Here is a 115,343-nt window from a genome sequence, read left to right as displayed (position 1 = left end):
ATAATGAAAGGGATATTGAGACGGATTTAAAGTTAAGCTCTGGGGATTATGTTCACAAAGGAGTCAAAGTAGCATTATCTGCTATTCCGTTCGTAGGTTCCCCTATATCTGAGTTTTTTTCAGTTGTTATAGCGCCACCTCTTGAAAAAAGACGAACTGAATGGTTAATAGAAATATACCAGAGATTACAGTATTTAGAAGAAACTGTTGTGGGATTAAAGATAGAAAGACTTGCTGAAAATGAAAATTTCATCAGTACATTGTTCTATGCTACAACAATTGCGATGAGAACACATCAGCATGAAAAAATTGAAGCTTTGAGAAATGCGGTCACAAATACTCTAATAATGCCTGATGTAGATGCGAATCTGCAATTAATTTTTATAAATTTCGTTGATCGATATACTCCCTGGCACTTGATTATTTTGAAGTTCTTGGACGATCCGCGTAAATTTGGTGAGAATCGAAAGATAAAGTACCCTAACTGGTCAATGGGAGGATCCGCCACGGTGTTAGAACATACATTTCCTGAGTTAAAGGGGAGGAGAGGGTTTTATGATCAAATCGTGAATGATTTGTATTCGAATGGACTCATAAATTCAGATTCATTCCTTCACACTACAATGACAGAACAGGGGATGTTTGCTTCAAGCCCAAACACCGCATGATTTAGGGCACATACTCTCCCCTATCCGCTTCTTTTCCCGAACGCCCCCAGCAGGATAGAAAGATCCATATATTATATTCCCTAATATTGTATCATATGGACGAGTGGGCTCGCGGGTGGCTGGAAGACCAACGCCGGAAGGGCGAGAAGTGCCTTGAGATCAAGTACATCCAGGACAAACCCTACGTCTACCGTTCGACAAGCGTCTACGACAAAGCGAGCAAATCCCCCCGGAAGGTGAGCACGTACCTCGGCCGGCTCACGAAAGATCATGGCCTGGTACCCAAAGGTGCGCGAACGCCAACCATCCAGCCCTGCACCATCCACGAATATGGCAACGCTGCCCTGCTGGAAGAAGAGTCCAGTGACCTTCTCCCCATCCTGAAAGACGCCTTCCCGGGCCACTGGCAGGAGATCGTCGCCCTCACCTTCACCCGGATCTCCGGGTACACGCCGCTCTCCCGGGTCAATGATGCCTGGGAGAAACTCAATAACGGCCTTGAGATCGCGCCGTCCTGCGATCCCCGCGCTCTCTCGCGTACGCTCACCGCGATCGGCGGCGATCGTCATGCCCAGCAGCAGGTGTTCCAGTACCTCTCCTCACAATCGAACCGGCTCATCTACGACCTCTCGTTCATCTTCTCTTCCTCCGACACCGTAAACCTGGCAGAGTTCGGCTACAACGCTGAAGGGGTCTGGCTGCCCCAGGTGAACATTGCACTCTTCAGCGCCATGGATACCGGCCTTCCGGTGATGATCCGCGCCCTGCCGGGTTCGGTCAGGGATGTCTCGACTCTCGTTGGATCCCTCGCCGAGATCGCAGCACCAGGAGGCATTCTTGTCCTCGATCGTGGATTCGTCTCGGAGAAGAACGAAACAGCCCTGATCGAGGCGAAGATCCCGTTCGTCCTCCCGCAACGCCGCAATAGCACCAGGTACGAGATCAGGATCCATCTCACCGACCACTTCTTCTACCACAAACGGCTGATCCATGCCGGTAAAAGGGAGATCGACGGACTGACACTCTATCTCTACGAGGATGCCGACCTGAAGGTCGAAGAGGAGAAGACCCTCTACCGCCTGCTGGAGGAGGGAGAGATCGATCGGGAAGCGCTGAACGTGAGGCTGAAGCGTGCGGGCCGGATCCTGATCCTCTCCTCGGTGAAGGCGGAGCCCCAGGAGATCTACCAGATGTATAAGTCGAGAAACCTGGTCGAGGACCATTTTGCTGCGTTCAAGAGTTTGATCCAGGCAGACAAGCTCTACCTCCGGGACGCAACGGCGGTGTTCGGCCATGTCTTTGTCGGGTTTCTCTGTTTCTATCTCTACTGCCGGATCCTGAACCGGATCAAGAGGACGGGGATAACGGCGCATCTGTCGCCGCAGGGGCTGCTGCTGAAACTCTCAAAGGTGTACGCGGTGGGAGCGGGGGAGGAGAGACGGATCACCGAGGTGCCGAAGGGGGTGCGGAAGATCGCGGAGAAACTGGAACTCGATATATTCCCTAATGCGTGAGGAGTTTGGGGTCCGGGTGACAACCTGCGCACGAGCGCATGTGAAATATCTCTTCTCGTGTCTTTCATTCAACCTGAAACAACTGCTGACGATTGAACGACAGACTGCTTGAGCGGTAGCTATCTTTCGTGAGAGAAAAAGGAGGGATAATAGAGGGAATTGAGAGGCGTGACGTAAAAATCCCGGGAATTCAACGAGGAATCGGGGAGTGAAGACCGATCTTTTGAAAAATGAGGGGGTTGATCGAAGTCCTCGAATAACTGCGACACGTACTTCATGTTGAAATCACATAATGAACATCAATAATGTCTTTAAAAATTAGAAATGAATTCACTATGTGCGTTTTGCCCTGTCGGTGATATAATGCCTGATAATACTACATTTGTTACCAAGTTCCCGCAGACTAAATTTAATGTAATATCATTATTTTCCGGGGCGATGGGCCTTGACCTTGGCTTAGAATGTACAGGACGATTTGAAATAATCGCCTGCGTAGAAAAAGAGAAGGTTTTTTGTGACACAATACGTCTGAACCAGGAAAAGGGTCGCCTATCCAAAGATCTGAAAATATTTGAGGGAGATATTCGGAATATCAGTCCACAAGAGATATTGGACGCGGTCGGCCTCAGGCCCGGAGAAGTTGATCTTATCGCGGGGGGTCCACCATGTCAGTCCTTCAGTACTGCTGGTAAGAGGGGTACCGTTCAAGATCCTCGTGGAACCCTCTTATGGGAGTATTTACGTTTCATCAAGGAGATACAACCCCGTTTCTTCCTTATGGAGAACGTAAGGGGGCTGATGTCCGCTGCCCTGAGGCACAGGCCCATCGCAGAGAGGCCAGAAAATGGAGGAGCACCACTTGAAGACGATGAACAACCAGGATCAGTTGTCCGTCTTTTTGCCGAGGATTTGAAAAAGATTAATGGTCATTCCTATTGCTTCGACTGTTTTGAGGTAAATGCTGTTAATTATGGGGCTCCTCAGATCCGTGAGAGGGTTCTGTTTATTGGGAATAGATATAATACTCTAGTAAATTTCCCGGATCCGACCCATGGCTCTCGCCAGGCAAATTATGGTCAGAGTAAACTCCCCGGCCCAGAGGATCAAGAACTTAAACCTTGGAAAACTCTCAGAGATGCAATAGGATATTTGAAGGAGGAAGATCCAGTTATACTAGATTTCAGCCCTCGAAAAAAATATTATCTCAGCAAAGTACCAGAGGGTTCAAACTGGCGAAGCCTCCCTATTGAGGATCAGAAAGAATCTATGGGGAAAGCTTGGTATGCGAAAGGTGGCAGATCAGGGTGGTGGAGAAGGTTAAGTTACGACCTCCCTTGTCCTACATTGTTAACGATGCCCAACCATGCTTCAATGGCTCTTTGCCATCCTCAAGATGTCCGTACACTAACACTCCGAGAATATGCGAGGATTCAAGAGTTCCCTGATGATTGGGAACTGGTTGGAACGGTGGCCCAACAATATGCTCAAGTCGGAAACGCTGTCCCTGTCCGTCTTGGCAAGGTTGCTGGCGAAGTAATAGTTTCGTACCTAGAAAAACTGAAAGTAAGGGACTGGCAACCATATCCTGCTCGAAGTGAAAATTTCAAAATCACATATATTCAATCTCACGTCAGAACCCGTCAGTGGTATAAAAAAGGAGAAACGATCGTATGGGAGGATGGAAAGCAAAACGGAGGGGCTAAATATTCTCAACCGAAAACCAAACGTAAGAACCGCAGTATGTCTTAGGTCTGTTTGTTATGGTAGCAAAAAATTCCTTTTACAGGATCCTAAAATCTAAAAAAAGTGTTTTTGAGACGTCAAAAATTTCGGATTTGTTTTCTCATGTTGATAAAGAAAGAGTCGATAGGATTGCTGAATCTGTATCTGTATATATTCGGGACAATTTGCCAAAAGCCTTTGATAAGAGAGAAAATTTAGCAGACTATCGTACAAATCCTTATGTCTTATTGACATCCGCGAGCGTCTTGGATCTTGATGACCCGGCCAGATTTGCGGACTTTATATTTAATAGCAAGTTTTACATGGCCCTTGAGACCTCATTTGGTAAATCTATTGAATCAGCATTTGTTGGGCAATATCCAATTAACTCAACAACACATTGGGAAGAACCCTTGGAGAAAATTGCAGAGTTTAAAGGGCTTGAAGGGTTTACTCGCGAGGAAAAAGCTCAGAAACGAGTGGGATCGGTTTGGCGGGAGATCGACAAGTCTGTTGTAGTAGGTGACCATAGATATTTTGTTACCATAAAAAGTGGGCCTAATACTATCAATGACAGTCAAGTCCAAGCAATGACGGATGCTATAAGAAATAATTACAAAACTTGGATCAATGAGTCAAAAAGAAACAATAGATCTGTAAAATCGATTGATGTGGTTGTTGGCCTTACTTATGGGACTGACAAGACCACTAATAATAAAGAGAATCAGATCCTCGCAAAATTATTGGACAATGGTTTCGTTGAGGAAGACCGGGAACGATGTCCTGGTGTCTTGATAGATAGAGAAACTAGAACTGTTCGGGTATATCGGAAAATTGGGATAGAATATTGGGCCTTTATGGGGAGTCCTACTGATCCAAGCTCGGCACAACATGTATTTCTTGAAATATTGCTTGGGCTATCAAAGGCACTTTCAATAGGAATTGATAGAAAATCTGTTGAAGGAGGAGTTAATAAGAAGATCAGGGAACTTTCAATGGCTCTTTCAAAATTGCAGTTCCCTCAAAAAAGTTTACCAACTTGGATTAAAAATGATTTCAGTGAAGAGGAATTGTTTTTGCTTACAACTGCTATGACTGCTTTTTATGATGAAGGGATCTAACATCCCCCCGACATTCCCCGCCTGCCGCCTCTCGGCGGCTCCTCCCCCAGGGGCAGTGGTTGCGATTGAGGGATCTCACCCGGACGGCTGAGCGGCCGCATCGACAGCGACCTCATCAATCCTCAACTCCAGGCGATCCCCGCCAGCCACCTCGGACGGCGAGAGGGAGAGAGAAACAACAGAAACATCTCTAACCGCCTCCCCCGCCGGGATCGGGCCGAAGACCACGCGGTGAGAATAGATATTGACGCCGCCGCAATACACCCCGCTGCCGCCTCCGCCGGCGTGCAATATCCGTCAACGCATACGGTAGCGCCCCCGGCCTCCGCCGCCCCGGACCATGCGACGATGCCCGCGACCAGGGCGCAAAAGATTATCAGCGCCGCGAATACTCTGATCTCGTTTCGCATACGCTGATCAAATATATCGGGCATATTTAATCTTCCGATTTTATTCTTGAGGATTTTAAAATACTCTATCGTTCTGCTCGCCGTAGGGTGTGAGGGCGTGGATGCAATAATCACTGAGTGTTATTGGATCTTGATACACCTGGTCTGGTCTGGCCGGTTATGACGTCGCCCTGTTAGGGCAAAGATGCCTCCAGCCAGACCATAGGATGGGCGCAATCTTTCCCCCTATTCGATCGGATCTCTCCCCTCAATACACCCGCTTCTCCGGAATAACCCCCCGCACCCCGCCCCGCGGGTTCTCGATATCCCCCCGGTACCGGGGGATCAGGTGGATGTGCAGGTGCATCACCGTCTGGCCGGCGGCCTCCCCGACATTCACGCCGAGGTTGTAGCCGTCGGGGCTGAACTCGCGGTCGAGGTGGGCCTTCGCCTCCCTGACCAGGGCGAGCAGGGCCTCCTGCTCCTCGGCGGTGGCGTCGAAGAAGTCTGCAACATGCCTGAACGGGATGATCAGCAGGTGGCCGGGGTTCACCGGGTAGCGGTCGTATCTGGCATAGCAGAGGTCGTTTGCGAGCACGACCTCTGAGGGTTCGGGGGTGCAGAACGGACAGGTCATAGCGCCCATGCCTCGTAGCCCCGGATCTCAATTAAGTATGTGCATTTGTCGGCGAGGTGCTCGATCGCCAGGTCCTGCCAGTCGCTCCAGGGTGCACGGGGGCCGATGAGGGAGATCCTGATCTCCTCCTCGAACCGGCCGGGGAGGCGGTCATGGAGCAGATCCCAGCACCCGACGATCTCCTCCTTTCGCCTCTTCAGGAAATGGGGGTCGGGGATGCGGTCGCTCTTTTTTGTATTGACCGATCCGAGGGTGGGCAGGAGGTTCCAGAGGTCGTTGTTCCTCCAGATCGAGAAGGGGAGGAGGTGGTCGATGTGCATCTCCGATGCCGAAGGGATCGTCCGCCCCGACCAGACGCACCTGAGCCCGCCGCCCTCAAGGGCCGAGCGGTAGATCCCCCGTGCATCGGCGATCGCCCGTTCGGTCGTCGGCATCAGTACTTCGCTAATTTTAGAGACCCCAAATCCCCCTCTACCGCCCGAAGCCCGCCCAAAATCGAAAGATCTATATAGATTGCAGGCTTCCCCTCATGCCTTTACCTAAATCGAGGGTGACCTGCAGAAAGAGCAACATTCTGAAACCTAAAGACTGTTGCGCCCCTGTTGTTTCGGCACTGGATCAGCATCTAACCATTCCCATTCAGGGAAAACTCACTCAAACGGACTTGATTTCTTCTTTGGTCGGCATGGCTGTAATGAATCAGTCAGTTCACTCAATCACCCACATCCTGGATCGGGTACCGTGCGAAACGTCCGTTCGCTACCACCTCAAAAAACTCGATATGGCCGATTTGGAGCAGAATAACACCTCGATCCTCACCACCCATATGCACCACGTCCTCAAACCGGGGTACGCCTATCAGTTTGCGATTGACTTTACCAACGATCCGTACTACGGGTCAACCGATGAGGAGAACGAAGCCTATATCGTGCGAAGTAAGCGTAAAAAGTCAACAAATGAGTTTTATTCCTACATCACTCTGTATGTGACCACCAGGAACCGGCAGATGACGCTGGCCGTGTTCCCGGTGCGCCGGGATACCTCGAAGGTCGGATACATCGCGCAATGTCTCGATCGGATCACTGAACTCGGTCTTCGCATCGAAGTTCTCTGCCTGGATCGGGAGTTCTACACCCGGAAGGTGCTCGGGTTTCTGATGGACGTCCAGGTGCCGTTCATCGTTCCTGTCAGGAAACACGGGAAAAGGATGAAACAAGTCCTCCAGGGAACCCACTCCCGGTATGCTGAATATCGGATGCACGGAAAACCGGTGCTGGTCCTGAAGATTGCGATTGCCGTGAAGTATGCAAAAGGAAAACGGGGTAAGCGCGGCGTTGAGAATCTGGGTTACGTCGTGGGAAACCTCCGGTGGAATCCCCATCGGGTCCATCAGACCTATCGGTCCAGGTTCTCGATTGAATCGTCCTATCGGATGCGCAACCAGGTGAAACCCCGTACGAGCACAAAAAACCCGGTCATCCGGTATCTCTACGCCATAATATCGTTCCTCCTCAAGAATATCTGGATCGATCTACTCTGGAAGCACTTTTCCCCCGTGAAACAGGGACCACAAACCATTGAGGTGCGCGGCTTCCGGTTCAGCTCCTTCATGTGCATAATCTGGGAGGCGATCCGCACATCGATGAGGGGTGCCAGAGCCATTCCTGTGTTAAGGAATCCTGTTTAGGAAAGGGAGCGAGAAACGCCGTTGAATGAAATGAGAGGGAGGAAGGAATTAGAGAAGTACTGGTACCTCTCCTCACAATCGAACCGGCTCATCTACGACCTCTCGTTCATCTTCTCTTCCTCCGACACCGTAAACCTGGCAGAGTTCGGCTACAACGCTGAAGGGGTCTGGCTGCCCCAGGTGAACATTGCACTCTTCAGCGCCATGGACACCGGCCTTCCGGTGATGATCCGCGCCCTGCCGGGTTCGGTCAGGGATGTCTCGACTCTCGTTGGATCCCTCGCCGAGATCGCAGCACCAGGAGGGATCCTTGTCCTCGATCGTGGATTCGTCTCAGAGAAGAATGAAGCAGCCCTGATCAAGGCGAAGATCCCGTTCGTCCTCCCGCAACGCCGCAATAGCACCAGGTACGAGATCAGGATCCATCTCACCGACCACTTCTTCTACCACAAACGGCTGATCCATGCCGGTAAAAGGGAGATCGACGGACTGACACTCTATCTCTACGAGGATGCCGACCTGAAGGTCGAAGAGGAGAAGACCCTCTACCGCCTGCTGGAGGAGGGAGAGATCGATCGGGAAGCGCTGAACGTGAGGCTGAAGCGTGCGGGCCGGATCCTGATCCTCTCCTCGGTGAAGGCGGAGCCCCAGGAGATCTACCAGATGTATAAGTCGAGAAACCTGGTCGAGGACCATTTTGCTGCGTTCAAGAGTTTGATCCAGGCAGACAAGCTCTACCTCCGGGACGCAACGGCGGTGTTCGGCCATGTCTTTGTCGGGTTTCTCTGTCTCTATCTCTACTGCCGGATCCTGAACCGGATCAAGAGGGCGGGGATGACAGCGCACCTGTCACCGCAGGGGCTGCTGCTGAAACTCTCAAAGGTGTACGCGGTGGGAGCGGGGGAGGAGAGACGGATCACCGAGGTGCCGAAGGGGGTGCGGAAGATCGCGGAGAAACTGGAACTCGATATATTCCCTAATGCTTGAGGAGTTTGGGTTCAAGAACAACAGAGATGGGAAAGATGTTTTTGGAATTTATCTCTTTTAATGAAGAAAATAATAAATGAGACTATGGAGAAGAAAGACCCTATAAATTTCCTTTGGTGCTCATTTGGCTTTGAAAATAAGAACAGAGTTCTTTAATAGAATTAATTAGGGGAGCAGGATGGATTATTTATCATTTTTTTTAGTTTGCGTTCTCTTTGCTATTCTAGGATTTGGCACAACTATTCTCTGTGGATATAATATTTACAAAATCTACTCAGATATAGGGTCATTTATTCTCCTTATTCCCCTTATTTTATTATTATTTGTTAAACCTGAATCAATAGAGGAGAGTGTAGAGATTATTTCAAACGCGATTGAAATTTTTGTTGATGCTCTTCCAGAGATGTTCATCGGTGACATGGCAGGAACAGTTGCTGCTGCAATACTTAAAGAGATTTGGTGGTAATATGACAGTAAAAACCCAATTAACTCTCTATGGCCATATTTCGTGTGATTTCTCTGAGTCAAAACTAGAACAGATTTGCATACCAAAAGTTGGAGTCCAAACTGGCCCATTTGGGAGTCAGTTGCATAATGAAGATTATGTTGAATCAGGAACGCCGATAATAACAGTTGAACATTTAGGAGAGAATCGAATACTCCATGAAAATACGCCTTTTGTTTCTGATGAAGATAGAATTAGATTGAAAAAATATTCTCTGAAGTGCGGAGACATTGTTTTTAGCCGTGTAGGATCTGTGGATCGAAGGGCACTGGTCCGAAAAACAGAAGATGGATGGCTTTTTTCGGGCAGATGCCTTCGCGTCAGGGTGAATCGAGAAGTTATTGATCCCGTTTATTTGTCGTATTTTTTCGGTTTGGATTCGTTTAAAGAATACATCCGAAGTATTGCAGTTGGGGCCACAATGCCTTCATTGAATACCAAAATTCTCAGCGACATTCCGATATACTATCCCCCTCTCCCCGAACAACACGCCATCGCCCGCATCCTCTCCTCCCTCGACGACAAAATCGAACTGAACCGCAAAATAAACGCCACCCTCGAAGCGATGGCGCAGGCGCTCTTCACATCATGGTTCGTGGACTTCGACCCGGTGCGGGCGAAGGCCGAGGGGCGGGCGCCCGCTGGCATGGACGAGGAGACGGCGGCGCTGTTTCCTGATGGGTTTGAGGAGGTGGATGGACGGGAGGTGCCGGTTGGGTGGAGAGTTGCACCTCTTACTGAGGTCATCGAAGTTAACCCACGTGTTTCTCTGTCGAAAGGGGAGGTCGCTCCTTACCTTGATATGAAGAACATGCCCATGCAAGGGCATCGCGCTATCGAATGGGTGGACCGACCATTCGGATCTGGTGTCAAGTTCATGAATGGTGATACCCTTCTCGCTCGAATCACCCCATGCCTTGAAAACGGAAAAACTGCATATGTCGATTTCCTGAAGGACGATCAGGTAGGGTGGGGATCTACCGAATACATTGTATTCCGACCAAAGCCTCCTCTGCCAAAGGAATATGGCTACTGCCTTGCGAGATCGGAAGAACTCCGAACATATGCAATCCTGAATATGACTGGAACAAGTGGACGGCAGAGGGTCTCCGCTTCTTGTTTTGAGAACTATCTGGTTGTTGTTCCGTCCTCTGACATTGCAAAAAGTTTTGAGAGGATTGTAAAATCTATTATGGTGCTTATCAAGCAGAAGGACGAAGAATCCCGCACCCTCGCCGCCCTCCGCGACACCCTCCTCCCCAGACTCATCTCCGGGGAGGTCAGGGTGCCGGTTGACGAAGGAGAGAGAGCCACCATAGAACAGACACAGGCACGTCGATGGTGAACCTCAGAAGGGAAAGACGCCATCCCTCCCCCGACCCTTATTCTCCCCCCGTGAAATACTAACGAACTACTAATTTGTGTAAAATTAGTATTTTATCGATCGGGATCGAAATACTAATGAAATACTAAACTGTATCAAATTAGTATTTGGCAGGTCGACCCATGAAAAAACTCCCGGAAAAGCCACCCACAACGTGGGACGAAACCGCCCTCCGCACGATCAATACAGTCCAGCGCGACCCGGAGTTCAGACAGGCGGTGACCGAATACAACGCCCGCTACCTCTCCTGGGACGACCTCAGGTACCGCGTCCCCGACGCCGAGAAGCGGATGGCCACCTGGGCGACGATGAAGATACTCCGTACCATGCGCTACGAACCCGTCCCCTACCCGCCCCTCGACCTGAAATACTCGACCACACCCGAAATCTCGCGCAGCCTCCACATCTTCGACCAGTACCTCTCCGGCACGATCCAGATCCATAACAAGACCATCAGGCTCGAACAGTCCTACATCATCAACTCGCTCATGGAGGAGGCCATCGCTTCCAGCGTCCTCGAAGGGGCGGCGACCACCCACAGGGTCGCCAAAGAGATGCTCCGGAAGGGGAGAGAGCCACGGGATAAGTCCGAGCAGATGATCGTCAACAACTACCGGGCGATGCGCTACATCCGGGACCAGAAGGACACTCCCCTCACCCCGGAGTTCATCATCGACATCCACCTCTTTGTCACCGAGAACACCCTGGACGAGGGGGCCGTCGGGCGGTTCAGAGACAACGATGAGATTGTCGTCGCCGACCCGGTCACCGGCGTCGTCCACCACACACCCCCGGAGCACACCAGAATCTGGGAGATGATCGAAGAACTCTGCCGGTTTGCAAACGCCCCTGACGACGATGCCGGCACATTCATCCACCCCATCATAAAGGGGATCATCCTCCACTTCCTCATCGGCTACATCCACCCCTTCGAGGACGGCAACGGCAGGACCGCACGCAGCATCTTCTACTGGTACGTCCTCTCTCGGGGCTACTGGCTCTTCGAGTACATGCCCATCTCCCGGATCATCCTCCGGTCCAAGAAAGACTACGCCCTCGCCTACCTCCACACCGAATACGACGAGATGGACCTTACCTACTTCATCCAGTATCATATCCGGTGCATCGATGAGGCCCGGAGAGACCTGCTCGCCTACATCGAGAAAAAACAGAGCGAGCAGAACGCAACAAAAGCGATAATTAAAACTATCCAAAACATCAATCAAAGGCAGGCAGACATCCTGCGACAGATGATGGAGCACAGCGACGAGTATTTCACCATCAGAGAGGTCTCGGAGACCCACGGCGTCGTCTACCAGACGGCCAGGACCGACCTCCTCAGCCTCGCCGACCAGGGCTACATCAGAAAAGAAAAACGCGGCCGGGAGTTCATCTTCATCTTCAACGAAGGATGCGACCTCTGGGACGAGAAAAAGAAATAGGCGAACAAATGGGACACCACACCTTCACCGAAGACGAAGTCGAGACCGCGGCGCTCGCCTGGTTTGCAGAGATGGGCTACACCATCCTCCACGGCCCTGACATCGCCCCCGACGGAACAACCCCGGAGCGCGAAAACTACGACCAGCCCCTCCTCACCCGACGGTTGCAGGACGCCATCGCCAGGATCAACCCCGACCTCCCGCGCGAGGCCCTCGACGAGGCCTTCAGGAAACTCATCCGCACCGCCTCCCCCTCCCTCATCGAAACCAACCGCACCTTCCACCAGCACCTCACCGAAGGCGTCACCGTCGAATACCGCGGTCCAGACGGCCGCATCCGCAGCGCCCCGGTCCGGATCTTCGATCCTGCCACCCCTGAAAACAACGAATGGCTCGCCGTCAACCAGTACACCGTCACCGAGAACAACCGTAACCGTCGGCCCGACATCGTCATCTTCGTCAACGGCCTCCCCATCGCCGTGATCGAACTCAAAAACCCCGCCGACCCCGCCACTGACATCTGGACCGCCTACAACCAGCTCCAGACCTACATACAACAGATCCCCTCCCTCTTCGCCACCAACGAACTCCTCGTCATCTCCGACGGCGTCGAGGCCCGCACCGGATCGCTCACCGCCGGCAGAGAATACTTCATGCCCTGGCGCACGGTCGACGGCGACACCACCGCCCCCGAGGCCACCCCGGAACTCGACGTCCTCATCCACGGCCTCTTCCACCCCCACCGCCTCACCGAATACCTCCAGGACTTCATCCTCTTCCAGAACAGCGGCACCAGCCTCACCAAGATCAATGCCGGCTACCACCAGTTCTTCGCCGTCAAAGCCGCCATCGAAAGCACCATCCGCGCCGCATCAACGGGCGGCGACCAGAAAGGCGGCGTCATCTGGCACACCCAGGGCTCGGGCAAAAGTCTTACCATGGTATTCTACGCCCGCAAACTCGCCCTCGCCGCTGACCTGAAAAACCCGACCATCGTCGTCCTCACCGACCAGAACGACCTCGACGACCAGCTCTTCGACACCTTCGCCGAATGCCAGGACCACCTCAGGCAGGAACCCGTCCAGGCCGCAAGCCGGGCCAACCTCAGGGACCTCCTCCACGGCCGGCAGGCCGGCGGCATCGTCTTCTCCACCGTCCAGAAATTCTTCCCCACCAAAGAAGAAGCACACCACCCCCTCCTCTCCGACCGGCGCAACATCATCTTAATCGCCGACGAAGCCCACGAAAGCCAGTACGGCTTCACAGGCCATATCAACGAAAAGACCGGCCACATCAGATACGGCTTTGCCGCATACATCAGGCAGGCCCTCCCCAACGCCACCGCCATCGGCTTCACCGGCACCCCCATCTCCCTCAAGGACCGCGACACCCGGCAGGTCTTCGGCGACGACATCAGCACCTACGACGTCCTCCAGGCACAAAAAGACCACGTCACCGTCCCCATCTACTACGAAGGGCGGCACGTCAAACTCGACCTCCCCGACGAAGAAAAGCCAAAACTCGACGAAGAACTCGACGACATCGTCTCAGAAGAGGACGAAGACACCAGAGGCAAAATAAAATCCAAATGGGCCGCCCTCGAAGCCGTCGTCGGCACACCGCACCGGATCGAGACCATCGCCGCAGACATCGACCGCCACTTCGCACAACAGCAGGAAGTCCTCCCCGGCAAGGCCATGATCGTCTGCATGAGCCGCCGGATCTGTGTCGAGATGTACAACGCCCTCGTCCGCCTCCACCCCGAATGGGACAGCGACGACGACACCGCCGGCGCCATCAAGGTCATCATGTCCGGCACCCCCGGAGAGAGGCTGGACTGGCAGAAACACATCCGGACAAAACAGCAGATCCGGGGCCTGAGAAAACGGTTCAAAGACCCCGACGATCCCTTCACGATCGTCATCGTCCGTGACATGTGGAACACCGGCTTCAACGCCCCCTGCCTCACCACCATGTACGTCGACAAACCCATGCAGGGCCACGGCCTGATGCAGACCATCGCCCGCGTGGACCGCGTCTTCAAGGACAAACCAGGTGGCCTTGTGGTCGACTACATCGGTATCGCACCCAGGATGAAGACGGCCCTCGCCGAATACACCACAACGAAACACAAGGGCCTTACCGTCTACGAACTCGAAGAGGCCGTCGCCATGATGCTGGAGAAGCACCAGATCTGCTGCGACCTGATGCACGGCTTCAAATGGTCAGAATGGAAGAGCGGCGACCCGATGGGCCGGCTTGCCCTGATCACCGGCGGCATGAACCACATCCTCAAACAACCCGACGGCAAGGAAGACTTCCTGGACACCGTCATGCAACTCTCGGCGGCCTATGCCCTGGCCGTCACCGAAGAAGCAGCAGGGGAGATCAGGGACGACGTCACCTTCTTCCAGTCGGTCCGTGCCTCGATCCTCAAAAACACCGTCAGGAAAGGTAAACCTGCCGACGTCCTCGACCATGCCGTCAACCAGTTGATCTCAGGGGCCATCGCTCTCGACGGCCCGGTCGAGATCTTCAAGGCCGCCGGCCTGAGCAACCCCGACATCTCCATCCTCTCAGACGAGTTCCTTGCAGAAGTCAGAGGACTTCCGCAAAAAAACCTCGCCGTTGAACTCCTGCGGAAACTGATCAACGACGAGATCAAGACCAGGATGCGGAAAAACGTGGTCCAGTCCAGAAAATTCTCCGAGATGCTCGACCAGACAATCCTGAACTACGAGAACCGCTCGGTCGAGACGGCGGTCATTATCGAGCAGTTGATCGAGACCGCACGCCAGATCCGCGAGGAGGTCAAGCGGGGCGAGAAAATGGGCCTCTCAGAGGCCGAGATCGCCTTCTACGACGCTCTCGCAAACAACCAGAGCGCCCGTGAGGTGATGGCCGACGAGGACCTGCGGAAGATTGCCAGCGAACTGGTCGTCAAAGTGCAGGAGAATGTCACCATCGACTGGTCACGCAAAGAAAATGTCAGGGCACGGATGCGGAGGACAATCAAAAGGATTCTGAGGCAGTATAAATACCCGCCTGACAAACAGGAGGAGGCCACGCAGCTGGTGCTCATGCAGGCAGAGCAGGTGTGCCGGGAGATTTCAGGGGAGGCATAAGCCTCCTCTTATGACACTCTCACTTTTTTCTGTACACATTCACCCCGATCGTGATCTCCTCATGCCCCGGCACCGACACATTCCCTCAGTCGAGGCGATCGTGATCGACTTCCCGGTCTTCGACTGTACCGGCGCTCTCCCCCGCTCCCGGACACTCAGCACAGTTAGCCCATCCCCCCCTGAGCGCCTCCAGAACCACCAGTGCGAGGATCTCCTCCCTCAGGTAGCGCTCACAGGTGAAGGGAGGATCTTGTGTCCTCTCACATGCGCGGGCGAGGAAGAGGAAGAAGATACGGCTCCTGAACGTCTCGTCGCCCAGGCATTCGTGCAGCACCTTCTCGATTTTTCTGTCACCTTTCTTCAGGGACTCTCTCATCTTCTTGTGATCCGTCACCCATTCTTTTGCATGGGGAAGTTTTGCCTGGCACATACTGCAGAGGATTTCGAAATACCTCCCTCCGAAAGTACTATGAGGATTTCGAAATACCTCCCTCCGAAAGTACTATGTATTCTCGGATCGATCCTTTTTCAATGAGCACATTCTTCAATTTTGCAATTCGGGACGAATATGCCAAACTATCTGAACTCGGGAACACCCTGGGTGAAGTCTCCTCTTTGATCGACTGGGATGCCTTCCGCCCCCTCCTTTCTGATCTGTACACAAATGACGAGGGAAAAGGCGGCCGTCCGAACTATGATGTTGTCTTCATGATCAAACTTCTCGTTCTTCAGCAGTGGTATGGTCTTTCTGATCCGCAGCTCGAACGTGAAGCATATGATCGCCTTTCTTTCCGCCACTTTCTCGGGTACCCGACAAAAATCCCTGATAATTCGACGATCTGGCTCTTCCGCGAACGCCTGATCGCAACGGGAAAAGATACGGCCATCTGGGGGGAGTTGCAACGTCAGATCGACCAGAAAGGATTGACGATCCGGCGAGGCGTGATCCAGGACGCAAGTTTCATCACCTCAGATCCCGGTCATGCGCGTGCAGATACCCCTCGCGGAGACCAGGCAAAAACGCGGCGAAGCCGCGATGGCACCTGGACGAAGAAGGGTTCGAAATCGTATTTCGGATACAAACTCCATATTCTCCTGGACAAAGATCATCAACTCATCAGACGGATCACAACAACGACCGCTGCTCTCCACGACAGCCAGATCGACCTCTCAGAGAAGGGGGAGACGGTCTACCGGGACAAGGGATATTTCGGCGTGAAGCCCCGAGCATCCATGGACAAGACCATGCACCGCGCCGTCCGAAATCATCCGCTTTCCCTCAAGGAGAAACGCAGAAACAAGGCAATCAGCAGGACGCGATCCCTGGTGGAGCGACCCTTTGCCGTGATCAAAACGGAATTTCGTGCAGGTTATGTCCGGGTGACAACCTGCGCACGAGCGCATGTCAAATGTCTCTTCTCGTGTCTTTCATTCAACCTGAAACAACTGCTGACAATTGAACGACAGACTGCTTGAGCGGCAGCTATCTTTCGTGAGAGAAAAAGGAGGGATAATAAAGTGAATTGAGAGGTGTGACGTAAAAATCGCGGGAATTCAACGAGGAATCGGGGGGTGAAGACCGATCTTTTGAAAAATGAGGGGGTTGATCGAAGTCCTCTCCTGTTCAATAGGCCTCTGAAGGAATGCATGGACCTGTTCATCGAGGTCCTTTGCTATCCTGGATACTGAAGCAGGAGAGAGTTGTTCGATGCCAAAATGAGCAACAATCTCCTGGATCCGGCGGGTTGAGACTCCCTGAAGGTAGGATTCAAAGATAGCATTCTCAAGAGCCTTCTCAACCCGGGAATAGCGTCCAAATACCTGTGTTTCGAAGGGAAATTCTCGGAACTGCGGTTTCTGGAGGATCGTTTCTCCATATCGGGTTTTCAGAGATCGCTTCTTGTAGCCGTTTCGGTGAGCCTTCCGCGCATCGGTTCGTTCATACTGCTCGGCTCCCGCCTGGTGGAGGGCTTCGAGCAGCATCACCTGGTTGAGGAACCAGGTGATGAGGGTCTTCATGCCATTCTCATTATCGGAAAGATAATCTTCGATTAACGCTAAGGGATCCATGGCCCTGTTTCTCCTTTTTCCAAATCTAGGTTGGATTCAAGGCCAAATTATTTTTACAGAAAATTCGTTACACTATCGCGATGAGCGTTGGCGCGATCGTCTACTTCCTCTTCTCGCTCATCGCCATTATGGCCCTGATCAGGTTTGCGCGGACCGACAGCTTCGGTGAGGCATTCAACATCTCGGCGATTCTGGCCCACATCGGCAGGATCGGGTGGCTCAACTACATCCTTGCCCTGATCATCGTGTGGATCGTCCTTGTCGTTGCGGTTATGATCTTCCTCATTGCCATGGGCATCGTCTCGTTCATCCTTGCGCTGATCCCGCTCGTCGGCTGGCTTCTTGCCCTCATCCTGATCGCCGCCGTTGCGATCCTCATCGGCCCCTTCATCGGCGTCTTTGAGGCGCGGTATCTGACCCTCATCTACGAGAGTGCTGAGGCGTAAACCCTGCTTCCTTCTTTTTTTGGCTCTTCGCGTGAGTGTACGGGAATCAGGTTCTGCCTCTCTACCGGGGGGCCTGCAGCCCCCCGGACCCCCTGCCGAATGCGATTGAGGGGAGATGCGTGTGACTCCTCCTCTGGACATCGCCCCGGCCTTCCCGGTCCAATCGTATGCGGGGGTCAGAGGGCAAAAGCCCCCGGGCGGCAGCGTGGGGAAGGCGGTCGATCGGCATGCTGATACCGGGGGGCCTGCCGCCCCGCAGAACTGCGATTGGTGCGGGGATGGTGGTGATCCATTCGGACTCCTTGTGCTGCCTTCCCGGCCCAATCTGCTCCAATGGGGTGCAACCCCCGGGCAGAGGCGGGCGTTGTGTGAGCGTATGGGAGATCGGGTTGAGCATGTATGGAAATCCGGGGGAACTGCCCGCTCCTCTTCAAGAACCTTTTTATACCGCGCCCGGCGACATAATAGCCGGTGATTCCACTATGAGTGATTGCTTTATTTGTCGATAAAATCCGCTTTTTTGACACGACCTTACGGGACGGAGAACAGACGCCGGGCGTCTCGCTGAAACCCTCCCAGAAAGTTGAGATTGCAACCATGCTCGCCGAACTCGGCGTTTCTACGATCGAGGCAGGCTCTGCCGCCGCTTCCGAAGGCGAACGCGAAGCCCTCAGGCTGGTCGCCGGTGCCGGACTCTCCGCAGAGATCGCAACCTTCGTGCGGGCCCTGCCCCTGGACATCGACTACGCCGCCGACTGCGGCGCCGATTGCGTCCACCTCGTCGTACCGGTAAGCGACCTCCATATCGGAGCGAAGCTCAGGAAGAGCCGCGAGCAGGTCTGCGAGATGGCATGGGACGCCGTCGAGTACGCCAAGGAGCGCGGCCTTGTCGTTGAACTCTCCGGGGAGGACGCCTCCCGCGCCGACCCCGACTACCTTGCCGGGCTCTTCCGCGGGGGCGTGGAACGCGGGGCCGATCGGCTCTGCTTCTGCGACACCGTCGGGATCCTCACGCCCGAACGGGTGGCAGAGGTGATCCCCGGCCTCCTCTTTGCGCCCCTGAGCATCCACTGCCACGACGACCTCGGCATGGCGATGACCAACACCCTCGCTGCCCTGAAGGCCGGGGCGAGCGCAGCCCACGTGACCGTGAACGGTCTCGGCGAGCGGGCCGGCAACATGCCCATCGAGGAACTCGTGATGGCGCTCGAGGTGCTCTACGGGGTGGAGACCGGGATCGATACGGCGGGCCTCTACCATGTCGCCACCGCCGTCTCGAAGATGACCGGCGTCCCCCTCCCCTTAAACAAGGCGATCGTCGGGGAGATGGCCTTCACCCACGAGAGCGGGATCCACGCCCACGGCGTGCTGCGCAACGCCAGCACCTACGAACCGATCAGGCCGGAGCAGGTGGGCCGGACGCGCCGGATCCTGCTCGGCAAGCACTCGGGCACCGCTTCGGTGCAGGCCGCCCTGCACGAGCTCGGCTACGCCTGCGACGAGGGCCAGATTGCCGAGATCGTTGCCCGGGTCAAGGCGATCGGCGACGAGGGGCGACGGGTCACCGACGCCGACCTGATGGCCGTCGCCGACAGCGTGCTCGATCTGGTGCGGGAGCCGGTGATCACTTTAAAGCAGGTGACCGTCGTATCAGGAAGCAATGTCATTCCGACGGCATCGGTCACGCTCACCGTCAACGGCGGCGAGGTCACCTGCGCAGCCACCGGCAACGGGCCGGTGGACGCCGCGATCGAGGCCCTGCGCCGTGCGGTCGCCGGCGCCGGGGACATACGCCTCGAAGACTATCGGGTCGACGCCATCACCGGCGGCACCGATGCCCTTGTCGATGTCACGGTCTGCCTGAGCAGGGATGGGCGGATGCTCACCTCCCGCGGGGCGCGGACCGACATCATCATGGGGAGCGTCGAGGCGATGGTCTCGGGAATGAACAGACTGCTTGAGGAACGAGGATGAAAACAGGAGCCAGAATACTCTTAGAGGGCCTGCAGCGCGAGGGAGTGGAGACGATCTTCGGCTACCCCGGCGGCTCGGTCCTGCCGATCTACGACGAACTCTACGACTCAGAGATCCAGCATATTCTTGTACGGCATGAGCAGGCCGCTGCCCATGCCGCCGACGGGTATGCACGGGCATCGGGGCGCGTAGGGGTATGTCTCGCCACCTCGGGCCCTGGCGCCTGCAACCTGGTCACCGGCATCGCCACCGCCTACATGGACTCGGTCCCGATGGTGGCGATCACCGGGCAGGTGCCGACCTCCATGCTCGGCAACGACGCCTTCCAGGAGTCGGACATCACCGGGATCACGATGCCGATCACCAAGCACAACTACCTGGTCAAGCATGCCGCCGACCTCCCGCAGGCGGTGAGGGACGCCTTCTACATCGCCGGCACCGGCAGGCAGGGCCCGGTGCTCATCGACATCCCGAAGGACGTGATGACCGCCCAGCTCGAGGAGGTTCCGCCGGTCGGCACCGCCCGGCTCCGGGGCTACCAGCCCACCTACGAGGGGCACGCCCTCCAGATCGAGAAAGCGGTCGGCCTGATCGCAGATGCCGCCCGCCCCGTCCTCTATGTCGGCGGCGGGGTGATCGCCGCCGGGGCGTCCGGGGAGGTGGCCAGGCTTGCCGAGCTGATGCTCATCCCGATCACCACGACCCTGATGGGGCTTGGCGCCATTCCCTGCGACCACCCCTTAAGCCTCGGGATGATCGGGATGCACGGCACCGAGGCGGCGAACTACGCCGTCACCGAGTGCGACCTGCTCATCGCCGTCGGCGTCCGTTTCGACGACCGGGTGACCGGGAAGATCGAGGCCTTCGCCCCGAACGCGCGGGTGATCCACATCGACATCGACCCGGCCGAGATCGGCAAGAACAAGCCGGTCGACGTCCCGATCGTCGGGGACGCGAAGTCCGTTTTGCAGCGGATCCTCCACCGTCTCGTCAAGAAGGAAGGGCGGGAGGGCTGGCTCGACCGTGTCCGCCGCTGGAAGGAGGCCGCGGCTTTGGGAACGGACACGTCCGCCGCCCTCGGCCCGGCCTACATCCTTGCGGAGATGAGCGATCTCCTGGGCGAGAACGGGATCATCGTCACCGAGGTCGGCCAGAACCAGATGTGGGCGGCCCAGCACTACTGCTTCAGGCGGCCCCGCACCTGGATCTCCTCGGGCGGTCTCGGGACGATGGGCTACGGCTTCCCCGCGGCGATCGGCGCCCACTTCGCACGGCCTGATGAGACGGTCGTCGATGTCGCCGGCGACGGCAGCTTCCAGATGAACATCCAGGAGCTGGGCACCGTCGCCCATTACCACATCCCGGTGAAGGTCGTCATCCTCAACAACATGTACCTCGGGATGGTGCGGCAGTGGCAGGAGCTCTTCTACGACCGCCGGTATTCCTACACCGAGCTCCCGCCGGTCGACTTCGTGGGCATCGCCCGCGCCTACGGCGTCGACGGCATGCGGGTCGAGGAGAAAGCCGACGTCCGTCCTGCCCTGCTGGCGGCGTTCGAGAGCGACGGCCCCTTCGTGCTCGACTTCAGGATCGAGCGGGAAGCGAACGTCTTCCCGATGGTGCCGGCCGGCGCTGCGATCAACGAGATGATCGGGAGGCGGCAGAGATGAAGGCGCACACCCTGCAGGTGCTCGTCGAGAACAAGGCCGGCGTCCTCTCGCGCGTGGCCGGCCTCTTTTCGAGGCGCGGTTTCAACATCGAGAGCCTGACTGTCGGCACCTGCGAGGAGCCCGGCATGAGCCGGATGACCATCGTCGTCCTCGGGGACGATGCCGAGGTGGAGCAGGTCAAAAAACAGTTAAACAAGCTCATCGACGTGATCAAGGTCTCCGACATCACCGAGCGGAGCACGGTGGACCGGGAACTCGCCCTCATCAAGGTCGCAGCCGAGGCCGGCGACTCCCGCGCCGAGGTGATGCAGATTGCCAGCATCTTCCGCGCCCAGATCATCGATGTGGGGACGCGAAGCGTCATCCTCGAGGTGACCGGCGACACCGAGAAGATCGATGCCCTCGAGACCCTTCTCCGCCAGTACGGCATCAAGGAGTTCGTGCGGACCGGCAAGATCGCCCTCCTGCGCGGCTCGAAAGGGGCGAAGGCACAGAAATAATCTCACACCTTTTTTTTGGCTCTTCGCTGTTTCATGTGGGTGATGCCGACATGATCCTCTCCCTGCGGTCAGTCCCCGGCATGCCGTGTTCAGGTTCTCTCTCCATCCGGGCGTACCGGTCCCCCGCCTTCCCCACGCTGCCCGCCGGGGGCTTTTGCCCCCTGACCCCCGCGCACGATTGGACCGGGAAGGCGGGGGGCGATGTCCAGGGAGGAGGTCTGTCATCCATCCCCCCAATCGCAGGCCTATGGGACGGCCGGCACCGGGACGCCGATCAACCCGTTGACATGTTCCTCTTGAGATGCTTCCCGCCTCTAAAAATCGCGGTCTTTCGCGTATGATTTCCCCGGTCACCTGAGGGAGTCAGATGAAGGTATCATGGCTACCCACACAAAGGAGCGAAGAGCCCCTTTTTTCCTCCAGATATCCGGGCGTTATCTCACGCTTCACGGTGCGGTTTTTCACCGTTCCCTGCGGCGACCGATCATGTTATATGTTAGCATGGCACACATTGACATACTATGCTGATCGGACTTCCCTTTGAGACGTTCGCCATCGTCGGAACCGCTTTCCTTGGAGCTACTGCTGTCCTCTTTGCGTGGGCCATGACGTTTAAAGAGGACCGTGCATGATCGAGCCGGTAACCGCCGGCATCGTCGTCCTCTATCTTCTTGTGCTGGTCGTTGTGGGCGCCTGGGCGTCCCGCAAGATCCATAACACCGAGGACTACATCGTTGCCGGCCGCTCCCTTGGCTTCTGGGTCTTCACCATCCTGATGATCTCCTCGATCTGCTCGGGCATGACGCTCCTCGGGGTCAGCGGCCTCGGGTTCACGAGCGGGTGGCCGACGATCTGGGAGCAGCTCTTCGTACCCCTTGCGGCCTCTTTCTGTATCATCGTCTTCGGCGTGAAGCTCCACCGGATCAGCAAGAAAAACAACTACATGACCGTCGAGGACTACCTTGCAAACCGCTTCGAGAGCCCCAGGGCGATGCGCGGCCTTGCCGCCCTCGCCGGGATCATCGTCTCCCTGATCTACCTGATCGGGCAGTACACGGCGATCTCCATCGTCCTCGTCTGGCTCTTCGAGGTGCCCCACTGGCAGGCCCTCCTCCTGGCCGGGTTTATCATCACCGCATACACCGTCGTCGGCGGGCTCTACGCCGTTTCATGGACCACCGTGATCCAGGGCGGTCTCCTGATCGTCGGCGTCATCGCCATCGCCCCGGTCCTCATCATGAAAGCCGGCGGCCTCTCCCATGTCAACGAGGTGATGACCGGGGTCAACCCGACACTGGTCCAGCCCTACCTCATATCAGGGAACGCCTACACCCCCTGGTTCCTCGTCTCGTTCGGGCTGATGCTCACCGTCGGGCTTGCCTGCGCCCCCCACGTGATCAACAACGTCCTTGCCGCAAAGGAGGAGCGCTACTTCAAGTGGTCGCCGCTCATCGCCTTCGCCGCCTACGCCGTGATCATGCTCCTGGTGAAGTTCGCCGGGTTTGCCGGCCGCGCCCTTGTCGAGGAGGGGCAGATCGTCCTCCCGAGCGTCCCGAACGCCCAGGACTACATCTTCGTCTCCGGGATCCAGTACGCGATCCCGAACCTCTGGGTCTGGTCGTTCTTCGCGGTGATCGTGCTCGCCGCCGTGATGTCGACGACCGACCGCCTGATGCTCACGGTTGGGACGATGTTCTCCTGGGATATCTGGAAGAACATCTTCAGGCCGGAGGCGAGCGACCGGGAGATCCTGCTCGTATCCCGGGTCTCGGTGGTGCTGGCGGCGGGCGGCACGCTCCTTCTGGCCCTCAACCCGCCCCAGATGCTCGCATGGCTGATGTGGTCGGCGATCGGGATCATGCTCTCCACCTTTGCCGTCCCCCTGATCGCCGGTCTTTACTGGCGCGGGGCGACGCGGCAGGGTGCCATCGCATCGATGGTCGTCGGCCTTGTGGCGGGCGGGAGTCTTGGCTACTGGTATTACCTGGTCGAGAAGTTCCCGGTCCATTTCAGCCTGTATGCGGTCATTCTCTCGGCGGTTGCGATGGTGGTGGTCAGCCTCGCCACGCACAAGACCGATCACCGGGTGCTCGACGCCACCCTGACCGGCGGATTTATTCAGCCCAGGTAACCCTTTTTTCCACGCATTTTTCAGATCGGGCCGCCTTCTCTCCTCAGGGAGAGCATTTATATCCCGGCCTTCACAATGGTGATGAGAATCCCGGGAGACACGCATGGCCGACATGGGTAAACCGCACTGTATCAAGAGGATCCCTGCCCGGACACTCATCAAGGACATCTCGCCGGCAGAGGCAAACGAGTACATCCGCGCCCGTGCAAAGGAGAACTACGAGATGCCGCCAGACTATGCGATCCGCGACGTCGTCGTTCTCGGCAAATCGCCGATGGTGGTGGGCGTGTTGGTGCGCAAACAGAAGATCCTCTTTCCCTTTACAAGACCCTGTTTCGGGACGGCTGTTATGGAGATGGATGCCCGGCCCGGTGAGATCGAAAAAATAAGGGCCGATCTCGGTGAAGGATAAGCGCGCACCCGGTTTTTCCTCCCCTCTCCGACACCCGGATCCTGTGCTTGAAGACTGGATCGATCCAATGGCTAAAGAAGCTGAAGCACAAATAATATAAGAATGGAATCTCCAGCACTATTTTCAGATTTTCCTATATCCCCGGAAATACTCCGGGCCATCGAGGACATGGGTTTTGAGGAGCCTACGCCCATCCAGGTTCTTGCTATCCCACCGATCCTCAAGGGTCAGGACATCACCGGACAGGCCCAGACCGGCACCGGAAAGACGGCTGCATTCGGCATTCCGGCAATCGAAGTGGTGGACCTCAATGCTCAGAGCACACAGGTGATCGTGCTCTCGCCGACCCGGGAACTTGCCATCCAGACGGCAGAGGAGTTCGGCCGCCTGGCAAAATACCGCGGAAGAATCTCTGTCCTGCCGGTCTATGGCGGTCAGCCCATTGAGCGCCAGTTCAGGGCGCTCAGGCAGGGCGTCCAGATCGTCGTCGGCACGCCGGGGCGGGTGCTCGATCACCTTGACCGGGGCACGCTCTCGCTCTCAGATGTGCGGATGGTGATCCTGGACGAGGCCGACCAGATGCTGGACATGGGTTTTCTCGAGGACATCGAGAAGATTCTCAGCGATACGCCGGCGGGCCGCCAGACCGTCCTCTTCTCTGCAACGCTTCCAAAACCGATCCTTGAGATCTCCGGGCGGTTCCAGAAGAATCCGGTCTTTATCAAGGTGCCGCACAAGCAGCTGACCGTCCCGCAGATCGAACAGTCGTACCTCGAGGTGCGCAAGGGTGACAAACTCGAGATCCTCTCAAGGATTCTCGATATCTACGACCCCGCCCTCGCGCTGGTCTTCTGCAACACGAAGATGGCGGTCGATGAGGTGACCTCGCAGCTCCAGGCGCGCGGCTACTTTGCCGAAGGGCTGCACGGCGACATGAAGCAGGTCCAGCGGGACCGCGTCATGGCGAAGTTCAGGAGCGGGAACATCGATGTGCTCATCGCCACCGACGTGGCGGCACGGGGGATCGATGTGGATGACGTGGACACCGTGATCAACTATGATGTGCCGCAGGACGTGGAATATTATGTCCACCGTATCGGCAGGACGGCGCGGGCCGGCAGGTCAGGCAGAGCCGTCACCTTTGTCGGGCCGAAGGAGATCTTCAAACTCAGGACGATCCAGAAATACGCAAAGATCACCATCGGCCGCATTCCTCTCCCGACGGCGGACGATGTGGCCGAGACAAAGACGAAGAACCTTGCCAAGAAGGTGAAGCAGACCATCGAAGAGGGCGGGCTTGAACGCTATATTGAGGCAGCCGAGCGCCTGATGGTGGAGGAGTACACCTCCCTCGATATCGCCGCCGCACTCCTGAAGCTCCAGCTCGATACCGGCGCCGAACCCGAACGCGTCCCGGCCATCCAGATGGGGGACACCGGCGCTGAGCCCGGCATGGTCAGGTTCTATATTGACATCGGCAGGAAACAGCAGATCAGGCCCAAAGACATCGTCGGGGCGATTGCCGGCGAGACCGGGATACCCGGACGTGCGATCGGGGCGATCAACATCAGGGAGACCTGCTCCTTTGTCGATATCCCGGAGAACATGGCGGTGCAGGTACTCGAAGGCATGAAGGGTAAGACGATCCGGGGTTTCCCGGTGGACATGACCCCGGCCCAGGGCAGAAGCGAGTAGAATAATTCCGGGATACCCGGTATATCTTTTTTTCAGGGTTTTTAGAATCACCCCTTTTCCGGATGCGAGCGTGAGTCATTCATCTTCGCGCTGGGGGCAATTGCCCAGGACATGAGGGTACGGGCGGGCGAGGGATCTCTCGATGAGAAATGATGGATATGCATTTCTTAGTGGCTTTCCTGTCCCTGCCCCTATCGTATTTTGCGGGGGGACCGGGGGGCAGCAGGCCCCCCGGTAGAGGCGTAACCAGATTTCCCGTACGCTCACGCAACACCCGCTCAGCGTGCGATTACCTCTGACATGCGGGTATGGGCCGGGCAGAGCCTCTGCCAGAAAAAATCCTGGTGGGCGTTCCGGCATGATTTACCCTTCCCCCCCCTATCGCAGTTCTACGGGGCAGCAGGCCCCCTGCCGCCGACCTTACCGATCCCCGCCGGTCACGTCACGGTGATATAGTTCTCCTGTACCGTCTTCCACGTCCGGTTTTCCGCGTCGGTGACGGTCAGCGAGACGTTGTAGGCCCCTGCCCCATGGTAGGTGAAGAGAGGATTGCGCACCTTCGAGAGAAAGCCGTTGCCGAAGTCCCACCGCCAGGCGGCGGCGTTTTCGATCGTGCCGGTGTCGGTGAACTGCACGGTGAGCGGGGCGGGACCGGTGGTGGTGTTTGCGGTAAAGTGTGCGGTGGGGATGTCCTGAGCATACCTGCGGATTTCAGAAAGAGCGGCCTCTTTTTTGTACATCAACTCATATGACCAGCGGTTTGAGACATTGGTCGATGCACTGGCATAGATGACGCCCGGCGGGAGCATATCCTCCGGCATGGTCGTCATATGTGCCTTCACAGCGCCCTCACTATCATTTTCATTGCGCAGGTAGATGACGATATATGGTTTGTACTCAACGGGTAGTGCGTCCTCGTCCGGCAGGTCGATCTTCACCACCGTCTTGATCGTGTAGGTCTGGTTCTCCTCAATCTGCTCCATCTTCGGGTAAAAGGAGAGATGGTGGATGTCGGAACTGCTGAGACGCCGTAGGGGTAAATCAGTGATGACGCTCTCGGGCACGAAGGATGCGTTCACTATGTCGGCCTGAGACGCAGTAAGTCCGATCAAAATGGAGGTGCAGGGCAGATCTTCGGTCGCATGGGATATGTCTTCAAAGGTGATGCTAAAGTTCGCCTGCTGATAACCGTCGGAGTAAAAATTCGTGTTGTTCATCTCCCGCCTGAGAGTGAGAGGCACGTATTGCGTCTCGTATTTATCGGTTTTTACCTTGGAACCAAGATATCTATCCTCGTGGATAACAATTTCCTCCGGAAATACCCATCGAACAGCGCTTTGATCTACTGTTGCATAGTCGCTGTCCTCTATCTCAACGATGCAAGACATATCCTGAAGTCCAAGGGTGTACGTGACGTTTCCGAGGATGGTATCGCTGGAATCGTCATCATTGGACACTCTGATCAAATAACGATGCTGAAGCGGGTAATACCCGGACTCAAGAAGATCTGCATCCGTTCTGGTGATTTTTTGCAGTTGTATCTCAAACTCCGCCTCTTCTTCCCTGTCTGTTCTGCTGATCTGTGAAAGAGAAATCATTTTCATGTAGTTTACCGAATACGACCACCTGTTTGAGACGTTGGTCGATACAGCAGCGTGGGTGACGCCCGGCGGGAGCAGATCTTCGGGCATGGCCGTCGTATACGCTGTCCCGGTGTCGACATAACCTCTCGAATTGCCAAGACCAACGCCGAGATACGGCCTGTACTCTACAGGTTGCACCTCATCACCCGGAAGATCGATCTTCACCACCGTTTCAATCATGTAGACCCGGTTCTCCTCCAGCTGCGAGAGATCCGGGGCAAAAGAGAGGTAATGGATCTCTCCAGAATCGATGGGACGACTGAGAGGGAGATCGGTGGTGAACGTCCCGGGAACAAACGAGGCGTTCACTGTGCCCGACCGACCTGCAGTGAGTCCGACCCAGATGGAGGTGCAGGGGAGATCCCCGGTTGCACGGGAAAGGTCTTCGAAGGTAATGTTGAAACGCGCCATCTGGTAGCCGTCGGAAGTAAAGCGGGTGCTGTTCAACTGCCTCTGCAGGGTGACGGGCACATACTGCAGGTCATAATAATCGGTCTTTACCCCGACGATAATGTGATTGTTCTCGGGGATGGTGACGTCCCCCGGAAACACCCATTGAACGGCGCTCCCGTTCACTGTTGCATAATCTTTCCTGTCTATCGTGACGACGTGGGACATATCCAGAAGCCCGAGACTATAGGTGATGTTTCCAAGCACCGTATCGCTGTCGTCGTCCATATTGTATGCGCTGATCGAATAGGTGTGCTGGAGCGGATAGTACCCGCTCGCAAGGAGATCGGTTTTGGTCGTGACGCCGTCATTTGACTGCACCTGGAGATTCGCCCGCTGCGCCTGGGCCCCGGCGACGAGGCAGATGCCGATCAGGACGACCAGCACCCAGAAAATGCAGGTATTGTGCACCCTGCCGCAATAACGTGCCATAACGGAGATATTTTATCAATTATATATTATGTGATACGAGGGGATCATCACGCCCCCGCGGCCCGCTCCTCCCGCATCTCCCCCTCGATCTCTCCCACGAGGTCAGAAAGCCGCTCCGCCTCGGTTATCCTCACCATGATCCTGGCCGACTCGAAGACATACTCCGGCGACTTGCCGGCAAGGGGCTGGCGCGAGACGACGACGTCGGGTTTCTGCTGCAGGAGCAGTTCTGCCGCACGGAGCCCTTTCTGTTTTTCAAGGTCCCTGACCGGGTTGGAGAGGATCTCCTTGCGCTCCAGCCTCCCCTCCTTCACGCCGAAATCGAGCAGGGCGAAATAGGGCGCTTCACCGAAGTGGGGACTGATCGTACCCTCCAGGTCGCTGAGCGGGACGGCATAGCGCAGGTGCGAGCGTTCTCCGGCTTCGGCGTGGATGACCACCCGCTCCACGTTCTGGACCGTTTCTCGGATACGGGCCTGGATGCGTTCGCTCACCAGCGCCGCCTCAGCAAGATCGGTCTGCTTCATCACGACACCGGCCTCGACAAAGATATACCTTCCAGAGTTCCGGCCGGTCAGGTCTTTTATCCCGATCACCATCGGATCGGCGAGGATCGCAGACCTGATGGTGTCGCGCGTTTCGTGATCGATCGAGGCGTCGAGGAGGGTGCGCATGCTGTCCTTCAGGATGTCCCAGCCGGCGTACGCGATGAATGCGGCGATGATCACGGCCGCAAGGTGATCGATGGGGAGCCCGAAATACCGGGCGAGAAGGGCGAAGAAAACCACCGAGGTCGAGAGCACATCCACCCGGTGCTGTCTCCCGTCGGCGATCAGGCTGGGAGAATGGTAGGCCGTTCCCACCCGCACCTCCCAGGTGCCAAGCAGGTAGGGGACAACCACCAGGGCGGCGACGGCGACGAGCACCCACCCGCCAAAGGGCAGGGCCGTCCCCTCCCCGGTGAGGGCCTCCGCGGCGATCTCCCCTGCGGTGAGAAAGACCAGGAGGGCGATCGCCACCGAGACGATGTTTTCCACCTTATACAGCCCGTACGGGAACTCCCTGCTCCGGCGGGACGAGAGCCATATCCCGGCGAGGAGGGCGACGGAGGCGAGCACGTCCAGAGACGAGTGGACGGCGTCGGCCTCGAGTGCCAGGCTCCCGGTGATCCCGGCAAGGAAGAGTTTTATCAGGACGAGCCCGGCATTCACGGCGAGCGAGACCCAGGCCACCCGCATGATGACGGCGTCTGCGCATCTGCTGTCTCCATCGCCTGCCATGCCGTGGAATATCCTGCTGCCCATTTATACCTCTTGCGGAAGGAGACGGAGGTGTGCCCCTGCCCGGCAAAACAGAAACGATAATGTGTCATCACCGTCACTCTCTCATCTGAACATGGAGTTTTTGACCTGGCTGGATCACACATTCCCCCGCGATTTTTTCGACGAGAATGTGGCGCAGAGGGCCCTCCGCCACCTGGGATACCATGAGAAATGGGGTCTCTTCTCCGAGGACTACGCCGTCCAGCGCGGGGCCGAAGGGCACTGGTACGAGTGTCTCGTGTACGAGATCATGCTCGACCTCTCCCTCCAGACCGACCTCATACGCTCTGTCGTCAGGAAAGGGAACGACATGCAGGAACCCCATATCGCGACGCACCCCGGCCAGAACGGATTTTTTTACTCGGAGAAGGGGAACCTGACGGTCAGGGGGAACGGGCAGACGATCGCCGAGATGGACCTCCTCTTCGTGGACAACCTCGGGAACATGGGCTTTTTCGAGGTGATCACCTCGGCCATGGGCCTGAAGACGTTTCACGAAGAGGTCTGCTACAAGAAGATGCTGCTGGGCACCCTGCTCGGGCAGAAGACCGTCCCCTTCGTCCTGGTCTCGTCGGTCGACGTCTCGCAGTATGCCAGCGTCCAGAGGATCGCTGAGGAACCCGACTGCCTCGTCCTGATCACAAACCCGGTCGAGGAGATGAGGGACCTGATCTACGAGGGGTCGCTGCGGAGAAGGCCGGAAAGGCCAGGTCCGCACCAGAAGGCCGTCGGCCTCACCCCTTTCCGCCCGCAAAATTCCTTCGACTATAAGGAGGTCCATGACGGCAACCGGGAGAGGGTCGTTTGGGCCATGCTCTCCGCCCGTACAGACGACGGGATGGAGGCGATAGCGTCGGTCGTCAACCCCCTCTCGAAGAAGATCATGCTGGGCACGCTGGACGAGTCCGGCGTCCGCACAATGCTCCGCGACCGGGGGGTCAGGATAAAGGACGCCGTCCTCTCTGCCGACGACGTGGTCGGGTGCTTTTGCAGGGTGGTGATCGCGTTCGATATCCCGGCCTACACCCCTGTCATCTACTTCAAGGTGCGGGGGAAAGACGAGTACCTGAAGATAGTCCTGGACGCAGGGGGTGACCTTGCCTTCGAGAGCAGTCGGACGCCCGCACACACGATGGCGGGGTTCTATGAATGGCTTGACGCAGAGAAACCCTCTCTCCATCCCCGCATCGCGGAGCGGTACGCCTCCCTCTTTTTCACGAGGCGCGAGGCGCACCCCATTACCGGCGCTTCATCCGGCCCCGCAGGCGAAGCCCGTTCGCCACCAGCGTGAGCCCTGCCAGGAGGGCGATCGCCCCCAGGACCATCGTCATGAGGGCGACCAGGGCCACCGGCGTCATGACGATCAGGAGGGCAAGCAAAAGGGAGAGACAGCCGATAGCGCACCAGGTGTAAAACCCCTCGGGAACGGCCTTGCGGCCGCGGGAGAGGCGCCTGAACGTCATTGCCGCACTCCCGAGGGCCCATATCCCGATCAGGACGAAGATGATCGCGCCCCAGTCCTCCACCGCGAGGTCGTAGGAGATGACGCCGATGAAGATCACCATGATGCCGGAAAGGATCCGTCTGGCCGAAACCATCTGGAAGGGCCTGATCTGTATGCCCTCCCCGACGATCAGGATGCCCAGGGCGATGAATGCCAGGGGCATCAGGAGATGGACGATCGACGAAAACGAGAGAAGCGGGTTGAGCACGACAAACGCCCCGGTCGTCATCCCGGCCAGGCCGAAGAGCACGAGCATCTGCCAGGCGGCCGTCTGCTCCTTCAGGACCGCCCGGGTGTTTTCCGGATTCGTTCTCCAGACGTCGTCGACGAGCGCCACGAAGGTGGCGGCGATCATGAAGATGAGGGGGGCGTCGTCCACCAGGTGCATCACCGGGTGGACCGCGGGGTCGTAGCGGTCCAGGTGGACCTTCCATTCGGTGGCGGTCTCGTGCACGTGGTAGCGCCCCTTCCGGTAACTGGCGATCGTCCCGGGCGTCGGGACGTTGATCCCCGACCGTTTCCACCCGGGATCGAGGGGTTCGGTGACCGACGCCTTTAGCACCTCCACTTCCCAGACACCGTTGTGCAGGGGTTCGAGAAAATCGTCTAATGCTGCCACGGGTGTACCTTCTCTCACGGTGTTTGGATATGAATGATAATAATATACGCCCATTTTGCCCGCACGTCGTGGGGAGCACACCGCCGGTCCTCGACGGCTGCAACGCCAGAAGAGAGGTGACTTTCTGACATCTGGCGATTGCCAGATTACCGATCGCTCTCCGTGACCCTGAACGTCTTCGACTCTGTTATCGTACAGAGTTCCGTAACAACATCCTTGCCGAGGATCTCATCGACGTCCTTCAGCCTGACAAGCCCGACCTCCATGAATATCTCGGGATAACGGTCTTTGAACGCTTCAAGGTTCAACTCCCTGACCTTTGACAGGGAACACCTGAGCGCATACCTCCCCTCCTCCTCGATCCCGGATTGCATCGCCTGGTCAAGGAGGGCACTCTTCTCCTTTTTCAGTTCGTCGATCTCCTCGTTCAGGCGTTTGATCTCCCTGTCGATCAGAAAGATCCCCTCCAGAAGATGCCCCTCGCATTCATTCTGGGCTTCTCCAGACGGCGTCATCCCGCGATCCTCCTGCACGAAGCGTTTGATCTCTGCAATGAACGCCGGGCCGAACTTCTTCGATTTATACTCCCCCACACCGCCGATCGTCAGAAAACTCTCGGTGTCGCACGGGCGGGCATGGGCCATCTGCATGAGCGTTCGATCGGAAAAAATGACATACGGCGGAACATTCTCCCCGTCCGCAAGGTCCTTTCTCACCTTTTTCAATGCGAGGAACAACGCTCCCTCTTCCGGGGTCATCGCATCCTGACCGGGAACCTCAGACCGTCTCTGCCTTGTTTTCCGCGGGAGGGGGAGCATCACCGGCACGCCTCCCCTCAGTATCTCCTCGCTCTTCGCGGTCAGGGCAATGACCGGGTATTTGTCCCCGGTCCGTGCGAGGTACCCCTGCCTGACCAGATCGCCGATCCAGGTCAGGTAGGTGTTTCGGTCGTAGCCTTTTCCGGTGGCGTACGCCGGGAGGGCGTCGAAACGCAACCTGCCGATCTCCGCTTTTTTCGAGCCCAGCAGGATGTCGGTGATCATGCCCGCCCCGTACTTTGTCGGCAGCTGGCGTACGCACCTGACGATGTTCTGTGCGACCCCGGTCCCGTCAAACAATTCCTGAGGATGGGTGCAGTTGTCGCACGCCCCGCAGGTCTCTCCAGGATACTCCTCCCCGAAGTATGCGAGCAGATACTTCCGCCTGCATGAGTTCGTCTCGCAGTAGTCCACCACCTCCTGCATTTTTTTGAAGGCGATCCCGCTCTGCTCTTCGTCCTGGTCGTCGTGTTCGAGCAGGTACCGGACTTTCGCCAGGTCTCCTCTGCTATAGAGGAGGATGCATTCGCCGGGCTGACCGTCCCGTCCCGCCCGTCCCGACTCCTGGTAATAGGCCTCCACCGATTTTGGCAGGTCATGGTGAATGACGTACCTGACATCGGGCTTGTCGATGCCCATGCCGAAGGCGACAGTGGCGCAGATGATGGAAATGTCGTCCTTGATGAAGGCCTCCTGCACCTTTTTCCTGACCTCGGGGAGGAGGCCGGCATGGTAGGCAGAGGCCATGTGTCCGTGCTGCACCAGGGTTTCCGCCAGGTCTTCTGTCGCTTTTCGGCTGAGACAATAGATGATCCCTGAGTCGTCTGGGTGCTGTTCGATGTAGTCGAGAATAAACTCTACGGGTTTGTTCTTGGGGACGACCCGGTAGGAGAGGTTTGGCCTGTTGAAACTCCCGATATACTCGCGGACGTCTGACAGCTGCAGCTGCGTGCAGATGTCTTCCCTGACCGCGGGGATGGCGGTGGCGGTCAGGGCGACAATGGGTACCGAAGGAAAATAATCCTTCAGCGCGGAGAGCTGCCGGTATTCCGGCCTGAAATTATGGCCCCATTCTGAGATGCAGTGCGCCTCGTCGATGGCGATGAGCCTGACCGGGAACCGGTTGATAAAACCGAGAAAACTGGGCTGCATGCATTTTTCCGGGGAGATGAAGAGCATTCGTACCGTATTGTTCTGGAGACCGCGTTCGACCTCTGTCCGTTCATGATAGTCCAGGGTGCTATTGTAGGCCACCGCCCTGATCCCCCGTTCGTTCAGGTCGTCGACCTGATTTTTCATGAGGGCGATGAGCGGGGATATGACAATCGTAAGACCGCCGAGAACAAGGGCCGGGAGCTGGTAGCAGAGCGACTTTCCCCCGCCCGTTGCCATGACGGCCAGGGTGTCGCGGCCGTCCAGGACCGACGTGATAATTTCTTTTTGATAGGGCAAAAATGAGGTGTATCCCCAGTATTTCTGGAGGAGTTCGGTAATGTTCGTCATAGGGTCTCCTGTGTGCATGGACACCTGCGTGCGTCAGGCGCGGCGGGGATCTGGTCTCCACGCAATCGGTTGTTCACTGGATCTTCTGGAGGACAGGATATAACCTTTCCATGCGTGGCGGAAGTGTCGCCCGGCACCGCACTCCGCAAGGTATATCTCCGGGGCTCTCCACAGGGGGGTGGGGGACTCACCATTATGGTCGGAAAAATATCCGTTGAAATTGCGGTCCTGAAACTGCCGTACAACTACACCTGCGACGGCGCCGACATCTCGCCTGCGATCACGCTCGGCGGCGTCGACGCCTCGGTGACAAAAAGCCTTGCGGTCATCGTCAACGATCCCGATGCGCCCGGCGGGGGCGACTTCACGCACTGGTTGATCTGGAACATCGAACCGGTCCGGATCATCCCGGAAGCGATTGCAAAGGAGCCCGAGGTTTCTTTTCCCTTCGCGGCGCGGCAGGGGACGAACTCGTTTGGCCGGATCGGCTACAGCGGCCCGTGCCCGCCGAAGGGGCGCGATCACCGCTATGAGTTCAAGGTCTTCGGCCTCGATGCCGTTCTCGATCTCCAGGCCGGTGCCGATAAAAAAGCGCTTCTCCAGGCGATGGAAGGGCACGTGGTCCAGTACGGGGAGACCTACGTGCTCTACGGGCGGTGAGGCCTCCGGCCTCTCTCGCCCTCTGCCAAAGAGTTATATCCGCCGCCGGCGTGCTGATCGTTTGTGATGATGGGGGGATCAGAGGGGCGAGCCAACCGTCTCGTCGGGGAGAAAAGTCCGTACCTCAAGCAGCACGCCCAGAACCCGGTGGACTGGTATCCCTGGGGTGAGGAGGCCTTCAAAAAGGCGCGGGATGAAGATAAACCCGTTTTTCTTTCGATCGGCTATTCCACCTGCCACTGGTGCCATGTGATGGCCGAAGAGTCCTTCGAGGACGAAGGGGTGGCGGAGGTCCTCAACGAGGGTTTCGTCGCCGTCAAGGTCGACCGTGAGGAGCGGCCGGACATCGACGCCGTCTACATGCAGGTCTGCCTCGCCCTCACCGGCCGCGGCGGGTGGCCGCTGACGATCGTCATGACCCCGGAACGGCTTCCGTTTTTCGCCGCCACCTATCTCCCGAAAGAGACGAGGCTCGGGGTGACCGGGCTGATCGACGTCCTCAAAAAGATCCGCAATCTCTGGGAGACCAGGCGCGACGACCTCGTCGGGTCGGCACAGGAGATCGTCGACGACCTCGGGGCCGGGGCCTCCCTGCGGGGGAAGGCCGAATCCGGTCTTCTCCGGGAGGCGTATGCCGAGATGAAACGGCGCTACGATCCCTCGTATGGCGGCTTTGACCGGTCGCCGAAGTTCCCCTCCCCCCATATGATCATCTTCCTGATCCGGTACTGGCACTGGACCGGCGATCCCGGGGCCCTTGCGATGGCCGAACAGACGCTCAGGGAGGTGCGGGGCGGCGGGATCTTCGACCAGATCGGCTTCGGCGTCCACCGGTATGCGACCGACCGCAAATGGCTCGTCCCCCACTTCGAGAAGATGCTCTACGACCAGGCGATGCTCGCCCTCGCCTTCACCGAGGCGCATATGGCGACCGGCGACGCCTTCTACCTGAGCGCCGCCGACGAGATCTTCACCTATGTCCAGAGGGACCTCGCCTCTCCTGAAGGGGTGTTTTACACCGCGGAGGATGCGGACAGCGAGGGGGTCGAGGGGAAGTTCTATCTCTGGACCGCAGAGGAGGTGCGCTCTGCCGCCAGCGGCGACGATGCGGCTCTCTTCATCGAGGCATACGGGATCGGGGAGGGATCAGGGGATATCCCCCACCGGGCCGTATCGCCGCAGGCCCTCTCCCGCGCCACCGGCATCCCCGAGGACGAGATCAGGCGCAGGCTTGAGGCGGTGCGGGAAAAACTCCTCTCGACCCGGAGCAGGAGGGTACGGCCGCACCGGGACGAGAAGGTCCTTCTCGACTGGAACGCCCTGATGGTCGCGGCGCTTGCCCGTGCCGGCCGGTTCTCCGGCAGGACGGGGTACGTGGCGGCAGCACAGGGGGCGGCAGACGTTCTCCTCGGGCTCCTGCGCGGGCCAGACGGGCGCCTTCTCCACCGGTATATGGACGGGGAGGCGGCGGTTCCCGGGATGCTCGCCGACTATGCGTACCTCATCTGGGCGCTTGCAGAGGTCTATGAGGCGTCGTTCGACCCCGAGATCCTCCGGGAGGCCTGCCGCCTTGCCGACGCGATGATCGAGCGGTTCGGGGACCCCTCCGGAGGGGGGTTTTATACGGTCCCTGCTGACGGCGAGCCGCTGATCCTCAGGCAGAAGGAGATCTACGACGGCGCACTCCCCTCGGGGAATTCCATGGCCCTCTGTGCCCTGGTCACGCTCTTTTGCCTGACCGGATTGAGCCGTTACCGGGACGCCGCTGCCTCCGGTTTCGATGCGTTTGCAGGGGATGCCGAAAGAAACCCCTCTGCCCATGCCTGGTACATGGCGGCGCTCCTTGCTGCCTCGACGAGATCAGACGAACTCGTGATCGCGGGCGAAGGCGACGACCCGGCGACCCGAAAGATGCTCGCCCTGGTCGCCTCATCCTACCGCCCCACCCTCACCGTCCTCCTGAAAGATCGGAGGAGCGCCGATATTCTTGCAGAGGTGGCCCCGCACACCGCGCTCATGTCCGCGCAGGGCGGGAAGGCGACGGCATATCTCTGCAGAGAAAAAGCCTGCGAGCAGCCGGTGACCTCTCCTGAAGATCTGGAGAAAATATTGAGCGAGGGAAAATTATTCAGAAAATAATATAATATCATTAACTCCAGATATGCACTGTCCCTGGGGGGGATGAGTATGAAAAAAATAGTAACGATTGTTATGGCTGCGCTTGTTGTCGCGGCTATCCTGATATGCGGGTGTACCGGCGAGACCACGACACCCCCGACGACGGTGGCGACCACCGAACCGACTGCCGAACCGACGACCGAACAGACGACTGCGCCCCCGGCGGAGAAGGACATCGTCGAAACGGCGACCGAGGCCGGGGCATTTACGACCCTGCTCACCGCCCTCGATGCGGCAAAACTGACCGAAACAATGAAGGGCGACGGTCCGTTCACGGTGTTTGCACCGACCGATGCGGCGTTTGAAGCGCTTCCCGCGGGAGCGCTCGACGGCCTTCTTGCGAACACGACCGAGTTGAGCCGCGTGCTCACCTACCATGTGGTCGCAGGGAAATACCTGTCCACGGAGATCGTGGGCATGAGCAGCCTCACGAGCCTCGAGGGGTCTGATCTCGCCATCACGACAGACGGGGGGGTGAAAGTGGGCGGTGCGAACGTCACGACCGCCGACATCGAATGCAGCAACGGCGTCATTCACGTCATCGATGCCGTGATGCTGCCGTCGTGACGCCGGGTTGCGGCTTCCCCTGCTCTCCTTATTTTTTCTGGCCCTTCACTCCTGATGGGGTGAAGTGTTTCTGAACGAACATTGATTGATCCATCCGCCGGTGCGATTGGGGGATGATCGCCTCTCCGGCCCGACCGATCCCGCATGTCCGGGGCAACCCCAGGCGCGAGGTGGGCGTTGTGTGAGGCTACGGGAATCAGGTTCTGCCTCTGCCGGGGGGCCGGCCGCCCCATAGACCTGCGATTGGGGCAGGGACGGACAGACCGCACCGGCTCGTCGATCCATTATTTTTCATCGAGAGAGGCTCTGCCCTCCCGCTCCCTCATGTCCTGGGGCAATCGCATGTGGAGGTCCGGGGATGCAACCCCGGCCCGGAGGGCCTGCCGCCCCTCACGCCCCGGTCCATTCCACCGGGAGCCCGGCCTTTTTCCAGGCGGCCATCCCACCGAGGATGTTGGTCACCCGCTCATAGCCGTTTCTCAGGAGCGCCGAGGCGGCAAGGCTGCCCTTGAACCCGGCATCGCAGTAGACCAGGACGTGCCGGTCCTTCGGGATGGCGGCGAGGCCACCTTCGATCTCACCCGCATAGACGTGATAGGACCCGGGGATCGCCCCGGCGGCGGTCCGGTTGCGTATGTCCCTGACATCCAGGATGAACTGCCCTTCGGCGTCGAGATCGACCTCTCCCGCCGCGCACGTCCCGCACCGCCCGATGGGGCGCCCGCTTTTGTTCCACGCTCCCATCCCGCCGCCGAGGTAGCCGGCGATCAGGTCGAAGCCGATCCGCAGCGCCTGGACCTCTGCCGACCGGAGGGCGAGGTTGAACTCGTCGACGAAGACGATCGGCCGGTCGTACGAGGCGAAATACCCGAGAAACGACGAGAGCCCTCCTGACCAGATGTTCAGGCTCCCGGGCACATGCCCGCCGGCGAAGGCCGAAGGCCCCCTGATATCGACGATGAGCGCTCCTTCGTCTGCGGCACCCTCGACCTCCGCCGGGGTGAGGGGGCGCATCACCTGCCTCCCCGCACGCGGGGGGACGCCTGACCGGTTGTAGTGCTCCATCATCGTGAAATAGGGGGGGATATAGTGGTGCTCGGTGGACTTTTCCCTGATGAAGGTCTCCCGGTCAAGGTGCAGGAGGGGATTTGTCCTTTTCTCGTAGCCGACCGTGGTGAGGGGGAGGTCGCTGATCCCGCCGCCGCAGACCGACCCGGCGCCATGGGCCGGGCAGATGATCACCCCGTCGCCGAGCGGGAGGATCTTCTGCCAGAGGGCGTCGTGGAGTTTCCCGGCCATCTCCTCGAGGCGGTCCTTGAAAAAATCGGTCCGGCCGACATCGCCCGCGAAGAGGGCGTCGCCGGTGAAGACCAGGTAGGGGTCGGGCGAGACGCCTGTATCGGTCAGGACAAGCGATATGCTCTCGTCGGTATGGCCGGGCGTCTCCAGCACCCTGATCAGGAGGGACCCGACGGCGAACTCCTCCCCGTCATGGACCGGCGTCCCGTAGGCGAAGTCCATCGCCGCCCCGTGCAGGATCGCGGCCCCGGTCTGCTTCGCCAGTTCGAGCGACCCGATGCAGTAGTCCTCGTTTCTATGCGTCTCGAAGATGTGCGTGATCAAAAGGCCGTGGCGTTCAGCGATCTCAAGGTACACGGCGCAGTCCCGTTTCGGGTCGATGACGGCGGCGCCGCCGTCGGCCCCGACCAGGTACGAGTTGTGGGCGAGCCCCTCGGATACAATTTTTTCAAGGATCATCCATATCACCAGTCCAACCGCCCCGGAAGGGCGATTATTACCCCGATCCTCGGGCCAGATATTTATACCTGACCCGGCGGATGACTGCGAACGGTCCCGCAGTTATGACAATATATATGCCCCCTCCCTGTGTATCTGGACGGTGGTGAAAGATATGAGAACAATATCACATTCAGGCATGGCCCTTCTGATCGTCGTCGCCGCCCTGGCATTCGTCTGCGGGTGCACCGGAGGGGAGGAGGGGACCGTCACCGGCATCGGCACGGTCACCTACATCGACCTGGAGGGCGGGTTCTACGGCATCGTCGCCGACGACGGCACACACTACCTGCCCCTGGACCTCGACCCCACATTTGCGCAGGACGGGCTTCGGGTCAGGTTCACGCTCAAACCGGTGGACGTCGCCACCATCCAGCAGTGGGGGACGCCGGTGGAGGTCGTCTCTATCGAGACGGCCTGATCAGATCGGGATCCCGACTCCTTCCTTTTTCTGCCCGCTTTTTTTCAGTACCATCGTGTTGCCAGCATCTTTTCGTGATCGTCCAGGCGCCTTCCTGCAGAATACATGGCGTGGGGCGAGCCCGGATGAATTCTTATTCTTTTAAAATATCGTAAGATTAATTAACTTAAATAAGTTATATGGTCATATAAAAACCTACGTGTTGAAGAACTATGAGTAAAAAAATCGTACTTATTCTTGGATTGATAGGTGTCGTTCTGGCCCTCGCTTTAAGCGCCGGGTGCACCGGCACCGACGTGGCGCCGACCACGCCGGCGGGACCATCCGAACTCACCGTGACCGATGGCTTCGGCCGGACGGTCACCGTTCCCTCACCCCCCGGGAGCGTCGTCTGCTCGGGCACGGGCTGCCTCCGCTACCTCGTCTACCTCGGCGGGCAGGACCTGGTCGTCGGCGTGGACAGCAACGAGAAGAAAGAGCAGGCGATGGAGGGCCGCCCCTATGCCCTTGCATACGGGTCGCAGTTGAAGGGCCTTCCCCTGATCGGCGAGTTCAGGGGCAAGGACGACCCCGAGAAGATCCTGGGGATCGGGCCTGAGGTCGTCTTCAAGACCGGTTCGACCGGAACGGCCTACGGCACCAGCGCCGCCGAGGCTGACACCCTCCAGGAGAAGACCGGCATCCCGGTCGTCGCCTTCGCGTACGGCTCCCTGAGGAACGACGCCGAGAAGGCCGAGATGTACGGCGGCCTCCGGCTGATGGGCGAGGTCCTCGGAGAGCAGGACCGGGCCGAAGAGGTGATCGCCTACATCGAGGCGACGATCGCCGACCTCGAGAAGCGGACCGGCGACATCCCTGAAGCTGAACAGAAGAAGGTCTACGTTGGCGGCGTCTCCTCGGCCGGGGCGCACGGGATCATCTCCACCGAACCGGCCTACCCGCCCTTCCTCTGGGTGCACGCGAAGAACGTCGCCGCCGGCATGGGCACGGCGCATGCCGATATCGCCAAAGAAGCCCTCGTCGACTGGAACCCGGAGTACATCTTCATCGACGTCGGCACCATCCAGATGGAGAGCGACGGCGCCATCGGCGAGTTGAAGACTGACCCGGCACTGCAGGGCCTCTCGGCGTCGAAGAACGGCAAGGTCTACGGCGTCCTCCCGTACAACTTCTACAACACGAACTACGAGACCGTGCTCGCGAATGCCTACTTTGTTGGCAAGACCCTCTATCCCGAGCGGTTCGAGGACGTCGACCCGGCCCGGAAGGCCGACGAAATATTTGCCTTCTTCATCGGGAAACCGAACTTCGGCGACCTGAACGGTCAGTACAGCGACCTCGGATTCGCGCAGATTTCGGTGTGATCCATGATCAGCGTCACGAGATATCAAAGGAGGATGTAAAGGCGTGCACTTTGCAGACGGGACAGTCCCCGCGGACTACCAGGCGTACACGCGGCGCAAGTACCTCTGGATCCTCGGAGGGATCGCCCTCCTCTTTCTTCTCTTCATCTTTTCCATCTCGATCGGTGCGGTCAATATCCCTGCATACGACGTCCTGCTCTCCCTGGTCAACGGCATGATCGACCGGGTCAACGGGTTCCTCAACCCCGCCGCCGCCACGGTCGTGCCCGGCAAATGGGACCTGATTATCTGGAACATCCGCCTCCCGCAGGCGCTCGCGGCGATCGTCGCCGGCGTCGGGCTCTCGGTGGCCGGCGTCGCCATGCAGTCGATCCTGAGAAACCCGCTCGGTTCGCCGTTCACCCTCGGCATCTCGAACGCCGGCGCCTTCGGGGCGGCGGTCTCGGTCATCCTCCTGGGCACCGGGCAGATGCACTCGACGGTCGCCGACGCCGTCACCCTCAACAACCCCTACCTGACGACGATCGTCGCCTTCATCTTCTGCCTCCTTGCGACCGGCGTGATCCTGCTCATCTCCCGGGTGCGCGGGGCGTCCCCTGAGGTGATGGTGCTCGCCGGCGTGGCGCTCTCCTCGCTCTTCACCGCAGGCACGATGTTCCTGCAGTACTTCGCCTCCGACGCCCAGCTCGCCGCCGTCGTCTTCTGGACCTTCGGCGACGTCGGCCGGATCAACTGGCCAGAACTCGGGATCATGTCCTTCGTCGTCGTGGCGGCGACCATCTTCTTCATCGCCAACCGCTGGAACTACAACTCCATCGACGCCGGCGACGAGGCCGCAAAAGGGCTCGGCGTCAATGTCGAGGGGGTGCGCAACATCGGGATGATCGTCGCCGCCCTCGTCTCGGCCGTGATCGTCTCGTTCCTCGGCGTGATCGGGTTTGTCGGGCTCGTCTGCCCGCACATGGTCAGACGGCTCATCGGCGACGACCAGCGCTACCTGATCCCGGGCTCCTGCGTGATGGGCGGTGTCCTCCTCCTCGCCTCGGACACCGTCGCCCGGGTGATCGTGGCGCCCTACATCCTCCCGGTCGCCGTCCTGACGGCGTTCATGGGGGCGCCGGTCTTCATCTACCTGCTCCTCAGGGGGTACCGGCGATGATCCTCGCGGTCGACGAACTCACGTTCCTGTACCGGAACCACGACGTCCTCAACGAGATCGCCTTCACGATCGACGCCGGCGAGGTGGTGGCGATCCTGGGTCCGAACGGTGTCGGGAAGACGACGCTTTTAAAGTGCCTCAACCGGATCCTCAGGCCGAAAGGGGGCGTCGTCAACCTCGACGGCGAAGACCTCTCCCGCCTGAACCTGATGGACATCGCCCGGCGGGTGGGCTACGTCCCCCAGCGGGTCGAGACCGGGCGGCTGACCGCCTTCGACGCCGTCCTCCTGGGCCGCCGCCCCCATATCGGCTGGGACATCACCGATCGCGACCTCAGGATCGTCGACGCCGTCTTCCACCGCCTCTCGATGGACAACCTCCGCCTCTCCTACATCGACGAGATGAGCGGCGGCGAACTCCAGAAGGTGGCGATCGCCCGGGCGCTCGTGCAGGAGCCCAAGATCCTCCTGCTCGACGAACCGACCAGCAGCCTGGACCTCAAAAACCAGGTCGAGATCCTCTCCACGATCGTGCAGATCGTCCGCCAGCACACGATCGCGGCGGTGATGACGATGCACGACCTCAACCAGGCGCTCAGGTACGCCGACCGCTTCATCTTCTTAAAAGACGGGCGGGTCTACGCCCATGGCGACCGCAGCATCGTCACCCCCGCGGTGATCGGCGAGGTCTACGGCGTTTCCGTCGAGGTGGTCACCCACAGGGGTCTCCCGCTCGTCGTCCCGGTGGCGTGAGCGAGGATCACAATTTTTTTACCTTTTCTCCCTGATACCCTCAGCCATGGCGGAACGGATGGCCTATATCACCTTTGCCGGGAGGTCAGGCTGGGCGCTCCTCAACACCTACCACGCCGTCCTCCGTGAGGGCGTGTATGCCCCCACCGATGTCTCTATCCTCATGGATGCGGCGTGCCGCTCCAGCCCCGCCGGCATCGTCGAGGGTATCGGGATCATCTCGGAGCGATACGGGATCAGCCCCCTGATCTCGACCGTCGATCTGCCGTGCGGGGACTATGCCGCCGCAGGAGAGGCGGTATTAAGGCTTGCGGAGCGCCTGTCCCGGGACGGATATGTCATCGCCCTCGACATCACGCCCGGGAGAAAAGCGGCGATCGTCTCGGCGTGCACCGCCCTTGCATCGGCCGGGATAGCACCCGAGCATATCTACTATCTCGGTCTCCTGGTCGAGGAGGGGATGGCGCGGCCCTACCCGATGATCCCCCTCCACCTCCAGCCCCTCCATGACCTTGCCGGGGGACGGGCATGAGCCTCTCCGTCGAGATCGAGGAAAAGGAGCTTCCGATCCTGGCAAACCTTTTCTCCGGGCGCTTCACCGTCTCGTATCCCCTCTATGATCTCGCCCTTTTTTCGGTCGGGCCGGAGGGCGCCGGATATCGCATCGAGTTCATCGCCGAAAAAGAAGATTTCGAGCGTGGATGGAGAATTTTTGGCACCCATGCAACCGAGATGCCTTCGTTTACCGATTACGACGAGTGCCTGCTCGCCAGCGGGGTGACCTCCTACGAAAACCTGGCGGAGTTTGCCGGACGTCTCGGAATCTACCGGGAGTTAAAAAAGGAGGTCCGCTTCGGCATCGACACCAACCTCCTGTACCACCGCTTCGTCACGGTCACCGGGGCGATCGCCCCGGAAGAGACGATCCTCCCTGACATCGTCAGGCAGGAGGTCGAATACGCCCTCAATCATAAATACTCGTCCCGCTTCACCGCCGACCTCCAGGCGTCCGCCCCCACACACGCCGACGTGATCGCCGAGTTCGAGAACCGGAAGAAGAAAAAGTCCAGGAAAGCGGCCTACCTGGCGATGGCCGAATACCGTGACCTGCGCGACCGCGCCCTCCTCCTCGAAACCGGCGCCGACGCCGCCCACACCTCGCGGGAGAACGACGGGCTGATCGTCCGTGGACTCAGGCGGTTCGAGGAGGAGCGCTTCAGCCTGCCGGTCCTGCTCACGGCCGACACCGCCATGGCCGACCTCTGCGATGCCGAAGGGGTGGAGTACTTCCTCTTCCGCTCGCCCTACCATGAACGCCCTGCAAACGCCGGTGCCGACGCCTTCTTCAGGCTCATCGCCTATCTCGCCGTGATCTTCGGGGTGATCGATCTCGGTTCCGTCCTGGTATTCAGCGAGTACGGGGGCAAAGGGAACGATTCCTCTGCCTTCAGGCTAACCTTCATGGATGAAGACCTGCATACAGAGTTTACGAGGGACGTGGAGGTATGCAGGAAACTTCTGGCGCTGGGGATAGAGCGGTGAAGGCCGTGCTCTTCGACATGGACAACACCCTCTGGGATTTTGTTGCGGCCAAGCGGGCGGCGTGCCGGGCGGTGGTGGAGCACGCGGGCGCCGGGGATGCAGAGGCGTTGTACGCCTATTTCAGGCGTCCGGGCGTCGGGTTCGAGGACCCGTCCAACGTGGTCGAGTACCTCCTGGATATCGGCGCCGACCGCTCCTGCGTGATGCCGTGCTGCAAGGTCTACGAGAAGGCGAAGATCGCCGCGATCCGCCCGTATCCGGGCGTGCGAGAGACCCTTGACGCCCTCGCCTCTGCAGACCTCTCCCTTGCGGTCGTCACCGACGCCCATTCCTCCCAGGCGCACTCGCGGTTGCGGAAGGCCGGTATCGACGATCTCTTCGCCTGCATCGTCTCGCCCGATATCTCGGGGCAGAGAAAACCCGACCCGGCGTCGTTTCTTCACGCCCTTTCCACCCTCTCGGCCTCACCTTCAGATGCGATGGTGGTCGGCGACAGCATCAGGCGGGAGATCGAACCGGGCCGGGCCCTCGGGATGCGGACGGCATATGCCCTGTACGGCGACCAGAGCGACACCCCGGTTTCCCTCGGGTCCAGGCCGGATTATGTGCTCGGGAGCATCCGCGACCTGATCGCGATCATCGGGATCTCCTGATGGGGGATAGCCTTAAACCGGATCCCGGCAATCCCCATCACATATGGACCCGATACACGTCGCCGGAACCGATAAGGGCCGGGTCATGCTCTTTGCCCTGAGCACCTGCGGCTGGTGCGCCAGGACCAAAGAACTTCTCAACGACCTTGGCGTGGCCTATGACTACGTTTTTGTGGACCAGCTCCCGAGGGAGGAGATGGAGCGGGTGTACGCCGATATGATGAAGCGCTACAACCCCCTGGGGTCGTTTCCCACCGTCGTGATCAACGGGCGGGTGATCGTCGGCTACAAGGAGGAGGATATCAGGGAGGCGCTTATCTGATGCCGCCGCCGTCGGACGCGGAGATCGAGCGGGAGTACCTCCGCCTGAAAAAAGAGGCGGAGGCCGGGGGGTATCACCTCAACCCTGACCGGGCGTTCGTGAACGGGCTTGTCTCCGGCCTGCTCGCAAACACCGGGCGTTATGGCTACCCCTCCTGCCCCTGCCGCCTTGCCGCCGGGGTCAGGGAGCGGGACCTCGATATCGTCTGCCCCTGCGACTACCGCGACCCCGACCTGACCGAGTACGGCGCCTGCTACTGCGCCCTGTACGTCTCCGGGGAGATCGCGGCTGGAAAGAAAAAAGCAGGGGCGGTGCCCGAGCGGCGCCCGCCCGGCGGGCCGAAGAAGAAAGAGACGCCTGCGACAGGTATCGGCGCTCTCCCCTTCCCGGTCTGGCGGTGCCGGGTCTGCGGGTATCTCTGCGCCCGGGACGGGCCGCCCGAAGTATGCCCGGTCTGCAAGGCGAAATCTGACCGCTTCGAGCGTTTTATCTGAGCCCGGTCGCTCCAGGATGATGATGGTTCAGGCAGGGGATCCGGGCCGCCCGCCCGAAGATCGTATTCTGGATGGGCAGGTACGGGGGGGGCCACCAGACCCCGGGGGCCTGAAGCCGCTCAGGGATGCACGGCGATCAACCGCCCCCCACATACCAATTTGCCCTGAAAAAAGGTGGCGGCCTCGATCCCGCTGTCGGCGGGGTGCACGATATTCTAATGTAGCTGGCACGACCATCTTTCCTGACGATTATGACTGGTCATGAAGTACAGGATATGATGCGGCTGATGGCGTCGAAGATCGCCTCGATCGCCGACAGCATCTCAAAAGAGGAGGTGGAACTCTTTTTGAACGAGATCCTCTGCGGAAAGCGGATCTACGTCCTCGGGGCTGGCCGCTCGGGGCTTGTGGCAAAGGCCTTTGCGATGCGGCTGATGCACCTGGGGCTGCAGTGCTTTGTCGTCGGGGAGACCGTGACGCCGGCGATGGCAGAGGGCGACGTGCTGGTCGTCTTCTCCGGGTCAGGGAAGACGAAGACGGTGGCGGAACTCGCCGAGACCGCGAAAGAGATCGGCGGGCGCCTCTGCCTGATCACCTCGAACAAGGACTCGCGGATCGGCCGGATCGCCGACAGCGTCCTGGTGATCGAGTCGCACCGGGACGAGGTCAAGGACGAGTCGGTGGAGTTCGAGATCAGGCAGATGATGGGCGAGCACAAGTCGTTCGCTCCCCTGGGGACGATCTTTGAGACGGCGTGCATGGTGCTCGCCGATGCGATCGTCTCCCGCCTGATGGAGATCACCGAGACCGATGTCGAAGACCTCAAATGCCGGCACGCCAATATCGAGTGAAGGCGATTTTATGGCAGCAGAACGATTTGCAGAGCGGGTGCGCGGCATCGAGCTCTCCGGGATCCGGCGGATGTTCGAGGGGGCCGGGAAGGACGCCATCAACCTCGGCCTCGGCCAGCCCGACTTCCCGACGCCGGCGCATATCGGCGAGGCGGCGGTCCGGGCGATCCACGAGGGGAAAACCGGCTATACGGTGAACGCCGGGATACCCGAACTGCGTGAGGCGATCGCGGAGAAGTTGCTGCGCGAGAACAGCCTCCGGTACGACCCCTCCAGCGTGATCGTCACGGCCGGGGCGAGCGAGGCCCTGCATATCGTGATGCAGGCCATGGTGGATCAGGGCGACCGCGTCCTGATGGCCGATCCGGGTTTTGTCTCGTACGCCGCTCTCGCCGCCCTCGCAGGCGGGCGGGCCGAGGGCCTGCCCCTCGATGCCACCCTCCATATCGACGTGGAGGCGGCGAAGGAGCAGATGGACGGGGCGCGCCTTTTTGTGCTGAACACCCCGGCCAACCCGACCGGCATGGTGGAGAGCGAGGAGTCGATCCGGGCCCTGGTGGAGTATGCCGCAGATACGGGCGTGACCGTCGTCTCAGACGAGGTCTACGAGCACTTCACCTATGGAAAGCCCCACTTCAGCGCCGCCCGTTTCGGGGAGGACGTGGTGACGATCAACGCCACCTCGAAGACCTACTCGATGACCGGGTGGCGCCTGGGCTATCTTGCGGCCCCGAAGGAGATCGTCGAGGAGTGCCTGAAGGTGCACCAGTACTGCCAGGCCTGCGCCACCTCGATCTCGCAGTACGCCGCTGTGGCCGCCATCGCCGGCGACCAGGCGCCGGTCGCCGCGATGCGCGAGGAATACCGGAAACGGCGGGACCTCATCTGCACGGGGCTGCGTGACCTCGGGTTCTCGTTTGCCACGCCCGAGGGTGCGTTCTATGTCTACCTGCCGATCGAGGGCGATCTCTTCAACGCCATTATCCAGAAAGGCGTCATCATCGTTCCGGGCTCGGCGTTCGGGACGCGCACGCCCGGCTACGCCCGGATCAGCTATGCGGCGTCGCAGGACGACCTGAAGCGGGCGCTGGACCGGATCGCCGCCGCCGTGGAAGAGTCCGGAAAGAATTAACTGGGTGATCACATGGTAAAAGAACTGCTCAAAAAACTCTCCAATGCCCACGGCATCTCGGGCAGCGAGGGAAGCGTCGCGGAGGTCATCCGCGGCGAGGTTGCGGCGTATGTCGACGAGATCACGGAAGACACGATGGGCAACCTGATCACGGTGAAGAAGGGCGACGATTTCACGATCCTGCTCGCGGCCCACATGGACGAGATCGGGCTGATGGTGAAGTTCATCGACGAGCGCGGGTTCGTGCGTTTCGTCACCGTCGGCGGATGGTTCGACGCCACCCTGTATGCCCAGCGCGTCGTCCTGCACGGGACGAAGGGCACGGTCTCTGGCGTGATCGGCGGGAAACCCCCGCACGTGATGACCGACGAGGACCGGAAAAAGCCGCTGAAGGTGGATGATATGTTCATCGACGTCGGGGCGACCTCGGCGGAGGAGGCGGCCGGGCTCGGCATCGAGGTCGGGACGCCGGTCACCCTGGACCGTGAGTTCCGTGAACTGGCGCACAACCGGGTGACCGGGAAGTGCTTTGACAACCGGGCCGGGTGCGCGATGCTGATCAAGGCCCTCCAGCTGGCCGACTCACCGCACACCATCTACGGCGTCTTCACGGTCCAGGAGGAGGTCGGGCTCAAGGGGGCGAAGACCGCCGCCTACCGCCTCAACCCGGACTGCGCCATCGCCACCGATACGACGATACCCGGCGACCACCCGGGGATCGAGAGGAAGGACGTCTCCCTGCTGATGGGCGAGGGGCCGGTGATCACGATCATCGACAACAACGGCCGCGGCCTGATCGCCAGCAGGAAGATGATCGCATGGCTGAAGAAGGCGGCCGCCGAGGGCGAGATCAAGGTGCAGCTCGAGGTCGGGAAGGGCGGGACGACCGACGCCACCTCGATCCACCTCGAACGCGGCGGGATCCCCAGCACGACGCTGAGCATCGCCACCCGCTATATCCACTCCCCGGTCGAGGTGCTGGACCTCGCCGACCTCGAGGGCGGGGTCGCCCTGCTTGTTGAGGCGCTGAAGACGAAGCCTGAATTATAATCGAGGACTTCGATCAACCCCCTCATTTTTCAAAAGATCGGTCTTCACCCCCCGATTCCTCGTTGAATTCCCGCGATTTTTACGTCACACCTCTCAATTCACTTTATTATCCCTCCTTTTTCTCTCACGAAAGATAGCTGCCGCTCAAGCAGTCTGTCGTTCAATTGTCAGCAGTTGTTTCAGGTTGAATGAAAGACACGAGAAGAGACATTTGACATGCGCTCGTGCGCAGGTTGTCACCCGGACATAACCTGCACGAAATTCCGTTTTGATCACGGCAAAGGGTCGCTCCACCAGGGATCGCGTCCTGCTGATTGCCTTGTTTCTGCGTTTCTCCTTGAGGGAAAGCGGATGATTTCGGACGGCGCGGTGCATGGTCTTGTCCATGGATGCTCGGGGCTTCACGCCGAAATATCCCTTGTCCCGGTAGACCGTCTCCCCCTTCTCTGAGAGGTCGATCTGGCTGTCGTGGAGAGCAGCGGTCGTTGTTGTGATCCGTCTGATGAGTTGATGATCTTTGTCCAGGAGAATATGGAGTTTGTATCCGAAATACGATTTCGAACCCTTCTTCGTCCAGGTGCCATCGCGGCTTCGCCGCGTTTTTGCCTGGTCTCCGCGAGGGGTATCTGCACGCGCATGACCGGGATCTGAGGTGATGAAACTTGCGTCCTGGATCACGCCTCGCCGGATCGTCAATCCTTTCTGGTCGATCTGACGTTGCAACTCCCCCCAGATGGCCGTATCTTTTCCCGTTGCGATCAGGCGTTCGCGGAAGAGCCAGATCGTCGAATTATCAGGGATTTTTGTCGGGTACCCGAGAAAGTGGCGGAAAGAAAGGCGATCATATGCTTCACGTTCGAGCTGCGGATCAGAAAGACCATACCACTGCTGAAGAACGAGAAGTTTGATCATGAAGACAACATCATAGTTCGGACGGCCGCCTTTTCCCTCGTCATTTGTGTACAGATCAGAAAGGAGGGGGCGGAAGGCATCCCAGTCGATCAAAGAGGAGACTTCACCCAGGGTGTTCCCGAGTTCAGATAGTTTGGCATATTCGTCCCGAATTGCAAAATTGAAGAATGTGCTCATTGAAAAAGGATCGATCCGAGAATACATAGTACTTTCGGAGGGAGGTATTTCGAAATCCTCCTTTGTATATTCAAAGGCATTTCCAAGCATTGAACCGTAATCCATCAAGAACACCTCCGCGATGCATATCTCGATGTAACCATTTGAGATATAAACCTACCGAAAAAAGAGAGAGTTATGAGATTGGATTAACCCAAAAGAGGAGATGAGGCCGGGGTTAGTGCCTGAAATAGCGCACACCGGTAAAGACCATCGCCACGTTCAGACGGTTCGCCGCCTCGATAACCTCTGCGTCCCTGATCGAGCCGCCGGGCTGGACAAGGGCCGTCGCCCCGGCCGCTGCCGCCACTTCGAGGGTGTCGGGGAAGGGCAGGAAGGCGTCGGAGGCGACGACCGTGCCCGTGACCGGGGAGCGGGACTTTTCAACGGCGATCCTGGCCGAGTCGACCCGGTTCATCTGCCCGGCGCCGATGCCGACCACCGCACGGTCGGTCGCATAGATGATCGCGTTGCTCTTCGTATGCTTGCAGACTTTCATCGCAAACCGCATCGCCCTGATCTCGTTCTCGGTCGGTTCGCGCTCGGAGACGACCTGCCACTCCTCCTGTGGTTCGGGGGTCCGCTGGACCAGGATGCCGCCGTCGATGCTCCTGACCTCGTCGGCCTCGATCTTCGCGGGCAGGAGGAGGACACGCATGTTTGGTTTGGTCTTCATCGTCTCGATCGCCTCGGGGCTGTACGACGGGGCGACGATCACCTCGACGAAGGTGCCGCAGATCTCCTCGGCAAACGCCTTCCCGACCTCGTCGTTGACGGCGACGATCGAGCCGTAGGCCGAGACGGGATCGACCTCGCGGGCGGCGATGTAGGCCTCGAGGACGTCGGCGCCGAGGGCGACGCCGCAGGGGTTGTTGTGCTTGACGATCACCGATGCAGGCTCGTCAAATTCTCTGAGAAGGGAGACGGCGGCGTGCACGTCGAGGTAGTTGTTGTACGACATCTCCTTGCCCTGCATCGGGGTCTGGCCGGCGATCCCGGTCTCGCCATAGACGGCCGCCTGCTGGTGCGGGTTCTCGCCGTAGCGGAGGGAGCGGCCGTTCCTGAACTGGAAGGAGTAGGTCTCCGGGAAACCGCCGTCGAGGCCTGAGAGATAGTTCGAGATGGCGGCGTCGTACGCGGCGGTCCGTGCAAAGACCTTCTTTGCAAGGGCGAGCCGTTCCTCGTAGGTAAACCCGCCCTTCGCCACCGCCGCTTTCACCAGGGGATAGTCGGCAGGGTCGACGACGACCGAGACGTACTTGAAGTTCTTCGCCGAGGCCCGGATCATCGCCGGCCCGCCGATGTCGATGAACTCGATGAGTCTGTCCAGGTCGAGGTGCTCGCCCGACATCTTCTCGAAGGGATAGAGGTTGACGACGACGAGGTCGATCGGGTTGATGGCGAGGTCCTTCATCACCTCAGCGTCGATCTCGGGCCGGCCCAGAAGACCGCCGTGGATGCGCGGGTGGAGGGTCTTCACCCTGCCGTCCATGATCTCGGGCGAACCCGTATAATCGGAAACTTCGACAAAATCGATCCCTGCTTCCTTCAGGGCCCGTCCTGTCCCTCCCGAGCTGATGATGCGGTAGCCGTTCTCACTGAGGGTCGCTGCAAGGTCCACAATGCCGGCCTTGTCCCAGACCGAGAGAAGTGCCCATTTCATGATGAATGTATGGAGCCGGAATATCTTATATCTTTCAAGGGGAGGGGATGCAACCTATTATCCGCCTCTCGATCGTACCTGATCCTATGCGGGAACCTTCGGTCAAAAAGACCCTGTACTGGTGCAGGCAGTGCAATCTCCCACTTATCGGCAGAACCTGCAGATGCGGGGCCGAAGGTGGGGAGATCCCTCTCCAGAAACCCTACGACCTCAGGCCCGCCCTGGGCCACGATATGGATCTGCTCAGGTCCCTTCTCCAGGAGCGCTACGGGACCGACCATATCCCTCAGATCATTCTTTTTAACAAGATCGGCGGCGTCGACCGGACGGAGATGATCATCGCAAACGGCGTCGTTTTCGGCCGTCTCACCTACGATCCGGTCAGCGGATCCTATACCCTCGATCTCTCGCAGGACGCCCTGCGCTCCCTCCTCCCCTTCATTACGAAGGGCATCGTGGACATCACCGGAGCGGCGGCCGAGCAGAGACAGGAGAACCGGCGCATCGGCGGCAAAAAAGTCGCCGTCAGGACCGACATCTCAAACGGCCCGGTCATCGTCAGGAGCGGGGAGCGGTGGGGCACCGGGATCCTCAGGGACGGTGAGGTGAGGGTGAAACAGATCGGGAAGGTCGAGACCGTGGACCTCCCCGACCCCTCGTGGGGAGAGGCCGTGCGGGTGAATGTCCGCGCCCTCAAGGACCTCGAGCGGACGGCGGTCCGCTTCATCAGGCAGCACATGGACGACCGGCCGCGCGCCAACGTCTCATTCTCCGGCGGCAAGGACAGCACCGTGGTCCTCGAAATCGCCAGACGGGCCGGGATCACCGACGCCTACTATGTGGACACCGGCATGGAGTTCCCGGAGACGCAGGCGTTCGTGAAGGAGACCGGGATCGAGAAGGTCATCCGCGGCGGGGACTTCTGGAGAGACGTTAAAAAATACGATCTGCCAAGAAAGGACGACCGCTGGTGCTGTGAGCGGCTCAAGCTCCAGCCGGTAAAGGACTGGCTCAGCCGGCAGGGCCCCTGCGTCACCGTGCAGGGCAACCGGTGGTACGAGTCGTTCATGCGCTCGACCCTCCCGCCGGTTGTGGAAAACCCGTTCAACCCCCTGCAGTTGAATATCTCACCGATCAGGAACTGGCGGGCGCTTGAGGTGTTCCTGTACCTCTGGTGGAGAAAGGTGCCGTACAACCCCCTCTATGAAATGGGCTTTGAGCGGGTCGGCTGCTGGCACTGCCCGGCGATGCTCCAGAGCGAGGCGGCGCGCACAAAGGAACTGCACCCGGCCCTCGCCGCCCGATGGGAGGAGTACCTCCGCACGTGGGCACAGAAGGAGAAGATCCCGCAGCGCTGTGTGGACCTTGGCCTCTGGCGCTGGAAGGAGTTGCCGCCGAAGATGCGCGAACTCGCCGCACAGGAAGGGATCGGTCTCCCAAAACCGAGGCTGAAAATCCGAATGGCAACAAATATTCCTCTAAATCCCAATCAGGTGCGTAATTAAGTAGATATCGATCAGGATGATAGAAAATAATATATAGAACTACATTGCAATTGTTATTGCAACACCATTACGAGGACACTCATGGATGCGGATAGAGAGACAGAAAAACCGGATGAGCAACCGGTGTCGGATCAGGCCGGCCCTCCGCAGCCTGAGATAGATGTGGAGGCACTCACACAAGAGAACGAAGCCCTGAAAAAGGCTTACGAAGAGTTGAACGAACGGCATCTCCGCCTCGCTGCAGACTTCGATAACTTCAGGAGGCGTACGAACCGGCAGATCGACGAGATCAGGGAATTCGCCCTGGAAAAGTTCGCTGCCGACCTGCTCGACGTCGCCGACAATTTCGAGCGCGCCCTGAAGGCGGACGATGCATCCCTGCGCGAGGGGCTTGAGAGCATCCAGAAACAGTTCACCGGGATCATGGAGCGCTACGGGATCAGGCACTTCGAGTGTAAGAACGGCGAATTCGACCCCCAAAAACACGAAGCAGTTGTCTGTGTCCCCTCGAATCACCCGGAAGGCACGATCGTCGAAGAATTCATGCGCGGCTACTGCATGCACGATCGGGTGATCAGGCACGCAAAAGTTGCGGTCTCGCAAGGAAAAGAATAACGGAGGATAACAATGGCATCAGAAAAAGTTCTTGGCATTGACCTTGGTACAACAAACTCGTGCATGGCGATCATGGAGGGCGGACAGCCGGTTGTCATCGCCAATGCCGAAGGTGGAAGAACAACCCCGTCGGTCGTCGCCTTCAGCAAGGACGGCGAGCGGCTGGTCGGCAACGTCGCAAAGAGGCAGGCGGTAACCAACCCGAAACGCACGATCATCTCGATCAAGCGGAAGATGGGCACCAACGAGACCGTCGATATCGACGAGAAGAAGTACACCCCGCAGGAGATCTCGGCGATGATCCTGCAGAAGATGAAGGTCGACGCAGAGGCCTATCTCGGCGAGAAGATCGAGAAGGCGGTCATCACCGTCCCGGCCTACTTCAACGACGCCCAGCGGCAGGCGACAAAGGACGCCGGCAAGATCGCCGGGCTTGAAGTGCTGCGGATCATCAACGAACCGACGGCGAGCGCCCTTGCCTACGGCATCGACAAAGAAGAGGAGGCGACCGTCCTCGTCTACGATCTCGGCGGCGGCACCTTCGATGTATCCATCCTCCAGCTCGGCGACGGCGTCTTCGAAGTGAAGGCGACGGCCGGGAACAACCGCCTCGGCGGCGACGACTTCGACCAGCGCGTCATGGACTGGATCGTGGCCGAGTTCAGGGCAAAAGAGGGGATCGATCTCTCAAAGGACCCGATGGCGCTGCAGCGTATCCGTGACGCCGCAGAGAACGCCAAGAAAGAACTCTCCAGCGTCCAGAAGACGAACATCAACCTCCCGTACATCACCACCGATGCGAGCGGCCCCAAGTTCCTGGACATGGACCTCACCCGTGCGAAGTTCGAGCAGCTCGTCGGCGACCTCGTCGAGAAGACCGTCGAGCCGGTGAAGCAGGCCCTCTCCGACGCCAAGATGACAGCCAAGGACATCGACCACATCCTTCTGGTCGGCGGATCGACCCGCGTCCCCATGGTCGTCGAGACGGTCAGGAAACTCCTGGGCAAGGAGCCCGACAAGGGCATCAACCCCGACGAGTGCGTGGCGGTCGGCGCGGCGATCCAGGGCGGCGTCCTCACCGGCGAAGCAAAGGACGTCCTCCTCCTCGACGTCACCCCGCTCTCCCTCGGGATCGAGACGCTGGGCGGTATCGCCACAAAACTGATCGACCGGAACACCACCATCCCGACGAGAAAGAGCCAGATCTTCTCGACTGCCGCTGACGGCCAGACGAGCGTCGAGATCCACGTCATGCAGGGCGAGCGCGCCCTGGCGAAGGACAACTTCACCCTGGGCAAGTTCCAGCTCACCGGCATTCCGCCGGCGCCCCGCGGCATCCCGCAGATCGAGGTCACCTTCAACATCGACGCAAACGGCATCGTTCATGTCTCGGCCAAGGACCTCGGGACCGGCAACGAGCAGACGATCACGATCAAGGGCGGCAAGGGCCTTTCCGAGGACGAAGTCAGCCGGATGGTCGAAGACTCAAAGAAATTCGAGGAGGAAGACCGGAAGAAGCGGGAGGAGATCGAGGTGAGGAACACCGCCGACACCGCCGTCTACACCGCCGAAAAGACCCTCAAGGAGTCGAAGGACAAGATTGCGGCCGACGACCAGAAGAAGATCGAGGATGCGGTCGCCGCCCTGAAGACGTCCCTTGAAGGCGACGACGTCGAGGAGATCAAGAAGAAGATGGAGGATCTCACCGAAGCAGTCTATGCCGTGACCGCAAAACTCTACCAGGAAGCGCAGAAGGCCCAGGCCGAAGCCGGGGCCGCCGGGGCAGAGAAGACAGACGACAACGTTGTCGATGCCGACTTCGATGTCAAGGACGAGAAGAAAGAGTGAGTTTCGATGAGTGCGGGAAGCTACTATGATGTCCTCGGCGTCGCCCGGGACGCCGGCGAGCAGGAGATCAAGAAGGCATACCGCAACCTTGCACGCAAATACCATCCCGATGTCTGCAAGGAGCCTGACGCGGAGGAGAAGTTCAAAGAGATCAACGAGGCTTATTCGGTCCTCTCAGACGCGACCAAACGGGCGCAGTACGACAACATCGGCCACGACGCCTTCAAGAACGCCTCGAAGGGGTCGTACACCGGTGGCGGCGGCTACGGCGGCGGGTTCCAGTCCGACTTCAGCGGGTTCGGAGACATATTCGACACCTTCTTTGGTGGCGGCGGAGGGGCGAGAGGTCCGCGGCCGGGTGCCGATCTCCTCCTTCGCCTCTCTATCAACCTGAAGGATGCCGTGTTCGGCATCGATCGAGAAGTCGAGGTCTTCCACACGGAATCGTGCCCTGACTGCGACGGCACCGGGAGCAAGACCAAAAAAGTCCATACCTGCCCGACCTGCGGCGGGAGCGGCCAGGTCAGGCAGGTGAGCCAGTCCCTCTTCGGCCAGTTCGTCAGGATGTCCACCTGTCCGGCATGCGGCGGCCGGGGCAAAAAGCCCGAGGAAACCTGCAAAACCTGCGGCGGCAGCGGCCACACCCGCGTGAAGCGGAAGGTGAACGTCCATATCCCGCCGGGTGCCGATACCGGGATGCGCCTCCGGATGGAGGGGTATGGCGAGGCCGGAGACTACGGCGCACCGGTAGGCGACCTCTATATCGAGCTGATCGTGGAGAGTCACCCGCGGTTCGCTCGAACGGGAGACAACATCGAAACCGAGGCCCAGATCTCTCCGGCACAGGCGGCGGTCGGGTCCAGCGTCGAGGTGAAGACGATCGACGACCGGACGGTGGACTTAAAGATTCCGGCCGGGATCCAGCACGGCACCGCCCTGCGCATACCCGGCGAGGGCGTGCGGCGGCGCGGGCGCCCGGGCGATCTCCTGGTCCGCGTGCGGATCGTCGTGCCAAAGAGCCTCTCCGACGAGGAGAAGGAACTCTACCAGAAACTCCTTGAGATCGAGAATAAGAAGGGCCCGGGGAAGAAGGGCTTTTTCAAGGATTTCGTCGATAAGGTGATGGGGCAGGACGATTAGACCCCACTTTTTTGTTATCTGCACCTGATTGGATCTCTTTTGCGGGATGCCGGGGGAGCCGGAGATCGGCGGGCTCCCGTAGAGATCGTGCGTTTTTGCGGCTCTGTTGAACCCTCATTCCGGGTTTGATGTCTCTCCTGTAATCGCAGGGAGAGCGCGCGGATCCCCAGCCTTCCCCATACTGCCTGCCGGGGGTTGCACCCCCGGACCCCCATTGCGATAGGCCCCGGGAAGAGCGAACAGGACATCCGGGGAATGCGATCAGGATGAGACCGGGCAGGCACGGGAGACGCCCCACCATCTGGTGAAAAGTATCCGCGCATCTGCGGCGGGAGCAGGGGCAGGATCAAAAATATTTCATGCAACGTATCCAGGCAAATATAAAATATGAGCCATTTAATCGGATATTAATCCCCCAATTCCGAATTAAGATCCGGCAAAAAATATGAGGGATTTATATGCAAGAATATAAACTCTTAAATACGGCCCAGATGGTACAGTACATGTGGCATCTCTCATGCCGTCGTCAGGATTCGTAGCGGGAAAAAACGCACAATTTAGCGACAATTGCCCAGAAAGTTGCCATTCGGGCATTTGCCTCAACGATGGAGTACTACATATCGTCCTTTCGCTAAACCGATTCCTTAACTATGGCATAGCTGAGAAACTCACCTCTCAAAACCTGTTTCCAACTCTCCAGAACGATCCGTTGCGCAACGACGCGGCCGGTCATGGGGTTGCCGCACTTTCGAGATTTTGTGTGATTCCTCCTTTGAATGACACCCAGATATCCCTATAATTTTTGACAGTGAGGACGACTCGGGATCATTATCCCCCTACGCCTCCATTGTCCGAAAAAGAATTGTTAGAAATATCTTTTCTCGTGAAGCGCTCTGGCTTTTTCAATCGTTCCGGGAATATGCGGTCATCTCCCAGAGGTGCCGAATGAGGCGGTCACGAGATGGTCTGCCCTGCCGTCTCTTTCAGATCAGCCGCACGATCCCCCGCCGCGGCTGCATCGCCTCGCCGAAACGCATCATCCGCTCGATCTGCTCCTGCACCTCATCGCGCTCGTAGCCCTCGCCGGCGAGGCGCTCGACGACCTCGGCGATCCGTGCCGTGCCGTCGTCGCCGCCGAGGTCCTTGATCGTCTCCTTGATGGTGCGGATGATATCGCGCTTCTTCTTCGTGATCCCGCTGGTCCACTTGTCGATGTCCAGGGTCCCGGTCTCGGCGTCGTAGGCCACCTGCCGAAGACAGGTGTCCACGATCTTGATCACCCGTTCGGCGTCCCGCGCCTCCACAAACGGCGAGAGGCGGATACGGGCCGAGGCCTCGCCCAGGCGGATCAATGCCTCCAGCTGGCGGGCCGTCACCGGCACCGGTTTGTTGTCGTCGGCAAGGCCCCTGAGACGGAGGTAATAGGCGATGAGCATCTCCTTTGCCCCGTCGGTGATCAGGGGGTTGATGTTCCGCTTCGCATAGGCGACGTACTTTCTCAGCACCTCCGGGGCGATCGGCGGTTCCACGGCCACGCTCTCAGAGGCAAGGAGCTCGGCGTGCCCCTCTGAGAGGGGGCCGGCCGACGCCTGCAGGATCAACTCCCCGACCCGGTGGGCCTTGACGATATGCTCGGCGATCGCCGTGTCCCGCGCCGCGTCGGGCTTGTCGGTCATGATAAAGATCAGGTCGAAACGGGAGAGCAGGGAGGGGGGCATATTGATCTGCTCGGCGATCGGGACGAAGGCGTCGAACCGGCCGAGTTTCGGGTTCGCCGCCCCGAGAAGAGCGCAGCGCGACCGCAGGGTCGCCGTCATCCCGGCCTTTGCGATCGAGATTGTCTGCTGTTCCATCGCCTCGTGCAGGGCCGAACGGTCCTCTTTCGCCATCTTGTCCATCTCGTCGACGGCGGCGACCCCCATATCGGCGAGCACCAGGGCACCGGCCTCGAGCGTCCAGCTCCCGTCGCCGAAATCGTCCTTGACGGCCGTTGCGGTCAGGCCGGCCGAGGTCGAGGACTTGCCCGAGGTGTAGACGCCCCGCGGCGAGAGCTGCACCACGTAGCGGAGCATCTGGGACTTTGCAATGCCGGGATCGCCGACGAGCAGCATGTGGATGTCGCCGCGCAGGCGCGACCCGTCAGGGAGGTCCTTTGCCACGCCGCCGAAGAGCTGGAGGGCGATCGCCTCCTTCACCTCGAGGTTGCCGTAGATGGACGGGGCGATCGACCCGGTGATCTGGGAATAGAGATCCGCCTCCCGGGACAGCGCCCGGATCGCCGCCTCGTCCTCCTCCGAAATGTTCACCTCCTCATACTCGCGCTCAGGCGCCTCGGCCGAGGAGCAGTCGAGATAAATATCAAACAGCGTGGACTTTGTGCCGTAGTTGATGCGCTGCTTGGAGCGGAGAACGCCGTTGAGCACCACCCGGTCGCCGGGTGCGATCATGCCGGTGAGGTCGTCGGTCATCTCCACGTCCAGGGTCTGCGGCCGTTCGCCGCCCCTGAGACCTTCAGGCGACTCCTGTATCCTGACCTTCTGGGAATCGACAAACCGGGATTTTCCCGGAATGAGTTTGAGTTTGCGCCGGTTGCACTCGGGGTTCGGGCAGTTCTCCGGCTCCTCGAAGGTGCCGTAGCCCTGCGCGAGCGTCACGGTGGCGCCGCACCCCGGGCACTGGAAGACGGCCTCGATGATCCTCGGCCGCACCTCGGTCGTCTTCCTGATGATCCCCTTCACCGAGACGAAGCGGGTGATGTGGTAGGCCCTGATGTCCCGGATCCCGGTGATCCGATCGATGTGGTGGAAGCGGATGTTGATCCGGCCGATCTTCTCCTCGCCGATGATCGAGACCTGGCGAAGGGCGTCCCTGATGTCCCCTGTCGCCTTTCCCGGCCGGTCGATCATCTCGTCGGCAAGGCGCAGGCCCGACCGGCCCGACGCCTGCAGGGTCTGATAGTCGATATAGAGTGAGCGTTTGAAGGGAAATTCGCGCTCGATCTCTGCGAGTTCCCGCCGGCAGTAGCGGGAGAGGAAGGCCACCCACTCCCCGACCACATCGGTGACCTCGCCCATCGTTAGAACTCCCGCTCAAAGAGCCTGATGATGCCGGGCCGCGGCTCGATGACCTCGCCCTGGTTTTTGAGCATTTTAATGGTGCCTTCGACCTTGTCCTTCGTAAAGCCCTGCCTGATCATCTCCTCGATCACCTGTTCGAGGTTTGCGGACCCGTCGTCGCCGCCGACGTCCCTGATGATCTCCTTCACCGTCCTGATGATGTCCCGCTGCCGTTTCGAGACCCCGGTGGTCCACTTATCGATATCGAAACTCCCCGACTCGGCGTCGTAGGCCACCTGACGGAGGCAGGTGTCGACGATCTTGATCACGCGGTCGGCGTCCTCCAGCTCGATCGTCGGCGAGAGACGGACGCGGGCCGAGGCCTCGCCCAGGCGGACCAGCGCCTCCAGCTGACGGGCCGTCACCGGCACCGGCTTGTTGGTGTCTGCAAGGTTTCTGAGGCTGAGATAGTAGTCGCGGAGTTTCTCCCGCGCCGCGGGCTGGATCGTCGGGAAGCAGTTCCGCTTCGCATAAGCGATATATTTCCGGAACAGGAGAGGATCGATGTCAGGGGTGACGGGCTTGAGCTCGCGCTGGATGTACTCGTCGGTCACCCCTTCCATCGGCATCCGCTTGCGCTTCTCTATCAGTTCCCCGACTGAGTGGGCCTTGAGAATGTGGTCGGCGATCGCCATGTCGCGGGCCGAGTCGGGCTTGTCGGTCATGATGAAGATCAGGTCGAAACGGGAGAGCAGGGACGGCGGCATGTTGATCTGCTCGGCGATAGGGGCGTACTCGTCGAAACGACCCATCTTCGGGTTCGCCGCCCCGAGGAGAGCGCAGCGCGACCGGAGGGTCGCCGTGATCCCGGCCTTTGCGACCGAGATCGACTGCTGCTCCATCGCTTCGTGGAGGGAGGAGCGGTCCTCCTTGTCCATCTTGTCCAGTTCGTCCACCGCCGCCATGCCCATATCGGCGAGCACCAGGGCGCCGGCTTCGAGCGTCCAGCGGCCGTCGCCGAAATCGTCCTTGACGGCCGTTGCCGTCAGACCGGCCGAGGTCGAGGACTTGCCCGAGGTGTAGATCCCCCGCGGCGAGAGCTGCACGATATACCTGAGGAGCTGGGACTTTGCGATACCCGGGTCGCCGACCAGGAGGACGTGGATATCGCCGCGCAGGCGCGAACCGTCAGGCATCTCCTTGGGGATCCCGCCGAAGAGCTGGAGGGCGACCGCCTCCTTGACGTCGTCGTTGCCGTAGATCGTCGGGGCGATGGAACGGGGGATCTTCGAGTAGATCTTCGGGTCCCTGGAGAGTTCGCGGATCGCCGCCTCGTCCTCCTCAGAGATGTTCACCTCCTCAAACTCCTTCTCGGCCACCTCGATGGCGTTGCATTCGAGGTAAATATCAAAGAGCGTGGACTTGGTGCCGGCGTTCACCCTCTGGAACGACCTGAGAATGCCGTTGATGATCACGCGGTCGCCGGGGGCGGAATCGCCGGTGAGGTCGTCGGTGACGTCCACGTCGAGGGTCTGCGGCTGTTCGCCGCCGCGGAGCCCCTCGGGCGACTCCTGGATCCGCAGCTTCTGGGCGTCCACGAAATCGGATTTTTCCGGCACCAGTTCGAGCGGGGTCTTCTTCTGGCAGGTGGCGCAGAGGCGGAAGGGCTCCTGGAACTTTCCGTACTTCTGCGGGTACGGGGGCGTGATCTGCCCGCACTCCAGGCACTTGAAGACCGCCGAGGTGACCCTGGGCCGCACCTCGGTCGTCTTTCTGAGAATCCCCTCCACCGAGACGAAGGTGTTGATCTGGTTCGACCTGATGTCCCTGATCGCCGTCTTGCGGGTGAGGTTGGTGAACCTGATGTGGATGCTCGACCGGTCCTTCTCCTCGATGACACCCAGGCGCACCAGGGCGTCCTTCACGTCGCCCATCACCTTCTCGGGCTTTGCGATGAGCTGGTCCGCAAGGGCGAGACCGCGTTTTCCGAAGGCTTCGAGGTTCCGGTAGTCGATATAAAAGGAACGTTTGTGGGGGAACTCTTTTGCCAGTTCCACCCGCTCCCGTTTGTTGTACTGGCGCTTGAGAAATGTCTCCCAGTCGCTGACGACGTCGGTCACTTCAGTCTGCTGACGGTCTGACATTGTATACTGTACCTCCGGGTCGTGGGTCTATGAAGTATTCTGGTGCAGGGTGAAAGTGTTCACGCCTGCTTCTGTGCCGAAAGGACGAAGAGGGCGATCAGCGCGTCCATCTGGATCTCGGCGTCCGCACCCTCGGAGATCCTAAAATCGGCCTCGCCGATGTGGTCGATGTACGCCACCTTGAGGGCGGTCTCCATCTGGTAGGAGGTGAGGGCCCTGAAGCACTGGTTGATCAGTTCGCCCGGAGCGATGCCGCGGTCCCTGAGCAGACGGCGAAGCGCCCCCTGGGCACCGGTGAAGTCGCCCTTCGTGCAGAGGCCGAGCAGGTCTGCGATCTCCTCGGGCTTTGCCGTCGAGGTGGTCTCGTAGATCATCCGGGCGTCGATCCGGTCAGAGAGGATCGCCGCACCCTGCAGGGCGTTGAGGGCCTTTCGCATATCACCCTCGGAGATGTAGGCGATCGCATGGACGGCGTCTTCGGTGAGGGAGATCTCTTCGGCGGCGGCGACGCGGCGCACCTGCTCGGCCACCGCTGCTTCGTCGAGGCCCTTGAACCGGTAGATGGCGCACCTGCTCTGGATCGGATCGATGATCTTCGAGGAGTAGTTGCAGGAGAGGATGAACCGGCAGGTCTGGGCATAGTTTTCCATCGTCCTGCGGAGGGCCGCCTGCGCGTCCGGGGTGAGGGCGTCGGCCTCGTCGAGGAAGAGCACCTTGAAGGTCGCACCGCCGAGGGGCGATGTCCGGGCGAACTGCTTGATCTGGTTGCGGACGACGTCGATCCCGCGCTCGTCCGAGGCGTTGAGTTCCCGGAAGTTCATCTGCCAGGTCTCGCCGAAGAACTCGCGGGCGAGCGCAACGGCTGCGGTGGTCTTGCCGACGCCTGCCGGTCCGGTGAAGAGGAGATGCGGGAGACTCCCGCTCCGCACATAACTCCTGAGTCGCTCGACGATCTCCTCCTGCCCGACCATATCCTCGAGCGTCTGCGGCCGGTACTTCTCGATCCAGATGGTGCTGTGGCCCTCCATTGCACAGAGGTTGTCCTTCCAGACTTAGATAAATAGTGCTCAAGCACACCGCCCCAGATGAATGGCTGCGGCAGAAGAGGAGGATATCCGCTTTTTTCAGGAATTGATGCGGCTATGGACCCTTACGGTCGGAAATTCCCATTGCATCGGCAGCGACCGGTTTGCAAAGAACCGGCACTTCCCGGGGAGAGGCCGCACCGTCTCGTCCCGGGGGTCAGCGACGATCGGAGAGGGGGGTGCGCGGCATTGCGCCCGCCTCCCCACACGCGATCTTCAGGGAAAAAAGATTCAGAAGAGGATAAAAAAAATCAGAGCGTTTATCCAGGTATTTTTGTTAAAATAACGCAAAATACCAGGCATATTTTCACCAGAAAGGTGATCTGTCGTGCTTCGTCCCGGGTGCGGGTATCAAAAAATTATTTCAATATAAAGATAATTAGTATATGGAGGATACCTGAAATGGAAACCAGCAGATTGTATGTCGGAAACCTGACATACTCCGTTACTGAAAAACAATTGGAAGAACTGTTTTCCCAATACGGCGATGTCAAGAGCGTCAAAATTATTGGAGACAAGGGCTTTGGATTCGTAGAGATGGGCACCCCTGAAGAGGCGGAAAAGGCAAAAGAGGCCCTGAACGAGACGATATTTGTCGGTCGCACGCTCAGGATTGACGAGGCGCAGCCCCCCCGTCCGAGAAGGGAATTCCAGAGATACTAATTCTATTCTCTTTATTCTCTTTTTGATTTCGAGTATTTGTTTGCCGCATCGCAGAAGAGGTGCGCGGCCGGACCGGGATGAGATGCAGCCTCTTCTTTCCGCCCCGTCAGATACAAAAAAAGGAGGGTGTCGAACCCTCGGTCAGCATACCCCCGGGCGGATTCGAACCGCCGTCGCCGGATCCAAAGTCCTGCATGATTGACCACTACACTACGGGGGTGGGATTGAAGGATACACCGCCAGGTCTGCTCTCTGTCCGAGAGAGATGGCGCCTTACACTATTGAACGCTATTCGCAATCAATTTAGCTGTTGCCACCCGAGGGGAGGTATAAAGTATGGGGGGGAGAAAAGCGGCACCATTGTGCAGATCACGATCCTCGGTGCCGAATCTCTCGGCGCCCGCTCCATGGCGACGGTCGTCGAGGCAGGGGGGAGGACGGTGCTCATCGATCCCGGTGTCGCCCTCGCCCCCCGGCGGTTCGGGCTGCCGCCGCACCCTGCTGAAAGAGAAGCGGCGGCAGGGATACGCCGGGCGATCCTCGCATGGCTGCCGCGGGCGACCGACATGGTCTTCACCCATTACCACGGCGACCATGTGCCGCTCAGGGAGTCCGACCCCCACCAGATCCCCCTCGCCGGGTTCACCCTCCCTGAGGGCTGCCGCCTCCTTGCGAAGGGGCCGGACATGCTTTCCCGCCGTTCATCAGGGCGGCGCAGCGATATCGAGAAGGCAACCGGAGGTCCCATCCCGAACGCGGAAGGCACCGACGACGGTGTTGTCGCCTGTTCCCTGCCGGTCCCCCACGGCGGCAGGGCGGGTGCGGTGATGATGGTGGCGGTGCGCGAAGGAGCGCAGTGTTTTGTGCATGCTTCAGATACCCAGCTCCGCTCCGATGAGGCGGTCCGCCTCATCGAGGCATGGGGGCCGACGGTCGTTTTTTCTTCCGGCCCGCCGCTCTACCTCCCGTCGATCGACCGGGCGGAAGAAGAAGCGGCTTTTTCGCGGGCGATCCATGGTGCAGAGATTGCAGGGCCGCTCATCCTCGACCACCACCTCATGAGGTCGGAAAACGGACCGGCATGGATCCGGGACCTCGGGAGAGCGAGCGGGCGGCCGGTTGTCTCCGCCGCAGAGTTCATGGGGAGGCCGAACCGTCTGCTTGAGGCCGGGCGCCGGGAACTCTGGTCGGGAACGCAGGGGCGATAAACGCGGGAGGCAGAAACGACTGTCCCGGTCATCCGCACCCACACAGGAAAGATCCAGGGGGCGCGCACTGATATAGCACCATACGGTTTATCGCCCCTTCCCGCCCCCCTGTGAGAGCGGGAAGTACTGCCGGTACACCGCCTGCCGCTCGTCGAGGTCGGTGTGCAGGTAGACCTCGGTCGTCTTGATCGAAGAGTGGCCGAGGTTTTCCTGGACGACCCTGAGGTTCTTCGAGCGCCGGTAGAGCTCAGAGGCATAGGAATGACGGATCTTATGCGGCGTGATGCCGGGCGGCGCATACCGCTGAAAGATCCGCTGCACGGTCCGCGCAGAGAGGTTCTTGCCCTGCTGGCCGACAAAGAGCGGACCCATAATTTTGTTCCCGATATGCCCCTCGATCTCGGCGAGCGTCTCCTCGTCGACAAAGACCGTCCGGATTTTGTCACCCTTGCCCTTCACCCTGATGGTGTGCTCTTCAAAATCGATGTCCCCGATATCGATGCTGCAGAGTTCAGAGACGCGGACGCCGGTCGCATAGATCAGCCTGACAATCAAACGGTCAAGATCGTCATCTATGGACTTTAGAAGGCGGACCACCTGACTGTGCTTGAGATATTTCAGTTCCTGGTTCTTGACCCGCGGCCGCTCCACGGCCGGCATCGGATCGGCAGAGATCGCCCCCTGCGCATAGAGGTACGAATAGAACGACGAGAGGGAGGAGATCATGCGGTGCAGGGTCCTGGGCTTATAGGAGCGCCGTTCGGCAAGCCAGGAGAGATAGTTGTTCACCATCGCGGTGGGGACCTCAGCCGGGGAGTCGAGGCCGGCCGTCGCGAATGCGCCCTCGTCAAAAGAACCGGGATCGCCATGCCGGCAGAGCCACACATAGCGGGCAAAGTGCCGGACCGTCTCTTCATAACTTTTGATGGTTCTGGGGGAGTAATTTCGCATTTTGAGGTAGATTTCGAAGTGATCCAGGCACTCTGAAAAATGACCATTTTTCATCATTTATTTTATCAGCGGGCCACGCATATAACTTTGTCGCAGAATATACATTTGGCGACAGATAGTTTGGACACCCTGCCCACACACGAAGTCGGCAGGACAAAAAATCTCGAGGACACCCTCGGGACATCCCCACCACGGCCACCCGGACACCAGCAGAACAACAACACACCTGCGCGAAGGCCCCGTAAAAAAGAACTGCATATCAAGCGATTTAACAGCACATCGGTCGGCCAGAGCAAACCCCCCAATGGTTTCCATCATATCCCGGAAAAAAATCCACCCCGGCACATCTACGGACGCCATTTATATATGAAGGGGCGGAGCCTGCCCGCCAGGCAGAGGGCAGCACACAAAACCAGAGATCCGAATCGTGCCCTCCCCGCACGAGGAAAAGATCCCGGGGGGATTCACTCCAGAAAATTTCCTGAAACGCACAGGGAGGAAATGCCACCGACCAATCGCTGCCAGGGGAAGGAGACAAGGGGAGGCAGCGGACCAACCCTCATTGCGATGGGCCCCGGGAAGAGCGAACAGGACGTGCGGGGGGCCGTATCTCCCCTATCCTGCGCGGAGGTCCGGGAGTGCAACCCCCGGCGCGGCGTCCTCTCCACCCCGGGTAATTATCGCATCTTCGAACCGAGAACGTGAGGGTCCCTGAAGATCGAGCAGGCCCCTGCCGGGGGACCTGCTGCCCCCGGTCCCCCCGCAAATACGATAGGGACAGGAACGGTAAAACACGCCAGCGCGCCCACCCATAATTTTTCATCGATAGATGCTCCGCCTGGCCTTTCTCCACATGTCAGGAGCAATCATGCGCGCGAGGTCCGGAGATAAGAACCCCCGGCACGAAGATGGCGGAAAGCGAATGAATCACGCTCACATCCGCAAAAGTGATGATTTCTACAAAGCCGAAAAAACGAAGCCCGGACCGCAAGGGCGCGGCCACCTGCCGGCTCAGAGGGAACCGGCAGAGACGGACAGTGTCATCGGCGGTGTAAGTTTGTGCATTTTCGGCGGTCTAAAAGTGTACACCTGCTAACCCTCATTCACGTTCTTGAGGGTTGTGGCAATGTTCACTGCGGAGGAGTTCTTTATGATACGCGACTTGCATCACCAGGGGCTGAACATCAGCCAGATCTCACGCACAACCGGCTATCACCGAAACACGGTCCGAAAATATCTTGCCGCACAAACCCTGCCGGCACCTGCATCCCGTGGACCCCGACAGAGCAAACTCGACCCGTTCAAGGCATATATCCATCAACGCATCACCGAGTATCCCCTCAGTGCAGCCCGGATCTATCGTGAAATCCAGGAGATGGGATTTGATGGGAAATGTACCATCGTCAAAGACTATATCAGCACGATCCGCCCCCGCGAAACGTTACAGGCTGTCCTCCGGTATGAAACCAAACCCGGTGTCCAGGCCCAGGTCGACTGGGGAGAGTGCAATCACATCGAGGAAGACGGTCACTCCCACAAACTCTCCTGCTTCAGCATGATCCTCGGGTATTCCCGGATGCGCTTCATGGAATTCACCCTCTCCACCGACGTCTACACCCTCATTCAGTGCCATCTCCATGCCTTCGACTACTTTGGCGGCTACACTGAAGAGATCCTCTACGACAACATCAAGACGGTGATCCTCAAGCGGGCACTTCGTGCCAGCGACCACCAGTGGAACGCAAAGTTCGAAGACTTTTTCTCGCACTACGGTTTTATCCCGCGGCTCTGCAGGCCCTACTGTCCCCAGACCAAGGGAAAGGTTGAGAACTCCATCGGGTACCTGAAACGCGATTTCCTGCTGGGAGGTACGTTCACGTCCCTCGACGACATGAACCGACAACTCCTGCAATGGCTCAACCGGATCAACGCCACGCCCCACGGGACCACGAACGAGATCCCGTTCGACCGCCTGGACCAGGAGAACCTGAAACCCATGACTGGCGTTCCCCCCTACCCGCTCCGAAGAGAAGAACACCGGAAGATTTCGCGCGAGGCCTACGTGTCGTACCGGGGCAACCGGTATTCGGTCCCGTATCGGTATGCCGGGAGGGAGGCCGTCCTGGAACTGCAGGATAATCAGATGACAGTCCGCGTCGGCACCGAAGCGGTATGTTCGCATACGATCGTTCCCGGCCATGCCCGGGTCATCCGGGAGAAGGAGCACTTTTCCGGCCTTCTTGCTGAGGCCATGCAGTGCAATGCACGGTGCAGGAAGACCTCAAAACCACTGTTTTCGATCGTTGCTCCACAGGTGGAGCAGCGCCCACTGTCAGTCTATGACCAGTTCTCCGAGGAGGTGCGACGATGACCGCTCTGGTCTATGAACGGGTTCATGATAACCTGAAGAGGTTGAAATTGACGACCTTTGAAGCACTTCTCGACAATTATCTTGAGGTTGCTGCAAAGGAGGAACGATCGACCCTTGAAGTCCTCGACTACCTGCTGGATCAGGAGGTGAAGAGCAAGGAGGAGCGTGCGCTTGAGTTCAGGATGAGGTTAGCAAGTTTTCCGATGGAGAAGAGGTTGGATGACTTCGATATGAGTTTTCAGCCATCGCTGGATCCCGCGGTGATCCGGGACCTCTCTTCACTCCGGTTTATCCATCACGCAGAGAACGTGGTGTTTCTCGGACCTCCGGGAGTAGGGAAGACCCATCTTGCTCTTGCCCTTGGCCACGAGGCGGTGAAGAACGGATTTCGGGTGTATTATGCGAATGCGTCCAGCCTCATTGAACGGTTGGTGAAAGCGAACCGGGAGAATAAACTTGAAGAGAGGATCAAGGCACTGGCGAAATTCAATCTTCTGATCATCGATGAAATGGGATATTTGCCGTTCAACAGCGAGGGAGCTCACTGTTTCTTCAGCCTTATTTCACGAAGATACGAGAAATCATCGACGATATTCACCTCGAATAAGTCGTACGGGGAGTGGGGCGAGATCTTCGGGGATCATGTGATCGCCGCAGCGGTTCTTGACCGGATTCTTCACCACTGCACCACCCTGAACATTAAAGGGGATAGTTATCGCTTGAAGGAACGACGGAGGCAGGGGCTTCTTTCACACACCCTGCCAGGATGAGTTCCGATACTATTATGCGATCGAGGTGTACACTTTTATTCCGTCCGATCTGTACACTTTTGCACCGCCGTTGACAACAGCCCAGGTAAAGGAGGGCACCAGATGTTCTGCTCACCCACATTCAAGAAGGTTCAGGAGACAGGGGATCCAATGGCGGATTGAAGCCCCGTGAAAGAACATCTGAATGAGGACATATAAGGCTGGGCCGTGCGGAGAGAAAGTGAACGCTGCCGCAAAGTAGGATCGCCATGACCTGCCCCGGATTTCATCGCCCGACCGGACATATGGTCGCTTTTTTCATGAACCCTGCACCCCCGAACCCACGGCACCGGAATTCACACCCCAGATCCATCCCGCGATTGGGCCGGGAAGATAGAAGAGCAAGAACCAGGTAATCCCTGAAGAGGGCTCTTCGCTCCTTTGTGTGGATAGCCACGACACCTTCATCTGACCCCCCAGGCGACCCGGTGCCGGGGGCCAGTTGTCCCGCCAAACCCCCTGCTTATTGCGATCAGGAGAGAGAAGGGCCACTCACTTCGGGATCTCGTGGGTGCCTTCCCGGGCCAATCCGCTCCAATTCGGGTGAAACCCCCGGCAGGCAGTGCGAGGAAGGCGGCGGACCGGTACGCCCTGATGCGGAGCGAACCTGAACACGGCATGCCGGGGGCCGACCCCAGTACTTCTCTAATTCCTTCCTCCCTCTCATTTCATTCAACGGCGTTTCTCGCTCCCTTTCCTAAACAGGATTCCTTAACACAGGAATGGCTCTGGCACCCCTCATCGATGTGCGGATCGCCTCCCAGATTATGCACATGAAGGAGCTGAACCGGAAGCCGCGCACCTCAATGGTTTGTGGTCCCTGTTTCACGGGGGAAAAGTGCTTCCAGAGTAGATCGATCCAGATATTCTTGAGGAGGAACGATATTATGGCGTAGAGATACCGGATGACCGGGTTTTTTGTGCTCGTACGGGGTTTCACCTGGTTGCGCATCCGATAGGACGATTCAATCGAGAACCTGGACCGATAGGTCTGATGGACCCGATGGGGATTCCACCGGAGGTTTCCCACGACGTAACCCAGATTCTCAACGCCGCGCTTACCCCGTTTTCCTTTTGCATACTTCACGGCAATCGCAATCTTCAGGACCAGCACCGGTTTTCCGTGCATCCGATATTCAGCATACCGGGAGTGGGTTCCCTGGAGGACTTGTTTCATCCTTTTCCCGTGTTTCCTGACAGGAACGATGAACGGCACCTGGACGTCCATCAGAAACCCGAGCACCTTCCGGGTGTAGAACTCCCGATCCAGGCAGAGAACTTCGATGCGAAGACCGAGTTCAGCGATCCGATCGAGACATTGCGCGATGTATCCGACCTTCGAGGTATCCCGGCGGGTAGTGTTTCAGATCTTCTGTAATTCGTCTGAGCCCTGTCTCCTTGTTTGATCATTCCCCCTCCATCGTCAAATATCTTCTGCCGGTCACCCACTCCTCATTGATGTCCATCAGGATGGATCCTGCCAGCCTGAGGAGTGACTCTTCATTGGGAAAGGCCCCTACAACTTTGGTTCTCCGTTTCAGTTCCTTGTTGACTCTTTCCATCATGTTCGTCGTTCGGATCCGCTTTGCGTGCTCTTTCGGGAACGCCGTGTAACTCATAAGTCCCGGGATGAATCTCTCGATCGTATTGGCCGCTTTCCGATATCCTCGTTCGTTCAGATCATCTGCAAGCTGCTGAAGTCTTTCCTCGTCCCCATATGCCTCCTTCAAGGACTCAGCAACTTCTTTCTGATGTTTCCGTGGAATATTCTTTAAAACCGCCCGGGTGCAATGGACCGAGCACATCTGCCACGATGCGCCGAGGAAGGCGGCTTCCGCCGCCTTCTGGATCCCGGCATGACCATCTGAGACAACCATCTTGACACCCACCAATCCTCGTTCTTTGAGGTCTTCGAACAATCCCGACCAGAACATCTCATTTTCACAATCAGTGATTCTAGCTCCCAGGATTTCCCGGTAGCCATCCATTCGAACACCGGCGATCACCAGAAGAGCTTTGGTGATGTAGCGTGGTCCCTCTCTGACTTTGTAGTACGAAGCATCCACAAAGAGATAGGGAATCTCCTGTTCAATCGGCCTCTGAAGGAATGCATGGACCTGTTCATCGAGGTCCTTTGCTATCCTGGATACTGAAGCAGGAGAGAGTTGTTCGATGCCAAAATGAGCAACAATCTCCTGGATCCGGCGGGTTGAGACTCCCTGAAGGTAGGATTCAAAGATAGCATTCTCAAGAGCCTTCTCAACCCGGGAATAGCGTCCAAATACCTGTGTTTCGAAGGGAAATTCTCGGAACTGCGGTTTCTGGAGGATCGTTTCTCCATATCGGGTTTTCAGAGATCGCTTCTTGTAGCCGTTTCGGTGAGCCTTCCGCGCATCGGTTCGTTCATACTGCTCGGCTCCCGCCTGGTGGAGGGCTTCGAGCAGCATCACCTGGTTGAGGAACCAGGTGATGAGGGTCTTCATGCCATTCTCATTATCGGAAAGATAATCTTCGATTAACGCTAAGGGATCCATGGCCCTGTTTCTCCTTTGTCCAAATCTAGGTTGGATTCAGGGCCAAATTATTTTTACAGAAGATTCGTTACACTATCAAGCGTTCCCGGAACAGCCAGACCGTCGACCGATCCGGAATGGTTTCCGGATATCCCAGGAAGTGACGGAACGAGATCCGGTCGGTCGCCTGACGCTCCAGTTCGGGGTCAGACAGGCCATACCACTGCTGAAGCACCAGCAGCCGGATCATCAGAACGACGTCATAGTTCGGACGGCCGCCTCGCCCCTCGGCGTTGGTGTAGAGGTCAGCAAGGAGAGGGCGGAAGGCATCCCAGTCGATCAGACCGCTGACCTCACCCAGCCGATCACCCAGAGCTGCAAGGCTGGCATATTCGTGGTGGATCGCGAAATTGGTAAACGTGCTCATGGGAAAAAGGTCGATCCGGGACTATAAAGTACTTTGGGTGAGGTGGGGTTGTTCGAAATTCTCCCCCTTATGGAACATCGAAGAGCCAAAAAATCCCGGGCAGGATCAGATCAACCAGGAGATGGAGAGAGCCATAAACCGTATGATGCTATATATAACTGTGAGCGGATCCGGAGTCCTTCAGAACCCCCGGACGAGAGATCCCTGCCGCACCTACCATCGCAAGAGGGCGAGACCGGCAGAAACATACCGGTAATGTTGATACCCACAAAAACCAATGCGTCAGCATACAATGGGACAGCCGGCAGACCGCTCCGACGAGATCAACAAATACCGGAAGTTCAGGAAGGTCGAGGGCTCGACCTACCACCGCGTCAACCAGTTTCTCCGCAAACACACCTACATCACGGCGCGCGAGTGGGCGATCGCCCGCCTCTGCGCCGACTTCCAGACCACGAGCGGGGCCGAGATGACCTTCATCGGGGCGCATCTGCCAGAGCTCGTCCCGTTCATGACCGAGCCCTACACGCCGCAGGCAGTGAACCAGGCCCGCAACGCCTTTCGGAACAAGGTGAAGATGGCAGGGGCGACGTTCTTCTACGGCGCCCTCTGCGGTTTTTTCACGCCCGAAGAACTCGACGATATCCTCTTCGAGTCGAGCGAAGTTGCGCGGTTCCTGATGGAGATCGAGGGGACGGCCCTTGAGATCGACGAGGAGATCGACCTCGAAGATCGGGTCGCCGCCGTGATGAAGAACGTCTCGCGCTCTTCGGCTGAAATCCTCAAAGAGCGAATAAAAAATTCAGGAAGTGAGAAAGAATGAAGATCATCCAGATCGTTGGCCGGTCCAACACCGGCAAGACCACGTTCATCGTGGACCTGATCAGAGAACTCAAAGCAAAGGGAAGCGTCGCCGCCGTCAAGCACCTCGGCCATAAGAGATATGCGATCGAAGGGGGGAAGGACACCACCAGGTTCGCAGAGGCAGGTGCCGGGCGATCGGTCGGGATCGACGACGAAAAGGCGGTGACCATCAGCAGCGCGCCAGAACTGACCGCCGTCCTGACCGAACTCTGCGACGCCGGCACCGGGTACTGCATCATCGAGGGGTTCAAAACGATTCCGTTCCCGCGGGTCGTCATCGGCGACCTCGAAACAGAGGGGGTCGTCCTGAAAAACCCGGCCACGCCCGGAGAGGTGATCGAACACCTCGAAGAGTTCGAAGAGTTCCAGACGATGCAGGGCGTCATCAGGGAACTGCGGCGCTCCTGCCCGACCGAGCGGGCAGGATGCATTCTCTCGTTCAACGGCCTCGTCAGGGAGATCACCGGCGAGGAGAGGACCGATTACATGGACTTCTCCCCCTCGATCGATCCCCTGATCAGGGAGATCGAGGCCGAGGCCGCAGAGACGCCCGGCGTCATCGGCGCGCGTTTCCACCACCGCAAAGGGCGACTGTACGCCGGCGAGGATATCACCTACTTTGCAATCCTTGCAGAGCACCGGCAGGAGGCCTTTCTGGCCATGAGCCGGGCAATCGACCGGCTTAAGAGCGAAGCCCACAATAAACACTGAGGAAGACCATGGGCGACGAACGAGTACAAAAAAGATTGTTCGGAACAAACGGCGTCAGGGGCGTCATCGGCCAGGACATGACGCCGGACCTTGCGATGCGGATCGGCAAAGCGCTCGGGACAATGCGCAAAGGGCGGATCGCCATCGGGAGAGATACACGGACCTCGGGCGAGGCCCTTGCATGCGCCGTCTCGGCAGGGCTGATGGCGACCGGATGCGACGTCGTGGACTGCGGCATCCTGCCCACGCCAGCACTGCAGTATATCGTGATGGGCGGGTTCGACGCGGGGGCAATGATCACCGCCTCGCACAACCCCCCCGAGTACAACGGCGTCAAGATCATCGAGCCCGACGGCACCGAGATGGGAGACGAAGAGACGCTGCACCTCGAAGAGATCCTCTTCTCGGGATCGTTTAAAACCGTGCCATGGGACGAGGTCGGCGGGAAGAAGAGCGAGCCGAACCTGAGGGAAGCCTACATCGATGCCATCGTGGGCCATTTCCCTCCCGGCATCGGGCAGGGCATGACCGTCGTGGTCGACCCCGGTTCGGGCCCGGCGGCACAGACCACCCCGCAGATCCTCGCGCGCCTGGGCTGCACCGTCCACACGATCAACGGTCAGATGGACGGCCGGTTCCCGGGCCGCCTCCCTGAACCGAGCCCTGAAGGGCTTGCGCCCCTTGCCGAGATGGTCAGGGAAACCGGCGCCGCCTTCGGCGTGGCCCACGACGGCGACGCCGACAGGGCAGTGTTCATCGACAACCTCGGCAGATATGTCGAAGAAAACAGGGAGTTCGGCCTTGTTGAAGGCTTCATCTGCAAACAGACAAAAGGGCTCGTTGTCACCCCGGTATCCACCTCGCTGATCGCCGGGGCGGTGGCAGAAGAAAACGGGTGCACGGTGGAGTTCACGCCGGTCGGAAGCATCTATGTCGCCAGGCAGATGCGCAAACTCATCGCCTCCGGAAAGCCGGTCGTCTTTGGGGGAGAAGGAAACGGGGGACTCATCTACCCGGAGCACCAGTTCTGCCGCGACGGCGGCATGACCGCCGCGATGATGGTCGGGCTGCTCCATGCGGCGGGCGCACCTCTCGCCGCTCTCCTGGACGCCATGCCGGCCTACCACATCATCAAAGAGAAGATCAAGACAGAACATGCCGCAGATATCATCGCCTCCTTAAAGAGGCGGCATGCAGGAGAGGATATCGACTGCCGGGACGGCATCAGGATCAACCGGCAGGGGGCCTGGGCACTCGTCCGCCCCTCGGGAACCGAACCGATGATGCGTGTCATCGTCGAGGCGGAAGATGAAAAAACCGGCACCGCATTCTTTGCCGACATCATGGCAGAGATCAAAGAATCGGCCCCGGATATCGCCCGTTAGAAGTAAAATAACCAATAATTATTTTTATCTCTATTTTTGGATATTAAAGCCCTCTTCAGGGGCCTCTCCCCTATTGCCCTGACCAAACCCGTTCAATTGATATAAATACCTTCAATTCATTTTATCTTATAGAATATTCTGAGACACCATAGAGAAACTTTTTTAACTATTGCTATATTATATTCTGGTAGGAAAAACCTTGCCAGAAACTGAAGCCGATATTTTAAAGAAAATACAAACAGTGGTGGCGCGGGGGGAGCAAAGCGAAATTGAGCTGCTTCTGAACGACATTTCTCAGATATCGAAGAGAAAGGAAAAGAAAGAACTGCTGGAGGCAATCCACTCAACGGTCATCGAGATGGCGTTTCGGGAAAACCATCCTGAACTGACAAAACTGCCTGCAGTCCTTCCAAAAGATGAGATCTACGATCACATACGCCGCGCCTCGCGCATCTTTATCGATACAAAAGACCGGGCATGGCTCCAGGCGGTCTACGACCTCTCCGGATCGCTCGACCGGAAAAGTTCACAGTCGATGATCCTCTCCGAAGTGACAAAAGAGATCATCGAGGCCGGCGTGGACCGGGCAGAGGCCGAACTGATCGATGCCGGGATGGAGGTCTTCCACCAGATCAGTTTCCGGAAATACCGGTCGGCCATACTGATGGACATCGTCCCGCTCCATATCGTCTGGAGCATCACCATCAGGGACACATCCCTTCTCACCGAGGCCCTCAGGCTTATCGAGGGGATTGGAGATATTTCAAAGCGCTCCCTGCTGCAGAGCGAGGTCACCAGGGCAATAGGACGGATCGGTGTCGCAAAACGGGATTTTCCCACCATCATTCTTGCGCTGGAGAACGCTGCAGAGATCAAACAGAAGATCCGACGTATCGCGTCGATCAACGTCATCGTGGCACAGGTATGGAAGTCTCCGCTGAGCACGCAGGTCTCAGACATCCCTGCAGTCTTAAAAACGCTCGAACACCTGCCTGAGACGCAACTCTCAGAGGTTGCAGCCGCCCTCACCGGCGAGATGATCAGCCGGGCCAGCGACAAGGGGGCGGCGATCGCCATGCTCGAAGGCGTGGAGAAGACCTATCCCTTCACCCTGCAGGCGATCATCGGCGAACTTCTCCAGGCTGCAGAACGAAACGGTGATCCCTATTTTCTCGAGGCTGCGCTCAGGTTCAACACCCGCCTCAGACCCGAGGACGAGGTCCAGATCAAAGAGATCGTCAGGGCCGGTACGGCAGTGGTCGAGCGGACCGGCGAGGCAAAGTTCCTCCTCGATATCGTCCCTCTGATCGAAGAGGCGGTTTCAGGGCCGCGTGCATTTGCCGTCTACCTCCAGCTTGTCCAGACCATGCTCAACCGCGGGGCATTTTCTCACGCCGTCGATATCTTCGGGAAGATCACCTCGTTCTCAGAGATCATCCAGACCGGAACGCAGTTCTGGGACACCTCGGTCATGCTCGTCAGTGCAGGGGTGCTGAGGGACCGGGTCGACCAGATCAGGGACCGGGTCTTCGCACTGATGGACACCGAGACGAAAGAAAGCCTGATCCAGCGGAGCATTACAGACATCGCCAGAAACACCAGTTTCGGTGAGATCATCCACCACATCTCCTCAATCGTCGCCCTCGCCGGCCTCCACCGCCACCGCGACGATCAACTGCTCCTGGCGATCGATCTCCTGATCGAACGAAAATTCATCGATTCGCTGGACCCGTCCTACCTGGTGGAGATCGCCCGCCAGATCAGCAACCGCGAGATCAGCGGTGCGGCCGTCTCCCGGATCGTTGCAAACATGTCGGATTTCGGCGTCTCTCACCAGAACCGGGACTACCTCCAGAGGGCCGTCGGTCTCACGTGTGAGATCAGGGTGCAGAAGATCAGGTCTGAGGCGCTCTGCAGCGTCATCGACCGCGCCGCCGACCTTGCCGTCTCCCAGGGCGATCTCACGCTCCTGAAACGCATGCGGGGCTGGACCGATCCCCTGCTCGAAAAAGAATTCGGCCTCTACACCACCGGAAACATCGTCAAAGGGATGGTGAAGTACGGCATCAACAGGATGGCGCCCCACGCCCTGGAAAACGCCTATGAAGTGGCCGGCGATATCGACGACCCCTCCCTCCGGCAGCAGCTCAACGAACTGATCATTGAAGGGCTGATCAGAGTAGGATGCCTGATGATGCAGGAACCGCTCACGGCAGAGAGCAGAAACCTGCTGGAGAACAGAATTGCGGTGTTCAGACGGGCGAACAAGATCCTCGGCGATACCGTGACTGAACGGCGCTACTCCATACGAATCGCCCGCGGCATTGACATCATCACAGAATATCTGTCCAGCACCAGAAACCCCTACTACGCCATACCCCTCGTGATGTTTGTCCTGGAGATCAGGAGCCAGGTCGAGCGGGACGCCATGGTGGCGCGGATCGCCGCCGAGTTCGAGCCGTACATCGACGATCTCGCCTCCACCGATCCGTACGAGATGATGGCGTTTCTGCTCCAGCGCCTCGAGCATGCCAGCGGTTCGCCCGATGTCATGGACCTGACGAAGTCGCTCCTCCTCCAGATCGCAAACCCCTATACCAGATATTCAGGGATGTGCACGCTCGCCGAGGGCTACCTCAGGGTACATGATCTCGAACGGGGCTGGAGCGTCCTCAGGGAGATCCATGAGGGTGTCGGAGAACTGACGGTAGCCCACGAAAAAGCCCTGATCCTCTCAGACATCGCAGGGCTCATGGCGAAGGTTGACCCGGAGGAGGCATATGACTGTTTCCAGGAAGCGATGGCCCTTCTGCCGGCGGTTGACCCGGAGATGGGAGGGATCGTGCGGAAACATCTGGTCTTCTCCCTGGTAAGCCTCCACGCCATCGAGCCGCGAGAGGAGAACATTGCGGCGGTCACCGGACTGATAGAGGCGATCGACGATCCGACCGATTACGTGAACGCTCTCATCTCCGCCTTCACCCTTGTTGCCCAGGGCGACAGGGCAAAAAATGTCATGGAAAGCATCTACGCCGGTATCGACGCCATTCCTCTCCCCTACGACCGGGCGTCGATGCTCCTCTCGGTTGTCCCGATCGCGGTGAGGTCGGGCGAGAAGGGCGACGCGGAGCGGCTTCTCGTCGAGGCCGATGCCCTGACGGCGGACATACATATCCCGGTTGTCTCTGCCCTGGTGAAGAAGGGCATCTGCCAGATGTACCTGATGCTGGCCGCCACAGAAAAGAACGAGGCCTATAGAAAGAAGGGAATCGAGGTCGTCAGGAGCATTGAGGACGAGATCCTCAGAATAAGGACCTTCGGGGAGATCGGGATCAGCACCGTTGAACAGGTCGAGGATCCGGCGTTCAGGCGCCTCATGGAAGCGGCAGAGGAGGTGCTCGCCGCAGGCTCCGCCCACCCTGACATCTCCTCCCTCGAATATCTTATAGAAGGGGTTTCCGACCGGGCGCAGCGCGCGCGCTACTGCTTTGAATTATTCCTGCATTTCAGGGATGCCGGACGCGAACGGGCGGCAGACAACATCCTCCTCCTCGGCCTCGACGAGGCGAGCATCATCAGGCCCCTCTCCAGAAGGGTCTATGTCCTCTGCGACCTGGCGCTCTCCCTCCAGAGCATCGGGGAAAAGAAAAAGAGCAGAGACATCATCGGAATGGCGGTGAACGCCGCTACAAATATCAGGCAGGACGATCTGCGCGACGAAGTATTCAACGAGCTTGACGTTGTCATGCGGGTGATGCAGGAAGGGAGAGTATGAAGACGATCAGGGTGCGGGTCACCGGGAAGGTCCAGCACGTCGGCTTTCGGGCCTGCACCAGAAAGATCGCCACGACCCTGGGGATCGGGGGGGCGGTGCGGAACCTCCAGAACGGCACCGTCGAGATCGACGCCACCGGAGATGATGCGGTGCTGGAAAAGTTCCTGGGGATGATCTATACCTGTCCAAGGGTGGTGATACGGGACCTGGAGGTCGAGGACCTTCCGCTCTCCAGGTACACCGAGTTCAGCATCTGCCGGGATGCCGATCAGTAGACCGGCGAAAATTCTGTTCCTGAGAGGAGGGCGCAGGCATAGTCGCGCACCACGGTATTAATCGGACCGTCGTCAAGGGTGCGGCGGATGCCGCCGAGCAGGTTTTGTATAAGATTCTCAGAAAGGTAGCAGCGCCGATCGCCGGTATCGTAGTCGCAGGCAGAGATCCCACCCCGCGCAAGGGAGAAGACGGTTTGATCGATCATTGATGGTTTGAACCCGTCGATGATATCGTAGATCAGGCCCCCGGCCCCCTCGTGCAGGGTGCCGGAATCCGGGTCCAGTCCTGCGGCCGAGAGCGCTACGTCTGCCGAACCATAGAGAACGGCGTAGCCGAACGAGAGCATGGCATTGACCGGATCGATATGGGGTCTCCTCCCCCGCCGCCTGAACCCGAGTTCTGCCGGGATGGTGCGCGCCATGATCTCGTAATACATGTCACTGACCAGTTTGTGAAGCCGGCGGACCTCCTCCATCCTGATAAGAAAGGGCAGTTCCTCGCGCGACCGGTGGAGGAGCTCGAGTTCTCCTTCGTACAGGAGATCCCACCCGTGAGCGTTGCCGTAACGCTCGATCGCAAGGATACGCGCGTCGATCCCGGCCTGAGCAAAGATCAGGGCGACAGAGTGACCCGATACCTTCTGCTGGGCGGCCCTGATCGTTTCAGCGTCCTGCGGGTGGGGCGGATTGATCTGGCCGGCCGGGAACCCGTCGGCGTCAAAAAATGATATGGTTGCTCCGGCCCTGACGAGGGCGACGACAGCGGAGGTGTGGATGGTATGCCCGCCGACGATGATGAGGTGACCGACCCTGCCGATATCATAGCGCTCCTCACCCGCTCCCTTCAGGACCGTGAGGGTATTCCTGGTCGCCCTGATGTGCCCACCAGAACCGGCGACCGTCACCCATTCACGCAGATGTTCGGTCATGGTTAAACTACACTGTCAGCGCCGGGTTTCGGCGGTTGATCTATCATATCTGGCATTTTCCCATAGATGAAAGGATCGATATTTCTGCCGGAGGGCGTCCGGGTTAGTTTGAAGATACAAGAACACACCCTTCTGGATATGCAGGCAGGGGCAAAGGCTGAATGGCACCGGTTGCGGGAGGTGCTCGTTCATGAGCCCGGGTTAGAGGTTTTTTTCGCCCTCCTGTCTCCAAAAAACCACCTTTACGAGCGTTTTTTTGATCTCGGGGCAGCGCAGCGGGAGCACCGGCGGCTCTGTGAGGTGCTGCACGAGGATTTCGGGGTCAGGGTCCACCGTCTCCAAAAAAGCATCCTCGACGGGGCGGAAGAAATGTCCGGGATCAGGAGTGCGCTCGAAGCCTCGGCCGAACGCCTGAACCCGGAGGCCGATCCCCGTCCTTCGGCGCGGGACAGTGCCCATCTCCTCTCGATCGCCATACTCGGGGCGCAGGGCAGGAACGGGGGCACCGCCCTCACAGAAACGATGCACAACCTCTATTTCATGCGCGATCAGCAGGTCTGCACCGATCTGGGGATGGTGACCGGCCGGATGGCGACGCGGGAGCGCCGGATGGAGGTCGAGATGACGCACCTCGCCCTCTCTGCACTCGGCGCCGACCCGGTCGCACAGGTGTCGGAGGGAAAGATGGAGGGCGGGGACGTTATCCCTGCAGGAGATTTCGCCCTCGTCGGCTGTGGTGTCCGCACCGATATGAGGGGCATTGCCGCACTGATGGGGGGCATGGGGTTCGACGAGGTCGCCGTCGTCCATGAACCCCTTCATCCCCTGATCAGGGGCCGGGACTATATGGTGAGCATGCACCTCGACACCTATTTCAACATCGCAGGCGACGGCGTCGCCGTGGGCAACCCGGCCCTCCTCGACCGCGCCCGGGTCGAGGTCTTCGTCCGCGAGGGCGAGAGATACCGTCCAGAAGACGGAGCGCAGACCACCCTCGCCGGGTATCTGGGGGAGAAAGGGTATTCGATTATACCGGTCACGACCCTCGAACAGCTCTGTTATGCCTCAAATTTTCTCTGCGTCAGGGATCATGAGGCGGTCGCCGTGGACACCGGGCAGATCGCTCCCATGATGCTGGCGAGGCTCAAAGAAAAGGAGGCGGTGCAGCCCGGCATGTACGCCGCCCTGCTCGCGCAGGCCGAGGCCGATTACCGACGCCTGAGGGCAGAAGCGGAATTTTTCCCGTATAAGAGGGAAGTATATGCCGAGGGGCTTGAGATGACGCCGGTCAGCCTTAAAAATGCGACCGGCGGCTACGGCGGGGCGCACTGCATGACCTGCCCGCTCAGGCGGTGAAAAGCGTCCCGGCCTCTCCGGCAAGGGCGGCCTCGGCGTCGTCGAGATGGGCGATGATCGCTTTTTTCCCGCCCGATCCGACAAAACGGATCGCCGCCAGCACCTTCGGCGCCATTGAGCCCTCCCCGAACTCGCCTTCTGCGAGGAGGCGGCGCGCCGTGGCGGCGTCCAGGCTGTTGAGGAGGGTCCGGGCCGGTGTTCCAAAGCTGGAGAAGACGCCCGGGACATCGGTGAGCATCAGGAGGAGATCGGCGCCGATGCCGACGGCGATGCGTTCGGCGGAGAGATCCTTGTCGACGACCGCCTCAACCCCCCGCAGGAGGCCGCCCTGCCTGACCACCGGGACGCCCCCGCCGCCGCCCGCGACGACGACGGTTCCCGCATGGAAGAGTGTTTTGATCGTCTCGATCTCAAGGACCTCCAGGGGGTCGGGGGACGGGACGATCCGCCGCCAGCCGCGGCCCTCCTCCTCGCGCATCGCCCATCCCTCTGCCGCCGCAAGGGCCCGGGCCTCAGGTCCGGAATAATACGGCCCTATCGCCTTGGAAGGAGTGGCAAATGCCGGGTCGCCGGGATCGACGAGCGTACGGCTGAGCACCGTCGCCACCTGCGCCCCCGGCCCGAGACGGTTCTGCATGCACTGCTGGATCATGTAGCCGATCATCCCCTGGCTCTCGGCCCCGCAGATGTCGAGCGGCATCCTGGGGACGGCGTCCCTGGCACACTCGTTCTGGAGGAGGATGTCGCCGACCTGCGGACCGTTGCCGTGCGTGATCATGACCGCATGACCGGCCGCCGCCATTCTGGCGAGGGGAGCAACCGCCGCGTCGATGTGGCCGAGCTGTTCCTCGGCCGTTCCTTTCTCCCGGTACCTGACGATCGCGTTCCCGCCGAGCGCCGCAACGATCTTCATCGGTCTTCTCTCAGACAGAGAATTGAATAGACCTTCCGGTCGTCGCCGGCGTCCCTGATCACGCCGTGGATCTCGGTCTCAAAACCCGGGAAGGCAGCGTCGAAGTCCTCGTAGAGCAGGAGGAAATCGATGATGTCCCGGTCATCGGCGGAAAGGACCTCGCCGGGCATCCAGATCGGAATACCCGGGGGGTACGGGACGACCATCACCGCGGCGGTCCGGCCGGCGAGGTCCTGGAGCCGGACTTTTTCCGCCTTTCCGGCGATCATCATCCTGTAGGCCTCAGCAGGCGTCATCGCGGGGCGCGGGATCCGGGCATAGACGTCCTTCTGGATCTCTGCAATACCATGCCCCTTCAGGTATGCGTGCATGGCGTCGCAGAGGTCGGCAAGCCCCATTCCACCGTAGATCCGGGGGTAGGTCTTCACGATCTCCGGGAACACCTGTTCGAGCGGGGTATTGGCGTCGTACTGGTCCTTGAACTCGAAGAGCTGGGCGATCAGGGTGCCCGACTTTCCTTTCGAGATCCCCATGGTGAAGAGGATGAAAAACGAGTAGAACCCGGTCTTCTCCACGACGATCCCCTGTTCCTGAAGGAACCTGGAGACGATGGCGGCCGGGATGCCGCGCTCCTCCACCAGGCCGCCGGGATCGATCCCGGGCGTGAGGACGGTGACCTTCAGGGGATCGAGAAGGCAGTAGTTCTCCTCGATCCCGTCGAAACCGTGCCAGGCGTCACCGGGCTTTAAGGTCCAGTAATCGAGGTGGCGGCCGAGTTCGACGGCGTCCCCCTCCTGTATCCTCGACCTGAGGGTGAGAAAATGCTCTGCATACTGGCCCTGCCCCACGCCGGGCTGCCAGACAGGAAACCACCAGCGCCTGCTCCCGGCCTCTTCGTCCTCGAGCACCTGCGCCATCAGCTGGACCATCTTCTGGCGGAAGATCAGGGCCTCCTCAAGAGTATCGGTGATGAGAACGGTGCCCGATTCACCCTCCATCATCTTCGCCGCCACGTCGAGAGAGGCGATGATGCTGTACTGGGGCGAGGTGGAGGTGTGCATCATAAAGGCCTCGTTGAACCCATCGGGATCGATCCTGGCTTCCTCGGGGCAGTGCGAGTCCCTGAGGTGGATCATCGAGCCCTGCGAGAAGGCGGCGAGGACCTTGTGCGTCGACTGGGTGGCAAAGATCGCCGGCCTATCAGGTGCGGCCGTCACCGGGGTCATCGCATAGCGTCCGCGGTACAGCGGGTGAAACCGGGCGTAGCCGTACCATGCCTCGTCAAAGAGAAGGACACCGGCGGTCCCGGTGAGTTTCTCGATGATCGCCTCCACATCGTAGCAGAGACCATCATAGGTGGAGTTCGTGACCACGGCAAGGCGGGGCGTCCGGCCCGCATCGGCAATGAGGGGATGGTCGGCGCATTTCTTCTGTATTACGGCGGGATCGAACTCGGCCGCATGGATCGGGCCGATGATCCCGTAGGTGTTCCTGGTCGGGATCAGGTAGACCGGGACCGCCCCGGTCATGATGATCGCATACATCACCGACTTGTGGCAGTTGCGATCGACAAGGACGATATCGCCGGGCCCCACGCACCCGGAGAAGACGACCTTGTTCGAGGTCGAGGTGCCGTTCGTGAGAAAGTAGGTCCGGTCGGCCCCGAAGATCCGGGCGGCCTCGGATTCGGCGGCGCCGACCACGCCGGTGTGTTCGAGGAGCGATCCCAGTTCGGGGACCGAGACCGAGAGGTCTGACCTGAGGGTGTTCTCCCCGTAGAACCTGAAAAAGAGTTTTCCCACCGGCGACTTCAGGAAGGCGACGCCGCCGGTGTGGCCGGGCGTGTGCCAGGCGTATTTGTACTCCTGCGTGTAGCGGACCAGTTCCCCGAAGAATGCCGGGAGGAGTTTGTCCAGGTAGTCGCCGGTGACGTCCTCGATGCGGCCGGCGATGAAACGCGGCGTGTTGTCCAGTTTCCAGAAATAGCCGTCTATCGACCTGATCACCTCGAGCGGGATCTCGTTGACGGCGAGTTTGCTGGTGAACAGGAATATCGGAAGGTCCCTGTTGCGTTTCCTGATCGTCCTGATCATCTCCACGGGCCCGGCCGAAGCGGCCGATTCGGGCTGGAGGTCCCAGTCCAGGAGCACGCAGGCGATGTCCGGGTAGACCGACCGGTAGATGGAGAGGGCGTCCTCCACCGTCAGCGCCTCGATGACCCTGAAGTCGAGGTCGCCGAGGATCTCGATGACCTGGCGGAGGGCGATCCCGCCCGCGGTCTCGGCATGGAGCTCTGAGTCGACGATGAGGATGGAGAGATCGAGGTTGCTGTACCATTCCATTCTGATCACATCCCCGCCTCTTTGGGTCCTGTACAGGTCTTTCGCCCGGGCAGGGCGCACCGGACACCCGATTGCGTGCGGTTATATCGCTGAGGGGGCGGGGGAGTTCTTATGCCTTGCGGCCAGGGACTGCGCCGGAAAAAAAGGTTATTCTTCTGCCTTCTCATCGCTGCGGGCGACGGTCCGCATCGACGGGAAGAGGATCACTTCTTTAATGGAATCGTTCCCGGTGATCATCATGATCAGACGGTCCATGCCGATCCCGACACCGCCGGTTGGGGGCATGCCGTAGCCGAGGGCGTTGATGAAGTCGTAGTCGATCATCTGCGCCTCAAGGTCGCCGAGACGGCGCTTTTTGTCCTGCTCCTCGAACCGTTCCTTCTGGTCGATGGGGTCGTTGAGCTCGGAGAAGCCGTTTGCCAGCTCCATGCCGTAGACGAAGAGCTCGAAACGTTCGGTAAAGCCGGGTTTTGTCCGGTGGCGTTTTGCGAGCGGCGAGTTCTCGACCGGGAAGTCGTAGATGAAGGTGGGCTGGACCAGTTTCTCCTCGCAGTAGTGATCGAAGAAGAGCGGGAGGTAGTCGCCGTGGGTCTGTGCGGTCTCGCGCTTGTCGATTTTCTCCTGCTCGGCGATCCTGGCAAGGTCGTCGAGCGGGGTGGCATAGACGTCGATGCCGCCGTACTCCTTCACGGCGTCCTCCATCGTAAGCCTGCGCCACGGACGGGCGAAGGAGATCTCGGTTTCATCGAAGGTGACGGTGGTGGTGCCGCGGGCGTGGACGACGAGGTCGGTGATGATCTCCTCGGTGAGGTCCATCATGTCCCTGTAGTCGTGATAGGCGGCGTAGATCTCCACCATCGAGAACTCGGGGTTGTGCTTTGTGTCGATATCCTCGTTCCTGAAGTTCTTCGAGAACTCGTAGACCTTCTCGAAGCCGCCGACGACGAGACGCTTTAAGTAGAGTTCAGGGGCGATGCGCAGGAACAGTTGCTGTTCGAGGGCGTTGTGGTAGGTGATGAAGGGACGGGCATTCGCCCCGCCGTAGACCGGCTGGAGGGTGGGGGTCTCGAACTCCATAAAGCCGCGGCTGTTCAGGAAGTTCCGCAGTTCGGCGATCGTCCGGCTCCTGAGACGGAAGGTTTCTCTCGTCTCTTCGTTCATGATCAGGTCGAGGTAGCGCTGGCGGTAGCGCGCTTCGGTGTTCTTCAGGCCGTGGAACTTCTCGGGCATGGCACAGACCGACTTGGCAAGCAGCGTGTAGGCGCTCGCCCAGATGGTGATCTCGCCCATCTTCGTCCTGAAGACGCGTCCGGTCACCCCGATGATGTCGCCGGCGTCGAGATATTTCTTGAGGAACTCAAAGGCCTCATCGCCGACGTCGTTTTTCCTGATATAGAGCTGGATCCGGGCCGAGGCGTCGCCGATATCGATAAAGACCGTTTTGCCGTGGTGGCGGATGATGTAGATCCGTCCGGCGGTGCAGACCTCCTCTTCTGAGGGGTCGTGACCGATCTCTGCGTATCGCTCCCTGATCTCGGCAAGGGTGTGCTTTCGCTCATAGTGGGCCGGGTAGATCGGTCTGCCGTCGCCGGTGAGTTCGCGGTATTTGGTGAGTTTTACCTCGTCAAAGGTGATCTGGCTGCTATCACTCATGGTATTTCCATCCAGGATGCGGGGGTATCCACCCGATGTGGTCCAGACGGGTGAAATGGTGCTTTATATTTTTTCTCAGGGGTATTAAGGGTATCACCCCGGAGCATGGCGGAGGGCCGGGAAGAGAGGGATCTAATAGAATGGCAGAGAGGCGATGCCGACGGTCATGAAGCAAAAGAAACCATTTATAAGGCAGCCCGCTGAAATGACATGACCGCTCACATGAAAATCGGTTATCCCTGCGCAAACCGATCCATCGGATGCTCGCCGAGCCGTACCTTTGACCTCAGGGTATTTTCCAGGGATCACCTGATCCTGACGATTGCCGAGAACCTTTCCTGTATTGCCAGAATTCTGGAGTTCAACAGGAAGGCAGGGCTGTATTTTTTTGTCATCGGTCCGGGGCTCATCCCCTATGCCACCCACCCGGCAAACACGCTCATCTGGGCAGAAGAGTTTGCTGCCGATTTCGCTGCCGTCGGGGCCTTTATCAGGGACGCAGGGATGAGGATCGCTGTCCAACCTTCGTACGGTTTTGCCGTTCCTGAAGGGAAAGGAGAGAGGGAGGCAGCACACGCTGCAACGATCCTGGACGCTATGGAACTCGGGACCGATGCAAAGGTCATTGCGTGGGCAGGAGGCGGCCCGGGCAGGGAATCGGCTCAGGATAGGACTTTCAAGTGGCTGAACAGGCTGCCCGACGGGATCAGGCGGAGGATCGCGATCAGAAACGACGACACCCTGTCGGTCGCCGACTGCTGCGCCGTCGCAGAAGAGTGCGGCGTCCCGGTCGTGTACGACCATCTTCACCGCGACAGCGCCCCTTCGCCTTTCAGCTCCGCCGAAGCGATACGGCGGTGCGCGGCGACCTGGCACGAGGGAGACGGGGCGCCGATCCTCGTGTTCGCCACGCCAGAGGCGGACGGACGACCGGCCCACACCATCGACGCAGACCTATTTGCAGAGGTGCTCGCGGCATCCATGCCCGCTGATCCCGATATTGTCATCGACTTTCAGGACCGGGAACAGAGCGCCCTGATCGCGATGATCGCCGCCTTCGACGACCCGCGGCTCATTCCGGGGAAAGAACTGAGAAAAAGAGGGGCTTGAAGGAGGAACAGATGCGGATCGGCTATCCCTGCGTGAACATCGGGCTCGGGTGCACCTCGGCCCGGACCTTCAGGCTGCGCTCGTGGAGCCCTGAGCGGTTTCGCTCGACCGTCAGGGAGAACCTCGCCTGCCTCTCCAGCACCCTCCAGTTCAACATCGACCACGGCCTCCTCTTCTTCAGGATCACCTCTGACCTGATTCCCTTCGCCTCCCACCCGGTGAACGAGATCGACTGGGAGGTGGAGTTTTCCGGGAGTTTTACCGAGATCGGCGATCTGATCCGGGAGAGCCGGATGCGCATCTCGATGCACCCGGACCAGTTCACCCTGATCAACTCGCCCGACGGGGGCGTGACGGCGCGGAGCATCGCCGAACTGGCGTACCATGCCGCCGTCCTTGACGCCATGGGCCTGGACACCACGGCAAAGATCCAGATCCACGCCGGTGGGGTCTATGGAGATAAAGCATCGGCGATGGAGCGTTTTCTCGATCGCTACCGCGATCTGCCCGTTGCGATCAGGCGACGTCTCGTCGTCGAAAACGACGATCGCCTTTATACCGCGGCCGAATGTTGCGCTCTGAACCAGGCCTGCGGCATCCCGGTGCTCTTCGATACCTTTCACCACGAGTGCAACTCTTCGGGAGAGGAGATGCCTGAGGCGCTGGCGATCTGCGCACGGACATGGGGGCGATCCGACGGCATACCGATGGTCGACTACTCGTCGCAGAAGCCGGGTGCACGAAAAGGGGCTCATACCCATGCCATCGATCTGGCGCATTTCAGGGCGTTCCTTGCGGCCTCACGGCCCCGCGACATCGACATCATGCTCGAGATCAAGGACAAGGAGAAGAGCGCCCTCCTGGCCCGGGCAGAGGCCGCCGCCGATCCGCGCCTGACGGCGTGAGCGGGCGCGCCATGCCAGAGCATGGCAAGGTTATTGGCAGGCGGCGACGAAAGAGTATGTCATCGCCCGTGGCCATGCCGGCAGTGCCAGCGGGACAGAAAGGATTGTGCTGATATGTTCTGGAACAGGGAAATAGAAACGATCGCGGGGGACGACCTTGAGGCGCTGCAGCTCTCCCGGCTGAAATGGACGGTGCGCCAGGTTCAGAATGTCGAGTTCTACCGGAGGGCGTTTCAGAAAGCCGGGGTCTCACCCGGCGATATCCAGACGCTCGACGATCTCGAGAAACTCCCCTTCACGACGAAAAAAGACCTGAGGGAAGGTTACCCGTTCGGTTTTTTTGCGGTGCCAAAGCGCGAGGTGGTCAGGATCCACACGACCTCGGGGACGACCGGCAAGCCCACCGTCGTCGGCTACACCCGCCAGGACCTCGATACCTGGACCGAACTGATGGCGCGGAACCTCACGATGGTCGGCCTGACCGAGGACGACGTCTTCCAGAACATCCTCGGCTACGGTCTCTTCACCGGCGGCCTGGGCTTCCACTACGGGGCCGAGCGGGTCGGGATGACCGTGATCCCGAGCTCCACCGGGAACACGAAGCGGCAGATCGAGATGATCGAGGACTTCGGGGTCACGGCGATCAACAGCACGCCCGGATACGGGCTGCACCTCGTCGAGGTGGCCGAACAGATGGGGGCGTCCCTGGAGAGCCTGCGGATCGCCACCTTCGGCGCCGAGCCCTGGTCCGAGAGCATGCGGGCGGAGCTGGAACGTCGCCTCGGCGTGGATGCCTATGACAGCTACGGGATGAGCGAGATGTACGGTCCCGGCGTCGCCTTCGAGTGCGAGGAGAAGGACGGGCTCCATATCTGGCACGACTGTTACCTGGCCGAGATCATCGACCCGGCGACCGGGGAACGCCTGCCCGACGGCGAGACCGGCGAACTGGTGATCACCCCCCTGGTCAAAGAGGCGATGCCCCTGATCCGCTACCGGACCGGGGACATCACCCGCTTCCTCACGGACGACTGCCCGTGCGGGCGCGGCAAGCGCATCGCCCGCCTCTCAGGCCGGGCCGACGACATGCTCGTGATCCGGGGCATCAACGTCTTCCCTTCGCAGATCGAGCACACGCTTCTCTCCCTTCCCGAAGTAGGGGATCAGTATATGGTTTATGTGGACAGGATCAATCATCTTGATGAGATGACGATCGAGGTGGAGATCAACAAGAGCTACTTCTCCGGCGAACTGGCCGACCTCCAGCGGCTGCAGAAGAAAGTGGCCGGGGCGATCAGGGAGACGCTGAACCTGCGGACGACGGTGAAGTTCGTGGAGCCCGGCACCCTCCCGCGCTTCGAGGGCAAGGCAAAGCGCGTGGTCGACCGGCGGGGGGCGATCTGGTGAGGATGTGGGATCCCCGTATGGAGGAGATGCCGCCCGAGGAGTTGAAGCGCCTCCAGTACCGCCTGCTCAAGACGCTCGTCTACCGGCTGTACAGTTTCTCGAACTTTTACCATGAGCGGATGCGGGCGGCCGGCGTCCACCCCGACGATGTGAAGACGCTCGACGATATCGCAAAGCTGCCCTTCATGTACAAGAGCGACCTGCGGGACAACTACCCTGACCGGATCTTCACGGCCTCGCAGGACGAGCTGGTGCGCTACCATGTCTCTTCCGGGACGACCGGCAAGCCCACCGTCGTCGGCTACACGGCAAACGACCTGGAGATCTGGACGACCTCCCTCGCCCGCTCCCTCACCGCCTGCGGGCTTGGCCGCGGCGACGTGATGCAGGTGAGCTACGGCTACGGACTGTTCACCGGCGGGCTCGGCCTCCACTACGGCGCCGAGCGGATCGGGGCGACGGTGCTGCCGATCGGCACCGGGAACACCGAGCGGCAGATCGAGCTGATGCAGGACCTGCACGTGACGGCGATCGCCTGCACCCCGTCCTACCTCGTCCACCTGGGCGAGACGGCCGAGCGGATGGGGGTCTCGATCAGGAACGACACGAACCTTCGCGTCGGGATCCTGGGGGCCGAACCCTGGTCAGAGCGGATGCGCACCGGGCTCCAGGAGGCGCTCGGGATCCGGGTCTTCGATATCTACGGCACCTCAGAACTCTCGGGCCCGATGTTCACCGAGTGCACCGAGCAGCAGGGGATCCATATCTGGGGCGACATCGCCTACCCCGAGATCATCGACCCGGAGACCGGGGAACAGCTGCCGCCGGGCGAGAAGGGCGAACTCGTGATGACCGTCCTGAAAAAGGAGGCGCTCCCGATGATCCGCTACCGGATCGGGGACGTCACCATGCTCGACGATGCGGTCTGCGCCTGCGGGCGGACCTCGCCGCGGATCATGCGGATCCAGGGGCGGGTCGACGATATGCTCATCGTGCGCGGGATCAATGTCTTCCCGTCGCAGGTGGAGCACACCCTGATGGGCATTCCCGAGGTGCTCGGGTCGGCCTTCCAGATCGAGGTGGACCGGCGGGGTGCGCTGGACTCGATGCTCGTGCGGGTGGAGATGAGCCGCGACGCCTTTTCCGACAAGATCACCGATCTCATGCGGGTGAAGGCGAAGGTCACCCACGACCTGAGGAACTCCCTGAACGTGGCGGCGGACGTGGAACTCGTGGCGCCGGGGACCCTCCCGCGCTTTGAGGGGAAGGCAAAGAGAGTGATTGACCGGAGAGTGTACTGAATTATGGCAGAGAAGAAGTATATCATCAAGCAGATCTCGATCTTTTCAGAGAACAAGCCCGGGCGCCTTGCGGCGATCGCCCATGCCCTCGAAGAGGCCGGGATCAATATTCTCGCCTTCTCGATCGCGGAGGCGAACGGGTTCGGCGTGGTGCGGGCGCTCGTGAACAAACCCGACGGGGCCTATGAGACGCTCACCAAACTCGGGTTCATGGTCTCGTTCACCGACGTGATCGCCGTTGCCATGCGGGACGAGCCCGGCGGCCTCTTCGATATCGCACGGATCCTGGGCGAGGCCGGGATCAATATCGAGTACTCATACGCCTATTCCGGGAAGGGAGGGGCGGTGCTGATCCTCCGCGTGGACAAGGTCGAGGAAGGGATCAGGAAGGTGCTGGACGCCGGCGGGAAACTGCTCGGTGCGGAACTGTTTGGATAATATACACTCTTTTTTTCGGTCGGGGTTCTGATCGGTGGTGGGCGCCGGTGTACCGCACGCGAGGGAGAGGTCTGCACGAAAATGTGCGAGCATGTTTTTACCCGGTACAGGTGGAACAGGCGGATCACCTCAACGCATATTCGATAGTATGCAGATCTGACGCTCTGTGAACGGTTTTTCTGTTCCACCTTCTGATCGTGCATCCCGGTACACCCGGATCGGGTGCTCTCCTGTACGGGACCGCGACCCGATTAGATGCAGAAAAAGAGGGGAGCGATCGTTCCTCGCGTGCGATCGATGGGGGCGGTCTGACCTGATCCGGTGGTGGGGCGGGCCGCAGGGCAAAGGCGAGGTCTCTCATCGGGGTGTCGCGGTAATTGAACTGCTCGGGGAGGTGGTCGAACGCCGTTTGTGGGATAGATACAGAAAAACCCCTGATCCCAAAGAGGCTTTCCACACCCAGATCACGACTGCCCGATCCATCTCAAGAAGAAATGTATCATCAGCTTTTCTCAGCATTGAAACAGATTCCAGGCAGCAGTGTCAAAGAACACAACAAGACGAAGATCGATATCCGCGGGAAGAACGTGATCAGATATCCCAAGAAAGAAGAATTGGACCTGATATGTCTGTTTAAACCTACGAACGGGAGCAAAAAGGGGATCAGATTTTATGTTTACCCCTACATCCTTGCGACACATCTCCATACTGACGAGAGAACAATCACCGCCTTGGTCCCTTCCAATGCTGTGGCCGGACCATGGAGGGATGGTCAGCATCCGGGGGACCGGTGGATTAAAGGCTTTTTCACGAATGAAGAAGAGGTGGAGACATTCCTGAATGGTATCCGATCTCTGTACGACAGGGATTGAATAGCCCCCTGGGTGATATTGAAAACCGATGCCGGTGCTTTGAACCTTCAACCCGGCGGATCCTTCATCCCCCGCCTGATCACCTACAGCACCACTGCCCTCAAGGAGCTGAAAGCCCTGGCCGAACTCGGTATCCTGGAACGCAGGAGCCCTTCAAAGAAGAAGACGCATTATGTGCTGGCGCAGGGACCGGTGCCCGATGCCTGACGTGTGGATATTATCGTGGCGATTTGATGAAAAGAGTGCATCTAATCCTCCTGATTAATATCCAATGTTCCAGAGGTGTGGATAGTGCGTGGATATCTGTGTGACTCGTGCGTGATGATGCCCCGGGCAACGGGGTGACACCTCATCCCCGCCCGAGCACCCGCAGCACCACCGCCTCCCCCGTCCGCATAGTATAAATGAACGCATGCACCACCCGAAACCAGATATGCCTCCCTTCGCCCTGACTCCCGTCCGCATCTTCATCAGCAGCGTGCAGAAGGAGTTCACCGGGGAACGGGCGGCCCTCCGCGACTACCTGCGGGGCGACGCACTGATGCGGCGGTTCTTCGAGGTCTTCCTCTTCGAGGACGTCCCGGCCGCCGACCGCCGCACCGAAGACCTGTACCTCGACGAGAGAATCCCCGATCGTCAGATATCGGACACCCCTCAAAACAGAAGATGTCCGATATGTCCGATAAATGTCCGATAAATGTCCGATAAATGTCCGATATTTTGCAGAGTATACTTCGACATATCAGGCTTTCCCGGGATGTGGCCGGGCTAAAACATATCTTCTACCCTTTTTCGCACCGACTGCTTCCAGCAAGCCGCGATGGACGAGATCGAGAAGATCGCGGTACCGGGTCTTCTCCGATACCTCCGGCACAATCGATGCATAGTCCACAGCAGTTATACCGCCGTTTTCTCTGGCAAAGGACATAGCCTTCAACTGCCGCTCGTTCAGGCCGACCCCTCGCAGAGAATCTTCGGTAAACCGCAGATCCTTCCTCATGCGCACGATGAACCCAAACGAGTCACTGTGAAACTCAGGCTCCGGGAGCCCGGCCTCTGCGAGTGCATCCACGATTCGGCCGATGCCGGAACCATACCGTTCGACAAACCCTGCGAGGTAGAATATCTTTGCTATGAGCGGGTTTCGCAGGAACGAGTAGTGTTCGGTCTTGAGCATCTCGATCGTAATCCCTTGCGGCAGCGATCCGGGGTTGTGGAACCGTATGGCGTCATCGTAGACACGGATCTGCGTCTGGATGTCGGTGTTGAAGTAGTCCCGGTGGATAATCGCGTTGAGGAGCGCTTCACGAATTGCCAGGAGCGGGTAGTCCCAGACCTCCTTGCGCTGGAAGGAATCCTGCATTGTGTCTGCCGAGATCTCGTATCGGACGTCGATGAAACTTTTCACCCGCTCTTCTGCTCGTGTGAACTGCAGGATGAGGTTCCCGGAGAACTCTTCATCACCGATGATGATGTCCCTCCCCTTGAACCGGCCGACCCGGGTGGTGGTGTTGACAAAGAACCGTTGCGGCTCTTTGCCGAAGAGCATGATGGCGGCATTGGTCAATCTTCCGTTGACCGTAAGTTCCAGGCGGCGCAGAATCGATTCCACAGGCTCTTCTTCATCCGCAGCATCGAGTCGGTTCGATCGCTTTGCCAGACGAACGAAGGTTCTGACGGTCTCGGGATCGATATCGTCGATGGAGTAATCGCCGGTGAGCGTATCCCAGGTAATCCCGGATTTACGGATCAGAAAATGAACGAGTTCCTGTCCGGCAAGATCGAACGTGTTGCTTCCGCTACGCTGATAGTACCGGCCGTCGCACGAGACCGGGACAGAGGAAGGGGAGACCGTGATGTTGATAATGTCGTTTTCTGCGACCGTCTCAGCAACAACGGAGGGGGTTATGCCAAGTTTGTTTCGGATCTTATTGGGCAGTTCCCGCAAAAGCCGTTTCACGTGATGAACGCCAACCGGTCTTCCGGCGTCATCGATACCGATCTTGAGCACCCCGCCGCTTGTATTTGCAAATGCACAGAGGGTCTTGAGGTATTCGTCCTTCCAGGACTCCTTGAATTCAATGTTCTGACTCTCGATCATGGTGGATGCGGGTGACTACTGATACTACATCAACGGGCATTCTCTTATAGGCTTCCCGCCGCCGGCCGGGACGAGGCAACGGGGTAACCCCTCACCCCCACCCGATCATCTGCAGCACGATCGCCACCGCCCCGCCCACGACCCCGCCCGCCCCGGCGGCGATCTGCCGGTCCCGTCTGGCCTCCCCCACCGTCTCGCTCCGCCACCCCTCCAGGGTGCGGAGCCGCCCCTCACGGCAGGCGTCCTCCTCCTCCATCCGCTGCAGCGTCCTGCAGATCCACTTCACGTCCCGGGCCGTCTCGGCGACCAGCTCGCGGGTGCTCTTCTCGTTCATACCTGCCCCGGAGATCGGCGGGAAGGGGGATGAGCGTTTCTTAACCCTGCCATACGCCCCGCCCGTTCGGCCGTCAGATGTTAAGGCAGGCAGATATCCCTCCAGGTAATAGTATCCTGTGCCTGTTCATGTGCCCGGGAGCATGCGGGCAGGAGAACCAAGAAATGGCAGACTTTGTCGAGACCAGCAACACCAGGACCGCTGTGCGGCAGATCCCGGCCCCGATCGCAGACATTGCGACCTTCGAGGCGATCGTCGCCGGCGTGATCGCCGACAACCCCTTCGGGTGCGTGGAGTACGTGCAGAGCGGTTCGACCCATCCGGGCGTCGAGCGCAACCGCGAATCCCACACCCTGCGGGTGAACTACGAGGACCTCGAGGGCAACGTCGTCGGGACCGTCACCGTCAAGGCGCCTGACATGGCGGCCTTCAACGCTGCGGCGACCGCCGTCCTGGGCGATGCGGCCCTCGAGACCGCTCTTGGAGGGGACGCCGTCAGGAACCCGGACGCCGACGCCTTCAGCTGCCAGCTGAAGTGCCACGACGCGAGCGGGGAGACCTACTACGTCACCTTCGGGCGCGAGAGCGTGCGGATCACCTCGTACGAGGATGAAGCCGTTCTCGCCACCATCGAGGCGTGGGCGGACGAGGTCGCGGCCCTGAACTGAGGGGGATCTTCCCCCTCTTCTGGGTGAATCATGCCGATTGATACAACGCTGATCGTCGCCGGGGTGGCGGTCGTGGGCATGGCGGTCGCCGCCATCCCCACCGTTGCCGACGCCCTGGACCGCCGGGCCCGCCGGAACGCCGGCATCGACCTGATGGACCAGGCGCAGCGGTTCGACTTCGCGCGGGATACGATTGCCGGGCGGGAAGCGTCTGCGTGGGATGAGAGATGAGGGAGGGGTGGTCCCCCTCTCTCTCTCGTGGTGAAAGCGGCCATTATGGGCCTTATTTTCGATTCTGGGCGGTTATTTCTCTATGATTTGGCCTCCGTTTTTAAAAACGCTAAAATGGCGGTAAAATCTCTAATTGAGGGGAAATGCCTCTGATTCTACTGGAGGTACATGCCCTGCCTGAGGAGATGATGGCCCCGAAGAAGGGGATCATCTGCACGGGAGAGGAGGGGGGCGGGAAATAGGGCGGAAATCGGCGCGAATTTGAGAGGTGCGCCAGAGCGCTGTGAGCCTTGTTTTCATGGAGGCTATGTGCAACCCTGATCTTCGTCACGTTGTTCGGTGGGCTTTTCGGGGTGCAAGCCTTGTTTTGGTGGAATTCTTCTGCAACACTGGGAGACGAACAGATCCTGACACTCTCGATCCCGGTAAAGTTGCAATCCTTTTTTTCGTGGAACCCTTCTGCAACGGTTCTGCGCCGTGCTCGTCGCTCCGTCGCCGAAGTGTTGCAATCCTTTTTTTCGTGGAACCCTTCTGCAACTGTAACATGATCACTATCGACAATGTATATGATGTAATGGTTGCAATCCTTTTTTTCGTGGAACCCTTCTGCAACCGTTGGAAGCGGAATTGGCACAGGCACAGGCCAGAACGTTGCAATCCTTTTTTTCGTGGAACCCTTCTGCAACGGATATCTATAATGAATTCATGGATGCAGAGGGAACTGTTGCAATCCTTTTTTTCGTGGAACCCTTCTGCAACAATTGTCACAGATATCCAAAAGATTTATCGATGAAATTAGTTGCAATCCTTTTTTTCGTGGAACCCTTCTGCAACAGACCGTGCGTCTCCCGGTATCCTGCGCTATGTGCATGGTTGCAATCCTTTTTTTCGTGGAACCCTTCTGCAACCAGAACAGGAAACCGTGCTCGCGGGTAGTGTTTCAGATCTTCTGTAATTCGTCTGAGCCCTGTCTCCTTGTTTGATCATTCCCCCTCCATCGTCAAATATCTTCTGCCGGTCACCCACTCCTCATTGATGTCCATCAGGATGGATCCTGCCAGCCTGAGGAGTGACTCTTCATTGGGAAAGGCCCCTACAACTTTGGTTCTCCGTTTCAGTTCCTTGTTGACTCTTTCCATCATGTTCGTCGTTCGGATCCGCTTTGCGTGCTCTTTCGGGAACGCCGTGTAACTCATAAGTCCCGGGATGAATCTCTCGATCGTATTGGCCGCTTTCCGATATCCTCGTTCGTTCAGATCATCTGCAAGCTGCTGAAGTCTTTCCTCGTCCCCATATGCCTCCTTCAAGGACTCAGCAACTTCTTTCTGATGTTTCCGTGGAATATTCTTTAAAACCGCCCGGGTGCAATGGACCGAGCACATCTGCCACGATGCGCCGAGGAAGGCGGCTTCCGCCGCCTTCTGGATCCCGGCATGACCATCTGAGACAACCATCTTGACACCCACCAATCCTCGTTCTTTGAGGTCTTCGAACAATCCCGACCAGAACATCTCATTTTCACAATCAGTGATTCTAGCTCCCAGGATTTCCCGGTAGCCATCCATTCGAACACCGGCGATCACCAGAAGAGCTTTGGTGATGTAGCGTGGTCCCTCTCTGACTTTGTAGTACGAAGCATCCACAAAGAGATAGGGAATCTCCTGTTCAATAGGCCTCTGAAGGAATGCATGGACCTGTTCATCGAGGTCCTTTGCTATCCTGGATACTGAAGCAGGAGAGAGTTGTTCGATGCCAAAATGAGCAACAATCTCCTGGATCCGGCGGGTTGAGACTCCCTGAAGGTAGGATTCAAAGATAGCATTCTCAAGAGCCTTCTCAACCCGGGAATAGCGTCCAAATACCTGTGTTTCGAAGGGGAACTCTCGGAATTGTGGTTTCTGGAGGATCGTTTCTCCATATCGGGTTTTTAGAGAGCGCTTCTTGTAGCCGTTTCGGTGAGCCTTCCGCGCATCGGTTCGTTCATACTGCTCGGCTCCCGCCTGGTGGAGGGCTTCGAGCAGCATCACCTGGTTGAGGAACCAGGTGATGAGGGTCTTCATGCCATTCTCATTATCGGAAAGATAATCTTCGATTAACGCTAAGGGATCCATGGCCCTGTTTCTCCTTTGTCCAAATCTAGGTTGGATTCAGGGCCAAATTATTTTTACAGAAAATTCGTTACACTATCGATATTATCCAGACCCATTACTTCGCTAAAATGTTTGAGACGCTCATCCGGAGGTCAAACCATCGACTTCCCTTCGCGTATCTTCGCGACTTCGCGTGAGTTTTCCAGAAAAACAGAACAAAAAAATCACGCTATAGAACGCGAAACCGCGAATTCAGGTGTCCGGGTGCTGCTAACTCCGCTTTGAGTCGTCGCGCGAGGCCACATCACTCGATGTCGGATGTCAAAATGAGTGAAGTACTGAGACCAGACTCGACCCGCTTGAAGAGGCTGTCGCGGCCATGATCAGAAACGAAAGGGCATAACCCCTCCACCGTCCCATGGGCCTCCCTATTCCTCCTCCCCCATCCACCCCATCCTGACCCAGCGGTCGTACTCCTCAGGCCGCCAGTCCCGGTTCTCCCGCACGATCGCGGCGAAGCAGGCGCGGTTCTCCGCGATCTCCGCCTCCTGATCGGGGTACGACGGTCGCGCGCGGACCGCCTCCACCAGACGCCGCCCGAGGTCCCGCGCCGCCTCCTCGGCCCCATAGATCGCCCCGGGATCGTCGCCGAGGGCGGCGCTCATCCCGCCGACGGCGATTACCCCCAGGTAATTGAGCACGTGGTTCAGGTAGGCCACGACCTCATCGCCGCCCGAGCCCCAGGTGGTAGCGACGGCGCAGCCGTACTTCCCGGCGCAGGTCTGGTAGTGGATCGCGTCGGCCAGGCGGTCGATGAAGACCTTCATCTGGCCGGTGACGCCGTCGATATACACCGGCGAGGCGAAGACCAGGGCGTCGGCATCGATCATCCGCGCGTAGGCGGCGTTGAAATCGTCGTCAAAGACGCAGGCGCCGTCCAGGCTGCAGCTCTCACAGGCAATGCAGGGGGTGATCCGCAGGTCGGCGAGGTCGATGAGGTCCACCTCTGCCCCGGCGTCTGCAGCGCCGTCGAGCACCCAGCGCGCCAGTTTTCTCGTCCTGCTCCCCATCCCCCGCGGGCTTCCCTGTAGTGCGCAGATCTTCATGAAAATAACCTGGTAGAGTATTGCAGGGAAGGGAAAATAAAGGGAAGGCTGGTTCAGGCAGAGAACTGCAGTGAGAAGAGACCTACTTCTTCTCCCACTTATAGAGCTCCTGCACCTCGGCGAGGGTGCTGCCCCGCGCGATCTCGGCCCGCACCCGCTCCTCATTCTTCTTCACCTCGAGGGCGCGGCGGGCGACCTCGTAGGCCCGCTCCTTGGGAACAACGACGGCGCCGCTCTCGTCGGCGACGATCCAGTCGCCGGGCCTGACCGTCTGGCCGCAGCAGGGGATCTCGGCGTTGATCTCCCCGAAGCCCTTCGGCTCCCCGGCGTTCGGGACAGAGGCGCGGGCGAAGAGGGGAAACTTCAGGGCCCTGATATCGTCGACGTCCCGTGCAGAACCGTCGATGATCACCCCGGCGACCCCGCGATTGATCGCGCTCCTGGTCGCCAGTTCGCCCCAGGGGGAGACGTGCGTGGCGGCGGCGTTGTAGATCACCAGGACGTCGCCGGGTTTGCAGACGTCGATCGCCTCCACCGGTTTTGCCCAGTCGCCCGGGAAGGACTGGACCGTCACCGCCGGGCCCACCGCCTTCACCCCGAAGGTGAGGGGAAAGAGCCCGTTCATCGCCCCTTTCCGGTGCATCGCATCGGTGACGTTCGGGGCCGAGACCTGCATGAACAGGGCCCTGATTTCCTCGTCCATGCTCTGCTTCGCAGGGGAGGCGACGGACGGAGCGTCGATCGCCTCCCGGATCCGCCGGGCCGAACCCTCGACGTCACCCGACTTCACGATCCAGCCCCCGACGATGACGATATCGGCCCCGACCGAGACGGCCTGCGCCGCCGTCGAGGCGTCGAGCCCCCCGGCGACGGCGAGGGGGATCGAGACCTCGCCCGCAAGGGAGCGCAGAAGGTCCACCGAGTTTTTGCCGATCATCTGCTGGTCGATCCCCACATGGGCATTGACGATATCGACGCCGAGAGACGCCAGGTCCCGCGCCCGCGCCACCGGGTCGGCGACATTGATCAGGTCAGCCATGACCCGCACCCCATAGAGATGGGCCGCCCGGACGCACTCGGCGATCACCGTATCGTCGGCATCGGCGAGGACGCAGACGACGTTCGCCCCGGCCTTCGCCGCCATCTCCACCTCGACCGTCCCGGTATCGGCGATCTTCATGTCGGCGACGATCACGCGACCAGGAAAGGCCTCGCGGATCTGACGCACCGCGGCCATCCCCTCGCTCTTGATCAGCGGGGTGCCCACCTCGATCCAGTCGGCGCCGCCGGCGACCGCTTCCTCTGCGATCCTGACGGCACGGTGCAGTTCAAGAATATCAAGCGCAACCTGGAGCGTCGCATGCGTCATGCGATCGAGATGGGGCAGGAATGCTGTTAAGGCTTGCCTCCATGCGTCAGGCATAAGAGCCCTGGGGGCACACGCTCTCCAGATACCATGATCAGACTCGTCCTTTTACGCCACGGCGAGAGCGTATGGAATAAAGAGAACCGGTTCACCGGCTGGACCGACGTCGACCTCTCTGAAAAAGGGATCGCCGAGGCGCACGAAGCAGGAAAAACCCTCCTGCGCGAGGAATACACCTTCGACTGCGCCTTCACCTCGGTGCTGAAACGGGCGATCCGCACCCTCTGGATCACCCTCGACGAGATGGACCTGATGTGGATCCCGGTGGAGCGGTCGTGGCGTCTGAACGAGCGCCACTACGGCGCCCTGCAGGGCCTGAACAAGGCCGAGATGGCCGAGAAGTACGGCGACGAGCAGGTGTTTGTCTGGCGGCGGAGTTATACAGTCCCGCCCCCGCCCCTCGACGCCGACGACCCCCGCCACCCGGGAAAGGACCGGCGCTACGCCGTCCTCTCCCCTGAAGAACTCCCGGGGACCGAGTGCCTGAAGGACACCGTCGCCCGGTTCGTGCCCTACTGGGAGGGCGCGATCGTCCCGGCCTTGAAAGAGGGGAAGCGGGTGCTCATCGCCGCCCACGGCAACAGCATCAGGGCGCTCGTCAAGCACCTGGATAAGATCCCTGACGACGCCATCGCCGAGGTGAACATCCCGACCGGTATCCCCCTGGTCTATGAACTCGACGACGACCTCCGCCCGATCCGCCATTATTACCTTGCGGACGAGGCAACGGTGCGGGCGGCGATCGAGGGCGTAAAAAAGCAGGGGAAAGCGGAAAAATAATTTTTTTGCCGGATCAGGCCTTCGTCACCGGCCTGAGGGGGAAGATGTACGGGATCTCATCGCGGTGCTCGATCACCACGTCCACCCCGTAGACATGTGCGATCACCTCAGGGGTGAGGACGTCGGCCGGCGGGCCCTGCGCAGCGATCGCCCCGCCGGAGAGCACGATGATCCCGGTGCAGTACCGGGCGGCCAGGTTGAGGTCGTGGATCGCCATGATCGCAAGCCGCCCCTCATCGACGGCGAGGCGGCGGATCACCTCCATCACCTCCATGGCGTTTCTGAGGTCCAGGGCGCTCGTGGGTTCGTCGAGGAGGAGGAGCGGCGACTCCTGCGCCAGCGCCCGGGCGATCATCACGCGCTGGCGCTCCCCGCCCGAGAGAGTGTGCACCTGCCTGAAGGCGAGGTCCTCGACGCCGAGCAGTTCCAGTGCGCGGACAACCTCCTCCTCGTCTTTTTTCCCGATGTTCCAGGAGAGATGGGGGCGGCGGCCCATCAGCACCGTGTCGAAGATGGTCGCGGACGAGCTGTTCCTGATCCCCTGCGGGACATAGGCCACGCGCTTTGCCACCTCCATCCGCGGGAGGAGAGAGAGATCGGCGTCATCAAGGAGGACACTTCCCTCCGGCCTGATGATGCCGTCGATGCACCTGATCAGGGTGGTCTTGCCCGAGCCGTTCGGGCCGACAAGCCCGACCAGGGCCGGCGCCCCGGCGTCGAACGAGATATCGGAGAGGATCCGGCGGTCCCTGATCATATAGGAGAGGTTCCTGACCGAGAGGTTGATCATCGCTCACTCCTCCCGCGCAGGAACAGGGCGATGAAGAACGGCACACCAAGAAACGCCGTCATGATCCCGACCGGCAGGATCGTCGGGGCGAGGAGGGTCCTGGCCAGGCTGTCGGCGCCGAGGAGGAGGAGCGCCCCGACAAGCCCGGACGCCGGCAGGAGGAAACGGTGATCGGTGCCAACGACCATGCGCGTGATATGGGGCGCAACAAGCCCGATAAACCCGATCGTCCCGGTGAAGCAGATGATCGAGGCGGTGATCAGGGAGGCGATGAGCATGAAGATCGTCATCGAGCGCCGGACCGGGATCCCAAGGCTCTCGGCGATATCGTCCCCCTCGGCAAGGGCGTTGAGGTCCCAGGCGCGGTAGACCAGATAAACGGTGGATACGGCCAGGATGGCGGCGATGATCCCGACCTTTGGCCAGTCTGAACGGCCAAGGGACCCGAACATCCAGAAAACGACTTCCTGGACCTGCTCTGAGGAACCGACGTACTGGAGGAGGGAGGTCACGGCCGAGAAGAGGTACATGAGGGCGATGCCGGCGAGGATCATCGATTCGGCCCCCATGCCCCTGAACCGGGCCATGCCATAGATGATGGCGGCGGCGAGGAGGGCGAAGAGGAAGGCGTTGCCGACAACGAGGTACTCCCCGCCGACGATCCCGACGCCGAGCACGATGGCGATCGAGGCGCCGGTCGCCGCTGCGGAGGAGATGCCCAGGGTAAAGGGACTTGCCAGTGGGTTTCTGAGGATCCCCTGCATCACCGCCCCGGCGATAGCCAGACCGAACCCGGCGGCGATCCCCATCAGCACACGGTGGAGGCGGTAGTCCCAGACGATGGTCATCGCCGTATCGGTCGCCGTGAACAGGTCAGGGAAGAGCCCGGCGAGGATCGCCCCGTACACCTCGACCACCGAGAGGTCGGCGCTGCCGAGGGTGACCGCCACGCCGGCCAGGAGGACGATGAACAGCGTCATGCCGGCGAGGAAGAGGGCCCTCTTCCTCCGTGCCGCCGCAAACGCCGATCGAAGGTCTGTGTCAGGCATGGCATCACGGATAGGCGAAGATCTCGTCGGCAAGGTCGATTGCAAGGCGCTGGTAGTCGGTCAGGTAGACCTGATGGATCTGTGCGGGGTCGATGTCGGGGAAGACCTCAGGGTAGCACCATTTCGCCATATAGACAACACCGATGAAGTGCTCAGGCCCGCCGAAGATGTCGTTGTGGAGGAGGTGCACGTTCCCGTTCTTCACGGCAGAGAGCGCCTTCCAGCCCGGGCGCTCGGTCAGGCGCGTATAATACTCAGGGATCATACCGACATCTGTGTTATCGTAGCCGCCGGCATCGTAGGAGCCGGCACCGATCAGTTTGACGATCACGTCGGGGCTGGCGCCGATCACCGCCTCGGGATCGATCTCCGGGTACTCGGTCGGCAGGGCGGAGAAGACGTTTCTGCCCCCGGCCATCCTGATCTTCTCTTCGTAGCCTGAACCCGATGAACCGGTCTTGTAGTCCTTCCAGTTCTCCAGGTATACGCGCGTCCGGTCTGCCTCTGCAACCCCTGAGAGCCGCGCCGGGATTCTATCGAGGGTGCCGGTGTAGAATGACGCAAACGCTGCTGCTTCGGCCTTCCTATCGAAGATGGTGCCGAGGGCGCGGATCTCCGAGGCATACGTTCCTGGATGGTAGCAGTCGAACCTGAAGACCTGGACGCCGGGGATGGTGCCCTCCAGTTTTTTCTGGATCTCGTCGCAGGCGTCCTTGCTCGTCGTCGCATACAGGAAGACGGCGTCCGGGCGGAGGGAGACGATCGCCTCGTAGTCGGGCGACCAGATGCTCCCGATGACCGGGGTTTCGGCATACTCCGGGAAGAAAGAGGGCCGGTCAGCCGAATATTTGTCGATCCCGACGATGACCGTATGATCGACCCCGAGAGAGCGCAGGGTCTCCAGGGTCTCCCCGTTCATGACGACGATGCGGGAGGGTGCCGCATCGATGGCATGTGTCCGGCCCGATGAGTCGGTGATGGTCCCTGCGGCAGGACGGTACGCGGCAGCGGCGTCCTGCACGGCGGCGAGGTCAGGGGCGTCAGGGCCGCCCGAGAGGAAAGCGAGGACCAGGGCGACGAGGTGGTCTTCGCTGACCTGACCGTCCCCGTCGGTCCCGGCGGCAATGGCCGGGGCAATAAGAAGGAGGAGGCAGATGAGGAGAGCGATCTGCTTCACCGGCGCCACCTCCTGAGGGCCGGGACGGCGAGGAGACCTATAAGGCTCAGACAGACGCCCGGGCCGGGCGCTGCGGGTGTCTCAACACTTCCCGCCGGTATCGAGGACGATGGTATGGTGCCGTTCGTCCGGGCCGTAAAGTCCCACCATGCACCGGCGATCTCGCCGCCTGCTCCATCAGAGGCGCGCACGCGATAGGTGACGGTCGATTCGTTTATCACGCAGAAGCAGATCTGGTCGCCCTGGACCAGCACCCTGGACGACGGCAGGGAGGAGTCGACATAAGTGAACCCTTCTGGAAGCGTTTCGGTGAGGCCGCCCACCTCCATGCCGCTAAAAGACAGCGTCACGGTGATCAGCCCCCCGGCATTGGAAGGGCCCACCTCCCGCACAACGGTCCCGGCGGCCAGAACGGGCATGCAGAGGAGGATGGAGACGCACAGAAACAGCAGCGCTGTTCGTCTTACGATCGTCCGGGGAGGTATTACAGTCAGCATTATTTGTCTTATGAGGTTCTAAGGTTTTAGATATTTTTGCATAGACAGTGAGACATTTCGACTCCATGGTCCGGGATCAAACGACAGTGTAACGAATCTTCTGTAAAAATAATTTGGCCCTGAATCCAACCTAGATTTGCAGAAAGGAGAAACAGGGCCATGGATCCCTTAGCGTTAATCGAAGATTATCTTTCCGATAATGAGAATGGCATGAAGACCCTCATCACCTGGTTCCTCAACCAGGTGATGCTGCTCGAAGCCCTCCACCAGGCGGGAGCCGAGCAGTATGAACGAACCGATGCGCGGAAGGCTCACCGAAACGGCTACAAGAAGCGCTCTCTAAAAACCCGATATGGAGAAACGATCCTCCAGAAACCACAATTCCGAGAGTTCCCCTTCGAAACACAGGTATTTGGACGCTATTCCCGGGTTGAGAAGGCTCTTGAGAATGCTATCTTTGAATCCTACCTTCAGGGAGTCTCAACCCGCCGGATCCAGGAGATTGTTGCTCATTTTGGCATCGAACAACTCTCTCCTGCTTCAGTATCCAGGATAGCAAAGGACCTCGATGAACAGGTCCATGCATTCCTTCAGAGGCCTATTGAACAGGAGATTCCCTATCTCTTTGTGGATGCTTCGTACTACAAAGTCAGAGAGGGACCACGGTACATCACCAAAGCTCTTCTGGTGATCGCCGGTGTTCGAATGGATGGCTACCGCGAAATCCTGGGAGCCAGAATCACTGATTGCGAGAATGAGATGTTCTGGTCGGGATTGTTCGAAGACCTCAAAGAACGAGGATTGGTGGGTGTCAAGATGGTTGTCTCAGATGGTCATGCCGGGATCCAGAAGGCGGCGGAAGCCACCTTCCTCGGCGCATCGTGGCAGATGTGCTCGGTCCATTGCACCCGGGCGGTTTTAAAGAATATTCCACGGAAACATCAGAAAGAAGTTGCTGAGTCCTTGAAGGAGGCATATGGGGACGAGGAGAGACTGCAGGAGCTTGCAGACGATCTGAACGAACGAGGATATCGGAAAGCGGCCAATACGATCGAGAGATTCATCCCGGGACTTATGAGTTACACGGCGTTCCCGAAAGAGCACGCAAAGCGGATCCGAACGACGAACATGATGGAAAGAGTCAACAAGGAACTGAAACGGAGAACCAAAGTTGTAGGGGCCTTTCCCAATGAAGAGTCACTCCTCAGGCTGGCAGGATCCATCCTGATGGACATCAATGAGGAGTGGGTGACCGGCAGAAGATATTTGACGATGGAGGGGGAATGATCAAACAAGGAGACAGGGCTCAGACGAATTACAGAAGATCTGAAACACTACCGATCAAACGCCAGTTCCCCAGCACAATGCAGAGAAAAAAATACAATCATCGGCGCTGTTGAATCGCACATGAGTCCGGGAAGGGGACACAAGCATACCCCATGAAATGTTTTTCATGGTAAACCCTCGTGCCGGGTTTGATATCTCTCCTGTAATCGCAGAGAGGGGGTGCAGATCCCCCGCTTTCCCCATACTGCCGCCGGGGGTTTCATCCCATTGGAGCGGATCGGCCCCGGGAAGAGCGAACAGGACGTGCGGGGGGTCATATCCCCACCTATCCTGCGCGGGGGTCCGGGGGCAGCAGTCCCCCGGCGCAGGCACGCCAGAATAGGATTTCAAAAAAGCCCAATCATCTGTTTTTTCTGGACGAACCTGAAAATCTTGACCCGAACACATAAAAAAAGATTATTTCCTCCTCATCAGCAGGAAGATCCCCAGGGCGGCGAACGGCAGGATCTCCAGGAGCGGGGAGGCCTGCGGCGTGGTAGCCTGGGCCGCCGTTGTGCCGGTCGCGGCCGGAGCCGCGGTGGTCGTGGGGATTGCCGGCGTCGTCGCTACGGGGGTCTGCGTGGGAGTGGCGGTGACAGCAGGTGTCTCGCCCGCGGACTCGCCGGCGACCGAGGCACCGTTCTTCTCGGTCACGACGGCGAAGTACGAGAACCCGGACGAGGTGGCGCGATAACGCGCCTCGTTGCCGCTCTCGCCGATCAGTTCGGTCGGCAGGGCGGTCCAGGCACCGTTGTGATAGCGCATCAGCACGATGTCGCGGACCGTCAGGCCCCGCTCGGCCAGCCATGAGAGCGGCACCGAGAACTCGAAGATTGCCTCCTCGATCCCGTCGTCGGTCGTATAGGAGAGGTCGGCCTCCAGGTAGCGGTAGACCGCACCCGAAGGTCCGTCGACCGGGATCGTCCCCTGTTCGGTGACCGCAAGCATGATCCCGCTGGTCGGCCTGGAGACGGTGACCATCACCCTCGAGACTGTTCCCGAATAGGAGAACGAGATGGTTTCACCGGCTGAGAGGTCGCCTGCGGCGGCGATCGTTCCGGCGTCGTCGTCCCCTCCGGTGTCAGGGGCGGGTGTCGGCGGTACGATCGGGCCGCCGTACTCGAGGACGAGGATCGCGCACGCCGCATCGAAGTAGTCGTTGTCGCTCCGGAAGGCGGCGACCGGGGTGGCGTTGAGGTCTGCGGTCACGTCGCGCTCATCGATCCCGAGGTTCGAGGCGCCCGCATAACTCCAGGCCGTTGTCCAGGCCTGGTTCCCGAAGAGGAGCGTGCCTTCGGCGTTCGCCGCCGGGGCGACGGTGATCAGGCGGGCGGCGGAGAGATTCACGCCCAGGAGCGGCTGATAGGTGAAGGGTGCATAGGCCGTTGCCTCCTCGGGCGAGACGGCATACGATGCCCTGCCCGAGAGGATGTCGTAGCCGGCGTTGAAGATGATCTGCTTCTGTGTCGCCGCGGGATCCTCGTAGACGACGAAGAGCGTCATGCCGTTGAACGAGGACTTGCCGGTGCCGAGGTTTGTGAAGACCGCTCCGTTGCCGGCAGGGTCAAAGGCATCGGTCACATTGTAGACGACCATGCCCGAGGGGTAGTTGTACGTCCCGTAGAGCTTCCGGTCGGTGTAATGGGCGAGGTAGGGCACCCCCACGCCGTTGAAGGCGAGCGTGATGTTGTCAGGCATCACCATGCTCTGATCGTAGGTGTAGAAGGCGCAGAGGTACGCTGTCCCGACTGTTGCATTGGCCGGAAGGGCGAGGTCGGCAGGGGTCCAGTTCGCCGTGTAGTCTGTCCAGCCTGCCGAACCGCTCATGTACGCCGAGTCGCCGGTGGAGTACGCAAGGCCCCCGGTCACCGTGAAATTCGTCAGTTCGACGATGTCATCGCCGCCGGTGTAGCGTTTGCCCTTGTAGCCGTTGTACACCACGCTCTTCGTGAGGGTGAGGTTGTTTGCAGGGGAGGCGTCCGTCGTGACGACGATCGTCACGGCGTCGCCAAGGGCGCGGATCGCCGGGTCGACGACCGAGACGGTCGTCGTGTTCCCGGCGGCGAGGTCAGAGACGCTCACGTTCTGCACGGCGCCATTGATCGAGAACAAGACCTGGAAGGCGCCCGATGCGGCGGTGCCGTTGTTCTTGACCGTCGCCGCGATCGTGTTGGGCTCGTTTGCAAAGATCTCGTTGGCGTTTGGCGTGATGGCCGTGATCTCGAGGTCCTGTGCGGCAGGAGTGCCCAGGTCGAGGACAAGCACCGCACACGCCGCATCGAAGTAGTCGTTGTCGCTCCTGAAGGCGGCGACCGGGGTTGTGTTGAGGTATGCGGTTACATCGCGGTCGTCAATGCCGAGGTTCGAAGAACCGGCGTAGTTCCAGGCAGGCGTCCAGGTCTGATTCCCGAAGAGGAGGATCCCTTCGGCGCTCGCCGCCGGGGCGACCGTGATCAGGCGGGCGCTGTCGGCGGAGGCGATCCCGGCGAAGGGTGCATAGGCCGTCGCCTCCTCGGGCGAGACGGCATACGATGCCCTGCCCGAGAGGATGTCGTAGCCGGCGTTGAAGATGATCTGCTTCTGTGTCGCCGCGGGATCCTCGTAGACGACGAAGAGCGTCATGCCGTTGAACGAGGACTTGCCGGTGCCGAGGTTTGTGAAGACCGCTCCGTTGCCGGCAGGGTCAAAGGCATCGGTCACATTGTAGACGACCATGCCCGAGGGGTAGTTGTACGTCCCGTAGAGCTTCCGGTCGGTGTAATGGGCGAGGTAGGGCACCCCCACGCCGTTGAAGGCGAGCGTGATGTTGTCAGGCATCACCATGCTCTGATCGTAGGTGTAGAAGGCGCAGAGGTACGCTGTCCCGACTGTTGCATTGGCCGGAAGGGCGAGGTCGGCAGGGGTCCAGTTCGCCGTGTAGTCTGTCCAGCCTGCCGAACCGCTCATGTACGCCGAGTCGCCGGTGGAGTACGCAAGGCCCCCGGTCACCGTGAAATTCGTCAGTTCGACGATGTCATCGCCGCCGGTGTAGCGTTTGCCCTTGTAGCCGTTGTACACCACGCTCTTCGTGAGGGTGAGGTTGTTTGCAGGGGAGGCGTCCGTCGTGACGACGATCGTCACGGCGTCGCCAAGGGCGCGGATCGCCGGGTCGACGACCGAGACGGTCGTCGTGTTCCCGGCGGCGAGGTCAGAGACGCTCACGTTCTGCACGGCGCCATTGATCGAGAACAAGACCTGGAAGGCGCCCGATGCGGCGGTGCCGTTGTTCTTGACCGTCGCCGCGATCGTGTTGGGCTCGTTTGCAAAGATCTCGTTGGCGTTTGGCGTGATGGCCGTGATCTCGAGGTCCTGTGCGGCAGGAGTGCCCAGGTCGAGGACAAGCACCGCACACGCCGCATCGAAGTAGTCGTTGTCGCTCCTGAAGGCGGCGACCGGGGTTGTGTTGAGGTATGCGGTTACATCGCGGTCGTCAATGCCGAGGTTCGAAGAACCGGCGTAGTTCCAGGCAGGCGTCCAGGTCTGATTCCCGAAGAGGAGGATCCCTTCGGCGCTCGCCGCCGGGGCGACCGTGATCAGGCGGGCGCTGTCGGCGGAGGCGATCCCGGCGAAGGGTGCATAGGCCGTCGCCTCCTCGGGCGAGACGGCATACGATGCCCTGCCCGAGAGGATGTCGTAGCCGGCGTTGAAGATGATCTGCTTCTGTGTCGCCGCGGGATCCTCGTAGACGACGAAGAGCGTCATGCCGTTGAACGAGGACTTGCCGGTGCCGAGGTTTGTGAAGACCGCTCCGTTGCCGGCAGGGTCAAAGGCATCGGTCACATTGTAGACGACCATGCCCGAGGGGTAGTTGTACGTCCCGTAGAGCTTCCGGTCGGTGTAATGGGCGAGGTAGGGCACCCCCACGCCGTTGAAGGCGAGCGTGATGTTGTCAGGCATCACCATGCTCTGATCGTAGGTGTAGAAGGCGCAGAGGTACGCTGTCCCGACTGTTGCATTGGCCGGAAGGGCGAGGTCGGCAGGGGTCCAGTTCGCCGTGTAGTCTGTCCAGCCTGCCGAACCGCTCATGTACGCCGAGTCGCCGGTGGAGTACGCAAGGCCCCCGGTCACCGTGAAATTCGTCAGTTCGACGATGTCATCGCCGCCGGTGTAGCGTTTGCCCTTGTAGCCGTTGTACACCACGCTCTTCGTGAGGGTGAGGTTGTTTGCAGGGGAGGCGTCCGTCGTGACGACGATCGTCACGGCGTCGCCAAGGGCGCGGATCGCCGGGTCGACGACCGAGACGGTCGTCGTGTTCCCGGCGGCGAGGTCAGAGACGCTCACGTTCTGCACGGCGCCATTGATCGAGAACAAGACCTGGAAGGCGCCCGAGGCAGAGGTACCGTTGTTTTTCACCGTCGCCGCGATCGTGTTGGGCTCGTTCGCAAAGATCTCGTTGGCGTTTGGCGTGATGGCGGTGATCTCGAGGTTGGCCGGCTGCGCCTTCACCGAAAGAAGTGCAAGGACAGACCGGTAGTAGGACCCGGCACCGGGCCACGCAAAGGTGTTGTAGCCCGATACAACGCTTGCGTTCACGTCAAACCTGTTGTACCCGCTGTAGGTGACCTTGTCAGAATCGTAGGCGGCGATCGTATCGCCGTTGAAGGTGTACTCCGTCGCCTCGGTGCTCGCCAGGTAGAGATTGGTCAGGTCGGCATCCTCAAAGGCCGCCGGGAGATCAGAGAGATCGAAATCGGTGCTGCCCGGACCGTTGAAATGGCCCCCATTCACCCGGTAATATACCCGGTCGGCATCGCCGTCGTTGTATGCCGCCACCAGGCAGGCAGCCTTCACCCGCCCATCAAACGAACCGGTCGTATTGACGAGCACCGAGGGATTCTGTGCAGAGATCAGATCCTTCACATCGTACCAGAGGACGTAGTTGCTGCTCTCCCGCGTGATGTGCGCTTTGCCCGGAATAACGCCGATATCGGTCGAATTCAGGGACTCCAGGGCAAGGGGGTCGAAGGTGCCGTCTCCGTCGCCATCGATGGCGATCTCGACGGTGGTCTGCTTTGCCTCCGCCGTGCTCCCGAGATACACGGCCACATACAGGCGCGCCCAGTCGAGGTCAGTGTACGCCGGCAGGGCATATGCCTTCGTCACCTCGACGCCGCCGGTCGATGGCCATGATGTGTTCCACATGATGCCGGGATCGCTCCAGAGTCCGCCTGAGACGGTGCCCGATCCCACCGTGACCAGATCGATCCCGTCGGCGCTGACCGTCGCCGGTATCAGGGCGAGGCAGAGGAGCAGACCCAGGACCAGAGGGATATACCGTCCGGCATTCACTGAAGGTTCAGATTTTCTTTCTAAAATTAAATGAAAAACAGCACATTTCTTCATAGAAACACCTCTTTATGTATGATCATTAGATCGAACCTTAATATTTGATATGATAAAAATGTTATCCGGTGAGCGCAAATGCGCCGGGAAAAAGGGGAGTTGCCCCTGAAACTTCCTCTCTGCTTCAGGAAAGGGTGAAAGTATAGGTGTTCGCCCTCCTCGGCAGCACGACGATGTCGTCTCTGGTCGCCGAACCAGTCTTTCCTGTCACCTTCACCTCATACCTCCCGATACGCATATACCCGAAGGTGTGGGGCGTCACCTCGCCGGTGTCCTTCCCATAGAGATAGATCTTCCCTCCAGGAGGATCGCTGGCGACCGTCAGCGAGCCGTACGGATACCCTTCGAGCACAAAGGAGAGGTCGGCGTCATCGGAGAGATTCGGATCATCGACGAGCAGGATCCGCCTCTCCTGCGGGATATATCCGGCACGGGAAACTGAGATGAGGTGCCGGCCTGGAGAGACGTTGGCGATCGTGGACGGGGTGGCGAACCCGGTCTCGAAACCGTCGATAAAGATCGCTGCACCTGCCGGACTCGATCTGACCAGGACGCCAGCCGTTGCCGGCGCAGGTTCGCCGGGGCAGCACTCCGCACCATCGTCGAGGAAGTCAGAGATCATAAAGGAGTAGTAGCCCGTCGCATTTTTGATCGAGAAAAACGACGAAATCCCGGCTACATCCACCCGTGCCGGGACCTTCGTGTTCAGCCGCATCCCGTTCACCGAGAACTCCGCACCTCTGAAAGATTCAGGGGCAACCGTCACCGATCTGACCTTCACCTGGTCCTGGACAAAAGAGACCGGAGTCACGGCGCCGGGCGTAACAGAGCACTTTATACTGTCGATCGGGAAGTTCCCGTTGCCATTCTTGATCTTCACGGTATGGATGCCGGGTTTGAGGCCGCAGATCACCTGCGGCGTGGTGTACGAGAGCGTCCGGCCGTCGAGGACGATCGTGGCGCCGTCGGGTTTTGAGGTCACATAGATGCACCCGGTTGTGTCCACCTCTGCCTCTGCCGTCTCGATCAGCCCGGGCGATACGACATATGTGCTTTCAGTGAGGTCTGCAGCGACCGTTGCACTCCCATCGAGAGCAATGGCCGCAACGAGAGGGCTGTAGAGTTCGTGTTCAAGCCTGACCTCATGATCGCCCGGCTGAACCGACGTGAGAGTGAAGGGCGTTGTCCTGCCGGTATAGGTGCCGTCCAGATAGATCAACGCTCCTGCCGGTGCCGAGGACACCCGGATATCCCCTGGCTTGAGGGGGGCGGGCGTCGTAACAGCGGCGATCGGCTTCTCTTCAGAGGGGATGGCATCGGCGACCGGGATCCCGGGATCTGCGGTTGAATGTATCCCGAAGAGAGAGAGGATCCAGGACCAGAGAGAGGAGAACCAGCTGATAGCCAATGGCCCATCCGCCGGCCCGTTCTCGTCGCTCTCTGACTCCTGGACGGTGGGGGTGGGGGCGGTAGTGCGTCCGGGCTCAGCCGTCTCTCCTGCCTGGAGAGAGGCGGCAGGACCGGCGTCGGCAGAGAGGGTGAGGAGCAGAACGGCAAGCCTGTTCTCCATATAATCCCCTTTGCCTCCCTCAGGGACACTCCGTATGGTGGCGGTGTTCTCCCCGCCCGTCAGATAGGGGAGGACGTCGACGCTCGCAAGGCTGATCGCCGAAGACCCGCCCTGGAGCAGGTTCCACCACTCCCCGCCGTTGAACCCGACGGCGTTCGCCTCTCCCTCCTCACCGGTCGCCGCCGTGCTGACCGCCGTGAAACGGGCACCGGCGACCCCCGAGGGTTCAGGAAGATCGGAAAAGAGCATCGTCGTCATCTCCTCAGCATCCCCGGCAAGCACGGCGTCTGAACCCTCGGCGATCCAGTACTCCCTCTCAGGGGCGTCGGGCATCTCGTAGGCCAGCATCAGGAGGCAGCCATAGAGGGCAAAGGTGGTGCGTCCGGTCCCGCTGTTCGCGGCCTTCACCGTCAGGTTCCCCCTGCCGACATGCGGTGTCAGATCATAGACGAAGGTCTCGACCGGGTAGTCGTACGGGCCCTCCCCTTTTCTGTCGCTGTAGCGTGCGCCCGCCTGGACCAGCGTGCCGTTGGCCGAGAGGGCGATCTCTGCCCCGCTCCCGATCCGCTTCCCCTCGTCGTGGGCCCATGTGCTCAAGAGATAGAGCCTGGCCTCCCGCACCGCCGCCCCCTCAGGGAGACCGGGATCAATGACGGCGCTCGATGTCGACCCGGACGGCAGCAGGCCGGTGTAATTGCTCACCGAAGTGATGCTCAGGTTGCCCCTGATCGAAGCGTGCCTGGCCACCGTGAGCGTCCCTCCGGCATATCCGCTGCCGCCGGCACTCCCGCCATTCCCGTCTGAGGACGACCCGCCGGTGGTGAGGACGGCCCGCACCTCGGCCACCGCCCCATCCTCAACCGTGACCGTGGTCGAATAGGCGGTATAGCCGGCCAGGTTCAGGGTGAGGGTATGGCTCCCGACAGGCACATGCTCGATCACCGCGTCGGTGGTCTTTCCGGTATCGATCCCGTCGAGGAGGATCGCTGCTCCTTGAGGCTCCGACACCACGCTGATCGAACCGGTAAGGGGCGCCAGGGTGAAAGAGACCGCTGTTGTGGATCCCTTTTTGACCGTCACCGTGCGCTCGTCCGGAGTTTTGTACCCCTCTTTTTCCACGCGGACCGTATGATCCCCGACTGCAAGCCCCGTAACCGTCGTGTTCGTCACACCCGACTCCTCGTCGTCGATGTACACCGTTGCGCCCGCAGGAGAGGACGAGACGGCGATCGATCCCGACTCCTCTTCAGCGTACCTGACCGAGAGGACGGCGCCGAAGATCTTATAGAAGGTCTCGGTCTCCAGACGGTCGTAGGTGAGGCCGGCATCCCGCCCGGGCTGCAGGCTATCGCCGACATCCCAGGTGTTCTTCCCGAAATAGGCTCCCACGGGGCTGCCCCCGTCAAGAGATGCGCCGTTAAACCTGTACTCCGCATCGGCCGATGCGAGGTAGAGCACCGAGAGACTGGCCGATTCAAAACCCTCTTCGAGTTCGTTCGTCGAAAACTCTGTCTCACCCACGTATGCATCTGCTTTGTACGAATCGGTGTCATGCCCATGGTTCACCCAGTAATGGACCGTATCGTTGTCGCCGTCGTCATATGCGGCGACCAGGACGAACGCCTTGATCCGGCCGTCAAACGAGGGCGAGACCTTTGCGGTCCTGGCACGCACCTTCAGCGTGCCTGATGAGAGGAGCGGGGTGGCATCGTACCAGATCAGGTAGTCGCTGGTCACACGGGTGCAGTGGTCGTTCAGGGCGACCGGGCCGGTGCCCCCCTCGCCGGGAAAGGAGTAAGGAACATTGAGGTTCTCGGCGTACTCCCGCGTGCCGGCGCCGCCCCCGTCGATAGAGACGGTCGCCTTCCCCTCATAGTTATTCTCCATATGGCCGCAGTAGACCACGACATAGAGCCGCGCCCATCGCACCGTCGCCCCCGCAGGGAGTGTGAAGGTCTTTGTGGCATCGGTGGCAAGGCCAGGATAGGCGTCGATGAACACCCCGCCCGAGACCGTCCCGCTCTCCACCGTCGAGAGGGGGATGCCGCCGACATAGAGGTCGGCAGAGACCGCTGCGGGGAGGAGGAGAAGCGCAAACAGGATCACCGATAGTGATACAGACCAGATTCTCTTTCCATGCAT

Annotated in this window: 92 protein-coding genes, 1 tRNA gene, 2 pseudogenes and 1 CRISPR repeat array (1 of these 96 running past the window's edge); of the genes and pseudogenes, 60 read left to right on the top strand and 35 right to left on the bottom strand. The window is 59.4% G+C overall.

Features of this window, described 5'->3' with window-relative positions; genetic code table 11:
- The 4 genes from HWN36_RS00475 to HWN36_RS00460 form a co-directional block, all read left to right on the top strand.
- Positions 1-668, top strand: the 3' portion of a protein-coding gene (locus HWN36_RS00475; protein ID WP_176787379.1) for a hypothetical protein. 4 nt of this gene lie to the left of the window's left edge; only the last 668 of its 672 coding nucleotides appear in the window; the start codon falls outside the window, past its left edge; its stop codon occupies positions 666-668.
- A 95-nt stretch (positions 669-763) separates the two neighbouring features.
- Complete coding sequence (locus tag HWN36_RS00470) at positions 764-2,182, top strand: transposase (protein WP_176787378.1); 1,419 nt, start codon at positions 764-766, stop codon at positions 2,180-2,182.
- A gap of 363 nt (positions 2,183-2,545) precedes the next feature.
- Positions 2,546-3,931, top strand: coding sequence for a DNA cytosine methyltransferase (locus HWN36_RS00465; RefSeq protein WP_176787377.1), 1,386 nt, complete (start codon positions 2,546-2,548; stop codon positions 3,929-3,931).
- 11 nt (positions 3,932-3,942) lie between these two features.
- Complete coding sequence (locus HWN36_RS00460) at positions 3,943-5,025, top strand: PmeII family type II restriction endonuclease (protein WP_176787376.1); 1,083 nt, start codon at positions 3,943-3,945, stop codon at positions 5,023-5,025.
- A gap of 75 nt (positions 5,026-5,100) precedes the next feature.
- Here HWN36_RS00460 and HWN36_RS00455 read toward each other — a convergent pair whose 3' ends face one another.
- The 3 genes from HWN36_RS00455 to HWN36_RS00445 all read right to left on the bottom strand — a co-directional run bounded on the left by HWN36_RS00455 (position 5,101) and on the right by HWN36_RS00445 (position 6,485).
- Complete coding sequence (locus HWN36_RS00455) at positions 5,101-5,316, bottom strand: hypothetical protein (protein WP_176787375.1); 216 nt, start codon at positions 5,314-5,316, stop codon at positions 5,101-5,103.
- A 366-nt stretch (positions 5,317-5,682) separates the two neighbouring features.
- Positions 5,683-6,051 carry an HIT family protein gene (locus HWN36_RS00450; RefSeq protein ID WP_218133164.1) on the bottom strand — a complete coding sequence of 123 codons (369 nt, stop codon included), beginning with the start codon at positions 6,049-6,051 and terminating at the stop codon, positions 5,683-5,685.
- Positions 6,048-6,485, bottom strand: coding sequence for an HNH endonuclease domain-containing protein (locus HWN36_RS00445; protein WP_176787373.1), 438 nt, complete (start codon positions 6,483-6,485; stop codon positions 6,048-6,050). The genes HWN36_RS00450 and HWN36_RS00445 overlap by 4 nt, the downstream gene beginning before the upstream one ends.
- A 95-nt stretch (positions 6,486-6,580) precedes the next feature.
- On the opposite strand from HWN36_RS00445, the gene HWN36_RS00440 reads away from it, so the two are divergent.
- The 6 genes from HWN36_RS00440 (at position 6,581) to HWN36_RS00415 (ending at position 15,181) form a co-directional block, all read left to right on the top strand.
- Positions 6,581-7,738, top strand: coding sequence for an ISH3 family transposase (locus tag HWN36_RS00440; RefSeq protein ID WP_176787372.1), 1,158 nt, complete (start codon positions 6,581-6,583; stop codon positions 7,736-7,738).
- A 30-nt stretch (positions 7,739-7,768) separates the two neighbouring features.
- Positions 7,769-8,725, top strand: coding sequence for a transposase (locus tag HWN36_RS00435; RefSeq protein ID WP_246269914.1), 957 nt, complete (start codon positions 7,769-7,771; stop codon positions 8,723-8,725).
- A gap of 178 nt (positions 8,726-8,903) precedes the next feature.
- Entirely contained in the window at positions 8,904-9,191 is a 288-nt protein-coding gene (locus tag HWN36_RS00430; RefSeq protein WP_176787370.1) for a hypothetical protein, read from the top strand.
- 1 nt (position 9,192) lies between these two features.
- On the top strand, positions 9,193-10,575 hold the full coding sequence (locus HWN36_RS00425) for a restriction endonuclease subunit S (protein WP_176787369.1): 1,383 nt from the start codon (positions 9,193-9,195) through the stop codon (positions 10,573-10,575).
- A 161-nt stretch (positions 10,576-10,736) separates the two neighbouring features.
- Positions 10,737-12,056, top strand: a complete 1,320-nt coding sequence (locus tag HWN36_RS00420) for a Fic family protein (protein ID WP_176787368.1) — start codon at positions 10,737-10,739, stop codon at positions 12,054-12,056.
- A gap of 8 nt (positions 12,057-12,064) precedes the next feature.
- A complete protein-coding gene (locus HWN36_RS00415; RefSeq protein ID WP_176787367.1) occupies positions 12,065-15,181 on the top strand; it encodes a type I restriction endonuclease subunit R in 3,117 nt (1,038 codons plus the stop codon).
- An 85-nt stretch (positions 15,182-15,266) separates the two neighbouring features.
- On the opposite strand, the gene HWN36_RS00410 is transcribed toward HWN36_RS00415, so the two are convergent.
- A complete protein-coding gene (locus tag HWN36_RS00410) occupies positions 15,267-15,557 on the bottom strand; it encodes a hypothetical protein (RefSeq protein WP_176787366.1) in 291 nt (96 codons plus the stop codon).
- A 155-nt stretch (positions 15,558-15,712) separates the two neighbouring features.
- On the opposite strand from HWN36_RS00410, the gene HWN36_RS00405 reads away from it, so the two are divergent.
- On the top strand, positions 15,713-16,657 hold the full coding sequence (locus HWN36_RS00405; RefSeq protein ID WP_176787338.1) for an IS5 family transposase: 945 nt from the start codon (positions 15,713-15,715) through the stop codon (positions 16,655-16,657).
- Positions 16,658-16,798: 141 nt separating this feature from the next.
- Here the strand turns inward: HWN36_RS00405 and HWN36_RS00400 are convergent.
- Positions 16,799-17,251 (bottom strand): annotated as a pseudogene (locus HWN36_RS00400) (transposase); the annotation flags it as partial.
- Between the two features lie 80 nt (positions 17,252-17,331).
- Between HWN36_RS00400 and HWN36_RS00395 the strand changes: the two are divergent.
- From HWN36_RS00395 to HWN36_RS00365, 7 genes are all read left to right on the top strand, one after another.
- Positions 17,332-17,697: a DUF4013 domain-containing protein gene (locus tag HWN36_RS00395; protein ID WP_176787364.1), complete on the top strand. Its 366-nt coding sequence runs from the start codon at positions 17,332-17,334 to the stop codon at positions 17,695-17,697.
- Positions 17,698-18,183: 486 nt separating this feature from the next.
- The gene (locus HWN36_RS00390; protein WP_176787363.1) at positions 18,184-19,671 is read left to right on the top strand and encodes a 2-isopropylmalate synthase; all 1,488 of its coding nucleotides are present in this window, start codon (positions 18,184-18,186) and stop codon (positions 19,669-19,671) included.
- Entirely contained in the window at positions 19,668-21,341 is a 1,674-nt protein-coding gene (ilvB, locus tag HWN36_RS00385) for a biosynthetic-type acetolactate synthase large subunit (protein ID WP_176787362.1), read from the top strand. The genes HWN36_RS00390 and ilvB overlap by 4 nt, the downstream gene beginning before the upstream one ends.
- On the top strand, positions 21,338-21,841 hold the full coding sequence (gene ilvN, locus HWN36_RS00380) for an acetolactate synthase small subunit (protein WP_176787361.1): 504 nt from the start codon (positions 21,338-21,340) through the stop codon (positions 21,839-21,841). The genes ilvB and ilvN overlap by 4 nt, the downstream gene beginning before the upstream one ends.
- A 628-nt stretch (positions 21,842-22,469) precedes the next feature.
- Positions 22,470-23,972, top strand: coding sequence for a sodium:solute symporter family protein (locus HWN36_RS00375; RefSeq protein WP_176787360.1), 1,503 nt, complete (start codon positions 22,470-22,472; stop codon positions 23,970-23,972).
- Positions 23,973-24,075: 103 nt separating this feature from the next.
- Positions 24,076-24,384 carry a DUF1894 domain-containing protein gene (locus HWN36_RS00370; protein WP_176787359.1) on the top strand — a complete coding sequence of 103 codons (309 nt, stop codon included), beginning with the start codon at positions 24,076-24,078 and terminating at the stop codon, positions 24,382-24,384.
- Between the two features lie 102 nt (positions 24,385-24,486).
- Positions 24,487-26,079, top strand: coding sequence for a DEAD/DEAH box helicase (locus HWN36_RS00365; RefSeq protein WP_176787358.1), 1,593 nt, complete (start codon positions 24,487-24,489; stop codon positions 26,077-26,079).
- 437 nt (positions 26,080-26,516) lie between these two features.
- Here the strand turns inward: HWN36_RS00365 and HWN36_RS11765 are convergent, their stop codons facing one another.
- Positions 26,517-28,604 carry a PKD domain-containing protein gene (locus tag HWN36_RS11765; protein WP_218133163.1) on the bottom strand — a complete coding sequence of 696 codons (2,088 nt, stop codon included), beginning with the start codon at positions 28,602-28,604 and terminating at the stop codon, positions 26,517-26,519.
- A 47-nt stretch (positions 28,605-28,651) separates the two neighbouring features.
- Positions 28,652-29,884 carry a cation diffusion facilitator family transporter gene (locus tag HWN36_RS00355; RefSeq protein ID WP_176787357.1) on the bottom strand — a complete coding sequence of 411 codons (1,233 nt, stop codon included), beginning with the start codon at positions 29,882-29,884 and terminating at the stop codon, positions 28,652-28,654.
- Positions 29,885-29,999: 115 nt separating this feature from the next.
- Here HWN36_RS00355 and HWN36_RS00350 point away from each other — a divergent pair, with 115 nt between their 5' ends.
- A complete protein-coding gene (locus tag HWN36_RS00350) occupies positions 30,000-31,217 on the top strand; it encodes a hypothetical protein (protein WP_176787356.1) in 1,218 nt (405 codons plus the stop codon).
- On the opposite strand, the gene HWN36_RS00345 is transcribed toward HWN36_RS00350, so the two are convergent.
- On the bottom strand, positions 31,165-32,049 hold the full coding sequence (locus HWN36_RS00345; RefSeq protein ID WP_176787355.1) for a hypothetical protein: 885 nt from the start codon (positions 32,047-32,049) through the stop codon (positions 31,165-31,167). The genes HWN36_RS00350 and HWN36_RS00345 overlap by 53 nt on opposite strands.
- A 146-nt stretch (positions 32,050-32,195) precedes the next feature.
- Positions 32,196-34,370: a DNA helicase RecQ gene (gene recQ / locus HWN36_RS00340; RefSeq protein ID WP_176787354.1), complete on the bottom strand. Its 2,175-nt coding sequence runs from the start codon at positions 34,368-34,370 to the stop codon at positions 32,196-32,198.
- Positions 34,371-34,565: 195 nt separating this feature from the next.
- On the opposite strand from recQ, the gene HWN36_RS00335 reads away from it, so the two are divergent.
- From HWN36_RS00335 to HWN36_RS00325, 3 genes are all read left to right on the top strand, one after another.
- Positions 34,566-35,030, top strand: a complete 465-nt coding sequence (locus HWN36_RS00335) for a YbhB/YbcL family Raf kinase inhibitor-like protein (RefSeq protein WP_176787353.1) — start codon at positions 34,566-34,568, stop codon at positions 35,028-35,030.
- A 66-nt stretch (positions 35,031-35,096) separates the two neighbouring features.
- Positions 35,097-37,169, top strand: coding sequence for a thioredoxin domain-containing protein (locus tag HWN36_RS00330; RefSeq protein ID WP_218133162.1), 2,073 nt, complete (start codon positions 35,097-35,099; stop codon positions 37,167-37,169).
- A gap of 48 nt (positions 37,170-37,217) precedes the next feature.
- Positions 37,218-37,775, top strand: coding sequence for a fasciclin domain-containing protein (locus HWN36_RS00325; protein ID WP_176787352.1), 558 nt, complete (start codon positions 37,218-37,220; stop codon positions 37,773-37,775).
- 390 nt (positions 37,776-38,165) lie between these two features.
- Here the strand turns inward: HWN36_RS00325 and HWN36_RS00320 are convergent, their stop codons facing one another.
- Complete coding sequence (locus HWN36_RS00320; protein WP_176787351.1) at positions 38,166-39,533, bottom strand: MBL fold metallo-hydrolase; 1,368 nt, start codon at positions 39,531-39,533, stop codon at positions 38,166-38,168.
- Positions 39,534-39,687: 154 nt separating this feature from the next.
- On the opposite strand from HWN36_RS00320, the gene HWN36_RS00315 reads away from it, so the two are divergent.
- The 12 genes from HWN36_RS00315 to HWN36_RS00260 all read left to right on the top strand — a co-directional run bounded on the left by HWN36_RS00315 (position 39,688) and on the right by HWN36_RS00260 (position 49,312).
- The gene (locus HWN36_RS00315) at positions 39,688-39,993 is read left to right on the top strand and encodes a hypothetical protein (RefSeq protein WP_176787350.1); all 306 of its coding nucleotides are present in this window, start codon (positions 39,688-39,690) and stop codon (positions 39,991-39,993) included.
- 212 nt (positions 39,994-40,205) lie between these two features.
- A complete protein-coding gene (locus tag HWN36_RS00310) occupies positions 40,206-41,357 on the top strand; it encodes an iron ABC transporter substrate-binding protein (RefSeq protein WP_176787349.1) in 1,152 nt (383 codons plus the stop codon).
- 43 nt (positions 41,358-41,400) lie between these two features.
- Positions 41,401-42,516, top strand: a complete 1,116-nt coding sequence (locus HWN36_RS00305; protein WP_176787348.1) for an iron chelate uptake ABC transporter family permease subunit — start codon at positions 41,401-41,403, stop codon at positions 42,514-42,516.
- The gene (locus tag HWN36_RS00300) at positions 42,513-43,268 is read left to right on the top strand and encodes an ABC transporter ATP-binding protein (RefSeq protein WP_176787347.1); all 756 of its coding nucleotides are present in this window, start codon (positions 42,513-42,515) and stop codon (positions 43,266-43,268) included. The genes HWN36_RS00305 and HWN36_RS00300 overlap by 4 nt, the downstream gene beginning before the upstream one ends.
- A gap of 46 nt (positions 43,269-43,314) precedes the next feature.
- Positions 43,315-43,800, top strand: a complete 486-nt coding sequence (locus HWN36_RS00295) for a hypothetical protein (RefSeq protein ID WP_176787346.1) — start codon at positions 43,315-43,317, stop codon at positions 43,798-43,800.
- A complete protein-coding gene (locus tag HWN36_RS00290; RefSeq protein WP_176787345.1) occupies positions 43,797-44,810 on the top strand; it encodes a PIN domain-containing protein in 1,014 nt (337 codons plus the stop codon). The genes HWN36_RS00295 and HWN36_RS00290 overlap by 4 nt, the downstream gene beginning before the upstream one ends.
- Positions 44,807-45,463 carry an HAD family hydrolase gene (locus tag HWN36_RS00285; protein ID WP_218133161.1) on the top strand — a complete coding sequence of 219 codons (657 nt, stop codon included), beginning with the start codon at positions 44,807-44,809 and terminating at the stop codon, positions 45,461-45,463. The genes HWN36_RS00290 and HWN36_RS00285 overlap by 4 nt, the downstream gene beginning before the upstream one ends.
- Positions 45,464-45,506: 43 nt before the next feature.
- Positions 45,507-45,785 (top strand): glutaredoxin family protein, encoded by a 279-nt coding sequence (locus HWN36_RS00280; RefSeq protein ID WP_176787343.1) that lies wholly within the window; start codon positions 45,507-45,509, stop codon positions 45,783-45,785.
- Entirely contained in the window at positions 45,785-46,279 is a 495-nt protein-coding gene (locus HWN36_RS00275; RefSeq protein ID WP_176787342.1) for a ferredoxin-thioredoxin reductase catalytic domain-containing protein, read from the top strand. The genes HWN36_RS00280 and HWN36_RS00275 overlap by 1 nt, the downstream gene beginning before the upstream one ends.
- A gap of 251 nt (positions 46,280-46,530) precedes the next feature.
- Positions 46,531-47,130: a 6-phospho-3-hexuloisomerase gene (gene hxlB / locus HWN36_RS00270; protein WP_176787341.1), complete on the top strand. Its 600-nt coding sequence runs from the start codon at positions 46,531-46,533 to the stop codon at positions 47,128-47,130.
- A gap of 10 nt (positions 47,131-47,140) precedes the next feature.
- Positions 47,141-48,262 (top strand): pyridoxal phosphate-dependent aminotransferase, encoded by a 1,122-nt coding sequence (locus HWN36_RS00265; protein WP_176787340.1) that lies wholly within the window; start codon positions 47,141-47,143, stop codon positions 48,260-48,262.
- Between the two features lie 12 nt (positions 48,263-48,274).
- Positions 48,275-49,312, top strand: a complete 1,038-nt coding sequence (locus HWN36_RS00260) for a M42 family metallopeptidase (RefSeq protein WP_176787339.1) — start codon at positions 48,275-48,277, stop codon at positions 49,310-49,312.
- Positions 49,313-49,456: 144 nt separating this feature from the next.
- Here the strand turns inward: HWN36_RS00260 and HWN36_RS00255 are convergent, their stop codons facing one another.
- On the bottom strand, positions 49,457-50,401 hold the full coding sequence (locus tag HWN36_RS00255) for an IS5 family transposase (RefSeq protein ID WP_176787338.1): 945 nt from the start codon (positions 50,399-50,401) through the stop codon (positions 49,457-49,459).
- A gap of 217 nt (positions 50,402-50,618) precedes the next feature.
- Positions 50,619-52,103 (bottom strand): bifunctional phosphoribosylaminoimidazolecarboxamide formyltransferase/IMP cyclohydrolase, encoded by a 1,485-nt coding sequence (gene purH, locus HWN36_RS00250; protein ID WP_176787337.1) that lies wholly within the window; start codon positions 52,101-52,103, stop codon positions 50,619-50,621.
- 86 nt (positions 52,104-52,189) lie between these two features.
- On the opposite strand from purH, the gene HWN36_RS00245 reads away from it, so the two are divergent.
- From HWN36_RS00245 to dnaJ, 4 genes are all read left to right on the top strand, one after another.
- Positions 52,190-53,608, top strand: coding sequence for a phosphoadenosine phosphosulfate reductase domain-containing protein (locus tag HWN36_RS00245; RefSeq protein ID WP_176787336.1), 1,419 nt, complete (start codon positions 52,190-52,192; stop codon positions 53,606-53,608).
- A 162-nt stretch (positions 53,609-53,770) separates the two neighbouring features.
- Positions 53,771-54,223, top strand: a complete 453-nt coding sequence (locus tag HWN36_RS00240) for a nucleotide exchange factor GrpE (protein ID WP_343044892.1) — start codon at positions 53,771-53,773, stop codon at positions 54,221-54,223.
- 12 nt (positions 54,224-54,235) lie between these two features.
- The gene (gene dnaK, locus HWN36_RS00235) at positions 54,236-56,071 is read left to right on the top strand and encodes a molecular chaperone DnaK (RefSeq protein WP_176787334.1); all 1,836 of its coding nucleotides are present in this window, start codon (positions 54,236-54,238) and stop codon (positions 56,069-56,071) included.
- Positions 56,072-56,077: 6 nt separating this feature from the next.
- Positions 56,078-57,211: a molecular chaperone DnaJ gene (dnaJ, locus tag HWN36_RS00230; protein WP_176787333.1), complete on the top strand. Its 1,134-nt coding sequence runs from the start codon at positions 56,078-56,080 to the stop codon at positions 57,209-57,211.
- Positions 57,212-58,194: 983 nt separating this feature from the next.
- Here dnaJ and HWN36_RS00225 read toward each other — a convergent pair.
- The 3 genes from HWN36_RS00225 to HWN36_RS00215 are packed head-to-tail and all read right to left on the bottom strand — an operon-like array spanning position 58,195 to position 63,439.
- Positions 58,195-60,285 carry a minichromosome maintenance protein MCM gene (locus tag HWN36_RS00225; protein ID WP_176787332.1) on the bottom strand — a complete coding sequence of 697 codons (2,091 nt, stop codon included), beginning with the start codon at positions 60,283-60,285 and terminating at the stop codon, positions 58,195-58,197.
- Between the two features lie 2 nt (positions 60,286-60,287).
- The gene (locus HWN36_RS00220) at positions 60,288-62,411 is read right to left on the bottom strand and encodes a minichromosome maintenance protein MCM (RefSeq protein ID WP_176787331.1); all 2,124 of its coding nucleotides are present in this window, start codon (positions 62,409-62,411) and stop codon (positions 60,288-60,290) included.
- Positions 62,412-62,470: 59 nt separating this feature from the next.
- Positions 62,471-63,439, bottom strand: coding sequence for a replication factor C small subunit (locus HWN36_RS00215; RefSeq protein ID WP_176787330.1), 969 nt, complete (start codon positions 63,437-63,439; stop codon positions 62,471-62,473).
- A gap of 57 nt (positions 63,440-63,496) precedes the next feature.
- On the opposite strand from HWN36_RS00215, the gene HWN36_RS11825 reads away from it, so the two are divergent.
- Positions 63,497-64,159 (top strand): RNA recognition motif domain-containing protein, encoded by a 663-nt coding sequence (locus HWN36_RS11825; RefSeq protein ID WP_246269794.1) that lies wholly within the window; start codon positions 63,497-63,499, stop codon positions 64,157-64,159.
- Positions 64,160-64,306: 147 nt separating this feature from the next.
- Here HWN36_RS11825 and HWN36_RS00205 read toward each other — a convergent pair.
- Positions 64,307-64,379, bottom strand: a tRNA-Gln gene (locus HWN36_RS00205).
- 142 nt (positions 64,380-64,521) lie between these two features.
- Here HWN36_RS00205 and HWN36_RS00200 point away from each other — a divergent pair.
- A complete protein-coding gene (locus HWN36_RS00200) occupies positions 64,522-65,367 on the top strand; it encodes an MBL fold metallo-hydrolase (RefSeq protein ID WP_176787329.1) in 846 nt (281 codons plus the stop codon).
- 87 nt (positions 65,368-65,454) lie between these two features.
- Here HWN36_RS00200 and xerA read toward each other — a convergent pair whose 3' ends face one another.
- The gene (xerA, locus tag HWN36_RS00195) at positions 65,455-66,372 is read right to left on the bottom strand and encodes a site-specific tyrosine recombinase/integron integrase (protein WP_176789527.1); all 918 of its coding nucleotides are present in this window, start codon (positions 66,370-66,372) and stop codon (positions 65,455-65,457) included.
- Positions 66,373-67,444: 1,072 nt separating this feature from the next.
- On the opposite strand from xerA, the gene istA reads away from it, so the two are divergent.
- Positions 67,445-68,689 carry an IS21 family transposase gene (gene istA, locus HWN36_RS00190; protein ID WP_176787328.1) on the top strand — a complete coding sequence of 415 codons (1,245 nt, stop codon included), beginning with the start codon at positions 67,445-67,447 and terminating at the stop codon, positions 68,687-68,689.
- A complete protein-coding gene (gene istB, locus HWN36_RS00185) occupies positions 68,686-69,459 on the top strand; it encodes an IS21-like element helper ATPase IstB (RefSeq protein ID WP_176787327.1) in 774 nt (257 codons plus the stop codon). The genes istA and istB overlap by 4 nt, the downstream gene beginning before the upstream one ends.
- 736 nt (positions 69,460-70,195) lie before the next feature.
- Here the strand turns inward: istB and HWN36_RS00180 are convergent.
- The 3 genes and pseudogenes from HWN36_RS00180 to HWN36_RS00170 form a co-directional block, all read right to left on the bottom strand.
- On the bottom strand, positions 70,196-70,741 hold the full coding sequence (locus HWN36_RS00180; RefSeq protein WP_176787326.1) for a hypothetical protein: 546 nt from the start codon (positions 70,739-70,741) through the stop codon (positions 70,196-70,198).
- A gap of 163 nt (positions 70,742-70,904) precedes the next feature.
- Positions 70,905-72,032, bottom strand: a complete 1,128-nt coding sequence (locus tag HWN36_RS00175; RefSeq protein ID WP_176787304.1) for an IS256 family transposase — start codon at positions 72,030-72,032, stop codon at positions 70,905-70,907.
- Between the two features lie 76 nt (positions 72,033-72,108).
- Positions 72,109-72,438, bottom strand: a pseudogene (locus tag HWN36_RS00170) (transposase); the annotation flags it as partial.
- Positions 72,439-72,730: 292 nt separating this feature from the next.
- Here HWN36_RS00170 and HWN36_RS00165 point away from each other — a divergent pair.
- The 5 genes from HWN36_RS00165 (at position 72,731) to HWN36_RS00145 (ending at position 79,448) form a co-directional block, all read left to right on the top strand.
- Positions 72,731-73,261 (top strand): DUF5806 family protein, encoded by a 531-nt coding sequence (locus tag HWN36_RS00165; RefSeq protein WP_176787324.1) that lies wholly within the window; start codon positions 72,731-72,733, stop codon positions 73,259-73,261.
- Positions 73,258-74,013 carry a molybdopterin-guanine dinucleotide biosynthesis protein B gene (gene mobB / locus HWN36_RS00160; RefSeq protein WP_176787323.1) on the top strand — a complete coding sequence of 252 codons (756 nt, stop codon included), beginning with the start codon at positions 73,258-73,260 and terminating at the stop codon, positions 74,011-74,013. The genes HWN36_RS00165 and mobB overlap by 4 nt, the downstream gene beginning before the upstream one ends.
- 8 nt (positions 74,014-74,021) lie before the next feature.
- Positions 74,022-75,398: a phosphoglucosamine mutase gene (glmM, locus tag HWN36_RS00155; RefSeq protein WP_176787322.1), complete on the top strand. Its 1,377-nt coding sequence runs from the start codon at positions 74,022-74,024 to the stop codon at positions 75,396-75,398.
- Between the two features lie 358 nt (positions 75,399-75,756).
- Positions 75,757-79,173 (top strand): hypothetical protein, encoded by a 3,417-nt coding sequence (locus HWN36_RS00150; protein WP_176787321.1) that lies wholly within the window; start codon positions 75,757-75,759, stop codon positions 79,171-79,173.
- Positions 79,170-79,448: an acylphosphatase gene (locus HWN36_RS00145; protein ID WP_176787320.1), complete on the top strand. Its 279-nt coding sequence runs from the start codon at positions 79,170-79,172 to the stop codon at positions 79,446-79,448. Before HWN36_RS00150 ends, HWN36_RS00145 begins: the two co-directional genes overlap by 4 nt.
- Here the strand turns inward: HWN36_RS00145 and cas1 are convergent.
- Positions 79,442-80,377 (bottom strand): CRISPR-associated endonuclease Cas1, encoded by a 936-nt coding sequence (gene cas1 / locus HWN36_RS00140; protein WP_176787319.1) that lies wholly within the window; start codon positions 80,375-80,377, stop codon positions 79,442-79,444. The two genes, HWN36_RS00145 and cas1, sit on opposite strands and share 7 nt — an antisense overlap.
- Before the next feature lie 108 nt (positions 80,378-80,485).
- On the opposite strand from cas1, the gene HWN36_RS00135 reads away from it, so the two are divergent.
- Positions 80,486-81,733, top strand: coding sequence for an arginine deiminase family protein (locus HWN36_RS00135; RefSeq protein ID WP_176787318.1), 1,248 nt, complete (start codon positions 80,486-80,488; stop codon positions 81,731-81,733).
- Here HWN36_RS00135 and arcC read toward each other — a convergent pair.
- The 3 genes from arcC to lysS all read right to left on the bottom strand — a co-directional run bounded on the left by arcC (position 81,723) and on the right by lysS (position 86,641).
- Complete coding sequence (gene arcC / locus HWN36_RS00130) at positions 81,723-82,646, bottom strand: carbamate kinase (RefSeq protein ID WP_176787317.1); 924 nt, start codon at positions 82,644-82,646, stop codon at positions 81,723-81,725. The genes HWN36_RS00135 and arcC overlap by 11 nt on opposite strands.
- Positions 82,643-84,988: an Orn/Lys/Arg family decarboxylase gene (locus HWN36_RS00125; RefSeq protein ID WP_176789526.1), complete on the bottom strand. Its 2,346-nt coding sequence runs from the start codon at positions 84,986-84,988 to the stop codon at positions 82,643-82,645. The genes arcC and HWN36_RS00125 overlap by 4 nt, the downstream gene beginning before the upstream one ends.
- Before the next feature lie 147 nt (positions 84,989-85,135).
- On the bottom strand, positions 85,136-86,641 hold the full coding sequence (gene lysS / locus HWN36_RS00120) for a lysine--tRNA ligase (RefSeq protein WP_176787316.1): 1,506 nt from the start codon (positions 86,639-86,641) through the stop codon (positions 85,136-85,138).
- A gap of 222 nt (positions 86,642-86,863) precedes the next feature.
- Here lysS and HWN36_RS00115 point away from each other — a divergent pair, with 222 nt between their 5' ends.
- The 8 genes from HWN36_RS00115 (at position 86,864) to HWN36_RS00080 (ending at position 93,371) form a co-directional block, all read left to right on the top strand.
- On the top strand, positions 86,864-87,751 hold the full coding sequence (locus tag HWN36_RS00115; protein ID WP_218133160.1) for an apurinic/apyrimidinic endonuclease family protein: 888 nt from the start codon (positions 86,864-86,866) through the stop codon (positions 87,749-87,751).
- Positions 87,752-87,762: 11 nt separating this feature from the next.
- Positions 87,763-88,656: a UV DNA damage repair endonuclease UvsE gene (gene uvsE / locus HWN36_RS00110; protein WP_176787314.1), complete on the top strand. Its 894-nt coding sequence runs from the start codon at positions 87,763-87,765 to the stop codon at positions 88,654-88,656.
- Between the two features lie 114 nt (positions 88,657-88,770).
- The gene (locus HWN36_RS00105) at positions 88,771-90,063 is read left to right on the top strand and encodes a phenylacetate--CoA ligase family protein (RefSeq protein ID WP_176787313.1); all 1,293 of its coding nucleotides are present in this window, start codon (positions 88,771-88,773) and stop codon (positions 90,061-90,063) included.
- 17 nt (positions 90,064-90,080) lie between these two features.
- Entirely contained in the window at positions 90,081-91,364 is a 1,284-nt protein-coding gene (locus tag HWN36_RS00100) for a phenylacetate--CoA ligase family protein (protein WP_246269793.1), read from the top strand.
- Between the two features lie 3 nt (positions 91,365-91,367).
- Positions 91,368-91,802, top strand: coding sequence for an ACT domain-containing protein (locus HWN36_RS00095; protein ID WP_176787311.1), 435 nt, complete (start codon positions 91,368-91,370; stop codon positions 91,800-91,802).
- Between the two features lie 494 nt (positions 91,803-92,296).
- Positions 92,297-92,674: a hypothetical protein gene (locus HWN36_RS00090; RefSeq protein WP_176787310.1), complete on the top strand. Its 378-nt coding sequence runs from the start codon at positions 92,297-92,299 to the stop codon at positions 92,672-92,674.
- Between the two features lie 39 nt (positions 92,675-92,713).
- On the top strand, positions 92,714-92,881 hold the full coding sequence (locus tag HWN36_RS00085; RefSeq protein ID WP_176787309.1) for a hypothetical protein: 168 nt from the start codon (positions 92,714-92,716) through the stop codon (positions 92,879-92,881).
- Between the two features lie 226 nt (positions 92,882-93,107).
- Positions 93,108-93,371 (top strand): DUF4062 domain-containing protein, encoded by a 264-nt coding sequence (locus HWN36_RS00080; protein WP_246269792.1) that lies wholly within the window; start codon positions 93,108-93,110, stop codon positions 93,369-93,371.
- A 45-nt stretch (positions 93,372-93,416) separates the two neighbouring features.
- On the opposite strand, the gene HWN36_RS00075 is transcribed toward HWN36_RS00080, so the two are convergent.
- The gene (locus HWN36_RS00075; protein WP_176787308.1) at positions 93,417-94,775 is read right to left on the bottom strand and encodes an ATP-binding protein; all 1,359 of its coding nucleotides are present in this window, start codon (positions 94,773-94,775) and stop codon (positions 93,417-93,419) included.
- A gap of 91 nt (positions 94,776-94,866) precedes the next feature.
- Positions 94,867-95,109: a hypothetical protein gene (locus HWN36_RS00070; protein ID WP_176787307.1), complete on the bottom strand. Its 243-nt coding sequence runs from the start codon at positions 95,107-95,109 to the stop codon at positions 94,867-94,869.
- A gap of 164 nt (positions 95,110-95,273) precedes the next feature.
- Between HWN36_RS00070 and HWN36_RS00065 the strand changes: the two genes are divergently transcribed.
- Entirely contained in the window at positions 95,274-95,777 is a 504-nt protein-coding gene (locus HWN36_RS00065; protein WP_176787306.1) for a hypothetical protein, read from the top strand.
- A gap of 30 nt (positions 95,778-95,807) precedes the next feature.
- Positions 95,808-96,008 (top strand): hypothetical protein, encoded by a 201-nt coding sequence (locus HWN36_RS00060; RefSeq protein ID WP_176787305.1) that lies wholly within the window; start codon positions 95,808-95,810, stop codon positions 96,006-96,008.
- Positions 96,009-96,360: 352 nt separating this feature from the next.
- A CRISPR array of direct repeats spans positions 96,361-96,916; the repeat unit is 36 nt; unit sequence GTTGCAATCCTTTTTTTCGTGGAACCCTTCTGCAAC.
- Between the two features lie 75 nt (positions 96,917-96,991).
- On the opposite strand, the gene HWN36_RS00055 is transcribed toward HWN36_RS00060, so the two are convergent.
- The 3 genes from HWN36_RS00055 to hxlA all read right to left on the bottom strand — a co-directional run bounded on the left by HWN36_RS00055 (position 96,992) and on the right by hxlA (position 100,573).
- The gene (locus HWN36_RS00055) at positions 96,992-98,119 is read right to left on the bottom strand and encodes an IS256 family transposase (protein ID WP_176787304.1); all 1,128 of its coding nucleotides are present in this window, start codon (positions 98,117-98,119) and stop codon (positions 96,992-96,994) included.
- A gap of 407 nt (positions 98,120-98,526) precedes the next feature.
- Complete coding sequence (locus HWN36_RS00050; protein ID WP_176787303.1) at positions 98,527-99,204, bottom strand: flavodoxin family protein; 678 nt, start codon at positions 99,202-99,204, stop codon at positions 98,527-98,529.
- An 82-nt stretch (positions 99,205-99,286) separates the two neighbouring features.
- Positions 99,287-100,573, bottom strand: coding sequence for a 3-hexulose-6-phosphate synthase (hxlA, locus tag HWN36_RS00045; RefSeq protein WP_176787302.1), 1,287 nt, complete (start codon positions 100,571-100,573; stop codon positions 99,287-99,289).
- 87 nt (positions 100,574-100,660) lie between these two features.
- Between hxlA and gpmA the strand changes: the two genes are divergently transcribed.
- Positions 100,661-101,410, top strand: a complete 750-nt coding sequence (gpmA, locus tag HWN36_RS00040; RefSeq protein WP_176787301.1) for a 2,3-diphosphoglycerate-dependent phosphoglycerate mutase — start codon at positions 100,661-100,663, stop codon at positions 101,408-101,410.
- A gap of 13 nt (positions 101,411-101,423) precedes the next feature.
- Here the strand turns inward: gpmA and HWN36_RS00035 are convergent, their stop codons facing one another.
- From HWN36_RS00035 to HWN36_RS00020, 4 genes are read right to left on the bottom strand one after another with little or no spacing between them, the layout of a single operon-like run.
- The gene (locus tag HWN36_RS00035; protein ID WP_176787300.1) at positions 101,424-102,200 is read right to left on the bottom strand and encodes an ABC transporter ATP-binding protein; all 777 of its coding nucleotides are present in this window, start codon (positions 102,198-102,200) and stop codon (positions 101,424-101,426) included.
- Positions 102,197-103,249 (bottom strand): FecCD family ABC transporter permease, encoded by a 1,053-nt coding sequence (locus HWN36_RS00030; protein WP_176787299.1) that lies wholly within the window; start codon positions 103,247-103,249, stop codon positions 102,197-102,199. The genes HWN36_RS00035 and HWN36_RS00030 overlap by 4 nt, the downstream gene beginning before the upstream one ends.
- A 4-nt stretch (positions 103,250-103,253) precedes the next feature.
- Entirely contained in the window at positions 103,254-104,426 is a 1,173-nt protein-coding gene (locus HWN36_RS00025) for an ABC transporter substrate-binding protein (RefSeq protein WP_176787298.1), read from the bottom strand.
- Positions 104,423-104,845: a hypothetical protein gene (locus HWN36_RS00020; RefSeq protein ID WP_176787297.1), complete on the bottom strand. Its 423-nt coding sequence runs from the start codon at positions 104,843-104,845 to the stop codon at positions 104,423-104,425. The genes HWN36_RS00025 and HWN36_RS00020 overlap by 4 nt, the downstream gene beginning before the upstream one ends.
- A 237-nt stretch (positions 104,846-105,082) precedes the next feature.
- Here HWN36_RS00020 and HWN36_RS00015 point away from each other — a divergent pair, with 237 nt between their 5' ends.
- The gene (locus tag HWN36_RS00015; RefSeq protein ID WP_176787296.1) at positions 105,083-106,210 is read left to right on the top strand and encodes an IS256 family transposase; all 1,128 of its coding nucleotides are present in this window, start codon (positions 105,083-105,085) and stop codon (positions 106,208-106,210) included.
- A 456-nt stretch (positions 106,211-106,666) separates the two neighbouring features.
- Here HWN36_RS00015 and HWN36_RS00010 read toward each other — a convergent pair whose 3' ends face one another.
- Positions 106,667-111,577, bottom strand: a complete 4,911-nt coding sequence (locus tag HWN36_RS00010; protein ID WP_176787295.1) for a DUF3344 domain-containing protein — start codon at positions 111,575-111,577, stop codon at positions 106,667-106,669.
- A 178-nt stretch (positions 111,578-111,755) separates the two neighbouring features.
- The gene (locus HWN36_RS00005; RefSeq protein WP_176787294.1) at positions 111,756-115,307 is read right to left on the bottom strand and encodes a DUF3344 domain-containing protein; all 3,552 of its coding nucleotides are present in this window, start codon (positions 115,305-115,307) and stop codon (positions 111,756-111,758) included.
- Positions 115,308-115,343: the final 36 nt, after the last annotated feature.

The sequence above is a fragment of the Methanofollis tationis genome (genome assembly GCF_013377755.1).
GTDB classification, from domain to species: Archaea; Halobacteriota; Methanomicrobia; order Methanomicrobiales; family Methanofollaceae; genus Methanofollis; species Methanofollis tationis.
Note: the sequence above shows the minus strand (reverse complement) of the source record. Positions and strands in the feature narration are given on the sequence as shown.

What these genes read in the sequence shown, in the direction of transcription:
- HWN36_RS11825 (WP_246269794.1), top strand. Translation starts at nt 63,497, where the DNA reads ATGAATGGCTGCGGCAGAAGAGGAGGATATCCGCTTTTTTCAGGAATT.
- dnaK (WP_176787334.1), top strand. Translation starts at nt 54,236, where the DNA reads ATGGCATCAGAAAAAGTTCTTGGCATTGACCTTGGTACAACAAACTCG.
- HWN36_RS00080 (WP_246269792.1), top strand. Translation starts at nt 93,108, where the DNA reads ATGCCTCCCTTCGCCCTGACTCCCGTCCGCATCTTCATCAGCAGCGTG.
- HWN36_RS00225 (WP_176787332.1), bottom strand. Translation starts at nt 60,285, where the DNA reads ATGGGCGAGGTCACCGATGTGGTCGGGGAGTGGGTGGCCTTCCTCTCC.
- HWN36_RS00350 (WP_176787356.1), top strand. Translation starts at nt 30,000, where the DNA reads ATGGAGTTTTTGACCTGGCTGGATCACACATTCCCCCGCGATTTTTTC.
- ilvN (WP_176787361.1), top strand. Translation starts at nt 21,338, where the DNA reads ATGAAGGCGCACACCCTGCAGGTGCTCGTCGAGAACAAGGCCGGCGTC.
- arcC (WP_176787317.1), bottom strand. Translation starts at nt 82,646, where the DNA reads ATGAAGATCGTTGCGGCGCTCGGCGGGAACGCGATCGTCAGGTACCGG.
- HWN36_RS11765 (WP_218133163.1), bottom strand. Translation starts at nt 28,604, where the DNA reads ATGGCACGTTATTGCGGCAGGGTGCACAATACCTGCATTTTCTGGGTG.
- HWN36_RS00060 (WP_176787305.1), top strand. Translation starts at nt 95,808, where the DNA reads ATGCCGATTGATACAACGCTGATCGTCGCCGGGGTGGCGGTCGTGGGC.
- HWN36_RS00420 (WP_176787368.1), top strand. Translation starts at nt 10,737, where the DNA reads ATGAAAAAACTCCCGGAAAAGCCACCCACAACGTGGGACGAAACCGCC.
- mobB (WP_176787323.1), top strand. Translation starts at nt 73,258, where the DNA reads ATGAAGATCATCCAGATCGTTGGCCGGTCCAACACCGGCAAGACCACG.
- uvsE (WP_176787314.1), top strand. Translation starts at nt 87,763, where the DNA reads ATGCGGATCGGCTATCCCTGCGTGAACATCGGGCTCGGGTGCACCTCG.
- HWN36_RS00470 (WP_176787378.1), top strand. Translation starts at nt 764, where the DNA reads ATGGACGAGTGGGCTCGCGGGTGGCTGGAAGACCAACGCCGGAAGGGC.
- dnaJ (WP_176787333.1), top strand. Translation starts at nt 56,078, where the DNA reads ATGAGTGCGGGAAGCTACTATGATGTCCTCGGCGTCGCCCGGGACGCC.
- HWN36_RS00015 (WP_176787296.1), top strand. Translation starts at nt 105,083, where the DNA reads ATGGATCCCTTAGCGTTAATCGAAGATTATCTTTCCGATAATGAGAAT.
- HWN36_RS00255 (WP_176787338.1), bottom strand. Translation starts at nt 50,401, where the DNA reads ATGAGCACATTCTTCAATTTTGCAATTCGGGACGAATATGCCAAACTA.
- hxlB (WP_176787341.1), top strand. Translation starts at nt 46,531, where the DNA reads ATGACTGGTCATGAAGTACAGGATATGATGCGGCTGATGGCGTCGAAG.
- HWN36_RS00330 (WP_218133162.1), top strand. Translation starts at nt 35,097, where the DNA reads ATGATGGGGGGATCAGAGGGGCGAGCCAACCGTCTCGTCGGGGAGAAA.
- HWN36_RS00175 (WP_176787304.1), bottom strand. Translation starts at nt 72,032, where the DNA reads ATGGATCCCTTAGCGTTAATCGAAGATTATCTTTCCGATAATGAGAAT.
- HWN36_RS00405 (WP_176787338.1), top strand. Translation starts at nt 15,713, where the DNA reads ATGAGCACATTCTTCAATTTTGCAATTCGGGACGAATATGCCAAACTA.
- HWN36_RS00215 (WP_176787330.1), bottom strand. Translation starts at nt 63,439, where the DNA reads ATGGAGGGCCACAGCACCATCTGGATCGAGAAGTACCGGCCGCAGACG.
- purH (WP_176787337.1), bottom strand. Translation starts at nt 52,103, where the DNA reads ATGAAATGGGCACTTCTCTCGGTCTGGGACAAGGCCGGCATTGTGGAC.
- HWN36_RS00370 (WP_176787359.1), top strand. Translation starts at nt 24,076, where the DNA reads ATGGCCGACATGGGTAAACCGCACTGTATCAAGAGGATCCCTGCCCGG.
- xerA (WP_176789527.1), bottom strand. Translation starts at nt 66,372, where the DNA reads ATGAAAAATGGTCATTTTTCAGAGTGCCTGGATCACTTCGAAATCTAC.
- HWN36_RS00100 (WP_246269793.1), top strand. Translation starts at nt 90,081, where the DNA reads ATGGAGGAGATGCCGCCCGAGGAGTTGAAGCGCCTCCAGTACCGCCTG.
- HWN36_RS00355 (WP_176787357.1), bottom strand. Translation starts at nt 29,884, where the DNA reads ATGGCAGGCGATGGAGACAGCAGATGCGCAGACGCCGTCATCATGCGG.
- HWN36_RS00145 (WP_176787320.1), top strand. Translation starts at nt 79,170, where the DNA reads ATGAAGACGATCAGGGTGCGGGTCACCGGGAAGGTCCAGCACGTCGGC.
- HWN36_RS00260 (WP_176787339.1), top strand. Translation starts at nt 48,275, where the DNA reads ATGGTAAAAGAACTGCTCAAAAAACTCTCCAATGCCCACGGCATCTCG.
- HWN36_RS00295 (WP_176787346.1), top strand. Translation starts at nt 43,315, where the DNA reads ATGGCGGAACGGATGGCCTATATCACCTTTGCCGGGAGGTCAGGCTGG.
- HWN36_RS00075 (WP_176787308.1), bottom strand. Translation starts at nt 94,775, where the DNA reads ATGATCGAGAGTCAGAACATTGAATTCAAGGAGTCCTGGAAGGACGAA.
- HWN36_RS00220 (WP_176787331.1), bottom strand. Translation starts at nt 62,411, where the DNA reads ATGTCAGACCGTCAGCAGACTGAAGTGACCGACGTCGTCAGCGACTGG.
- HWN36_RS00365 (WP_176787358.1), top strand. Translation starts at nt 24,487, where the DNA reads ATGGAATCTCCAGCACTATTTTCAGATTTTCCTATATCCCCGGAAATA.
- HWN36_RS00070 (WP_176787307.1), bottom strand. Translation starts at nt 95,109, where the DNA reads ATGAACGAGAAGAGCACCCGCGAGCTGGTCGCCGAGACGGCCCGGGAC.
- ilvB (WP_176787362.1), top strand. Translation starts at nt 19,668, where the DNA reads ATGAAAACAGGAGCCAGAATACTCTTAGAGGGCCTGCAGCGCGAGGGA.
- HWN36_RS00105 (WP_176787313.1), top strand. Translation starts at nt 88,771, where the DNA reads ATGTTCTGGAACAGGGAAATAGAAACGATCGCGGGGGACGACCTTGAG.
- hxlA (WP_176787302.1), bottom strand. Translation starts at nt 100,573, where the DNA reads ATGACGCATGCGACGCTCCAGGTTGCGCTTGATATTCTTGAACTGCAC.
- HWN36_RS00265 (WP_176787340.1), top strand. Translation starts at nt 47,141, where the DNA reads ATGGCAGCAGAACGATTTGCAGAGCGGGTGCGCGGCATCGAGCTCTCC.
- HWN36_RS00415 (WP_176787367.1), top strand. Translation starts at nt 12,065, where the DNA reads ATGGGACACCACACCTTCACCGAAGACGAAGTCGAGACCGCGGCGCTC.
- HWN36_RS00055 (WP_176787304.1), bottom strand. Translation starts at nt 98,119, where the DNA reads ATGGATCCCTTAGCGTTAATCGAAGATTATCTTTCCGATAATGAGAAT.
- recQ (WP_176787354.1), bottom strand. Translation starts at nt 34,370, where the DNA reads ATGACGAACATTACCGAACTCCTCCAGAAATACTGGGGATACACCTCA.
- HWN36_RS00090 (WP_176787310.1), top strand. Translation starts at nt 92,297, where the DNA reads ATGTATCATCAGCTTTTCTCAGCATTGAAACAGATTCCAGGCAGCAGT.
- HWN36_RS00450 (WP_218133164.1), bottom strand. Translation starts at nt 6,051, where the DNA reads ATGACCTGTCCGTTCTGCACCCCCGAACCCTCAGAGGTCGTGCTCGCA.
- HWN36_RS00275 (WP_176787342.1), top strand. Translation starts at nt 45,785, where the DNA reads ATGCCGCCGCCGTCGGACGCGGAGATCGAGCGGGAGTACCTCCGCCTG.
- HWN36_RS00465 (WP_176787377.1), top strand. Translation starts at nt 2,546, where the DNA reads ATGCCTGATAATACTACATTTGTTACCAAGTTCCCGCAGACTAAATTT.
- HWN36_RS00290 (WP_176787345.1), top strand. Translation starts at nt 43,797, where the DNA reads ATGAGCCTCTCCGTCGAGATCGAGGAAAAGGAGCTTCCGATCCTGGCA.
- HWN36_RS00020 (WP_176787297.1), bottom strand. Translation starts at nt 104,845, where the DNA reads ATGCCCGTTCTGGCCGCCGGGACCGTTGTGCGGGAGGTGGGCCCTTCC.
- HWN36_RS00460 (WP_176787376.1), top strand. Translation starts at nt 3,943, where the DNA reads ATGGTAGCAAAAAATTCCTTTTACAGGATCCTAAAATCTAAAAAAAGT.
- istA (WP_176787328.1), top strand. Translation starts at nt 67,445, where the DNA reads ATGTTCACTGCGGAGGAGTTCTTTATGATACGCGACTTGCATCACCAG.
- HWN36_RS00425 (WP_176787369.1), top strand. Translation starts at nt 9,193, where the DNA reads ATGACAGTAAAAACCCAATTAACTCTCTATGGCCATATTTCGTGTGAT.
- HWN36_RS00115 (WP_218133160.1), top strand. Translation starts at nt 86,864, where the DNA reads ATGAAAATCGGTTATCCCTGCGCAAACCGATCCATCGGATGCTCGCCG.
- HWN36_RS00335 (WP_176787353.1), top strand. Translation starts at nt 34,566, where the DNA reads ATGGTCGGAAAAATATCCGTTGAAATTGCGGTCCTGAAACTGCCGTAC.
- lysS (WP_176787316.1), bottom strand. Translation starts at nt 86,641, where the DNA reads ATGAGTGATAGCAGCCAGATCACCTTTGACGAGGTAAAACTCACCAAA.
- HWN36_RS00410 (WP_176787366.1), bottom strand. Translation starts at nt 15,557, where the DNA reads ATGAGAGAGTCCCTGAAGAAAGGTGACAGAAAAATCGAGAAGGTGCTG.
- glmM (WP_176787322.1), top strand. Translation starts at nt 74,022, where the DNA reads ATGGGCGACGAACGAGTACAAAAAAGATTGTTCGGAACAAACGGCGTC.
- HWN36_RS00035 (WP_176787300.1), bottom strand. Translation starts at nt 102,200, where the DNA reads ATGATCAACCTCTCGGTCAGGAACCTCTCCTATATGATCAGGGACCGC.
- HWN36_RS00430 (WP_176787370.1), top strand. Translation starts at nt 8,904, where the DNA reads ATGGATTATTTATCATTTTTTTTAGTTTGCGTTCTCTTTGCTATTCTA.
- HWN36_RS00395 (WP_176787364.1), top strand. Translation starts at nt 17,332, where the DNA reads ATGAGCGTTGGCGCGATCGTCTACTTCCTCTTCTCGCTCATCGCCATT.
- HWN36_RS00280 (WP_176787343.1), top strand. Translation starts at nt 45,507, where the DNA reads ATGGACCCGATACACGTCGCCGGAACCGATAAGGGCCGGGTCATGCTC.
- HWN36_RS00165 (WP_176787324.1), top strand. Translation starts at nt 72,731, where the DNA reads ATGGGACAGCCGGCAGACCGCTCCGACGAGATCAACAAATACCGGAAG.
- HWN36_RS00445 (WP_176787373.1), bottom strand. Translation starts at nt 6,485, where the DNA reads ATGCCGACGACCGAACGGGCGATCGCCGATGCACGGGGGATCTACCGC.
- HWN36_RS00030 (WP_176787299.1), bottom strand. Translation starts at nt 103,249, where the DNA reads ATGCCTGACACAGACCTTCGATCGGCGTTTGCGGCGGCACGGAGGAAG.
- HWN36_RS00325 (WP_176787352.1), top strand. Translation starts at nt 37,218, where the DNA reads ATGAAAAAAATAGTAACGATTGTTATGGCTGCGCTTGTTGTCGCGGCT.
- HWN36_RS00375 (WP_176787360.1), top strand. Translation starts at nt 22,470, where the DNA reads ATGATCGAGCCGGTAACCGCCGGCATCGTCGTCCTCTATCTTCTTGTG.
- HWN36_RS00315 (WP_176787350.1), top strand. Translation starts at nt 39,688, where the DNA reads ATGAGAACAATATCACATTCAGGCATGGCCCTTCTGATCGTCGTCGCC.
- HWN36_RS00095 (WP_176787311.1), top strand. Translation starts at nt 91,368, where the DNA reads ATGGCAGAGAAGAAGTATATCATCAAGCAGATCTCGATCTTTTCAGAG.
- HWN36_RS00320 (WP_176787351.1), bottom strand. Translation starts at nt 39,533, where the DNA reads ATGATCCTTGAAAAAATTGTATCCGAGGGGCTCGCCCACAACTCGTAC.
- HWN36_RS00245 (WP_176787336.1), top strand. Translation starts at nt 52,190, where the DNA reads ATGCGGGAACCTTCGGTCAAAAAGACCCTGTACTGGTGCAGGCAGTGC.
- HWN36_RS00050 (WP_176787303.1), bottom strand. Translation starts at nt 99,204, where the DNA reads ATGAAGATCTGCGCACTACAGGGAAGCCCGCGGGGGATGGGGAGCAGG.
- HWN36_RS00150 (WP_176787321.1), top strand. Translation starts at nt 75,757, where the DNA reads ATGGCGTTTCGGGAAAACCATCCTGAACTGACAAAACTGCCTGCAGTC.
- HWN36_RS00435 (WP_246269914.1), top strand. Translation starts at nt 7,769, where the DNA reads ATGAGAGGGAGGAAGGAATTAGAGAAGTACTGGTACCTCTCCTCACAA.
- istB (WP_176787327.1), top strand. Translation starts at nt 68,686, where the DNA reads ATGACCGCTCTGGTCTATGAACGGGTTCATGATAACCTGAAGAGGTTG.
- cas1 (WP_176787319.1), bottom strand. Translation starts at nt 80,377, where the DNA reads ATGACCGAACATCTGCGTGAATGGGTGACGGTCGCCGGTTCTGGTGGG.
- HWN36_RS00440 (WP_176787372.1), top strand. Translation starts at nt 6,581, where the DNA reads ATGCCTTTACCTAAATCGAGGGTGACCTGCAGAAAGAGCAACATTCTG.
- HWN36_RS00125 (WP_176789526.1), bottom strand. Translation starts at nt 84,988, where the DNA reads ATGGAATGGTACAGCAACCTCGATCTCTCCATCCTCATCGTCGACTCA.
- HWN36_RS00065 (WP_176787306.1), top strand. Translation starts at nt 95,274, where the DNA reads ATGGCAGACTTTGTCGAGACCAGCAACACCAGGACCGCTGTGCGGCAG.
- gpmA (WP_176787301.1), top strand. Translation starts at nt 100,661, where the DNA reads ATGATCAGACTCGTCCTTTTACGCCACGGCGAGAGCGTATGGAATAAA.
- HWN36_RS00310 (WP_176787349.1), top strand. Translation starts at nt 40,206, where the DNA reads ATGAGTAAAAAAATCGTACTTATTCTTGGATTGATAGGTGTCGTTCTG.
- HWN36_RS00300 (WP_176787347.1), top strand. Translation starts at nt 42,513, where the DNA reads ATGATCCTCGCGGTCGACGAACTCACGTTCCTGTACCGGAACCACGAC.